The organism is Stenotrophomonas sp. YJH_SMC_105-26 (assembly GCF_059368915.1).
This window is the reverse complement of record NZ_JCAFSD010000004.1, coordinates 112,862-226,046: the sequence shown is the minus strand read 5'-3', so window position 1 is coordinate 226,046 and position 113,185 is coordinate 112,862. Positions and strand designations below refer to the sequence as shown.

Here is a 113,185-nt window from a genome sequence, read left to right as displayed (position 1 = left end):
GCGGCCAAAGCGTGAGAACTGCTCGATAGCCCGGAGCAACGTCACTGTGATGACGATGATGACCGCGATGGTTGCCCCGAACAGTACAAGCCGGCCGCTATCTCCGTAGATGCCGGTGCTGAGCGCGATGAGGCCCACGATCGAGAACAGGAAGGCACCAATGAAGGTGGCCAGCGCACCTTGGGCCCGGGTGTCTTCGATCAGCAGGCGGGCCGCGCGCGGGGTGGCGCTGTTGGACGCGGACCCGTATGCCGAGACCATGGTGGACAGCGAGAAGGTGGTTACCGTCAGCATCGACGCGGCAAGAATGCCAAGAATGTTGCCGACGGAATCTGCGCCGATCCGTGCGGCAAGGCCGACTGGAATGAGGAACTTCAGGAACGCGCCCGCCAACGCCGTGATGATGCCTAGGGCGCCATACAGGGTCGAGCGGAACCACATCCGCTTTGTAACTTTGCTGGCTGCAAGCCTCAATCTGGTGAGCATGGGCTACTTCCTGGGAAGTTCGACCATCAATAGCACGGCCGGGCGCCGAGGCCACGTCAACGCAGGGTCATGCCCGACCCAAGGCAGATGCCGCTACTCCGGGCGGCATCTGTGTGCAGATTCTACGAGCGCACCTTGTCCAGGAACTGACGGTGGCGCTCGTATTGATCGAGCACATCGTGGATGAGTTGAACCTTGGTCCATCCCATGACGTCGTAGTCCTGCCCGCCCTCCCGCAGATATACCTCCGCACGGTAATGACGGGTACCCTCGCTGACCGGCCGACGGGGATCCTGCAGGGCGAACGTCGGCGGCTCATAGGGCTGGGGCCGTACCGAGTAGAAGAAGTCCATCTCCTCGCCATGGCCAACCTGCAGCCACGCACGACCATCCTCCCCCTTGGAAACTTGGACCGGCAGATCCTGCTTGCGCAGCTCAGCCGCAACCTCTTCCAATGCTGGGATGACACGCTGCTCGATGAAGCCGGTCACCTCGATCTTCAACGGATTGTGCGCCAGCAGGCGCAGGCGCGCCCGCCAATCCTCGCTGGTACCCGGCAAGATACGTGCCTCGCGCAGGATCGAGCGCTTGGTTGCATCCAGATGCATGGCCTTCAGCAGTCCCCAGCACATCAGGATCATGACGATCGTAAATGGCAACGCACTGGCAATGGTGGCCGCCTGCAATGATTCCAAGCCGCCGGCCACCAGCAGGGCAATCGCAAGGCCGCCGACCAGCAGCGCCCAGAAGATCCGCTGCCAGACCGGCGATTCCTCCTCACCCTTTGAGGTAAGCATGTCGATTACCAGGGCACCGGAGTCCGCTGAGGTTACGAAGAACAGCGCAACCAGGATGACCGCCAGCGAAGAGGTCAGCATGGTCAGCGGCAGGTGCTCCAGGAACTCGAAGAGCGCCATCGAGCTGTCGGTTGAGACCGCCTGCACCAACTGCTGGATGCCCTCCGCCCGCACCATGTGCAACGCGGTGTTGCCGTAGATGGTCATCCAGAGGAATGTGAAGCCAAGCGGCACAAGCAACACCCCCACCACGAACTCACGGACGGTGCGTCCACGTGAGATGCGTGCGATGAACATGCCAACGAAGGGCGACCAGGCAATCCACCAGCCCCAGTAGAACAGCGTCCAGCCACCCAGCCAACCCGTGGGTTCGTAGGCATAAAGGTTGAAGGTCATCGAGAACAGCTGGGAAACGTACATGCCGGTGTTCTGCACCAGTGCCTGCATCAGGTGCATGGTGGGTCCACAGACCAGCACGAAGGCCAGCAACGCTGCCGCCAGGATCATGTTGAGCTCGGACAGCCTGCGTACGCCGCTGTCCAGGCCAGCCACGACCGAGCCGGTCGCCACCAGTGTGATGACGGTGATCAAGCCAACCTGGACGAGCGTACTGACCTCCAGGCCGAACAGGTAGTTCAGGCCGGCGTTGATCTGCATGACGCCCAGCCCCAGCGAGGTGGCCAGGCCGAAGATGGTACCCAGCGCGGCGAACGTGTCTACAGCATGCCCCAACGGGCCGTGGATACGATCGCCGATGAGCGGATACAGTGCGGATCGGACACGCAGCGGGAGATTGTGCCGGTAGGCAAAGTACGCCAGCGACAGCGCTACCACTGCGTAGATCGCCCATGCGTGGATGCCCCAGTGGAAGAAGGTGATGCGCATGGCCTGGCGGGCAGCTGCGGCCGACTCGGGCGAGCCGACCGGCGGCGTGGCGTAGTGCATGATGGGCTCGGCAACGCCGAAGAACATCAGACCGATGCCCATGCCGGCAGCGAACAACATGGCGAACCAGGAGCCGTAGCTGTAGTCCGGCGTACTGTGGTCAGGGCCGAGTTTGATGCGGCCGTAACTGCTGATGGCGACGCCGACGACGAAGACCAGGAAGCCGGCCACCGCAAGGATGGTGAACCAGCCTGCATCATTGGCAGCCCATGACTTGGCCGCGGTGAACCACCGCGTGGCCATTTCGGGCGCGAAGGCGGCAAGCGCCAGCAGCGCGATGACGATGGCTGCCGTGGGAATGAACACCTGCGGAAGGATCCGCTGGCGAACGGGGGGATGTTGCGGAGCCGTGCTCTGCATGGATACCTCCGTGTTATTGGGTGGAAAAACCTGCGGCTTGCGCGAGGCCGATCAGAAGTAGAAGCCGATATTGAGGTTCAGCCGCGAATGCCAGCTGGAAGGGCCTCCTTCGTCGATGCCGATACCATCACCACCAGCAAACCACATGTTGCGGCCAGCGATCCAGTCGACATAGGTGAGCATGATGCCTTTCTGCAGGCTGCAACCGGTCACGTTCTGCCACGAATCACGAAGGCCCGCGCGGTGCCCGACCGGGCGGGTCATGCTGAGGTTGTTATAGCAGGTGATGTCATCCAGCCAGCCCTTCTGGCCGAACGAATAGGCGATGTTGGCGCTTGGCACATCCGCCTGCGCTGCAACCTGGAAGGGGGATTGGAACGCCGACATTGCGATGCGATCTCCGGGCACGGCATACCGGTACCGCGCCCACTGCAACTGCGCGGTCCAACCATCGCGCTGCCACTGTGCGTGGAGGGCCGCGCCCTGATGACCGTAGTGACGCCGTGTCTGAGTGTTCTGCACCTTGCCAGCAAACGCTGATGCGCCCAGCAACAGTTCGCCGCCGCCCCAGTCGCGCGCGCTCTCCACGCGTGCATGCAGTCGTTGCCGCTCGCGATACGGCAACGCCTCGGTCTGCGCGACATCAAAGGAGTAGCGATCGTAGCGAGCCCCGGACCCGTATTCGTCTCCGGAGAACCAGCCAAGATGCCAAGTTGTGCTGCCGCTGCGGTGAATCACCACAAGGCCCGGATCGTAATCATCCTCGATGCCCAGGTAGTAGCCGGAGCCGAACCAGAAACTCTGCGAAACGGTGGGGAGCAGCCCGAACGGGACTTGCTGGATACCTGCCTTGAGCTGGGTAGCATCGGAGAACTGCCAGCCCGCGTAGGCGTGATGCACGGCGTCGAAGCCATCGTACCAGCGGTATTGGGCAGAGAAGGAAAACGGTCCGGTTCCAGCGTCAAGGTCTGCACGCAGCAGTTCAAGCTGCAGGCGGCTGGACGGCCCGTAGTCGAGCCAGCCATAGTTGAACCTGACGGCGCCTCCTGGATCAAAGTAAGGATCTCTATGGAGGTTATCCTCAGAAGCATCTGCAGCCAGCGAAGTTCCCGCCAACGCGGCAGCGACAATGAAGGGAATTGATCTCACGGTTATGCGTCTTGCCTCCCTGATCTGCTACGGAAAGCGCTTGAGTCTAACGTCGATTCATCCAATGCCTCAAACTGGCGATCTCAAAGAACTCTTGGCAACGCCACAGCAATCACTCACGGCGCGTCTTTAGTCCTCAGGTCCATATGCCACGTGAAAATCATGTGTAGTGAGAGAGTAGCTAACACGATCCACTTTTTAGTAGTCGATCCTGAGATTGAGCGACTCATAGTGGACATGGAGTGACACGCAATGTCATTTGAGAATAGGCTAGGGCCTCGACATCGGGGAAGAATTCATGACTATTGATATCAGCGGCCTTTCTGCCAAGGAACTTCGCTCACTGATTGCTCAGGCGGAGAAGCAGCAGTCCAAGGTGCTGTCACGCCCTAAGGCCACAGCGATGCGCGCCAAGATCAACAAGTACGTCAAGGATCATGGATACACGATAGAGGAACTCTACGGCGCTTCATTGATCGTGCCCTCCGAAACCGCCAAGAAGCGAGGTGATCGGAGGCCTGCCAAATCGACAGTGTCCAAGATCGCTCCCAAGTACCGCAATCCTGCAGTGCGCGGCCAGACGTGGTCCGGTCGAGGGCGGCAACCGCGATGGATAGCCGAGCTGGTAGCAAGTGGAAAATCACTGAATGACTTCCTGATCAAGTAGTGATAGCGAGGTAGCCGCACACCGGTACCGCAGCAAGTCCTGAGAATCATTAGTCATCAGATCGAACAGGATGCTGGTGCGCGGAATGCCCTGCCAGGTAGGCGATCAAAGATTTCAGCTAGTCGCAGTTGATGTGACAGCGGGCGAACAGCAGGCGCTCCCCCTTGCCTTTGGAGAGTGGGCTCAGGCAGCAATGATTGCAGTATCCACTTCTGGCCGACAGCTGCCCTCCGATCTGGCAGGATCCGCTTCCTAGCGGGGATTCGACGCTGCCCGGTCTCGCCGCGCTCGCAGATCCGGGTCATCATCGAACATTCCAACCGCATGGCGGCGCGCGTAGCCGAACTGGTGCCGCGCCAACGCGACCTGACCCATGCGATTAACCTGCCCAGGCGGCCAGCAGGCCAAGCCAGCCGGCGCGGGCCAAGCCCAGCAACACCCCAACCTGGCTGCTGGCTGGGCCTGGAAGCAACTGGCACAAGGCCACCAGATCCGAGTAGCTACGGTCCGTCAGCCACCGGCGGCGCTCGACAAACTCGAGGCGGAAGTAGCTCAGATGGGCAATCGGGCCACCGAACGAGGTCAGTCCCAGTCATAGGAACACCAGAAAGTCACGCCACGCACTTTCGCTTTTTGCGGGATGGAGCGTCGGCATGGGGCAGAATCTCCGGTTGTTCTCAAAGGCGGCCAGCCCGGCCCAGCACCCAGATTAGGTCGCCGGGCCTCCCCTGTGCTCGGCCACCAACTCTCCATCTTCCTTCCGGAATGGTCCGGGAAGCTTCGGCAGGATATCCAGCACCAGTTCGGAAGGCCGGCACAGGCGCGTGCCATTATCGGTTTGCACGAAAGGACGATTGATGAGTATTGGGTGCGCCAGCATGGCATCAAGCAACGCGTCGTCGCTCAGTGCCGCATCGCCCAGTGCTAGCTCGTCATAAGGAGTGCCCTTCTGCCGGATGGCGTCGCGCACGCTCAAGCCCGCGGCCCTAATGAGGTCGACCAGGCGCGCGCGGCTGGGCGGGTGGGCCAGGTAGTCGATCACTTCCGGCTCGATCCCGGCGAAGCGGATCATCGCCAGAGTGTTGCGCGAGGTGCCGCACTTGGGGTTGTGGTAGATGACCGCGTTCACGCACTTTCCTCCTCGTTAAAAACAGTTTCCACCACCCCTGCAGCGGCCGCCAACGCCGCCGCCTCGATGGCCCCCTTGCGCTCGCTGTAACGGTCCACCAGGTAGTCGCTGCGCCCACGCACCAGCAGGGTGAGCTTGACCAGTTCCTCCATGACGTCCACCACGCGATCGTAGTACGCCGAAGGCTTCATTCGACCTTCGTCGTCGAACTCCTGCCAGGCCTTGGCGACCGAGGACTGGTTGGGGATCGTCACCATCCGCATCCACCGGCCGAGCACACGCAGCGCGTTGACGACGTTGAACGACTGCGAACCGCCGCAGACCTGCATCACGGCCAGCGTGCGGCCTTGGGTGGGGCGCACGCTGCCCTCTTCCAGTGGCAGCCAGTCGATCTGGTTCTTGAATACCGCAGTAAGGGTGCCATGGCGTTCCGGGCTGACCCACACGTGGCCCTCCGACCACAGCGAGGCCTGGCGCAGCTCCTGCACCTTTGGGTGGGTGGCTGGCACCGACTCAAGCATCGGCAGCTCGTGTGGATCGAACAGGCGGGTTTCCGCCCCGAGCTGTTCCAGCAGCCGCTGCGCCTCCAGCGCCAGCTTGCGGCTGAACGACTGAGGCCGCAGCGAGCCGTACAGGATCAGGATGCGCGGGCGGTGCGGCTGCGCGGCCGGGTCGTTGAGCTTGGTGGCCGTCGGAATGTCCAAGGCACCTGGGACCAAGTTGGGGATCTGCTGCACGGGGTTGTCCTACGGAATCGATTCTATTATTCTAGAATCATGGAACATAACACTGCAACCCACGCTCTTGCTGCCTTGGGCCACGCCACCCGCCTGTCGATCTTCCGCCTGCTTGTACAGGCCGGCAGCGGCGGCAAGCTGGCCGGTGACATTGCCCAGACGCTCTGCTTGCCTGGCGCCACGCTCTCCTTCCACCTGAAGGAACTGTTGGCTGCGGGCCTGATCAGCGCCGAGCAACGTGGTCGGACGATCTGCTACCGGGCCGAGTTCGAGGCGATGACCGCATTGGTGGCCTATCTCACGGAGAACTGTTGTGCCGACGAACAGGCCTGCGAACGACCCGTTGGCTGCTGACCAACCCACCTTAGAGATCGCTCAGATGACCCGTCGCGTCCTGTTCTTGTGTACCGGTAATTCCGCTCGCAGCGTGTTGGCCGAATCGACCCTGAAGAAGTGGGGCCAAGGCCGCTACGAGTCCTTCAGCGCCGGCAGCCAGCCGGCCGGCCGTGTCAACCCGTTTGCCATTGCTCAGTTGAAGCGCGAGGGTTTCCCGGTGGACGGCCTTCGCAGCAAGTCGTGGGACGAGTTCGCCGAAGCGGATGCCGCGCCGATGGATCTGATCGTCACCGTCTGCGACAGCGCGGCGGTCGAGGCATGCCCGGTAGTGTTCGGCGACTTTGTACGGGTGCACTGGGGCCTGTTCGATCCGGCCGGCGTTGAAGGCTCGGACGGAGAGAAAGCCGAAGCCTTCGATCGCGCGCACCAGATCATCAAGGCGCGCCTGAGGGCCTTCCTGGAGATCTCCGACTGCGTCTGGGATGACAGCGAGGCCCTCAAGGCCCGGCTCGACCCGATCGCACAGATCAACTGACCGTCCTTCCGGAAATCCCCATGACCACTGACACCTCCCGCCTGTCCTTCCTGGACCGGTATCTCACGTTCTGGATCTTCGCCGCCATGGCGCTCGGCGTCGGCATGGGGGCGTTGTTCGAGGGTGTGCCCAGCGCGTTGAACAGCCTCTCCATAGGGTCGACCAACATCCCGATCGCGATTGGTCTGATCCTGATGATGTATCCGCCGCTGGCCAAGGTGAAGTACGAGGAACTGCCGCGGGTCTTCGCCGACAAACGGGTACTGATGCTCTCGCTGCTGCAGAACTGGATCGTCGGTCCGTTCCTGATGTTCGGCCTGGCCGTGCTGTTCCTGCGCGATTACCCCGAGTACATGACCGGCCTGATCCTGATCGGGCTGGCACGCTGCATCGCCATGGTGCTGGTCTGGAATCAGCTTGCCCGCGGTGACGGCCAGTACGTCGCTGGGCTGGTGGCATTCAACTCGATCTTCCAGATTGCGCTGTTCAGTGTCTACGCGTGGTTCTTCCTGTCCTGGTTGCCGCCGGTGTTCGGTCTCCAGGGCAGCGTCATCGATGTCAGTTTCTGGACCATCGCCGAGGCTGTTCTGATCTACCTTGGTATCCCGTTCCTGGCGGGCTTCCTCACCCGCCGATGGTTGAAGGCGCGCAAGGGCGTGCAATGGTATGAAGAGACGTTCCTGCCCGCCATCAGCCCGGTAACCCTCGCCGCACTGCTGTTTACCATCGTGGCGATGTTCAGCCTGAAGGGAGGCGATGTGCTGAGGATTCCGATGGACGCGGTACGCATCGCGATCCCGCTGACGTTGTACTTCATCATCCAGTTCGTCATCAGTTTCTTCATGGGCAAGCTGATCGCCAAAGACTACCCCCGCACCACCGCGATCGCGTTCACCGCAGCAGGCAACAACTTCGAACTGGCCATCGCCGTGGCGATCGCGGCGTTCGGGCTGGCTTCCCCGGTAGCCTTCGCGGCTGTTATCGGCCCGCTGGTGGAAGTGCCCGTGCTGATTCTGCTGGTCCACGTCGCCCTGCGCCTGGGCAAAAGCTACTTTCCTGCCGATGCACGGAGCCGCTGAACCGCCTAGGTGCTGCAGCATGAGGAAGTCCCGATGGACAGCGTCGATGTCGTGGTGATCGGAGGTGGCCAGGCGGGTCTTTCGGCTGGCTACTTCCTACGTCGCAGCGGGCTGTCCTATGTGATTCTTGATGCCGAAACGTCACCTGGCGGGGCGTGGCAGCATGCGTGGAAATCCCTGCATCTGTTCTCGCCGGCGGGCTCGAGCTCGATTCCCGGTTGGCCGATGCCTGCTACCCGGGAACCGTGCCCGTCGCAGGCGGAAGTGCTCGACTACCTCGCGCGCTACGAGCATAAGTATGCGCTGCCTGTCATCCGTCCCGTGCAGGTAAAACGCATCTGCCGCTCGGGGAGCCGGCTGCGGGTGGAAGCAGATGACGGCCGGCAGTGGCAGACACGTGCAGTGATCAGCGCCACGGGTACGTGGCGGCATCCCTGCACGCCCGGATATGAAGGTCTGAATGCTTTCGGCGGCGTGCAGCTGCACTCGGCCCACTACAGCCATCCCGAACCCTTCGCCGGAATGCGCGTGGCCATCATCGGCAGCGGCAACTCAGGCGCACAGATTCTGGCCGAGGTCTCCAAGGTGGCCAAGACCACGTGGATCACCCAGCGGGAGCCAGCCTTCCTGGCCGACGATGTCGACGGGCGCGTTCTGTTCGCACGCGCAACCGAGAAGTGGAGGGCTCAGCAGAAAGGACGCGAGCCGGATATTCAGCGGGATGGTTTTGGCGACATCGTGATGGTGCCGCCGGTGGTGGACGCACGGCGCCGCGGCGTACTGGTCTCCATGCCGCCACCCGTCCGTTTCACCGCCACCGGCATGCAGTGGGCAGATGGCAGCGAACGCAACTTCGACGCGGTGATATGGTGCACCGGCTTCCGGCCGGTATTGTCGCACCTGGAAGGACTGGGCATTGTCAACGCTCGTGGTCGGATCGACGTGGATGACACCCAGGTTCGGTCGGTCGCAGCGCCATCGATTTGGCTGCTTGGCTATGGCGACTGGAATGGCGCAGCATCGGCCACGCTGAGCGGGGTGACCCGATACGCGCGCGAGGCAGTTAGGCAGATCAGCGACTACATCGGGGAGGCTTCTCCGGTGTTATCTGGCGCGTGAGCCTCGGCGCCATTGCCCAGCGCCCGCACCTGCGATTGCAGGGCCATGCGGTCCAGCGCGTCAGGCTTAAGCGCCAACAGCAATCCGAGACGGTGCTGGAGCTGGTGAAGCGTGCTCAGGAACGCCTTATGGACCTGATCAGCACTGCCCTGCACTGCGGCCGGGTCGGGGATGCCCCAGTGGGCGGTAGCCGGGTGGCCTGGCCACACGGGACACGCTTCACCCGCGGCACGATCGCACACCGTTACGATGAGATCCATCTGCGGTGCTTCCGGACCTGCGAATGCATCCCACGGCTTGCTCGACAGCCCGGCAACGTCGAAGCCAATCTCCGAGAGCACCCGCAGGGCCACCGGATGAACTACGCCCTTGGGATGACTGCCCGCACTGTAAGCGCGGATACGTTCACGCCCTAAATGGCTGGCCAGTGCTTCGGCAAGAATGCTGCGCGCCGAGTTGCCTGTGCAAAGGAACAGAACATTCAGGGGACGCATGTCATCGCAACCATTTATCTAGAATAATCGAAGTATTGCCTTGCCATATGTCAACTCGATGACTGCCGAAAAGGAAGCGGGCACCCCTCGGTGCCCGCTTCGCTCATCTGTTCAATGACCCGACGACCGTGTGGCGCCTGGCGTACTACATCGGCGCAGGATTGCCTTACGACATGCGGCGACATCACGAACGTATCGCGCAGCATCGTGCCGATCATCAGAAGATAGCCGCCAACTTCAACAACCCACCGGGAGATACCGAGCGGCTTGCGATCCGCAACGCTTACGACGACCTTCGGGTGACAATCGAGGTCGGAATCGAGGACACGATTCTCAATGAGACCGTCGTGAGGTTCCGCGACAACATCTCGGTCGGCCGACTCGACGGCGTGATTATCGTTCAGGATGCAGAGTACCGCGAGGTTCAACGCCTGCATGACAAGTGCTGCCGAAACGTCCGGGCGCATTCCCACGCCGCAGGCCAGCAGCGTGCTGTGACGCAGCCAGCCGAGCTGCTGCAGGACATTGACGCGATAGATGCGCTGTTTCAAGGTATCCGTAGACGCAGAGGCTGAATTCATACCCAGCTTGGCAACGCGTACTTCGCAGCGGGGCAGATGCCTCAGATGCTCAGGGCAGAGGTAACCCGAGACCTACCAACCGCCTCTGCTGGAGCGAGAACTCGGTCCGAGCACTCGGATCAGAGTGTGATTTAGGATGGCCGCTTCGGGCCGGATGACGCCGTGGCGAAACGACTACCGCTACGGGCCAGAAGCAGGCATCCGTCCTATCCTCGATAAATCTTCCTAATCCCGTCCCTGCCTGATATCTGTTTCCGACAACGAGCAGACTCCATAAATGTCCCAACTAAAACGCATGGCGCAGTCCATCCTTTATCTATCGGCGAGGTACAAGTGGGCAAGCACTGGGTGGATAGAATAGAGCTGACGGCTGTCGCTCAACTTGCAGGGATTTCGCTCCGTCATGATCGTGGTTGAACATATCAGGGCTATCAAGGCTACACAGTCACGTGAGCACATTACACGCCAGCTTTTCGAGGGGTCTGCCGAACACTATTTTGAGCAGAATAGAGCGATAGTTATGGCTTTGGTTGCACCGATAGTTCGCGGTTGAGCATGCTCATCGCAACCGCCGAGCAAGACAGGTAACGAAGGCGCATTGCGCAACACAACGGAAGATCCCGGCCTCACGCCAAGGCTTACGGTCTGCATTTAGCGAGTAGCAAAGACAACCTTTGACCGCTTGGATGCATTCAGACGCCGGCAATAGCGGCGTTGATTTCAGTGTCCAGCATTTCACAAGCCTGCTGGAGGTTGGAGAAGGTTCGCGCTAGATTCTCGAACGCATCCGCTGCGCTTTCGCCGTAGGACCAGAACGTGATCATGGTGTGCTTGCCATAGGCCGGGTCCTCGTCATCGCACTCAAAACTTCCATCGGAAAGCCACTGCCCGGTTGTCGATAGACTGGGGTGGAGGACTGGGTTAAGCGTGAAGCCAAGCACGGCTTCATTTGCCGCAAGCTCGGAATCTATATCGTTGAGCACGGCCATCAGCCTTCCGCAGAGCCACTCGTAATGCTCCCTCGAGCAGTTCAGCCGCTCATCCCTATACATGAGGAAGAGTCGACCATTGATGCGGATGCTGTGGGTGGAGTTGCTATCAGTGTTTGGACTGGGGTCAAGCATTCCGCAATCGCAGCTTTCAAGATGGGATTGGGGAGAATTCACGTACCTAAGAAGGTTGTAGAACGCTCGAACTCCGGTCTGCTCAGCATGCGGCACGAAGTCCTCAAGTATCGTTTCGATCTTCTCTGGATGACTTTTAAAATCAACGTAGCCGCTTTGGCCTGGAGCTCCCGCATCGTAAGGGTGCAGCCTGGTAGACATGTATGTAAGGCTGGGGTCGTAGTAGGTGATCATTTGCGGGTTGGGAAGATTGGCCAGTAAGGGGCGATGGATGGTTTGCGATCCAGAGCGAGACCGGATGAAGAGGCTAGACAGCGTGCTCTGGTTCTAATCTCTGATCAGATCGAAGCTCGCTCCTGAAGCTGAACGCGCTAAGCGTGTTGGCGAAGCGAACCAAAGACATCCTCGCTGTCCAAGTTAAACAGCGCTTGGAGGCTGCGGTCAAAACTGCAGCTAAGTCGACGAGCAGAGCAGATGAAGAGCTGCGGGATTGCAAGCCTTATTCAGCTTTATGAATGCGACTCTAGGCTTCGTCCGATTAAACTGAATAGGGGCAACCATAGTTCTGCTCGAGGATCGTCATCTGACGCAAAGTCTTTGTTGGACCTATGTTCTGCCCTGAGCGGGGGCGAACGTATGCTTGCCAAGCAACCATAGTTGAGCGAGTAGACAGGGCTAGACGGTATGACCTTTGGTTGCCGAGGCGGTCAAACCTATGCTTGCCCGTCTACGCGTCCGTCGCATCACTGCTGTTTCCGCCCCATGCGCGCCGCGCGGCGCGGGTGCTGCTGCTCGTCGCCCTTCCGATGATGCAGCTGCCAGCCAACGCGGCCGAGCGCGCCCAACCTTCTGCACGCATCGTGGTACAGACAGACGATGTCACGCGTTTCTTCAGCGTGCTGGATGCCACTGGAGGAAAACCAAGTGCCGAAGACCTGCAGCGCGGCTATCTGGACACCGGCACGGAGGCATTGCGCAGCTTCACCGACAGCCGCATCGGATCAATGGAGCGTTTGGCCAGGGCCATCCAGGACAAGCCGGCGTTGTTCGCCAGGGCGCGGACCTGTGCAGCGGCATTGCCGGCGATCCGCGCGCGGGTTGCCGACGCACTCGATCGATTGGGCACGCTGCTCCCCACTGCACGTTTTCCTCCGGTCACCGTGCTGGTCGGGCGGGGTAACAGCGGCGGCGTCACCACCGAAGATGGTGTGGTGATCGGACTGGAAGCACTGTGCAACGCCGACTGGATGCAGCCTGACGTCGGCGATCGTTTCGTGCACCTGATCGCCCATGAGTACGTGCACGTGCAACAGCCCGGTGCGAGCGTCGATGTCGCGCAGCCCACCCTGCTCTATCAGACGTTGCTTGAAGGCGGCGCCGAGTACGTGGGTGAACTGATCTCGGGGCAACCGGCCAACGCGCATCTGCGTCGCTGGACCCAGGGCCGCGAATGTGCGCTGGAGCGCGCGTTCGTACAGGACAGTGGGGGCACCGATCTTTCGAAGTGGCTGTACAACGGCCCCGGCGATGAAGCACGACGTGGAGATCTCGGATACTGGGTCGGCTACCGCATCGCGCGCAGCTATGTTTCCCGCGCGCCAGACAGGACCAGGGCCATCGCCACGCTGCTGGATGTGCGGCCCGACACCGCCGCGACCGTGTTCGAGGCGAGTGGATGGACGCCTGCCTGCACTGCTGCCAAAGGCATGGAAACGCAAGTGCTGTGAGAGCCGCTTCATACTGATGAATTGGCGACCTTGAACAGGCACAAGGCACGCCGCCGACGTAGATCAGCTCGCCTGATCCCGCTTGTTAATGTTGGGTCAGAGGCCGGCTTCACAGTGCTTCCACGTATTCAAATTCCAGCTGAAAGCGCTTGGTAGCGGCGGGAACAAACGCCGCTATATTCCAGCTTCCCCAGACGAAGGAGGGAGTGCAATGAACCTGAACCCGCAACACATGAAGACGGCCCGCGCACTTGCTGTAGCGCTCATCGCCACCGTAAGCCTTGGCGCCTGCGCGTCATACAAGAACGAGTTTGCAACCATCAACTCGCGTCTCGATCAGCTCGACGTCAAGGTGCAGGGCGCTGCGCAGAGCGCGGAGTCCGCCAACCAGTCCGCACAGCAGGCCAATCAGCGCCTGGACCAGATCGAAGGTCGCGTGCAGCAGCTTGAAAGGGCACCTGCCGGCCGCAAGCCGCGCGGGTAATCGCTCCCTCACCGTTTGAATTGATCCACCTCTGTATCGGGTGCATCGGGACCCAGTGGCCTTCGCCGGCCACTGGCATCCTTCCACCCACGATTGCATTGCAAGGAGCCGTCCCATTCGTACTTCCTCCTCCCCCGCACGCCGCGCCCTCCCTGCCGCACTGGCCGTGGCACTGGTCGTTGCGTGCAGCGGCGTAGCCAACGCCAGGGACAAGGACGCACCTGCACCATCGGTCGCCGCCGTTGATGAACTTCCGCCCGACCAGAGCGTGTCCGAGACAGTGATCGAGCTGGCCGGCTGGGTGGTCGCCAGCAAGGACAACCAGGGCTATCCGTTTGCGGTCATGGACAAGGCGGCGGCGCAGGTTCTGGTCTTCGGCGGTGACGGCAAGCTGCGCGGCGCCGCACCGGCGCTGTTTGGGTCGGCGATCGGCGACCATTCCGCACCGGGCGTCGCCAAGCTCGCACTGAGCGCGATTCCCGGCCACGACCGCACCACGCCTGCCGGCCGCTTCATTGGCGGTTACGGCCCGTCCGACGATGCCGGACGCGTGCTGTGGGTGGACTACGATTCCGCCGTGTCGATGCACCCGCTGCCGCCGGGCAGCCCGAAGGAAAAGCGCGCCGAGCGGTTGGCATCGCCCTCGCCGGACGACAACCGCGTCACCCACGGCTGCATCAATGTCTCGCCCGCGTTCTACGAGCAGATCGTGCAGTCCACGTTCGAGAAGGGCGGTGTGTTCTACATCCTGCCGGACAAGGATTCGATCGCGAAGACGTTCCCGGAGTTCGCGCAGAGCCGTGCCGTCACAGATGGCAACCAAAAGAAGACCGCACAGCACGCTGGCGAGTAGTGCGTTTGTGCGTCCGCCCTGGGCGTTGTGGGCACATGCCCGGGCCATGCCCGCCCGCCGGGCGGCTGCGATGCACAGTCTGCTCATGGAGAGTCGCCTGCGTGTGAGGCGTGGTGCCCCCGAGGCCCGGCACGCTGGCATACTGCGCCCGTAGACGATCCTGCGAGGCAATGTCTGCCTCGTCCATGCGGCCGCCGGTGGACCCACTCTTCCAGTTTCTGCTGAGCACGATGGGAGGCGTATTCGTCTTCCTGTTCTTCGTGGCGCGCGACTACCTGCGTGGCTTGGGGTGGCTGCTCGGTTCCTGGGATCCGAACATGGGGCACGCGGCCGAAGATGCGCTCATTTCGAAGGCCAATCGCAGCGCCTTGCTGATTGCGGCGGTGCTTCTGGCGTGGGCCTTCATGGGCCCTTCTCCCTACCGCCGCAACTGGGAAATCGAAGTAATGGGTATCGGCACCGGCATGTTGCTGGCCTATGTGGTGACCATCCGCCTTGCAGCTTCAAGGGTGAAGAGGCTGCTTGGGTGAGCGTGCCTCACATCGGCACCAATGAGGATCAGGAAGCCGTAGCCTCTGCAGCCCGCGCCAATGCCGCGGCGTGCGCGTCGCCCTTCCGCTCGCTGTAACGGTCTACCAGGTAGTCCGACCGGCCCCGCGTCAGCAGGGTGAACTTCACCAGCTCTTCCATCACATCCACCACCCGATCGTAGTACGGCGAGGGCTTCATCCGGCCGTCGTCATCGAATTCCTGCCAGGCCTTGGCCACCGACGACTGGTTGGGGATGGTCAGCATGCGCATCCAACGACCAAGCACGCGCAACGCGTTGACCGTGTTGAACGACTGCGAGCCGCCGCTCACCTGCATCACCGCCAGCGTCCTGCCCTGCGTGGGCCGCACGCTGCCATCTTCCAGCGGCAACCAGTCGATCTGGTTCTTGAACACGCCGGTGACCGTGCCATGCCGCTCGGGGCTGACCCATACCTGGCCTTCCGACCACTGCGACCATTCGCGCAGTCGCTGCACTTCAGTGTGGTGCGGGTCCACGCTGTCCAGCATCGGCAGCGCATGCGGGTCGAACACCCGGGTTTCGCACCCCAGATGGCGCAGCAGTCGCTCGGCTTCCAGCGCCAGCTTGCGGCTGAACGACTGGGGCCGCAGCGAGCCGTAGAGCAGGAGGATGCGCGGCGGCCCCAGATCTGCCGCGGCGAGCTGGTGATGATTGGGCTGGGGCAATGACGATTCCACCAGGTTGGGCAGGTCCAGGCTTGTGATTGGCTCATTCATTCGATTATTCTAGAAATATGGAAACATCGAATGCAATCTCCGCCCTGACCGCCCTCGGTCATGCCACCCGGCTGGCTGCCTTCCGCCTGCTGGTGGAGGCCGGCCCGGCAGGGCGCATGGCGGGCGACATCGCTACGGCCCTGCAGGTGCCCCCAGCCACGCTCAGCTTCCACCTGAAGGAGCTGGTGCAGGCCGGGCTGGTGGAGAGCGAGAACCAGGGCCGCAACGTCTGCTATCGGGCCAACTTCGATGCCATGAACGGCTTGATCGAGTACCTCACGCACAACTGTTGCGCGGGCTCACCCAGCAACCAGTGCGTCCCCGCCGAACCCGCCTGCAAGTGCTGATACCGCACACGACCCACCCCATCGAAGCGATTGCCACATGACCCGCAATGTCCTGTTCCTCTGCACCGGCAACAGCGCGCGCAGCGTGCTGGCTGAAGCCACCCTGCGCGCCTGGGGCGGCGATCGCTTCAGGGCATTCAGTGCGGGCAGCCAGCCCACCGGCCAGGTCAATCCGTTCGCGCTGGCACAACTGCATGCCGAAGGAATGCCCGTTGAAGGGCTGCGCAGCAAATCATGGGACGAGTTCGTGGATGCAGCGCCCATGGACCTGGTCATCACCGTGTGTGATGCGGCCGCTGCCGAAGCTTGCCCAGTGGTGTTCGGTGACTTCATCCGCAGCCATTGGGGCCTGCCCGATCCGGCCGCCGTGGCAGGCAGCGATGCCGACAAGGCCGCAGCCTTCGCGCTCGCCCATGCCATCGTGAAAACCCGCCTGCGTGCGCTGCTCGCACTGCCCGAATCGGTGTGGTCCGAACGCGAAGCGCTGCAGCACGCGCTGGACCGGATCGGCCAGCTGTTGCCGACCGACGGCGCGCAGTGACGGTGCCACTGCCATGAGCCTGTTCGAGCGACACCTGACGCTGTGGGTTGTGCTGTGCATTGCGATGGGCACGCTGCTGGGCCACGTCCTGCCCGGTGCCTTCGCGGTGCTGGCGTCCGCCGAAGTGGCCAAGGTCAATCTGCCGGTTGCGGTGCTGATCTGGCTGATGATCATCCCGATGCTGCTGAAGGTCGACTTCCGCGCGATGCGCCAGTTGCAGCAACACTGGAAGGGCATCGGGGTAACACTGTTCATCAACTGGGCGGTCAAGCCGTTCTCGATGGCGCTGCTGGGCTGGCTGTTCCTGCGCCATGCCTTCGCCGGCTGGCTGCCCGCAGCACAGATCGACAGCTACATCGCCGGGCTGATCCTGCTGGCAGCCGCACCCTGCACCGCCATGGTGTTCGTGTGGAGCAACCTGTGCCGCGGTGATGCCAACTTCACCCTGAGCCAGGTGGCGTTGAACGACGCGATCATGGTGGTTGCCTACGCGCCGGTGGTTGCACTGCTGCTCGGCCTGTCGGCGATCACCGTACCGTGGGATACGCTGTTGCTGTCCGTTGGTCTCTACATCGTGGTGCCGGTGCTGGCTGCTGCACTGCTGCAGCACTGGATCCTTTTGCGCAGCGGCGAGGCGGGCCTGCAACTCACGCTTCGAAGGTTGGGGCCGCTGTCCCTGTCCGCGCTGCTGCTGACGCTGGTGGTGCTGTTCGGGTTCCAGGGCCAGCAGATCGTGAAGCAACCGCTGGTAATCGCGCTGATTGCCGTGCCGATCCTGATCCAGGTCTATTTCACCTCGGGCCTGGCCTACCTGCTCAACCGTCGGCTGGGCGTGGCACATTGCGTGGCAGGCCCGTCAGCGCTTATTGGTGCCAGCAACTTCTTCGAACTGGCGGTGGCAACTGCGGTGGGACTGTTCGGCGTGCATTCCGGGGCGGCGCTGGCGACGGTGGTGGGCGTGCTGATCGAGGTGCCGGTCATGCTGTCCGTGGTGCGGATCGTCAACCGTACTCAGGCCTGGTACGAAAGACCCCAAGAGCGCTGACAACCAGAGTGGGGCGAGTTCGATTTACGTTCTTCGCTCCGCACTGTCGTCATCGGCTTGGTGGGGTACCCATATCCCTGTCATCAAGTTCGAACCATGTCGCATATTCCCCACGCTGCCACGGACGTTGCGGCACCTGCGTCCGCGACGGCTTAACAGCATGCAAGAATGCTGAAAGCGTCTTCGATCAAACGCTGTTTGCAACTCGTCTGATTGGCGTTGCGCAGCGACAGCGGTACAGATGGCGGGCCACCGGAAAATCGGTGGCCGGGCCTCGAAAACCCGTTAGATCACGAACGTTGTTTGCGCTTGCCAGCCGGCGTCACCCCGCGTGGCGCCGGCTGGCATTCCGTCTGCCGGCTATGGCGGGCGGAGCGTGGAGGCCTTGCGCCTGCCGGTCTTGTTCGTGATCTCCCGGTTTTCGAGCCACGTCTCCGCCCGCCACCTTTGTGTGGCGGCTACCGTCTGTCCTGCACGGAGCACTGCCATGACCACACCGGACTTCCCTCGCCTGCATCCGCATCGCTCATCCGCCACTGGCGGTGGGCCGCCAGAGCACGCGGCTGCGACCGATCCGAACGCCTTCATCGCCACGCTTCGCCGCATCGGCAAAGGCGCGGCCGCCGACGGCCAGCCCTGGCCGGAGCGTCACCAGATGCCGGGCCGCTGCATGGCGCTGGCCGATGCGGACTGTGCGTTGGCAAGCCAGCGCGTGACGCTGGAACTGCTGCTGGCGGCCGAACGCGTACGCCAGAACGGCGCGGAGGCCGAGTACGTGGGCGACCGGGTGATGGAAGGGCTGATCATGGCGTGCCTGGCCATGAACGCACAGGCCAGCGCGCGTATGCGGCCGGAAGGGTGACGCGGGCGACAACGCCCGCGATTCCGCCGGGTAGGATTCGGCGCTGCGGAGCGCGTCACATCACTCGCAGAGTGCGCTGTCTTCCTTCAACGCGGCATCCTGCAGTGGCTGGCGTTGTTCAATCTGCGCACGTTGTTCCGCCGTCGGCTCACCCAGCCACCACACACGACAGCGCGCGGTAAGACGGCCGACCATCTTCGCCTCCGTCGGCGAATACAGCATCGCCAACGCGGTGCCGGGGCAGTCGTGGGCCTGGCAGGCGGTATAGAACCACCACGGCTCGCCCTGCAGCACCAGCAGCTCACCAGGACCGCTGGGCCCGCTCAACAGGCGTTCGCGCAGCGATGGAATCTCCCTGTCGGCGGATTCGGCTGCGGCTGTGTCCTTCATCAGGGCGTTGAACGCGGCCAGCACCTTCGGGTCCTTGCGGCCGCAGTCGTCCACGGTATTGCCGCCCACCAGGGTGAAGAAATGCGTCGCCAGCGGGTTGTCCGCGCAGGTGAGTTCGCCGCCGGCACTCGGGTCTTCCGGTTCGCCTTCGTTGTCCCACACCGAGGGATCCACGCCATCTTCGATGGATGGCGCCTTCTCGCCCACCGTTGCCGTGGCCGCAGGTGCTTCTGTGGCCGGTGCTGGTGCGGCTGGTGCTGCATCGGGTGCCGGTGCCTGCCCGCAGGCGGCCAGCAATGCGACCGTCAGTGCCATCCCTGTGATTCGAATCTTCATTCCCTGTCCTTGTCTGATCTGCGCTGCATCCAGCAAATCGGCAGCCGCGTGATTCTAACCAGCACCGTGCCAGGATGCGTTCGTAGCGTCCCGTCATCGCCTGGAGCCGGACGCATGCGCCGTACACGACTCGCCAAGATCTTCTGCAGTGCCCTGCTGATGGCATCGCCGGCAATTGCCCACGATGCAGAAAACGCGATGCCTGCACAGCCTCTCCCGGGCGCAGCCCTGCCCGCACCGCTGGAGCGCGTACTGCGCGATTACGAGCGGGCGTGGCGCTCGGCTGATGCCAAGGCATTGGCTGCGCTGTTTGCCGAGGATGGTTTTGTACTGCAGAGCAACCAGCCGCCGGTGCGCGGGCGTACTGCGATCAAGGCCGCGTATGCCGGCCAGGGCGGCAGTCCGTTGCGGCTGCGGGCGTTGGCTCACTCGGTGGAGGGCAACACGGGCTACATCATTGGTGCGTATCGCTACGGCAGCAACGAGGGGGACACCGGCAAGTTCACGCTGACGCTGAAGCGCGTGGGCGACGGGCCGTGGTTGATCTTCTCGGACATGGACAACACCAGCGCGCCGCCACGGGCGCGGTGATTGCCGCCGTCGGGCGCCAACCAAGGTTGGCAGCTACCAGAAGCGGGTTCGGCAGTAGATCCACGCCATGCGTGGATGGCTCGCGCACATAAAAAACCCCGGCACGTGGCCGGGGTTTTTCGATTCACTTGAACAGCGTGTCCGGGTATTCCGGTTTCTGTTCCCGCGCCAGCAGTGCGCGCAGGCCTTCTTCCGGGGTCTGCTCGCCGTGCAGCACGGCACGCACGCCGTCGGAGATCGGCAGGTCGATGCCATGGCGGCGTGCCTGTCGCATCACTTCGTCGGCGGTCTGCACCGACTCGACCACCTGGCCGATTTCGCGCACGGCATCCTGCAGCGTCTGGCCACGGCCCAGGGCCAGGCCCAGGCGACGGTTGCGCGACAGATCGCCGGTGCAGGTCAGCACCAGATCGCCCAGGCCGGCCAGGCCCATCAGCGTTTCCGGCTTGGCGCCGATCGCCGCAGCCAGGCGCAGCATTTCATTGAGACCGCGGGTGATCAGGCCGGCACGGGCGTTGAGGCCCAGCTGCATGCCATCGGCCACGCCGGTGGCCACCGCCAGCACGTTCTTCATCGCACCGCCCAGCTCGGCACCGACCATGTCGTCGCCGGTGTAGGCGCGGAACGCCGGGCCATGCATCGCCTCGGCCACCGTCTGCGCGAACTCGGGCACGTCGCCGTGCACGGTGATCGCGGTGGGCAGGCCCTGGGTTACTTCCTTGGCGAACGATGGCCCGGTGACGACGGCCAGCGGCACGTCCTCGCCCAGCACTTCGCGCGCCACTTCATGCAGGAAACGGCCCGAACCGGGTTCGAAGCCCTTGGTGGCCCAGGCCACGCCGGCACCGGCCGGACGCAGCGGCGCCAGCGCACGCACGGTTTCACCGAAGGCATGCGACGGGGTCACCACCAGGATCCAGGCCGCGCCTTCCACCGCCGACGCCAGGTCGGTGGTGGCACGCAGGCTGTCCGGCAGCGGGATGCCCGGCAGGTAGCGCGGGTTCTCGTGGCGCTGGTCGATGGCCTCGACCACGGCAGCGTCGCGCCCCCACAGCACGGTCGGGTGACCGTGCCGTGCGAGCAGGCTGGCCAGCGCGGTTCCCCAGGAACCGGCGCCCAGCACGGCGATTTTGTCAGCGGGAGTGCTCATCCGTGACGTCGCGGCAGGAATCAGGCGTTGCCAGCCGGCTCGGAGTCAGCCAGCGACGGTGCGTCGCCCTGCTCCTGGCGCTGGCGCAGGGTTTCTGCGTACAGGCCTTCGAAGTTGATCGGCTGCAGGAAGAACGGCGGGAAGCCGCCGGCCTGGATCAGGTCGCTGATCAGCTGGCGCACGTACGGGAACAGGATGTTCGGGCACTGGGTGCCGAGCAGCACGTCGATCGACTGCGGGTCCAGGCCGACCAGGCCGAACACGCCGGCCTGCTTCACTTCGGCCACGTAGGCGGTGCGCTCACCGGCCTGGCAGGTCAGGGTCACGGCCAGCACGACTTCGAAGGCGTTCTCACCCAGGCGCTGCACCTGCTGGTTCAGGTTCAGCTGCAGCTCCGGCTGCACCTGGTCATTGAAGATGGTCGGGGCGTTCGGCGACTCGAAGGAGACGTCCTTGACGTAGATCTTCTCGACGGTGAAAGCGGGGCCGGTGGCGGCATCGACCGGCGCAGCAGCGCCGTTGGTGATCTCTTCGGACATTTCCAGTAACTCCAATGAATGCAATGAAAACGATGGTCGAATTACTGCGATGGGGGCGGGATCAGGCCCATACAAGGCCGGATCCGCCACCTGCGGCAATCAGTTGCGGCCCTTGACCAGCGGCAGCTCGGCCTGCTGCCAGGCGGGAATGCCGCCGTCGAGCACGTAGACCTTTTCGAAGCCGGCCTTCTTCAGCGCCTTGGCGGCGGTTTCCGAGGCGTTGCCGCTGCGGCACACCAGCACCACCGGCGACTGCTTGGCGTTGGCCACCAGCTTGTGGTCCGGGCCGAAGGCACTGGCCTGGGCGTTGCGGCTGCCGGCAATGTGGCCCTTCTCGAAGTCACCGCTGGCCGACAGGTCGACCACCACCGTGCCGCCCGCGTTGATCAGCTGGGTCAGTTCGGCGGGCTTGATGCCCTTGAAGCCCCGGAACAGGCGGCGGATCTCGGTGACGATGATGGCCACGGTCAGGCCGACCAGGGCCGCGGACAGCATCGGGTTTCGGCCTGCAAAGGCCAGCAACTCTTCGTAATTCACTCAGGTCACGGGTCGATTAAGCGGGCGCCGATTGTCGCACAAGCCGGACGCGGCCCGTCACTGCCCCTTCCACAGGTCCGGCAGGCCGGCGGTCTGCCACCAGCGCTTGGCTTCCGGGTCCCAGCGCCAGCGCTCGACCACGACCACCGTGCGCTCGGCCTGGGTGTTCTGGTTGATCACCCCGATTTCGACCCGCCGCTCGACCAGTCCCCCGTCCAGTGAGGCACTGCTGCGTTCGCGGTAGGACGACACGCGCAGCTGCGCGTAACGGTTGAGCTCGAACTCGGTGGGCGGCTTTTCCTTGCGCAGCTTGGGGTCGAGGTAGCCGATGGCATCGTCCATGCTGCCCCAGCGGATGGTCGCCCCGTAGGCGATCTGGGTCTCTTCCAGCAGCTTGCGCTGCTTGCGGCTGAGGTCGTCGGCCGAGGCCACGGCACTGGCCAGCAGCAGGGAACAGATCAGGAACTGGATCAGGCGGCGCATCAGTGGTTTCCCCAGAACGTCAGCCTGCCATCCTACCCTTTGGCGAAGGCAACGAAGCGACCGCTGAATTCGGCGGCGGGCTTGCCATCGGCGCCGGGCTGGGTGGCGATGATGCTGATGCGGGCCTTGCGGCGCTGCCGGAAGGTGTTCAGGAAGGCATCCCAGCCGGTGGCCTCGGCCGCTTCGGCGTGGGCGTGCAGGTCTTCGTAGACCGGGGCCAGGTAGCGCAGGTTGCTGTCGGCCACGTAGACCTCGGCATCGTGGCCGGCCAGGCGCAGGCGCAGGCTGACCAGCGCCCAGCCGGACAGGGTCAGCACCGAGGCCAGGCTGCCGCCGAAGGCGTTGCCCTTGTCGTTGACGTTGGCGGCCAGCGGCGCGGTGATGCGCAGCACGCCATCGGCATAGCCGTCGAGCTGGATCTGCATGGCGCGCACCGCCGGCATGCAGTCCAGCACGTCCTGCAGGGCGGCCAACGAGGAAGTCAGGGCATCAACGGACATCGGAGCAGCGACCACGACAACGAAGGGCCCGCATAATGCAGGCAATGGCCGACCATACGATACCCACTGGCGCCACCCGTTCCGGCGCGCGCTGGACCCTGATCTCGCTGCGCCCGCGGGGCCAGAATGTGGCGCTGCGCCGCGCCGTTGCTGGGCTGGGCGGGGATGTCCTGGCCCTGGCGCCCTGGCGCCTGCAGCGCCTGCATGGCACGCCTGTGGTGCGTCAGCTGCAACGCGCGCTGAACTGCGATCGGGTGGTGTTCACCAGCCCGGCCGCCGTGACCGCGGCCGCCACCCTGCTGCCGCTGGCCGAGGCCCAGCGCAGCCCGTGGCTGACCGTCGGCGAAGGCACCGCGCGCGCATTGCGGGCACACGGCATCACCGAGGTGCACGCGCCGCAGCGGATGGACAGTGAAGGCCTGCTGGCGCTGCCGGTGCTGGCTGACGTACAGGGCCTGCGCATCGGCCTGGTGACCGCGCCCGGCGGGCGTGGCCTGATTGCCGCGCAGCTCCAGGCGGCCGGCGCCACAATCGAACGTGCCGACATCTACCAGCGTCGCCTTCTGCACCTGCCGCCCCGTGCGCTGGCCCGATTGGCGCATTCAGCGCAGCCGTGGATGCTGGCGGTGAGCAGTGGCGAAGCGCTGCAGCATTTCTGGCAGCAGCTTCCGCCGCCCTTGCAGCAGCGTCTGCAGGCGCACGCGACTGCCGTGGTGGCCAGTGATCGCCTCGGCGAACAGGCCCGGGCACTGGGCCTGCAGCATGTCGTGCGCGCGGCAGGCCCCACCAGCGCGCAGCTGGTGGCGGCCGCACACGCCACGCTCACCGTCCCGGCAGCGACCTGAACAGGGACGTGGGTCACGCTTGCCGCTGTCGTCGGCAACAGTGATGCTGTGCACAACGCGGCCTGCCGGCCCCCGACCGGCGACGTTGCCGACAAGGAAGCCCGATGAACGACACTCCGCCCGTTTCCCCGCCCCGTCGACCCGTGCGCTGGCTGCTGCCGCTGGCCGGTGTGGTCGTGCTCGGCGTGGGCGGCTATGCCGGCTGGTATGTCTGGCAACAGCAACAGAACGAACAGGCAGCGCAGGCACAGACCACGGCTGTCCAGCTGAAGGGCCTGGAGGCCACGCTGGATGCGCTGCGTCGTGACCAGCGCGCGACCAGCCAGCGCCTGCAGGACGCGGCCGCCACCAACCGCGTGCTGCGCGACGAGATGCTGGGCCTTTCCCAGCGCAGCGCATTGCTGGAAGAGAACCTGGCCAAGCTGGCCGACAGCGCCAACCAGGGCCGCCAGGCGGTACAGCGCGATGAGGCCGAACTGCTGCTGACCCAGGCCGCGCAGCGCCTGAACTACGCCGACGATGTGGAAGGCGCACGCCGGTTGTACGCCCAGGCCGCGACGGCACTGGCCGAACTGCCCGACAGTGATGGCCTGAACCTGCGCCAGGCGCTGGTGCAGGAGCGCGAGGCACTGGATGCGCTCGGCAGCGGCCCACGCGTGCAGTCGCTGCAGCGTCTGGATGCTGTGGGCAGGGCACTGCAGGGCCTGCCTTCGCAGATCACCGGCACGACCGGCAGCAGCACCGCCAAACCCTGGTGGCAGGCAGCTCTGGCGCCGTTCGTGGACATCACCCCGAGCCGCCAGAACGGCCCGCTGACCGCCGCCGAACAGCGCAATGCCGACGACGCGCTGCAGCTGGAACTGACATTGGCACGTGCGGCAATCGAGCGCGGCGACCGCGCGGGGCGCAATACCGCATTGGACCGCGTGGAGCACTGGGCACAGCGGCGCTGGCCGGATTCACCAGCCCTGCGCGCGCAACGTGCTGAACTGAAGGCCTTGCGCGAACTGCCGCTGCAGGCCAACGACGCTGTCCTTGGCAGCACCCTGCAACAACTGCGCACCCAGACCGACCGGAGGTAAGCCCGCATGAAACCCCTGCAATCCCTGGTCGTGCTGTTGCTGGCCGTGGCCATCGGCGTGGTCGCTGCGCAATGGCTCGGCGCCGATGACCTGAACCGCTTCGGCGAAGTGACCCTGCGCTACGGCGGCTACGACTACCACAGCAACCTGCCGAAGGTGGCGCTGCTGGCAGTGATCGCGGTGCTGGTGCTATGGCTGCTGTGGAGCCTGATCGCCGCACCGTTCCGCGCCTGGGGCCGCTACCGCCGCAAACAGGGCCGGGTGCGCCTGATCGACGGCCTGCAGGCCTATGAGCACGGCCAGTGGCAGCGTGCCGAGAAACTGCTGGACGGTGCCGCCAAGGATCCGGAAGTGAGCGCGGTGGCGCTGGCCAACGCCGTGCGCAGCGCGCAGGCACGTGCCGACGGCCCGGCTGGCGAGGCGCTGCTGCAGCGCCTGGGCGAAAGTGATGCCACCCTGCAGGCGCTGCTGCGCGCCGAACAGCTGCTGGCGCGCGATCTGCCGGTGGATGCGATCAACGCATTGGACGTAGCGGCGATCCAGCCGCTGCCGCCACGCGGCCTGTGGCTGCGCACCGAGGCACTGGCACAGGCCGGCCGCGCCCACGAGGCGTATGGCCAGCTGGGTGCACTGCGCCAGAGCAAGGTGCTGCCGGCCGAGGCCAATAGTGAACTGGAAGCACGCCTGGCTGCACAGGCGCTGCTGGAAGCGGCCGACGTCAACGCGCTGGCCGCGCAGTGGGAAGCCACGCCGAAGGCACTGCGACCGACTCCGGACGTGGTTGGCGCCTATGCCAGCCGCGCGGTGGCGCTGGACTGGGACGAGCCGGCGCTGCTGGCGCTGGAACAGGCGCTGGACCAGCGCTGGGATGACGAACTGGTGGCGCTGTATGGCCGTCTGCCGGCCGAGCGCCTGGCTACCCGCCAGGCCAACCTCGCACGTTGGCGCAACGTGCATGACGGCTCGGCCGCGTTGCGTCTGGCGCAGGGCCGCGTGGCCCTGGCCCAGCAGCAGTGGGAGGCCGCCGATGCGTTCCTGCACGAGGCCATCGCCGCGGGCGCCGGTGCACCGGCGTGGGAAGCGCTGGGTGAACTGTTCGCCCAGCGTGGCGAACACGCGCTGGCCGCGCAGTGCCTGGCCAATGCGCTGCGCCTGCAGCGCGGCGAGGACAGCGTGGCGCTGGTGCGCGGCGGCGAGACGCCACTGCGTGCCACGGTGGAAGAACAGCCGCTCGCGGTGCAGCCGCCGGTGTATGACGCCAACGAAGAGCGCGACGAATTCGGTAATCCGCGGTTGCCGTGACCGCTGCTGAAGTGGGCCGACCAACGGTCGGCACCCACAGGAGCAAAAAACGCCGCCCAATGGGCGGCGTTTTCATCTGCGGGACCTGGTAGTCGCCAACCCTGGTTGGCGCGTGGCCTCTTCCGAGCGATGCCGTTTCACGGCCGACCAAGGTCGGCATCTACCACAGCAGATCCAGCACGCATTTCTGGTAGTCGCCAACCTTGGTTGGCGCGCGGTCGCAGCGATCAGCGTTCGACGATCGCCACCACGCCCATGCCGCCGGCGGTGCAGATCGACACCAGCGCGCGACCACCGCCGCGTTCGGCCAGCTGCTTGGCGGCGGTGGCGATGACGCGGGCGCCGGTGGCGGCGAACGGATGACCGGTGGCCAGCGACGAACCCAGCAGGTTGATCTTGTCCGGGTCGATGCGGCCCAGCGGTGCGTCCAGCCCCAGGCGGTTGCGGCAGTAATCCTCGCTCTCCCACGCACGCAGGGTGCACAGCACCTGCGCGGCGAAGGCTTCGTGGATCTCGTAGATGTCGAAGTCCTGCAGGGTCAGGCCATTACGCTTGAGCATCTCCGGCACCGCGATGGTCGGCGCCATAAGCAGGCCTTCGCCATGCACGAAGTCCACCGCAGAGACATGCGCGTCGCGCAGGTAGGCCTGCGGCTCATGGCCGTGCGCGCGCGCCCACTCTTCGCTGGCCAGCAGTACCGCAGCGGCACCGTCGGTCAGCGGGGTGGAATTGGCAGCGGTCAGCGTGCCACGGCCGGAAACCTTGTCGAACGCCGGCTTCAGCGTGGCCAGCTTTTCCAGCGAGGTATCCGGGCGCAGGATGTTGTCACGCTCGACGCCACGGAACGGTGCGATCAGGTCGTTGAAGAAGCCACGCTCATAGGCGGCGGCCAGCTTCTTGTGCGAGGACACCGCCCACTCATCCTGCGAGTCGCGCGAGATGTTCCATTCCTTGGCCATGTCCTCGCAGTGGTCGCCCATGCTCTTGCCGGTGCGCGGCTCGGCCACGCCCGGGAACTCGGGCTTGAGCTCGGAGAACTTGAAGCCGGCGGTGAGCGCGCGGATCTTGTCGCCGGTGCTCTTGGCGCGGTTGGCGGCCAGCAGGCGTGCACGCAGCTTCTTGCCGTAGACGATCGGCACGTCGGACGTGGTGTCAGAACCGCCACCGATGCCCGATTCGATCTGGCCCAGCGCGATCTTGTTGGCCACGGTGATGATGCTGTCCAGCGAAGTGCCGCAGGCGCGCTGCAGGGTGATGCCCGGGGTCAGCGGCGACAGGCCGGAGGACAGCGTGGCCTCACGGCCCAGGTTCCAGTCGCTGGAGTGCTTGATCACCGCACCCATCGCCACTTCGCCCAGCTGCTGGCCGTGCAGGCCGAAACGTTCGACCAGCGCGCCCAGCGTACGGACCGACATGCCGAGGTTGCCGACATCCGAATACGCGGTGTTCTGGCGGCAGAACGGAATGCGGACGCCACCGAGGATGGCGACGGGACGAGCGTTGGGCATGGAGATACCTGGCATGGATGAGGGTGTCTGCAACATGGCCTGCACGGCGGAGCAGGCATAATGGAGCCAAGTGTAGCTGCCGCCCTGTGATGGGCCAACCGTGGAACCATGAGCAAACCCGACCCCGCGATGAATGCCCTTGGCGTGCTGGCCCTGGAACTGGCCGGCGGCGAAATCCCCCGCCAGGCGGTGCTCAGCGCTGAACAGGCCGGTGAACTGGCCGAACGCGTCGGCCGTGACCTTTCCAAGCTGGTGCCGCAGGTGGCCGAGCTGGACCTGGTGTTCGCGGCCGCCCATTTCGACCCGGCCGAAGTACTGCGCCCGGGCTGGCCGATCCATCGCCGCCTGGAAGAACTGCAGATGCGTGCCCCGGGCCGCAACCAGGGCCCGCGCCTGCTGGCCTTCGGCACCGATGCCGCAGGCGATGTGCCGCTGCCGTTCCAGGCCGACGCGACCCTGGTGGGGGGCGGCCTGCGCGTGGTGCCGTTCCTGCTGACCGGCAGCGACGTGGCCACCACCAACGCGGTGGCCAATGCGCTGGAAGAATCACTGCTGGCCAACGGCATGGCGCATGCCGACACCGCGTTGATGGCACAGAACAGCTTCGGTGCCCGCATCGAACACGCGCGCTATTTCACCGTGAACGACCTGGCCGCGATGATGTCGATGCAGTACGACAACCAGGGCTTGGCGGCGCTGTGGCCGCTGATCGAGACCGCGATCATGGCGCCGGGCGAAGACGAGTGGCTCAATGCCGCGCCCGAGCCGCTGCTGCGCTATACCCATGGCGAGGCACGCATGGCGCTGTTCGATCCGGCGGGTTGGTGCGCGTACTACAACCACAGCAAGAACGACTGCGACCGCCTGCAGGGCATCTACGAGCAGTTCCTGATGCGCCAGCGGCAGATGGCCGCGGTGCTGGAAGCGCACGGCGTGCCGGTGCTGTTCGTGCACTGCGAGGCCGGGCAGGACGCGCGCGAACTGCTGGCGCGCTGAAGACGGGTAGTGCCGGCCGCTGGCCGGCAACGTCCGGATCTGCGATTGCCGGCCAGCGGCCGGCACTACCGATAGTGAAAAACGCCGGCTTGCGCCGGTGTTTCCCGTTTCCAGCAGAAGTGGCGCAGTGCTGTTCGTGCACTGCGAGGCCGGGCAGGACGCGCGCGAGCTGCTGGCGCGCTGAAGACGGGTAGTGCCGGCCGCTGGCCGGCAACGTCCGGATCTGCGATTGCCGGCTAGCGGCCGGCACTACCGAGAATGAAGAACGCCGGCTTGCGCCGGCGTTTTCCGTCTCCAGCAGAAATGGCCGCAGTGCTGTTCGTGCACTGCGAGGCCGGGCAGGACGCGCGCGAGCTGCTGGCGCGCTGAAGACGGGTAGTGCCGGCCGCTGGCCGGCAACGTCCGGATCTGCGATTGCCGGCCAGCGGCCGGCACTACCGATAATGAAAAACGCCGGCTGGCGCCGGCGTTTTCCGTTTCCAGCAGAAAGGGCCGCGGTGCTGTTCGTGCACTGCGAGGCCGGGCAGGACGCGCGCGAGCTGCTGGCGCGCTGAAGACGGGTAGTGCCGGCCGCTGGCCGGCAACGTCCGGATCTGCGATTGCCGGCCAGCGGCCGGCACTACTGATAAAGAAGAACGCCGGCTTGCGCCGGCGTTCCTTGATTCTTACGGGGCCTTCTGGATCACCGCACACGCCAGGCGTGCGCCGGCGTTGCCGGTCGGCTGGGTCTTGTAGTCGTCCGCATCGGCGTGGACGATCAGGCCGCGGCCGATGATGTCGAAGTCATCACCCTTGCCGATGTTGACATTGCTCGACACCGGGCCGTCGATGGTGGCCACGCCCTTGTCGTCGGCCTTGATGTTGGGCATGTCGCCGCCGTGGTGCGGATCGGTGGCGATGTTGCCGTGATCCTGCTTGCCCGGGTTGAAGTGGCCGCCGGCGCTCATGCCGTCCGGGGCGCTGCAGTCGCCCTTCTCGTGGATGTGGAAGCCGTGCTCGCTGCCCGGCTTCAGGCCGGTGATCTGGCCGGTCACGTGGACCTTGCCATCAACCACCTTGAAGGTGACGCTGCCCTTGGTTTCGTTGCCCTGGGTCGGTGCCAGTTCGGCGGTGGCCGAGGCATCGGCAGCCGGTGCAGCCGCCGGGGCTGGCGTTGCGGCCGGTTCGGTGGTGGCGCCCTCGGCCGGGGCGGCCGGCGGGGTTTCCGTCTGCGGAGCGGCCGGCTGCTGGCCGCAGGCCGCCAGGCCCAGCGCGGCGATGGCCGCAAACAGCGAAGTGTGGATCAGACGCATTGGAATCTCTCCCTGGATGTTGCCTGCAGTGATCAGCGGACGACCCGGATCACGCCACAGGCGATGCGGACGCCGGCATTGCCGGCGGGCTGGCTGCGATAGTCGTCGGCGTTGGCATGCACGACCAGTGCACGTCCGGCGATATCGGTGGCGGCGCCTCCGCCAAGGGTAACGCCCTTGAGGTGGATATCGACGTTGGCGCGGCCCTGGGCATCGGCACGCAGGTTGTCCATGTCGCCCAGGTGGTGCTTGCCGGTGCCGGCGCGGCCATGCGCGGCGCCACCGGGGTTGAAGTGGTTGCCGGCGCTGCTGGCATCCACCGCGCTGCAGTCGCCGCGCTCGTGGATGTGGAAGCCGGCCTGCTGCATCGGCTGCAGGCCACCGATCAGGCCGGTGATGTGGATACCGCCGGGCTCCACCATCAGTGCGATGCGGCCACTGACGATGCTGGCCGAGGCCGGAGACAGATTGGCCTCACCCTGCTTCGCTGCGCTGACCACGGTGGGCGGCGGCGGGGTGGGCTCGGCCTTCTTGGGTGCGCTGCCACAGGCAGACAGCAGCACGGCGGCGGACAACGGCAGGATGGCAAAGGACAGACGCATCGAAGACTCCTTGCAGGTGACACTAAGCATTGCATCGTCCATGAACGATCAACGGTTCGGCAAGCGGGCGCGAGGATCGCGTGCAGGGACCGTTCAATGGCCCCCGCGGCGGCGCCCGGCGCCCAGCTTGCGGGTAAGGGTATTGCGGCCGAGGCCGAGGCGGGCAGCGGCTTCGGCGCGGCGACCGTGGGTGATCTGCAGCGCTGCCTCCAGCAGGGCATGGTCGACCCGCTCGCGCACCTGCGCGTGCAGCCCTTCCACGCCTTCGGCCAGCTGACGGCGCGCCCATTCGGCCAGCAGCGCTTCCCATTGGCCCGGATCGGCTGCGCTGGCGCTGTTGCGGCGGCCGCGCGCGCGGTTCAGCGCGGTATCGACATCGGCCACGCCGATGGTGTCGGCGGCGGCCAGCGCGGCCATCCGCCAGCACACGTTCTCCAGTTCGCGCACGTTGCCCGGCCAGTCGTGTTCGCGCAGCGCCTGCAGAGCCGCGGCGGTGAGGCGCTTAGGCGGCGTATCCAGCCTGCGTGCGGCGGCGGCCAGGAACGTGCTGGCCAGTTGCGCGATGTCCTCGCGGCGCTCACGCAGCGGCGGCAACTGCAGGCGCACCACGTCCAGGCGATGCAGCAGATCGGCGCGGAACTTGCCCTGCCCGACCAGGCCTTCCAGATCCTGGTGGGTGGCGGCCACCACGCGCACATCGACGCGGATCAGCTCGCGGCCACCGACGCGGAAGAACTCACCCTGCGCCAGCACACGCAGCAGGCGGGTCTGCAGCGGCAACGGCATGTCGCCGATCTCATCCAGGAACAGCGTGCCGCCGTTGGCCTGCTCGAAGCGGCCGACATGGCGGCGTTGCGCACCGGTGAAGGCGCCAGCTTCGTGGCCGAACAGCTCGCTCTCCAGCAGTTCGGCCGGGATCGCGGCGGTATTGAGCGCTACGAACGGACCCTGCGCACGCGGCGATTCGCGGTGCAGCGCATTGGCCACCAGCTCCTTGCCGGTGCCGGTCTCGCCGGTGATCAGCACCGCCAGCGGTGCCTGCGCCAGGCGACCGATGGCGCGGAACAGCGCACGCATCGGCGGGGTATCGCCCACCAGTTGCGGCGGCTGGTCGCCGGGCGTTTCGGCGGCGGGGCTGGGGGCGGCCAGCGCGGGCGCCACGGCCGGCAGCACACGCTGCGCCAGCGCCACGGCATCGTCCAGGTCGAACGGCTTGGACAGGAATTCATGCGCGCCCCCGCGGAACGCACCGGCGGTGCTGGCGACATCGGTATAGGCCGACATCACCACCACCGGCAGCTGCGGCAACGCGGCCTTGAGCTTGTCCAGCAGTACCAGGCCATCGTCGCCGGGCATGCGCACATCGGTGAACAGCAGCGCCGGTGGCGGGCCCGCGCTCAACGCCTGCAGGGCGGGAGCGGCACTGTCGAAATCGACGACCTGGTACCCCGCCTCGCGCAGCGCGGTGCACAGTACGAAGCGCACCGCACGATCATCGTCGACCACCCAGATGCGCTGTGCGGTGGTGGGGGACTCAGACATCGCGCGGGGCCTCCTCGGCAGGAGCGGCGCCGTTGCCGATCGGCAACAGCAGGGTGAACACGGTATGGCCCGGACGCGAGCGGTAGGTGAGCGTGCCGCGATGCTCGCGCGCGACCTGCTGGGCCAGTGCCAGGCCCAGCCCGGTGCCTTCGGCACGGCCACTGACCAGCGGCAGGAACAGGTGTTCGGCCAGCTCCTCGGGCACGCCACGGCCGTCGTCGGCGATTTCCAGGCGCAAGGCCAACGTGTGCAACTGCTCGGCGATGCGCACCCCATGCTCCACGCGGGTGCGCAGGGTGATGCTGCCGGCACCGGCCTGGATCGCGTTGCGCACCAGGTTCCACACCGCCTGGGTGAGGCGGTCGGCGTCGCCGTGGAATTCGGGAATGCTGGGGTCGTAGTCGCGCTGCAGGCGTACCGCCCAGCCGGCCTCGTTCTCGGCCAGGCGCAGCACACGTTCCAGCGCGGCATGGATGTTCAGTTCCGCATGCGGCGCGGCCGGGGCCGGCGACAGCAGCTGGTCGAGAAGGCCGTTGAGGCGCTCGATCTCCGAGCCGATCAGTTCGATCAGCTCACGTTCGCTGGCGTCGCGCTGCGCCGCGCGGCGGGCCAGCAGCTGGGCCGCGCCCTTCAGCCCGGCCAGCGGGTTGCGCAGCTCGTGGGCCAGGCCCTTCAGCGCCGCGCTGAGCGCACTGGGCAGCGCCTGGGTTGGGTCCAGCCCGGGGAATTCATCGACCGGATGCGCCTCCAGCAGCCAGCCACCATCGTCGCGGCGGCTCATCCAGCCCTCGGCGAAGCGCGGCGCCTCGCCGGGCACCGCCAGCGCCAGCCGGTTCAGGCGCAGGCTGTCGCGCTCATCGCGGGCCAGGAAATGGGCAAGTGCCTCGCCCTGCACTTCCAGTGCGGCCAATGGCCGACCCAGCAGGCGCCGGACGCTGACGCCCAGCCAGCGGGCGAAGGCCGGATTGCAGCCGGCAATGCAGCCATCGGCCCCGGCCCAGGCCAGCGGCGTGCCCAGGGCATCAAGGGGCGGCGGGGGTGCGGGGTCGGACATTGCACCAATGTAGTGCAAAACGCGGGGTTCGGGGTCAGAGCCCTTTCCTGGCGGAAAGGGCTCTGACCCCTGCTGCAGGTCGAGCAAGCTCGACCATTGCCAGATGCGTGGCCGGCTACAGCTTCATGTTGAGGCCGACGAATACGCTGCGGCCCGGCGCCGGCGAGAACATCGGGCGGGCGCTGTCCCAGAAGAAGCTGTCGTACCAGGCGTAGGCGTACTGGCGGCCGGTGACGTTCTTCAGTTGCAGGTCCACGCTGAAACGCGGGGTGAGCTGATAGGCAGCACTGAGGTCGAGCACGGCGAAGCCACCGAACTTGCCGGCCACGTTGCGCTCCTCAAGGTAGTAGTCGCCCTGCGCGCGTGCCTGCAGGCCGAGGCGTAGCGCGTCGCTGGCGCGGTAGTCCACACCCAGATTGCTGATGTGGCGCGGGGTGGCGGCCACTTCGCGGCCGTGCAGGGAAATGCCGGCATCGCGGTCGTCGCGGGTGATCTTCGCTTCCTGGTAGGCGTGCGACGCCCATACCGTCCAGTCATCGCCCAGTTGCAGGCTCAACTGCGCATCCACGCCGCGCCGGCGGGTCTTGCCCAGGGTGACCGTGGTGCCGGTGGCAGGCATGTTGGATACCTCGTTTTCCGCGTCCTGCTGCCACACCGCCAGGCGCGCCTGGGCGCCCTGGAACGGCTGGAACTTCAGGCCCAGCTCCATGCCCGTATTGGTGGACGGCTGCATCGGCGCCTGCCCCGGGGTGAGGTAGGCCGGTGCGGTGGACCCGGTCAGCACCTGGAAGGTGCGGCCCCAGTTGGCGTAGACGTGGGTGGTCTGGCCCAGGCTGTGGATGATGCTCAGCTTGGGCTGGCCGATGCTGCCGTAATCCTGCAGCCGGGCGGTGATGCCGTTCATCAGGTGCGTGCTGCCACTGAAGCGATCGATACGATAGGCCGGCACGATCTTCCACGCCTCGGCGGGCTGGTAGATCGCCTGCACGTAGGCGCCCCAGTTGTCGAAGCTGTGGCGGTCGTCGTTCTGCACGCGCGCCGGCGGCTGGCTGTAATCGGTCGGTTCGGCGTAGGCATAGCGCTCGCGGATATAGCCGTTGTCCTGCTGCTCGCAGTTCAGGCCGCCTTCGACGGTAAGCGTGGAGCTGGCCTGCCACGTCAGCGTGCTGAGCAGGCCAGTCTGGCGTTCATCCCACACGCGGCGCTGGCGCGGCAGGTTGCCGGTGGGCAGGTCGCTGAAGGTCACGCGGCGGTCGTCTTCATAGCGGTTGTAGTAGAGCCGCGTGCCGAAGGTGAGTGCGTCGGACAGCTTCAGGTCGACGTGCGCGGCGATCTGGCGCATGTCGCGGTCATCGCCGTCGTTGCCGTTGCGCAGCTCGCTGCCACGGCGGTGCGTGCGCAGTTCCTCGGCGGTCATGAAGCCCGGTTCGTCGGCCTCATGGTGGTAGGCGCGCGCGGTCAGGCCCACGCGCAGCCCTTCGTCCAGCGTGCCGAAGAACCACTTGCCGCCCAGCGAGTACTTCCTGGAGGTGTCGTGGTCGCGATAACCATCGCTGGCCTGGGTGCCGACAAAGTAGTTCTGCGCGAAGCCATTGGCTTCGCGGCCAATCGCCAGCTGCGCATCACGGGTGTTGTAGCTGCCGTAGGCCAGGCGCGCATCGGTGTAGCTGCCGCCCTGGCGCGTACCGAAGTTCACGTTGCCGCCGATGTTGTGCAGGCCATAGCGCGGATCGTTGGTACCACGCACTACTTCGATGTAGCTGATGTCCAGCGGGAACAGCATGTCGATGAAGCGCTGGTTGCCGCTGTTGACGTTGCTGGGGATGCCGTCGATGAGGGTCTTGATGGCATTGAGGTAGCCCTCGCCGTTGAAGGCGCGGAAGCTGACCTTGCCCGATTCGGCACCCTGCCGGGTTTCGGTGAGCTGGATGCCGGGCATCTGCCCGAGCAGTTCCCAGCTGTGCGAGACGTTGCGGTTTTCGATCTGGTCCGCGCCGAGCACGTCCACCGAGGTCAGCACCTGGTGCGCACTGAGCTGGCCTTCGCCGTGCTGGTGCACCTGCACCTTGCCGAGGGTGAGCGCGGCATCGGCGGACTGTGCGAGAGCTTCAGGGGCGAACGGTGCGGCCGCCAGGGCGGCCACAAGGGTGGAGGTCTTCATGGGAAGGAGGCAGTTGCGGTGAAATGTAATCATATAACATTTCACATGCCCGCTTTTGCAGCGTCGAGCAAGGCTCGGCGCTACAAGGGCGGGAGCCGGGGGGATTACACCGGGTAGCCGGTGGCTTCCCGTGCCTTCTTCCAGGCGGCTTCGAATTCACGCGCGGAGATTTCGTCGTCCTCGTCGAAATCCAGGAACGACACCGGCTGGTCGGCCAGCAGGAAACGGTCATCGCTGTGGGCGTGCTCGTCGGCCCAGACCATCTTGGTGCCGTAGATTTCCACCTGCCGCACGATCTTGTCGCCGCGCGCTTCCATCAGCACGTTGCCCTTGCCCAGGCCCGATTCGGCCCAGTGCTTGTAGTACTTCTTTGCGGCGGATTTCGCGCCGGGTTTTGCGTTGTGCTTTGCGTAGGTCATTGCAGGGGTCCTGGCCGCAGGCGCGGCCGGAAAGTTCGGAATGGCGCCATTATCAGGCATCCGGGGCCAGAGCCCTTTCCTTTGGAAAGGGATCCGCCCCCTGCTGGTTCAGTTCGGCAGGGGCACGCCCTTCGGCCACAGCATCCAGATGTTGCCCTTCTGCTTCATGTCGCCGGCCAGCTTGCCGGCGGCATCGCCACTGCCCCAGTACAAGTCGGCGCGCACCTCGCCGGCGATGGCGCCGCCGGTGTCCTGCGCAGCCACCGGGCGTACCACGGGCGTGCCATCGGGGCGCGTGGTCGACAGCCACAGCAGGCTGCCCAGCGGCACCACGGTACGGTCTACCGCCACGCTGTAGCCCGCGGTGAGCGGCACGTTCAGTGAACCACGCGGGCCTTCCGGGCTGTCCGGATTGCGCACGAAGAACACATAGCTGGGGTTGCTGCGCAGCAGTTCCGGCACGCGCGCGGGATTGGCCCGGGCCCAGGCGCGGATCGCATCCATGGTGACGTCTTCCTTCTTCAGCTGGCCCTGGTCCACCAGCCAGCGACCGATCGCGCGGTAGGGGTGGCCGTTCTGTTCCGCATAGGCCAGCCGTACCTGCTTGCCATCGGCCAGGCGCACGCGGCCGGACCCCTGGATCTGCAGCAACTGCAGGTCCATCGGATCGGTCAGCCAGGCCAGCACCGGCGCCTTGGCGCCCTTGGCCGCGATGGTGCCGGCGTCGTCATAGGGCTTGAGCACCTTGCCTTCGACGCGCCCGCGCAGGCGCTTGCCCTTCAGTTCCGGGTAGAGGCTGTCCAGCTGCACCACCACCAGATCATCCGGCGTGCCGTACACCGGCACCGTCGCCTTGTCGGTGCGGGTAAGGCTGCCGGGGTAGATCGGCTCGTAGTAGCCGGTGATCAATCCGTCGGCCTGATGGCCACCGGCACGCAGCGCATAGGCATCGAGGTCGCGCTGCAGGAACTGGCGGATCGCGGCCGGGTTCTTGTCTGACACCGCTGCGGCGGTGGCGCAGGGCTTGGCCCAGACAGCGTCGTTTTTCAGGCGGGCGCAGCTGCTGCGCCAAGCCACGAAGCCGGCCTGCAGATCGCTGTCCGAGACCGCTGGCAGGGCTTTCCAGCCGACCTTGGCGTAGGTGGCCGCCGGCGGCGAGGTCGGCGTGGGCGCTTCGGAGCCCGTGCGGGGAGCGGTGGTGGCGCAACCGGCGAGCACGGCCGCTGCCAGCAGGGTCCAGTGCTTGCGCTTGAAGAAGGTGGCGGAATCGATCATGCCGCCATGGTGGCGGGCCGGCCGCTGGGCGGCAACCCAGCGCGGGGCCAAGCGTTCATGCGCGGAGTCACGGCGTCTGCAGCAGCAGCGAGTGCAGGATGCGGGCGTCCTCGGCATCCAGCGTCTTCGGCAGGTCGTCGCGGCCACGGAAGCGGCGGTGGAACGCAGCGACGGTGGCGTCGCGGTTGTCGAGCGGATAGCCGAAGCGGGCCAGCGCATTCCACGCGTCGAAACCTTCCGGTGCCGCGCCGTCGGCCGCGCGCGGCCACACGCCGAAACCGACCTCAGCCAGCTGTTGCCACGGGAAGAAGCGGCTCGGATCCTGCTTGCGCGTCGGCGCCAGGTCGGCATGGCCGATCACCTGGCGCGGCGGGATGTTCAGGCGCGTGGTGAGATCGCGCAGCAGCACGATCAGAGATTCGATCTGTGCCGCACTGAACGGGCTGCGGCCATCGTTGTCGAGCTCGATACCGATCGAAGCCGAATTGAGATCGGTGATGGTGCCCCAGCGCCCGGCGCCGGCGTGCCAGGCACGGCGCTCATCAGCGACCAGCTGGTAACGATGGCCATCGGCGCCGATCAGGTAGTGCGCACTGACCGGCCCACCGCTGTTGGCCGTGCGCAACGTATGCAGGCTCTGCTGCACCGACTTCTGCTCGGTGTGGTGGATGACGATGATGACCGGGGTGCGCGCGTTCTGGTTGGGTGATGGGACCCAGGTGGCGAGCGGGTTGTGCTGCACAGGCGCGGTGGCGGTGCAGGCCGAAAGGGCCAGGGCCAGCAGTGTGGAAGCCAGAAGGCGGGGGCTGATCATGGACGAATTGTAACCATGACTGCAGCCGTGGTTCTTCGCTTCGTCCGGATCGCTGGAGAACTGGGGAGCTGTCATGCAAAAAACTCAATAACGCCCCCACCTCATGCCCAAATCTCAAACTCCAATTCGAATAGCCAAGCGCCCAAGTTCCTCATCACCTACCTTCAATCCTCGAAACGGACCCAGCCATGCCGCCGAATCGATTCCAACACCGTGGACACGTGAACCCAGGGAACAACCGTCATAACAACTTGAACAAAATGATTCATCAACGGCCCTTCAGATCCCGCCAGTGGCCGATCTGGTTAATCCCTCCGCGCCCGCATTGCGGAGAAATCTACCTTAGCGCGTCACCACTGCTTCGACCGGTGACATACAGACTGGCAACACCGTCAAGCCGAGCAACTTCATCGAGGCGGCCGTTTAACCCCAACTTCCATTGAACAAGCAACCGCCCAGAACCCTATGCCCTCACCTTCCTAACCGACTCCACCCACTCAGCCCAGACAGAGGAATCATCAAGACAACCGGAATCACCTAGAGGCGACATAAGGCGAACAACAACTTCGAACAGCGGAAGATCCTCACCAGATCGATCAAAAATCGACTCAAGGAATACCATCATTACCGAGAACGCATCCAGCAACGCCAAGTACTCGCCCGACGAATTAATTTGTGCGCTACAAAATTCAGAATTAAGAGCACTCCCCACGATGACAACCTCTGCAAATGCATCACACCAGTCATCCCACATTGCCGGATCGTTGGGCAAGCCATTCGCCCATAGAAATGACCCTCCCGAAGATAACAGATCAACAAGAGTGTCCTGCCCCTCCCCCCTCTCCATATACTTCTGAAGGAACACGCACATCAATACATATGCAGCCTGAACGGAAATTCTTCCAGCATCTTTCACATCACTAGCACTCATTTCGTGACCTTCTTTTGCTCCGACAGCCCGCCCGCCAGTGCGCCAACTGCCTGCGACAACGCCAGCACCATCTCTTTCTGCTCCGGGCTCAGCTTGGAGGGGTCTCCGCCGGTCAATGTATTAGTCAGTACCTTCGCGGCCAACTCGCCGCCGGCCGCGGACACGGCTCCGGTTCCCGCACTGCCACCATCGGCTTCCGCCAGCAGCGCACCCAACACCGCATGCGACAGCAGTTGCAGAGTCGCATTGGGGTCGCTGCCGTGGTTCGGGTCAAGCGTGCTGCCGATGAAGTGAGCGGCATAGGGCGCCAGTGCATTGGACGCGGCCTGGCCAGCGCCCTGTCCCGCCACACCGCCCACCAGCGCCGTCGTCACTGCGTTCAGTGCACGGTTGTACTCATCGATGCCCCCTACTTCCCCGCGCCGCTGTATGCCTGGCTATTTGCCGCCGCCACCTTGCTGCGCACAGACACCCGATTCCATCGCCCTCAGTCACAAGGCCGTGTTGACCTTCATCATTCGTCCAATCCGCGGCCAGATCAACATGTAGAAGGCACCCACGGCCAACCCGATGAAAAGCATGATGCCAGCGCGCCTGGGAGCCCACCCAAACCAAAAGGAAGGACTGGTCCAGACCTTTATCCAAGCGCCAGGAGAGAAGGCACCCTCGAACGCGAGCCACGCCAACAAGGCACAGATTGGTGCAGCTACAACATAACGAGCTTTGAACCGCGGAAGAAACTTGTCCACAAGCATAACCCCGGGCACACCGAAGATGAGGCCCGACACAGCGGCTATGGCGCAAACCAGCGATGTGAAAATTGCAGCCTGCGAAAAGCTGCCTATCCGAGAACTCAGCGGAATGCCTATGAATAGAGCCGCTCCAAGCACGGAGCTGGCAATCACAGACACAATCTTTGCCCCCAACTCACGCTCACTCACTGGCAGATCTCCACCATCTTTCCATCAGAGCCCCGGTAGCTCATGCATTTCTGCCTTGAGGGAAAAGTACTCCAAGGCCACCGCAACTTGCCAACTTCGCCACCAGTATCGCGCGTATTGGAACTCCACACTTGGCCCACCAATTCGAGTTGAACATTGGACGCGAACCCGTACCCCAGCCTCTGGTTGAGACTGAGAATCCACCGAATCCATCCGGAAGCACCTGTCGGATCACAAAGCCCGGATCCAATGCATGTGCTCCAGGCACCATGATGTTGATCAGACTGCTGGTGCTCGGATCGACGATCGATGCTGGAAAGCCCCAGCTCCGGAGGCAGGCCGTAGGAGAGTCGCCACAGACCGGAGGAAAGGCAGCGATAGGTGAGCTCCACAGCGAAGCTCCAGTGTTCTCGATCTCCTGCGCCGGCCACACTACGCACCAGCGCATGCGGACTGTAGTCGTCCAGGGTCAGCAGGTAGACATACCATTCGATGTCTTCCATCACTGCTGCGGAAGTCGCCTGAATCACGCCTACTCCGTTCTGTAGTCCATCGAGGTCGTTGGAGGCGTGTACACGCCCACCTGCAGACAGCCATTGGAGCAGGAACGGTAGAGCCACGCCATGCGTGGATGGGCTACCCGCTGTGCCGACCAACGGTCGGCACCCACCAGAGCAGACCCAGACCCCGTGCCAAGCAAGCTTGGCACCTACCAGAACAAGGACAGTGGAAGTGCCGACCAACGGTCGGCACCCACCACGTCAGTGCGCCGCCACGTCAGGCCTCGTAGGCGGACTCGCCGTGCGAAGTCACATCCAGGCCGGTGCGTTCGGCCTCTTCGGTCACCCGCAGGCCGACCACGACCTTGACCACCAGCAGGATGACCGCGGTCATCACCGCCGACCACACCACGGTCAGGCCGACGCTGACCACCTGCACCCAGACCTGATGGGCGATATCCAGATCGGCCTTTGTGCCGCCCAGCGACTGCGCACTGAACACGCCGGTGAGGATCGCGCCGACGATGCCGCCGACACCATGCACACCGAACACGTCGGCGGTGTCGTCCACCTTCAGCAGGCGCTTCAGGCCGGTCACGCCCCACACGCAGACCACGCCGGCGACAAAACCGATCACGATCGCGCCAAGCGGCCCGACGGTGCCACAGGCCGGGGTGATGCCGACCAGACCGGCCACCGCACCCGACGCAGCGCCCAGCGCCGAAGGCTTGCCCTTGCCGATCGCCTCCACCAGGGTCCAGCCAAGCACGGCAGCGGCGGTGGCCAGCACGGTGTTGAGGAAGGCCAGCGAGGCCACGGTGTCGGCCGCTGCTGCCGAGCCGGCGTTGAAGCCGAACCAGCCCACCCACAGCAGCATCGCGCCGATGTAGGTAAACGGCACATTGTGCGGCTTCAGCGCGGTCTGGCCATAGCCCAGGCGCTTACCGACGAACCACGCGCCGACCAGGCCGGCGACGCCCGCGTTGATGTGGACCACGGTACCGCCGGCGAAGTCGATGGCACCCAGCTCACCCAGGTAGCCGCCACCCCAGACGATATGTGCCATCGGGATGTAGCTGAGGGTGAACCACAGCGCCGAGAACAGCAGCACCGCGCGGAACTTGATGCGCTCGGCGAAGGCACCGACGATCAGCGCGGTGGTGATGCCGGCAAAGGTCGACTGGAACGCGACGAACAGATAGTCCGGCAGGCCCTTGATCGGCGTGTTGCCCACCGACTCCGGGGTGAAGCCCTTGAGGAAGGCGAATTCGGTGAACGAGCCGAAGAACGGATTGCCGGCGCTGAACACCGCGCTGTAGCCATAGGCCACCCACAGCAGCAGCACCAGCGAGAACACCACCAGGATCTGGCTGAGCACCGACAGCACATTCTTCGAACGCACCAGGCCGCCGTAGAACAGGGCCAGGCCCGGTACCACCATCAACAGCACCAGCAGGGTCGAGGTGAGCATCCAGGCGACGTCGCCACGATCATAGGCGGCGGCCGCTTCGGCCACGGCCGGCGCCGCGGCGGTGGCGGCCGCATCGTGCAGCGGCTCGACCGCCACGCTTTCGCTCGGCAACGGCGATACCTGGGCCTGGGCATGGGCGCTGCCCGGCCAGGCACCGGCGGCCAGTGCGCTGAGCAGCGTCAACAGGCACACCAGGTGGAACCGGGCTTGCCACCCGGTGAGAAGGCGCATCTTCATGGGGGGAATCTCCGGAAGGGGGTTACAGCGCGTCGGCACCGATTTCGCCGGTGCGGATGCGGATGACCTGTTCGACGGCGGTGACGAAAATCTTGCCGTCACCGATCTTGCCGGTGCCTGCCGACGACTGGATCGCTTCGATCACCGCGTCGGCACGCTCGTCGGTGACCACCGTTTCGATCTTGATCTTGGGCAGGAAATCGACGACGTACTCGGCGCCGCGATACAGCTCGGTGTGGCCCTTCTGGCGACCGAAACCTTTCACTTCGGTCACGGTGATGCCCGACACGCCTGCATCGGACAGGGCCTCGCGGACCTCGTCGAGCTTGAACGGTCGGATGATGGCGGAGATCAGTTTCATGCGCATGTCCCGAGGGTGGATGGGGCCAGCGCGCCAGCGCGCGTTGGCATCAGGCAACCACGGGTCATCAGGATGATGACCGTGGCTGTTGCACCGGACACGTACAGGGCCGGGACGGCCGTGCCTCTCTCCTTGCACGACCGACGCGGGAGGGAGGGCGGCCCTGGTCGCGTATCCGGTCTCTCTCTTGCCCCTGGATAGGGATCAGCGCCCATTCGTAAACGAATGGGATCCGACCCCGATCTGACCGCGGCTCCCCAGCCGCGAAAACGGAAGCGATGGCGGCGGGTGGGAGGGGGAACCCACCGCCATCGCATCCGGTCAGCTGGCGTAGTACAGCTGGTATTCCAGCGGGTGGGTGGCCGCGCGGAACTTGGTCACTTCCTGCATCTTCAGCGCGATGTAGCCGTCGATGAAGTCATCGCTCATCACGCCGCCGGCCTTCAGGAACTCGCGGTCCTCGTCCAGCGCTTCCAGCGCCTGGTCCAGCGAGGAGCAGACCTGCGGGATCAGCTTCTCTTCCTCCGGCGGCAGGTCGTACAGGTCCTTGTCGCTCGGTGCACCCGGGTCGATCTGGTTCTTGATGCCGTCCAGGCCGGCCATCATCAGTGCGGTGAAGGTCAGGTAGCCGGACTGGATCGGGTCCGGGAAGCGCATTTCGATGCGGCGCGCCTTCGGGTTGGACACCCACGGAATGCGGCACGAGGCCGAACGGTTGCGGGCCGAGTAGGCCAGCATCACCGGCGCCTCGAAGCCCGGCACCAGGCGCTTGTAGCTGTTGGTGCCCGAGTTGGCGAAGGCATTGATGGCCTTGGCGTGCTTGAAGATGCCGCCGATGTACCACAGCGCCAGCTGGCTCAGGCCACCGTAGCCGTCACCGGAGAACAGGTTGGTGCCGCCCTTGGACAGCGACTGATGCACGTGCATGCCGCTGCCGTTGTCGCCCACGATCGGCTTGGGCATGAAGGTGACGGTCTTGCCGTTGCGGTGCGCGACGTTCTTGATCACGTACTTCATGCGCAGCAGTTCATCGGCCTTCTGCACCAGGGTGCTGAACTTGGTGCCGATCTCGCACTGGCCGGCGGTGGCCACTTCGTGGTGCTGCACTTCCACTTCGATGCCGACCTGTTCCAGGGTCTTGCACATCTCGGCGCGCAGGTCGTGCAGGGTGTCGGTCGGCGGCACGGGGAAGTAGCCGCCCTTCACGCCCGGACGGTAGCCGCTGTTGGCGCCGTCGTACTTGGCGCCGCTGTTCCAGGCGGCTTCTTCGGAATCGACCTTGAAGAAGGTGTTGCCCATTTCATTGGCGAAACGGACCGAGTCGAAGATGAAGAACTCCGGCTCCGGACCGAAGAACGCGGTTTCGGCGATGCCGGAGGACTTCAGGTAGGCCTCGGCGCGCTTGGCGATGCCGCGCGGGCAGCGGCCGTACGGCTGCATGGTGGCCGGATCGAGGATGTCGCAGCTGATCACGATGGTCGGATCTGCGTAGAACGGGTCGACGTAGGCGCTGGTGGTGTCGGGCAGCAGGACCATGTCCGATTCGTTGATGCCCTTCCAGCCGGCGATCGAGCTGCCGTCGAACATCTTGCCTTCTTCGAACAGCGACGGTTCGACAATGCTGACCGGGAAGGTGACGTGCTGCTCGACGCCACGCATATCCACGAAACGCAGATCGACGAACTCGATCTGGTTGTCCTTGATCAGCTTCTCAACGTTTTCCACGGACATCGGTACGACCTCGGATGGGGATGAATGCCTGCTGAGGTACAGCAACGACCGTGCCAACTTTTCGCCGGCCGCAAGTCATTGATTTCAAAAAGGGCGCTCCGTGGCGGTGCAGAACGGTGCGCACCAAACGGGTGCACCCGCCACCAGACGCACCCGTTTGGTGCGGCAGGGATCGTCTATCCTCTCGACCTTCTTCCTTCCGCCGCGCGTCACGCACCGTCCATGTCCGACCTGCTCTCCGCCCTGCTGCTGGGCATCCTCGAAGGCTTGACCGAGTTCCTGCCGATCTCCAGCACCGGCCACCTGCTCATCGCCCAGCACTGGCTGGGTGCCCGCTCGGACTTCTTCAACATCGTCATCCAGGCCGGCGCGATCGTGGCCGTGATGCTGGTGTTCCGCCAGCGCCTGCTGCAGCTGGCCACCGGCTTCAACCAGCGCGAGAACCGTGAGTACGTGTTCAAGCTGGGCGCCGCCTTCCTGGTCACCGCCGTGGTCGGCCTGGTGGTGCGCAAGGCCGGCTGGTCGCTGCCGGAGACGGTCAGCCCGGTGGCCTGGGCATTGATCATCGGTGGTGTCTGGATGCTGCTGGTGGAGGCCTACACCGCGCGCCTGCCCGACCGCGACCAGGTGACCTGGACAGTGGCGATCGGCGTGGGCCTGGCACAGGTCGTGGCCGGCGTGTTCCCCGGCACCTCGCGCTCGGCCTCGGCGATCTTCCTGGCCATGCTGCTGGGCCTGAGCCGCCGCGCCGCCGCCGCCGAGTTCGTGTTCCTGGTCGGCATTCCCACCATGTTCGCCGCCAGCGCCTACACCTTCCTGGAAATGGCCAAGGCCGGGCAGCTGGGCAGCGAGGACTGGGCCGACGTGGGCGTGGCCTTCCTTGCCGCGGCCATCACCGGCTTCGTCGTAGTGAAGTGGCTGATGGGCTACATCAAGTCGCACAGGTTCACCGCCTTCGCGATCTACCGCATCGCACTGGGCGCGGCGCTGCTGCTGTGGTTGCCCTCCGGCAGCTGAACAGCGCTGGGGTACGGTAACCCCGTTGCCGGCCCCACCCCGTTTCCCCCACGGTTCCCCAAGGAGAATCACCATGAACCGCAAGCTCACCCTGCTCCTCCCGCTGGCCCTGATGGCCGCCTGCAGCCAGAACCCGGCCCCGGCCGGCACCGGCGGCGACGACGTGGCCCCGGCCGCGGCCAAGGCAGCAGACCAGCAGACGCTGGCGCACCTGGATGCGCAGCGCCTGCAGAGCCAGCACTGGCTGCTGCAGCAGGCCACCGGCGCCGACGGCAAGCGCATCGACGCGCTGTTCGCCCGCGAACACAAGCCGGTCACCCTGGACTTCGCAGATGGCCGACTGTCGGTCAGCAACACCTGCAACCGCATGGGCGGCGGCTACACCCTGGCCGACGGCAAGCTGACGGTCAGCGCGATGGCCTCGACCATGATGGCCTGCACCGACAAGGCGCTGATGGCGCTGGACGAAGCCGTGTCGAGCCGCCTGCAGGGCGAGCTGAAGGCCGAGCAGGATGCCGATGGCAAGCTGACGCTGACCAACGCCAAGGGCGACGTGCTGGTGTTCAACCCGGAGCCGACCGCTGAAACCCGCTACGGCGGCGCCGGCGAAACCGTGTTCCTGGAAGTGGCCGCCAAGACGCAGAAGTGCTCGCACCCGCTGATCCCGGACTACCAGTGCCTGCAGGTGCGCGAAGTGAAGTTCGACGACAAGGGCCTGAAGCAGGGTGAGCCGGGCAAGTTCGAGAACTTCTACGGCACCATCGAGGGCTACACCCACGAAGACGGCGTGCGCAACGTGGTGCGCGTGAAGCGCTACGAAGTGAAGAACCCGCCGGCCGATGCGCCGTCGCAGGCGTACGTGCTGGACATGGTGGTCGAGTCGGCCATCGAGAAGAAGTAAATAAACAGAAGGGCGGCCACGAGGTCGCCCTTCTACGTTCTGTAGCGTCGACGCAGCCCCACGTGCCAGCCTTGCCACGATGAAGATTCTCGCCATATCCGGCAGCGCGCGCCGGCAGTCGACCAACACCGCTCTGCTGGTGGCCCTGAAAGCCATCGCGCCGCCCGGCATGGAGATCGAGGTCTACGCCGGGGTCGGCGAACTTCCGGTGTTCTCCCCCGATCTGGAAGGCACCGATGAACCCTGCAGCGTGACGCGCTTCAAGGCGGCCATCGCCCGCAGCGACGGTGTGCTGGTGTGCAGCCCTGAATACGTGCGTGGCATTCCCGGCGGATTGAAGAATGCGATCGACTGGCTCGTATCCGGCGACCAGATCATCGGTCGGCCCATTGCGTTAGTGCATGCGTCCCATCGTGGCGAGGACATGCTGCAGGCACTTCGCGCGGTGCTGTCCACGGTCAGTGCCGCGTTCAGTACAACGCTGTTCCTGCGTGTACCGGTGCTGGGCCTGGAACCGGAGGAGATCTTCGAGGTGCTTCAGTCGGAAGTGCATCGCGCCGAAGCGGATGCGTTCCTGGCAGGGTTTGCTGTTTACTGCAGGTCCATTGCGTAGCAGAAGCAGCCGAGCATGGGCTCGGCTCTACAAGGCATAGTCGAGCATGGCTCGACTCTGCAGAAAGCAAAGCCGGGCATGCCCCGGCCCTACAAGGGCTCTCAGCCCAGCGCCGGGTTCAAGGTGTAGGTGCCGTGCAGTGCCGCTTCGGCGAGCACGTGGCCGTGCATGGCGCGGTAGGCGTCGGCGGCGGTGAAGCGTGCCGGCAGCTGCAGCGATGCCACGTCCAGCGCGAACACGCGGAAGAAGTAGTGGTGCAGGCGTTCGTCGTTGAACGGCGGGTACGGGCCGTCATAGCCCAGGTAGTCACCGGCCATGTCCGGATTGCCTGCGAACCAGCCGGTGAAGTCGTTCAGGCCCTGGCGGCTGCCGGCCGGGCCGGCCGGTTTGGACTTGCCCTTCACCACGAAGCCGTCGCTGCAGCTGCCTGCGGCGATCTCGCGCACCGAGGCCGGAATGTCGGCCATTACCCAATGCACGAAATCACAGCGCGGCTGGTCGCGCGGCACGCTCATGTCGGTGCGGCCGACCGTCTCCGGCACGGTCGGCACGTCCGGATCGACACACACCAGCAGGAACGAACGGGTGCCCTCCGGCACATCGCTCCAGGCCAGGTGCGGATTGCGGTCCGGTGCGAAGCCCGCGGCATCGCCGGCGGCGAATTCGCGGTCGATCGGTGCACCGTTGGTCAGGCTGTGGCTGCTCAGTTGCATCGGCGTGTCCTCACTCTTCCGGATAACCCAGGCGCACCGCGATCGGGGTGAGCTTGGCGAAGGCGGCGCTCATCACGTCGCGGTAGTTGCGCCAGTGGCCCGGCGGGAAGCGCGGCGCACCCAGTTGCGCGGCTGGCGGCATCGGCCGCTCGAACAGGCGGCCCAGCAGTTCGGCCATCGCCTGCGGATCGTTGCCGATCTGGTCGATGCGCAGCAGCACCTGCGGGTACAGATCGTCCTCGTGCAGGGCGGCGACCTGGGCCAGCGCGCGCGCCAGCCATTCGCTGGCTTCGGCCAGCGAGGTCATTGCCAGCGGTGCGGCGGCACCGTAGGCCACCCAGTCCAGCAGCATGTCGCGCGGATCGCGCAGCACCACCAGCAGGCGGCCCTGCGGCAGCTGCGGGCGCAGCGCCCACAGCAGCGCGTTGTCCCACCACAGCAGCCAGTCGATGATCGCGTCGTCCTGCACGCCGCGCGACGGCAGCTGTTCGCGCCAGCGCTGCACCAGCCGCTCCGGGGTCAGCACGCCCGAGGCAAGGTCCTGCAGCGTGTGGTAGTTCTGGAACGCGTCGTCGGGTGCGTTGGAGGTATAGCGGTCGCTGCGCAGCACCGGGCTGGCGGCGGCCAGGCCGGTCGCCACGCGCTCCACGCCCGAACCCGGCGCGCCCCACAGGAAGATTGGCGCGGAAGTGGCATCACCGTCGATCTCGCCCTTGTCCGGCCAGCTCGGCGGCGCCTTGGCCTGCGGCGGCAGCGGCAGGCGCTGCGGTGCCTGGTCGGCCTGCAGTGCCAGCCAGGTCTGCAGCGCGTCTTCGTGCTGCCCGGCGCGATCCTGGATCTCACCCAGCCAGGTGCGCAGGTCGGCGCGGTGGCCTTCCGGTGCCATGTCGATCAGCGCCTGCACGCGGGCGACCGCGGCGGCCGGATCGCGCTGCAGCAGGCCTTCGACCAGGCGGGTTTCGCCGCTGACGCGGCCCGGTTCGAGGTTGACGATGCGCTCGGCGATCGCTTCGGCCTGGGCGTGTTCGCCCACCATGTCGTGCAGGCGCAGGCGCGCTTCCAGCGCCGGCAGGTGGCCCGGCATCGCGTCCATCCAGCGCTCGACCGTGGCGGCGGCGGTGGCACTGCCGACCTCTTCCACCGCCAGGCGTGCCAGCCACAGGTCGTGCAGCTGCGGGTGCTGCTCCAGGGCGGCATCCAGGCGTGCGCGGGCCTCGTCTTCGCGGCCCAGGCGCTGCCAGGACATCAGCAGCAACTGCAGTACGTCGCGGTCGTCAGGCAGCGATTCCAGCAACGGCAGCAGGTGCTCCAGCGCCTGCAGCGGCTGGCCGCTGCGCAGTGCCAGTTCGCCGGCCAGGCGGCGCATCGATGGCGTATCCAGGCCCTGCTGCTGCAGCGCGATCTGCATCGCTTCGGCGGCAGCGTCCAGGTTGCCCTGGCGCATGGCCAGCTGCACCACCAGGCCATGCAGCGAGGCGATGGTCGGGTTCAGTTCCAGCACGCGGCGGAACGCCTGCTCGGCGAAGGCCAGCATGTTCTTGCCCAGGTAGGCGAAGCCCAGTGCGTAGAGCACGCGAATGTCGTTGGGCTGGGCCTGGTTGGCGGCCGACAGCAGCGTCAGCGCGCGATCGGCATCATCGCGGCGCAGCGCGATCATGCCGTCGATGGTCAGCAGTTCCGGGTGGTCCGGTTCGACACGCGAGGCCAGGGTGGACAGGCGCTGCGCTTCATCGAAATCGTTGCGGCCGATCGCCAGGTGGGCCTGCATCAGGTAGGCAGCGAAGGCGTTCGGGTCCAGCCCGGTGGTGCGCGTCAGTGCTTCGCCAGCGCCGTCGAACTGGCGCAGGGCCAGCAGCAGGCCTGCGTGCTGCAGGTGCAGCTGGGCATTGTCCGGGGCCAGCTGCAGCGCCTGCTGCAGGGCCTCCATCGCGTCCTCGGCCTTGCCCTGCTGCTGCAGCGCAAGCGCCAGCCAGCGGTGGGCCTCGGCCTGGCCGGGTTCATCACGGGTCCACGCCTGGGCCAGCTGCACGGCCTGGTCGGCCTCGTTCTGGCGCAACGCTTGGATGATCTGGTCTTGCATGGCGGTCCGGTTCAAGGGCAAACCCGCATTGTAGCGGCCTGCGCGCCCGTGCCGGTTCAGCCTTGCAGCACGCGCTGCAGGCGCTGCGCCACCCAGCGCTCGGAGAAGCCGTCACCGCGCCAGTTTTCCAGGAAGCCACAGTGGCCGCCCCAGCAGGCGGTTTCCAGGTGCGCCTGGCGCGGCAGCTGCCAGTCGCTGAAGGTCGCGTACGGGATCACCGGGTCGTCCTGTGCCATCAGGATGTCGGCCGGCACCTGCAGCGAGGACAGGCGATCGCCGGCAATCGAGTAGCCGTCGAAATAGGCCTGCAACGAGCCGAAACTGGTGTGGCGCTCGACCAGCCAGGCGGTCAACGCACGGATGTCCAGCTTCAGCACGCGGTCGTCGCAGTCGCTCAGTTCGGGGAACAGGTCGCGCTTGCGCCGCAACGAACCGGCCCACTTGCGCCGGAAGTACCAGTCGTACATTGCCGGGCCGTTCTCGATGCTCTCCATGGTCAGCGCCGGGTCCAGCACCGGGCATACCGAGGCGACGCGCAGCAGCGGCACGCCGGCCGCCGGCGCACGCAGGGCCAGGCGCAGCACGAAGTTGCCGCCCAGCGAGTAGCCGGCGGCCACCAGCGGCAGCTGCGGCCAGCGCTGGGCGATATCGCCTGCGGCATGCACCACTTCGTCGATCAGGTTGGAGTGGAAGATGCCGGGGTTGAGGTGATGGGTATTGCCGTGGTCGCGGAAATTCAGCCGCACCACGTCGAAGCCCTGTTCGAGCATGCGCGCGGCCGCCATGCGCATGTAGCTGGATTCGGCACTGCCTTCCCAGCCATGCAGCAGCAGGGCCATGCCCTTGGGTTCGCGGCCTTCGACATGGCTGTGCCAGCCCTGCAGGCGCACGCCGTCGCCGCCGTCGAGGATCAGTTCCTCGCTGATCGCGCCGGTCGCGGCCAGCAGCAGCAGGCCGCGCTGCAGGCGCATGCGGCTGGAGCTGAGCATCGACTGCAGGTGCGGATTGCGCAGCCAGCGCGGTGGCTGGTAGTCAGCCGCGTGCAGCGTCGGCGTGCCGGCGTCCAGGACGGGTGGCGGGATCAGGGCCACCGCACCCTCACTGCGTGCTCATGGCCGCCACGATGCGCGCGCGCGACGTCTCCGCGATGCGCCGACGGCCTTCCAGGTCCTGCGCACCGATCGGTGCCAGGAAATGCACTTCCGCACGCCGCGCCGGCTCACCGAGCAGGCGCAGGAAATTGGCGAAGAAACTCTCGCCGGGGCCGAACGCGACAATGGTCTGCGCGTCGCCCTTGAGCCCGTACACCAGAGCCACCGGCTGCACCGGCACGCCGGTCTCAACCGCCGCCTGGAAGATGCGGGCATGGAACGGGCCCACTTCGTGGCCACCGCGGGTACGCCCTTCGGGGAACACGCCCACTGCCTTGCCTTCGCGCAGGCGATCGGCCATCACCTGCATCACGCCACCGAGCGATTCGGTGTTGCCGCGCTGGTGGAAGATGGTCTGCCCGCGCGCGGCCAGCCACCCGACCAGCGGCCAGCTGGCGATCTCGCGCTTGGCGACGAAGCCCATCATGCGCTGGCTGTGCAGGATGCAGATGTCGACCCAGCTGACGTGGTTGGCGACGAACAGCACGGCGCCGGGCAGCGGCCTGCCGATCTGCACCAGGCGGAAGCCGAAGATCCACATCAGCCCGCCCTGCCACCAGTTGACCACTTTGGCCCCCAGGGTCGCCTCGCCCACGCGCAGTTCGCCCCACGGCCGAAGCATGCCGATCAGGATGAGCGGCAGGAACACGATGATGTGGACCAACAGCAGCGGTACGCGGTACAGGTAACGGCACACACGCGCCACGCCGCCGCGGGGGGCCGGAGTGGGGGAAGTCATCCGCGCACGATACCGGAGGGCCGTCATCGCTGCCAGCCGATTTAGGCCATAACACCCATCGACCGGGGCAATCGGCAGGGAACGCTGGGTTCCGCTGCCGTCACCGCCCGTCCGGGGCTCAGCCGTGGCCGGCCGCCACCACCGCCAGGGTCAGCCGCGAGATGCACACCAGCCGGCCCTGCTCGTCCTCGATGCGGATCTCCCACAGCTGGGTGCTGCGGCCCACGTGCAGCGCGCGGGCGGTGCCGGTGACCGTGCCCGAACGCACCGCACGCACGTGGTTGGCGTTGATTTCCAGCCCCACGCAGATCTGCTTGGCCGTATCCACGCACAGGTTGCCGGCGCTGCTGCCCAGGGTCTCGGCCAGCACCACCGACGCGCCGCCATGCAGGATGCCGTAGGGCTGGCGGGTGCGCTCGTCCACCGACATGGTGGCCTGCAGCCAGTCGTCACCGGCCGCGCTGAAGACGATGCCCAGCGACGCGATCGCGGTGTTGCGGCTGAGCGTATTGAGCTGCTCGAGGGAAACGGCTTCGCGGAACACCTGGGTCATGCGGGCACCTTCAGAGGATGGGAACGAGGCCGGCGCCGAATGCGGTCAGCATGCGTACCAGCAGCCACTTCGGGCCGACATTGACCTCGGGGAAATCACCCACGGCGACATAGCAGCGGTGGAAGCCCGGGTCCTGCCGGGGCAACGGCTGCGGGCAGTCCGGGCCGGGCTTGAACTCGTAGTCGGTGGCATAGCGCCACGGCCAGAAGTCGAGGATCGGCAGTGCTTCGGAGGCCTTGCCGACGCTGTAGTTGAGCCCGGACAGCACCGGCGGCTTGGCCCGCGGCGCCACCGTCCACGAGTTCTGCGGGTGGGTGTCGCGCAGGATGCTCTCGGCCAGCTGCTCGGCGAAGGCCGGGTCATCGATGATCACCGCGCCTTCGGTGTTGTAGTTCTCGCTGCGCGGGTCGAAGTTGTGGGTGCCGACCACGCCGATGCGGCGATCGACCACCAACGACTTGGCATGCAGGCCCATGCGCGCGCCCTTGCGGGTGACCGGCAACGGCTTGTTGACCGCCTTGCTGCCCAGGAACGAGGGCCGGGTCTCGGTGCGCAGCAGGCGCGTTTCGACCTCGCTGCCGGCCGCACGGCGGCGCTCGCGCGCGTTCTGGTAGGCACTGCCGGTGCGCGGATGGTTCACCGGCCCCTGCTTGCCGGTGGGTGCCGGGTGCTCATCGCGATCGCGACGGTCGCCGGCATTGCTGCCGGCAGCACTGCCGCCGATCAGCGGGTTGCGCCCGCCGTCGTCGTCGCCTTCCGGCGCGGCGATCGGGTCGGGCAGCAGGTTGCGGTAATCGACCGGTGCATCCAGCGGGAACGGCTTGTATTCGAAGATGTTGAAGCCCAGTTCGCGCATGTTGCGCCGCTTGTACTTGTACGACAGCGCATAGACGATCGGGTTGTCGGTCGCCGCCAGGCTGTTGCTGGACACCACCACGCGCGGCGGCTGCGGTCGCTTGCGCAGCTCGCGGAACAGCTTCTGCGCCGGTTTGGACAGCACCAGGTACGGCGTCTGCAGGATCACTTCCTTCTGCGCGCCGGCGATCAGCGCATCCAGCTGCGGCTCGGTCACGTGCTGTCCGGCCAGCGGCGCATCGGCCTTCTCGCGCCGGTGCTTGCGCGGCAGGTCGGCGACATAGCGCACCGAGGCCACCGGCAACGCGGTATCGACGAAGGAACGGCTGACGAAGTCCATGTCATTGGCTTCGGCACTGACCCGCTCCACCCGCTCGGGGCGGCGGAAGCTGGCCGGCGGCAGGGTCGGCACGCCCTCGCGCAGCAGGGTGCGGCCGACATCGTTCAGGCGCTCGGCCGGCACGCTGCGCCTGGCGCGCCAGAAGGCATCGAAGTTGGCCGCCATCGCCCGCGCCTCCGGGCCGGCGATCAGCACGTCGCGGTCGCGGAAGTTGTACTCGCGGTCCCAGTCGTAATAGTCGTCCTGGTAGTTGCGGCCGCCGACCACGCCGATCGCATCGTCGATCACCAGCAGCTTGTTGTGCATGCGCTGGTTGAAGCGGCGGAAGCAGCACAGCACGCTGCCGGCATAGTCGAAGTAGTTCAGCCGGGCCTTGCCGAAGGTCGGGTTGTAGACCCGCAGCTGGAAGTTCTGGTGCGCGCCGGACAGGGCGCCGAGGATCTGCAGGTCGGAGATCGCCGAGAGCTGGTCGATCAGCACCCGCACCTTCACCCCGCGCCGCGACGCGGCCAGCAGCTCGTCGATGACCAGCCGGGCACTGTCGTCCTTGTCGAAGATGTAGGTCTGCAGGTCGATGCTGCGGGTGGCGCTTCGCAGCAGGTTCAGGCGCGCGACCAGGGCGCCCTCGCCCTCGTCGAGCAGGGTGGCGTAGTGGCGTGGCTGTTCCGGGGTGGATTCGGTGAACGCCCGGCCCGCCAGCGCACGCAACGGCGAGTCCTGCGCGCAGCGGTCGGCGCGCTGGCAGTCGACGTCGGTCGAGCGCGCCTGCACGGCAATCGCTTCGGCACGGTCACGCTCGGCATGCGAGAGCGATGCACAACCGCTGCCCAGCAACACGGTTGCCAGCGCCAGGACGCGCAGCAGGAGGTTCACGGTTTCGGCGCCTCGCTCAGGCGCGCACGCAATACGAAGGTCACTCGGTCACTCAAGGCTAGCTGCCAGCTGTCCATTCCGTACCGGCCTCGCTGCACGGTACCGCGGCTGACGACGTCGCAATCATAGCCGGGTCGGGCGCACTCCGCCTTCTCGACCTGCAATGACTCGGGGTGGCTGATGCCGCGCAGGGTCAGCCGGCCGTTGATGGCGCCGCCCTGCTCCACGGTCTCCGGCCAGTAGGGCAGCGAGTCGAACTCGACCACCGGATGGCGCCCGGCATCGAAGAACTCCTCGCCGCGCATCCAGCCGGTATAGCGCGCCTTGCCGGGGATCTCCACCGAGCGGGTGAACATCTTCAGGTGCACCTGGTGACGGCCGTCGGACAGGATCTCGATACGCCCCTCGAAGTGCGGGAACACGCCTTCGATGCGCTGGCCGAATCGGGTGCGCACCTCGAAGCCGATCCGCGAGCGCTGGGTATCCAGGCGCAATACCCGTGGCGCCTCGGCGGACACGGGCGGCAACGGGGTCGGTGGGGGCGCCGCGGCCCAGGCCGGGCCGAGCGCCAGCAACGCGGGCAGCAGGAAGCGGCTGCGCCGCGCCAGGCTCATCGGATCACGGCCACCAGAACGCGTTCAGGCTGGCCACGCCGGGTTCGATCGAGGCCTCGCGCGGGAAGCCAAGCACGGCCACGCCGCCCGGCGGCATGCCGCGATAGTCACTGCTGGTGCCGTCGGTCATCAGGGCCACCAGCTGCTCCAGGCCCGGGTTGTGGCCGACGATCAGCACCCGGTCCAGGTCACGACGCTCGTCCACCAGCGCCGCCAGGGTGCCCGGGGTGGCTTCGTAGATCCGGTCTTCCAGGCGCTTTTCGACATAGCCGATGGCCGTCATCACCGCTTCCAGGGTCTCGCGGGTACGTCGCGACGGCGAGCACAGCACGCAGTCGGGCAGCAGGTTGTTTTCCTTCAACCACTTGCCGGCGGCTTCGGCCTCGGCGAGCCCCACCGGCGACAGCGGCCGGTCGAGGTCGGCCTGGCCGGAAACGGCGGGTTCGGCATGGGCATGGCGCAGCAGGATCAGTTCACGCATCGCGGGTTTCCATGGAGAAGAGGATGCAGCAGGAGAAGTGAGGCAGGCATCAAAGCTTGAGCCAGGACAGCAGCGGCTCCCAGTCGGCCTGGTGTTCGCGCACCTGGGCGGAGCGATAGTCGAACAGGCTGCGGCCCAGGCCGGTCATGACCACGTAGCTCTGGCTGTCACGCAGCTGCGCGACCACCGGGTATGGCCATTCGGCCAGCATCTGCAGCGCCTGCTGCGAAGTCTGGGTCCAGGGTTTGGTGCGGTTGAGGACCAGCCCCACCGGCAGCTTGCGGCTGTGCACGCGCGGGTTCTGGGCCAGGCTGTTGAGGAAGCCGACGATGGCTTCGATATCCAGCGCCGAGGGCAGCACCGGCACCACCACGGCGTCGGCCGCGTCCAGGAAATGGGGGATATCGTCGGCCAGCGCACCGGCCGGTGCATCGATGATGACGGTATCGGTACCGTCAGGCAGCTTCTGCGCCCACTGCTTCTTCCGATACACATCGATGGGGAGCACCGCGCTTTCCAGCCCTGCACGCCGTTGTGCCCAGCGGGTGCTGGAGCCCTGCGGGTCGGCATCGGCGATCACCGTGGCCTTGCCCTGCAATGCCGCGTACGCGGCCAGGTGGGTGGCGACGGTGGTCTTGCCCACCCCGCCCTTGGAACCGGCCACCAGGATCGTCTTCATGCCAGCCTCGCTTCCGGGTACGTGCCCCGAGCGTACACCGGCGGTGGTGACGGGAGGTAGCACCGTGCTGAACCAGTGGCCATCGCCTTTGCTATCGTGGCGCCCCCGAAGGATCGAACCGGCATGAGCGAACTGCAGGACCTGAGCGCACTGATCCGCGCCAATACCCCCCTGATCGTGATCGAGACCCAGGATGAGGCCCGCATCGTCGAGCTGTTCCGGCAGACGCTGATGCACGTGTGGCGGGCCCTGCACCGCTGGTCCATCACCGAGGGCCTGCGTCGCATCGACCTGGACCGCGAGGATCCGCCGGTCGGCCCGCCCGATGCCAGCGCCGCCCTGCAGATGATCCGCCAGGCCGATCAGCGGGGTGTCTACCTGCTGCTCGATTTCCACCCCTACCTGGGGTATGCCAGCCACCAGCGCGCGCTGCGCGACCTGATCCAGCGCCGCCATAGCGAGCCGCATGTGCTGGTGCTGATCGGCGCCAAGGTCGAGCTGCCGGCCGAGCTGGAGGCCCTGGCGGTGCGCTTCAACCCGCGCCTGCCCGATGCCAACGCCCTGCTGAAGATGCTGCGCGAGGAGGCCGACGCCTATGCGCGCGAACACGGCGGCCGCCGTGTCGAGGTCGACAGCGAGGCGGTGAAGAAGATCCTGAAGAACCTGCAGGGCCTGAGCCTGGTCGATGCCCGCCGCATCGCCCGCCAGCTGATCTACGCCGATGGCGCGCTGCGCGACGACGACCTGCCGCAGCTGGCACGGCTGAAGTTCGAGCTGCTCAACCGCAGCGGCCACCTGTTCTTCGAGCATGACAGCGCGCGCTTCGGCGACGTGGCCGGTGCCAACCGGCTCAAGCGCTGGATCAGCCAGCGCCGGGTGGCCTTCATCGCCGGCTCGGCACCGGCCGGCCTGGACCCGCCGCGCGGCATGTTGCTGCTGGGCGTGCAGGGCTGCGGCAAATCGATGCTGGCCAAGGCCACCGCCGCCGGCTTCGGCGTACCGCTGCTGCGCCTGGACGTGGGCGCGCTGTACAACAAGTACCACGGCGAGACCGAGGCCAACCTGCGCCAGGCGCTGGCCTCGGCCGAGCAGCTGGCGCCCTGCGTGTTGTGGATGGACGAGATCGAGAAGGGCCTGGCCAGCGGTGGCGAGGACGGTGGCGTATCCCGCCGCGTGCTCGGCTACCTGCTGACCTGGATGGCCGAACGCAAGGCGCCGGTCTTCATCGTCGCCACCGCCAACCAGGTACACGAGTTGCCGGCCGAACTGCTGCGCAAGGGCCGCTTTGACGAGATCTTCTTCGTCGATCTGCCCACGCCTGAGGTGCGTGTGGAGCTGCTGCGGCTGCACCTGGGGCGACGCCAGCTCAACGGCGACGACTTCGCGCTGCCGGCGCTGGCGGCCGCGGCCAATGGTTTCTCCGGCGCCGAGATCGAGCAGGCGATCGTGGCCGGGCTGTATGCGGCGCACGCCGAAGGCCGGCCGTTGGATACCGAGCTGCTGATGAACGAGATCCGTGCGACGCGGCCGCTGTCGGTGCTGATGGCCGAGCAGGTAGAGGCACTGCGGGCATGGGCGTCGGGGCGGACGGTTTCCGCGGACGATTGAGGGGTTTCCAGCGAACGGCGCAGCCCCTCGTGGCTGGTTGCTGAAAGCAACAGCTGCGGTTGGCGATCAGCCACGTGGAAGAAAGAAAAAGAGCAGAAGCAAAAGCAAAAGCGGTTGGCTGGCTGCTCTTGAGGCCCTGGGGTCAGATCCGTTTTCCAGAGGAAAACGGATCTGACCCCAGTTCGATTTCTATCCCTGGCAGATCTCATCCACGCATGGCATGGACCTACCGTGTCGACCAAGGTCGACACCTACCAACAGCCGCCGGAACCTGTCGAAGGCGGGGCACTGTGGGTTTGCGGGGTGTGAGCCGCATGGATGCGGCGACCAAGCCCCCATGGATGGGTTTACGGCGGCCCCGCAAACCCACAGTGCCCCGCCATCCCGCAGGAAGCCCGCTGTTGCTTCGGCTGCTGCAGTTGCTCCAGCCGTTGCCTCTGCGGGTGCCGGGTGCAACCCGCCCCCCCCCCTCCCTCAGGGCCAGGCCGGCGGCGCGGCCGCCCAGGCCTGCTGCACTTCCGCCAGCGAGGCGCGCTCGTCGTCACGCCACAACGGCAACAACTGCGCAAAACGGCTGCTGTCGCTCCATTGCGTCGGCTCGGTACGCACCGCTGCGGCATACCACTGCACCGCCTCCTGCTTCTGCCCGGCCCGCCACAGCGCCAGCGCATAGGTGGGTGGCAGCCAGCCCGGCTTGCTCAGCGAACCACCGGCAGCGGCCTGCCATTGCTCCAGGGCGGCTTCGGGCTGGCCCTGACGCAGTAGGTCCCAGCCGTAATTCCAGCGCACGCTACGGCCCAGGCTGCCCTGCACCGGCGCATCCTTCAGTGCTTCGCGATACAGCTGTTCACCCAGCTCGGTGCGGCCCTGCGCAATGGCCACCGACGCCAGCTGCACGGTGGCCTCCACGGTACGCCGCCCGCGCTCGCGCTGTTTGAGCAGCTGCGCCACCAGCGCATCCCCGTCGGACTGGACCACGACCATCGGCACGGCGGCCGCATCGCTGTCGAAGTAGAACTCCTGTGGTGCCGGCACCGCCGGCGCGGCCCACACGGGGGCCGTTCCCGAGACCAGCAACATGCTGCCCAGGATCTTTGCTGCAACTGACATCCCTTCTCCCCAGGCCGCAACCGCAGCCTCCCTCTCTCTCCCCGATCCTAACCCCAGCATGGCCGCCGGCGCGAGTGCCGGGCCGGTCGGGCCTCGCTGCTACAATTCGCGCCTTTCCCGCCGCGTGCCTGCACGCGGCCGGTGCCAGCCGATCCTGACCGGGCCAGCCATGACCAGTACCGCGCAACTCACTTCGCCCTCTTCCGCCGACCTGATCGACCGTGACTACACGCTCGACCACAAGTACACCCGCAACGAGGGGCGGATCTACCTGAGTGGCGTGCAGGCGCTGGTGAAACTGCCGTTGATGCAGCGGCTGCGCGACGCGCACGAAGGCATCGACAGCGCCGGTTTCGTCAGTGGCTACCGTGGCAGCCCGCTGGGCGGCTTTGACCTGGAGCTGTGGCGCGCGCGCAAACACCTCGACGCGGCCAGGGTGAAGTTCACCCCCGGCCTGAACGAGGACCTGGGCGCCACCATGGTGTGGGGCACCCAGCAGACCAACCTGTTCCCCGGCGCCAACGTGCAGGGCGTGTTCGGCATGTGGTACGGCAAGGGCCCGGGCGTGGACCGCTGCGGCGACGTGTTCAAGCACGCCAATGCCGCCGGCACCTCGCGCCATGGCGGCGTGCTGGCGCTGGCCGCCGATGACCACGCCTGCCGCAGTTCAACCCTGCCGCATGGCAGCGAGGACGAGTTCGTCAGCGCCATGATGCCGGTGCTGAACCCGGCCGGCGTGCAGGACATCCTGGACATGGGCCTGCTGGGCTGGGCGATGAGCCGCTACACCGGCCGCTGGGTCGGCTTCAAGACGATCGCCGAGACGGTGGAATCGTCGGCCTCGGTCGAGGTCGATCCGATGGCGCGCCGCATCGTGCTGCCGGAAGACTTCGAGATGCCGACCGGCGGCCTCAACATCCGCTGGCCGGACCCGCCGCTGGACCAGGAAATGCGCCTGCACCGCTATGCGGTGAAGGCTGCACAGGCGTTCGCCCGCGCCAATGGCATCGACAAGGTGGTGATGGATGCGCCGCGCGCGCGGCTGGGCATCGTCACCACCGGCAAGAGCTACCTGGACGTGCTGCAGGCGCTGGAATACCTGGGCCTGGACGAAGCCGCCTGCGCCGACATCGGCATCCGCGTGTACAAGGTCGGCATGACCTGGCCGCTGGAGCCGCAGGGCATCGCGCGCTTCGCGCAGGGCCTGGAAGACATCATCGTGGTGGAGGAGAAGCGTGCCTTCATCGAGCGCCAGATGAAGGAACAGTTCTTCAACTGGCCGGCCAGCTGGGGCCAGCGCCCGTCCATCGTCGGCAAGTACGACGAGAGCGGTGAGTGGATCCTGCCGTCCACCGGTGAACTGACCCCGGCCACCATCGCCGGCGTGATCGGTCGCCGCATCCAGAAGTTCTTCAACAACGCATCGATCGAGCAGCGCCTGCAGTGGATGCAGGAGAAGGAAGCCGAACTTGCGTTGCCGCGCGCCAGTTTTCCGCGCGTGCCGCACTACTGCTCCGGCTGCCCGCACAACACGTCCACCAACGTGCCGGAAGGCTCGCGTGCGCTGGCCGGCATCGGTTGCCATTACATGGTGACCTGGATGGACCGCAGCACCGATACCTTCACCCACATGGGCGGCGAAGGCGTGACCTGGGCCGGGCAGGCGCCGTTCACCGATACCCCGCACGTGTTCCAGAACCTCGGCGACGGCACCTACTTCCACAGCGGTTCGCTGGCGATCCGCCAGGCGGTCGCTGCCGGCGTCAACATCACCTACAAGATCCTCTACAACGATGCGGTGGCGATGACCGGCGGCCAGCCGGTGGACGGTCCGCTGAGCGTGCCGGACATCGCAAAGCAGATGCGCGCCGAAGGCATCCACACCATCGTGGTGCTGTCGGACAACATCGGCAAGTGGACCGGCCAGCGCGAGCACTTCCCCAGCGACGTCGAGTTCCATGACCGCAGCGAGCTGGACGAAGTGCAGAAGCGCCTGCGCGAAGTGAAGGGTGTTTCGATCCTGATCTACGAACAGACCTGCGCCACCGAGAAGCGCCGCCGCCGCAAGCGCGGCAAGCTGGAAGACCCGCAGAAGCGGGTGCTGATCAATTCGCTGGTCTGCGAAGGCTGCGGCGACTGCGGCAAGAAGAGCTTCTGCGTGTCGGTGCTGCCGAAGGAAACCGAGTTCGGGCGCAAGCGCGAGATCGACCAGTCCAACTGCAACAAGGACTATTCCTGCGTGAACGGCTTCTGCCCGAGCTTCGTCACCGTGCACGGTGGCCAGCCGCGCAAGGGCAGCAAGCGCGATGCGTCCACGCTGCTGGACAACCTGCCGGCACCGACCCTTCGCGACAGCTTGGAACAGCCCTGGAACATCCTGATCACCGGCGTCGGCGGTACCGGCGTGGTGACCATCGGCGCGCTGCTGGGCATGGCCGGCCACCTGGAAGGCAAGGGCGCGACCGTGCTCGACCAGACCGGCCTGGCGCAGAAGGGCGGCGCGGTGACCACGCATATCCGCATTGCCCGTCGCCCTGAAGACATCCACGCCGTGCGTATCGCCGCCGGTGAAGCCGACCTGGTGCTGGGCTGCGACATGGTGGTGGTCAACGATTACTGGGCGCTGTCGAAGGTGCGCGCCGGCCGTTCGCAGGTGGTGCTGAACACCTACGAAGCGATGCCGGGCACGTTCACCACCCGCCCGGACATGCAGTTCCCCGCCGCCGACATCATCGCCGGCGTGCGCGTGGCACTGGGCGGCCAGGAACCACTGCTGCTCGATGCCACCCAGCTGGCCACCGCGCTGCTGGGCGATGCCATCGCCGCCAACCTGTTCATCCTCGGCTACGCCTGGCAGCAGGGCCTGGTGCCGCTGTCGTTCGACTCACTGATGCGCGCCATCGAGCTCAATGGCGCCGCCGTGGCGATGAACCAGCAGGCCTTTGCGTGGGGCCGCCTGGCCGTGGTCGATCCGCAGGCCGTGCAGCAGGCCGCCGGCCTGGTGCGCAACCGCCACACCGATGCCGAATCCACCCCGGGCCCGCTGCATCCGCTGCCGCCAGGCGAGTGGGAGGGCAATGAATGGGGTGCCACTGCGGCACCGCGCAACACCGGCGACGAACGCGAACTGCGCGGCCTGCCCTCGCACGGTGGCGACGTGGCGTTCCTGCCGCTGGATGACGCCCGCCTGTCGCGCTCGCTGGATGAAATGATCGAGCGCCGCGCCGCGTTCCTGGTCGAGTACCAGGACACTGCCTACGCCAACCGCTACCGCCGCCTGGTCGAGCGCGTGCGCACCGCCGAAGCCGAGCGCATCGGCGGCTCCACGGCGCTGACCGAGACCGTGGCCCGCTACCTGTTCAAGCTGATGGCCTACAAGGACGAGTACGAAGTGGCCCGCCTGTACACCAGCGGCGACTTCCAGCGCCGCCTGCAGCAGCAGTTCGAGGGCGATTACCAGCTGCGCTTCCACCTGGCGCCGCCGCTGTTCGCCAGGAAGGATGAGCAGGGCCGGTTGCTGAAGAAGGAATACGGCCCGTGGATGTTCAAGGCCTTCGGCCTGCTGGCCAGGCTGAAGTTCCTGCGTGGCGGCCGCTTCGACGTATTCGGGCGCACCGCGGAACGCCGCATGGAGCGCAAGCTGATCGGCGATTACGAGGCCACCGTGCAGGTACTGCTGGACGGCCTGGATGACGACCGCCTGGCCCTGGCGGTGGAGATTGCCAGCATCCCCGAGCACATCCGCGGCTTCGGCCACGTCAAGGAAGCGCATTTCGAGCAGGCCAAGGCGCGCGAAGCGGCCCTGCTGGCGCAGTGGCGCAATCCGAAGGCGCTGCATATCGTGCAGGTGGCTTGAAGGGAGTGCCGGCCGCTGGCCAGCATTCATCCCGGCAATCGGTTGCCGGCCAGCGGCCGGCACTACCGATGGTTTACCCCAACCGCCACAGCAGCAGGCGGTTGTTGGCCGGCATCGCTACATCCCCCAGGCGGGTGAATCCGTGGTCGGCGGCCAGCGCCTGCACCGCTTCGCTATCGCGGATGCCGCTGCGCGGGTCGCGCGCCTTCAGCCAGGCATCGAACTGCGCGTTGCTGTCGCTGCTGTAGCGGCCGCCGTAGTTGAACGGGCCGTACGCGGCCAGCAGCGCGCCGCGACGCAGCACCGATGGCAGCGCGGCGAACAACGCCTGCACGTGCGCCCAACTCATGATGTGCAGCGTGTTGGCGCTGAACGCGGCGTCGAACGTGCTGCCCTGTGGCAGGCTGAGCCCAGGCGCCGGTGGCAGTTCCACCTGCAGCGCCACCGCCGGCAGCAGGTTCAGCAGCGCCGCTTCCGCGCGCCAGGCCTCGATGCCGGGCAGATGGTCCGGATGGTCGCTGGGCTGCCAGCGCAGCCAGGGCCAACGCTCGGCGAAGAAGGCCGCGTGCTGGCCGGTGCCGCTGCCGATTTCCAGCACCCGATGGCGGTCGCCCATCCACGGGTCGAGTGCGGCGGCGATCGGTTCGCGGTTGCGCTCGCAGGCTTCTGAATGCGGCTTGCTCGACATCAGGACGGTGTCCAGGCGGGGTCGGCCCATTGTGCACGAGGGGGGGTGTTCCGAGCAGGGCTGCGCCCTGCACCTGCTTCAAGCCACAGCAACGGCAACAGCCAAAGCAACAACAACAGCGGGCTTCCTGAGGGATGGCGGGGTGGATCCGGTGGCAGGGGACGCCGTAAATCCGTCCATGGAGGCTCGGTCGCGCCATCCATGGCGCTCACGCCCCTGCCACTGGACCCACCCCGCCTTCGACAGTTTCCTGCGGTCTGTTGGAACGGCTCTTGGGGTCAGATCCGTTTTCCGCAGGAAAACGGATCTGACCCCGAATTTCATTCGATATCTGACAGATGTGTCGACCAAGGTCGACACCTACCAGCAGCGCACGGAATCTGTCAGAGGCGGGGCGGTGTGGGTGGGCAGGACCGTTGGCGCCATGGATGGCGCCATCGAGCCCCCAGGGGTGAGGGCGCTTTGCTTGCGAAGCACTGCTTCGCAAGCGCCCGAACGCACAGCCGCCAGCGGCTGGGCCGGACCCCGGAGGGGGGTTTACGGCGTGTCCTGCCCACCCACACCGCGCCGCCATCCCTCAGCAAGCCCGCTGTTGCTGTGGCTGTTGCTCCGGCTCTGAGCAGGTGCAGGGCTGCAAGCCCTGCCGAAACACCCCCAACCATGACTGCAGTCACTTGCCCGGATGCCCCGCGCTGGCGAAAGTCGAGTGGTTGACGTGATCGGCTCGGCCCGTTGCCGGCCGCACGCAAGCGAGAGAGAGAAACGCTGTGCAACGACGTGAGTTCCTGGCTTTTTCCGGTCTGGGCCTGGCGGGCCTGCTGCTGCCGCATTCCCGTGCCATCGCCGCCGAGCAACTGCTCGCCCCGGTCGACACCCTCCAGCGCAGGCGCCTGGCGGACGTGGCGCTGGCCACCGCACGCACGGCCAAGGCCAGCTACTGCGATGTGCGCATCGGCCGCTACCTCAACCAGTCGGTCATCACCCGCGAGCATCAGGTCGGCAACGTGACCAACCGCGAATCGTCCGGCGTGGGCGTGCGGGTGATCGTCAACGGGGCCTGGGGCTTCGCTGCCACCCACCAGCAGACCGAGGCCGCCGTACGCGCTGCGGTCGAGCAGGCGGCCGCGATCGCCCGCGCCAACGCCAGCATCCAGACCCGGCCGGTGCAGCTGGCGCCGACGCCGCCGGTCGGGGAGGTGCGCTGGCAGACCCCCGTCCGCAGGAACGCGATGGCGGTGCCGATCCAGGACAAGGTCGAACTGCTGCTGGCCCTCAATGCCGCCGCGCTGGATGCGGGCGCCGACTACATCAATTCCACCCTGTTCCTGGTCAACGAACAGAAGTACTTCGCCTCCAGCGATGGCTCGTTCATCGACCAGGACATCCATCGCATCTGGCTGCCGTTCACCGCCACCGCCATCGACAAGGCCAGCGGCAGGTTCCGCACCCGCGCCGGCCTGTCCTCGCCGATGGGCATGGGCTATGAGTTCCTCGATGGCGATGCGCGCGGCAAGGTGCACCTGCCCGGTGGCATCACCGCTTACCGCGATTCCTACGACCCGGTCGAGGACGCCATTGCGGCCGCCCGCCACGCGCGCGAGAAACTGAAGGCGCCGTCGGTGAAGCCCGGCAAGTACGACCTGGTGCTGGACCCGTCCAACCTGTTCCTGACCATCCACGAGAACGTCGGCCACCCGCTGGAGCTGGACCGCGTGCTCGGCTACGAAGCCAACTACGCCGGCACCAGCTTCGCCACGCTGGACAAGCGCGATGCGGGTTTCCGCTGGGGCAGCGACATCGTCACCTTCTTCGCCGACAAGACCCAGCCGGGCAGCCTCGGTGCGGTCGGCTACGACGACGAGGGCGTCAAGACCCAGCGCTGGGACCTGGTGCGCGACGGCATCCTGGTCGATTACCAGGCCACCCGCGATGAAGCCCATATCCTCGGCCGCGATGCATCGCATGGCTGCAGCTACGCCGATTCCTGGTCCAGCGTGCAGTTCCAGCGCATGGCCAATGTCTCGCTGGCGCCGGGCAAGCAGCCGCTCAGCGTCGAGGACATGATCAAGGACGTGGAGAACGGTATCTACATCCACGGCCGGGGGTCGTACTCGATCGACCAGCAGCGCTACAACGCGCAGTTCGGTGGCCAGCTGTACTACCAGATCAAGGACGGAAAGATCGCCGGCATGGTCGAGGATGCGGCCTACCAGATCCGCACGCCGGAATTCTGGAATGCCTGCACGGCCATCTGCGATGAACGCGATTTCCGCCTGGGCGGTTCGTTGTTCGACGGCAAGGGCCAGCGCGGCCAGGTCTCGGCGGTCTCGCACGGTTCGTCCACCACCCGCTTCAACGGCATCAACATCATCAACACCGCGCGCAGTCTCGGCGCTTGAGCCACCCATCCTTCGACATGGAGAGCAGCCTTGCAAAGACGTGACTTCCTGGCCCTGACCGGGCTTACCGCGGGCGGGCTGATCGTGCCCTCCTTCTTCGGCAAGGTGATCGCCGCCGAGCAGCTGCAGTCCAGCCTCGACCCGGCATTGAAGAAGCGCCTGGCCGACGCGGCGCTGCAGGCGGCGCGCAGCGCCGGTGCCACCTACTGCGACGTGCGCATCGGCCGCTACCTGCGGCAGTTCGTGATCACCCGCGAGGACAAGGTGCAGAACGTGGTGAACACCGAGTCCACCGGCGTGGGCATCCGCGTGATCGTCAACGGCGCCTGGGGCTTTGCCGCCACCAACGCACTGGGTACCGCCGACGTGGCCAGGGCCGCGCAGCAGGCGGCGGCCATCGCCAAGGCCAATGCCGGCGTGCAGACCGCACCGGTGCAGCTGGCCAAGGCGCCGGGCGTGGGTGAGGTGAGCTGGCGCACGCCGATCCGCAAGAATGCGATGGAGGTGCCGATCAAGGACAAGGTCGGCCTGCTGCTGGACGTCAACGCTGCCGCAATGGGCGCTGGTGCCAGCTTCGTCAACTCGATGCTGTTCCTGGTCAACGAGCAGAAGTACTTTGCTTCCACCGATGGTTCCTATATCGACCAGGACGTGCACCGCATCTGGGCGCCGATGACGGTCACCGCCATCGACAAGAGCAGCGGCAAGTTCCGCACCCGTTCGGGCCTGTCCTCGCCGATGGGCCTGGGCTACGAGTACCTGGACGGCGCCGCCGCCGGCAAGGTGGTCAGCCCGAATGGCGTGGTCAACTACAGTTCTTCCTACGACATGAAGGAAGACGCCATCGCCGCCGCCCGGCAGGCGCAGGAAAAGCTGAAGGCCCCGTCGGTGAAGCCGGGCAAGTACGATCTGGTGCTCGATCCGTCGCATACCTGGCTGACCATCCACGAGTCGATCGGCCACCCGCTGGAACTGGACCGCGTGCTCGGCTACGAAGCCAACTACGCCGGCACCAGCTTCGCCACCCTAGACAAGCGCGAACAGCATTTCCAGTACGGCAGCGAGCTGGTCAACATCTTCGCCGACAAGACCCAGCCCGGCAGCCTCGGCGCGGTGGCATACGACGATGAAGGCGTGAAGTGCAAGCGCTGGGACCTGATCAGCAACGGCAAGCTGGTGGACTACCAGACCATCCGCGACCAGGCCCACATCCTCGGCAAGACCGAGTCCGACGGCTGCTGCTATGCCGACTCGTGGTCCAGCGTGCAGTTCCAGCGCATGGCCAACGTGTCGATGGCACCGGGCAAGACGCCGCTGAGCGTGCCGGACCTGATCAAGGACGTGGAGAACGGCATCTACATCATCGGTGATGGCTCGTTCTCGATCGACCAGCAGCGCTACAACGCGCAGTTCGGCGGCCAGCTGTTCTACGAGATCAAGAACGGCCAGATCACCCGCATGCTGGAAGACGTGGCTTACCAGATCCGCACGCCGGAGTTCTGGAACGCCTGCACCGCCGTGGCCGACGAACGCGACTACCGCCTGGGCGGTTCGTTCTTCGACGGCAAGGGCCAGCCGGGACAGGTCTCGGCGGTCTCGCACGGCTCGTCCACCGCGCGCTTCAACGGCATCAACGTCATCAACACCGCACGCAGCCTCGGCTGACCGGTCAGGAGCCCTTACACCATGAGTATCTTCACCGAAGCCCAGGCCAAGGCCATCCTCGACAAGGTCATCGCCCTGTCCAAGGCCGACGAGTGCACCGCCGTGCTGGCCGGCGCGATCAGCGGCAACATCCGCTTCGCGCTGAACAATGTCTCCACCAGTGGCATTGTCGACAACACCGAACTGGCAGTCACCGTCGCCTTCGGCAAGCGCGTCGGCACCGCCTCGATCAACGAGTTCGACGATGCCGCGCTGGAACGCGTGGTGCGCCGTGCCGAAGACCTGGCCCGCCTGGCCCCGGAGAACCCGGAGTTCATGCCGGCCATCGGCAAGCAGAGCTACCGCGCCAGCCCCACCTTCAGCGAATCCACTGCTGCCATCGATCCGGCGTTCCGTGCCAAGGTCGCCGCCGATTCGATCGCCCCGTGCCGTGGTCACGGCCTGATCGCCGCCGGCTTCCTCGAGGACGGCCAGGGCTTCCAGGCCACCGCCAACAGCAACGGCAACTTCGCCTACCAGCGCACCACCAACTTCGATTACACCTGCACTGTGCGCACTGAAGATGGCCGCGGCTCGGGCTGGGTCGGCCGCAACCTGAAGGATGCGGCCGACTTCAAGGCCGACCAGGACATCCGCATCGCCATGCGCAAGGCCACCGAGTCGGCCGAAGCCAAGGCGCTGGAACCGGGCAAGTACACGGTGATCCTGGAGCCGGCCGCAGCGGCAGGCCTGATCAGCTTCATGATGAACTTCTTCAGTGCGCGCTCGGCCGATGAAGGCCGCAGCTTCCTGTCGAAGAAGGGTGGTGGCAACAAGCTGGGCGAGCAGGTCTACGACCCGCGCGTGACCATGATCGCCGATCCGTGGCATCCGGACGCACCGGTGCTGCCGTGGGACAACGAAGGCCTGCCGCGCGAGCGCATGGCCATCATCGAGAACGGCAAGATCGCCAACCTGGACTACTCGCGCTTCTGGGCGCAGAAGCAGGGCAAGACCGCCAAGGCCTCGCCGGGCAACCTGCTGATGAGCGGTGGCGACAAAAGCACCGCCGAGCTGGTGCGTGGCACCCAGAAGGGCATCCTGGTCACGCGTACCTGGTACATCCGCATGGTCGATCCGCAGACGGTGCTGCTGACCGGCCTCACCCGCGACGGCACCTTCTACATCGAGAACGGCCAGATCAAGCACCCGGTGAAGAACTTCCGCTTCAACGAGTCGCCGGTGATCATGCTCAACAACATCGAAGAGCTGGGCAAGCCGGTGCGTGTGGCCGGTGATGAGTCCAGCTACGTGATGATGATCCCGCCGATGAAGCTGCGCGATTTCACCTTCACCTCGCTGTCCGACGCCGTCTGATGGATCGCCGGGCCTGCCTGCGCTGGTTGGCCGCTGCCGCTTCGGCGGCGGCGCTGCCGGCCTGGGCACAGGCAGGCCCGCGCAGTTCGCGCTACGACTTCTGGTTCACCCGCCTGCAGTACGACTCCGGTGACTGGGACGTGGACGCGCGCATGCCGTCCAACCTGATCACCTCGCTGATCGACTACACCTCGCTGCGCGTGGACCCGCAGGAGCACGTGGTGGCACTGGCCGACCCGCGCATGCTGGAAGCGCCGTTCTGCTACCTGGCCGGCCACACGCTGGTGGAGTTCAATGCCGCCGAGCGGCAGAACTTCGTGCGCTATGTGCGCAATGGTGGCTTCGTCTTCGTCGACGACTGCAACCACGATATCGATGGGCTGTTCGCCACCTCGTTCGAGGCACAGATGGGCCGCCTGTTTGGTCCCAGGGCACTGCAGAAGCTGCCCAACAGCCACCCGCTGTACCGCAGCTTCTTCCGTTTCCCCGATGGCCCGCCGGCCACCAGCTTCGAACTCAACGGCTGGGGCGACGACCTGGTGCACGACTACCTGAAGGGCATCGAGATCGATGGCCGCCTGGGGCTGCTCTACAGCAACAAGGACTACGGCTGCGAGTGGGACTACGACTGGCGCAACAAGCGTTTCCTGGCCGAAGACAACACCCGCTTCGGCGTCAACATCGTGATGTACGCGTTGAACAATTGATAGGACCGGCACGCCCATGACTTCCCCCGACCTCGATTCCCTGTTGCCACGCCTGGATGCGCTGCGCGCCGCGCTTGCACGCGCCGTGGTGGGCCAGCACACCGTGGTCGAGCAGCTGCTGATCGGCCTGCTGGCCGGCGGCCACTGCCTGCTGGAAGGCGCGCCCGGGCTCGGCAAAACCTTGCTGGTGCGCTCGCTCGGGCAGGCGCTGGAACTGCAGTTCCGGCGCGTGCAGTTCACCCCCGACCTGATGCCCAGCGACATCCTCGGCACCGAACTGCTGGAGGAAGACCACGGCACCGGCCATCGCCATTTCCGTTTCCAGCAGGGCCCGATCTTCACCCACCTGCTGTTGGCAGACGAACTCAACCGCACCCCGCCCAAGACCCAGGCCGCACTGCTGGAAGCGATGCAGGAACGCACGGTCAGCTACGCCGGCACCACCTACGCACTGCCGGCGCCGTTCTTCGTGCTGGCCACACAGAACCCGATCGAGCAGGCGGGTACTTACCCGCTGCCGGAAGCGCAGCTGGACCGCTTCCTGCTGCACGTGCTGGTGGATTACCCCAGCGAGGACGAGGAGCGGCAGATCCTGGAACAGACCACCGGCGGCGCCACCGACGCGGTGCCGAAGGTGATGGATGCAGAGGCGGCGATCGCGCTGCAGGCCGCCGTACGCCAGGTGCATGTCAGCCCGGATGTGCTGGCCTGGATCACCCGCCTGGTGCGCGCCAGCCGCCCAGGCGAAGGCGCACCCGCCGCGATCAACCAGTGGGTGAAGTGGGGCGCGGGCCCGCGCGCCGGGCAGTCGCTGGTGCTGGCGGCAAAAGCGCGCGCATTGCTGCAGGGCCGCTTTGCCGCCACCCGCGAGGATGTGCAGGCGCTGGCCGCGCCGGTGATGCGCCATCGCCTGCTGCTGTCGTTCGCCGCCGAGGCCGAGCAGAAGCGTGCCGACGACGTGGTCGCCGCCCTGCTGCAGGCTGTGCCGTTCCCGGGTTGAGCCACGCGTGAACGCCGGTACCCCGCTGACCTTGCCACCGGAACTGCGTGCGCGCCTGCGCACGCTCCGCGTGCGGCCACGCCTGGCCAGCGGCGCCAGTGGCATCGGCCAGCACGCCAGCCGCAGCCGCGGTGCCGGCCTCGAATTCGCCCAGTACCGTGCCTACGAACCAGGCGATGAGCTGCGCCAGATCGACTGGAAGCTGTATGCACGCTCGGACCGCTTCTTCGTGCGCGAATCCGAACGCGAAAGCCCGATCACGGTCTGGCTGCTGCTTGATGCCACCGCCTCGGCCGGGCAGGCCGATCGCGCGGCACCGCAGCGCACCCGCCTGGACCACATGCGCGGTGTGGCCGCCTGCGTGGTGGAACTGGCCCTGCAGCAGGGCGACCGTTTCGGCCTGCTGGCGATCAATGGCGATGGACTGCAGTTGGTGCCCGCAGCGAACGGCGCACGCCAGCGTGATCGCGTGCACCTGCAACTGCATGCGCTGCAGGCGCGTGGCGGCTGGCCTGTGGCCGATCGCCTGCGCCCGCTGTGGGAGCGCTTGCGCCCGGGCGACCTGCTGCTGGCGATCGGCGACGGTTTTGACGAGGCCGGCATTGTGCTGCTGGAACAACTGGCCAGCGCACGCCGCGAAGTGGCACTGCTGCAGATCCTCACCGCCGACGAGCGTGACTTCCCGTTCGGCGCAGGCCATCGCTTCCGCGATCCGGAGACCGGCGAGGAACTGCTGGGCGATGGCGCGGCGATCCGCACCGACTACCTGCAACGCTTCGCTGACGCACGCAACGCATTGCAGTCGCGCCTGCAGGCCAGCGGCATCGCCAGTGCCACTGGCTGGCTCGACCAGCCGCTGGACCAACCACTGCAGGCACTGTTTGGCCGCAGGGGCGGCGCATGACCCTGCTGTTCCCGTTGGGCCTGGCCGCGCTCGCTGCAGGGTTGCTGCCGCTGCTGATCCACCTCGCCCGCCGCCATCCGTACACACCGCTGGATTTCGCCGCGCTGCGCTGGCTGCGTGCACAGATCCGGCCGCGCCAGCGCATCCGCTTCGATGACTGGCCGTTGCTGCTGGTGCGCCTGCTGTTGCTGGCCGCGTTGGCCTTGCTGCTGGCACGACCTGCATTGACCGGGCCTGCGCCAGCCCCCACTGCGTGGACGGTCGTAGCCTCAGGGCTGGACGCGACCGCACTACGCGGCACCGCCGAAGCGGGCAACTGGCATTGGCTGGCGCCCGGCTTCCCGGCCATTGATGAAGTGCCACCCGCGTCCACGGCTTCCCTGCCCAGCCTGCTGCGCGAACTGGACGCACAGCTGCCTGCGGGCACCGCATTGACCGTGCACGTTCCCGATCCCCTGCCCGGCCTGGACGGCGCACGCCTGCAGCTGTCGCGCGAGGTGCAGTGGCGCCCGCAGCCGATACCGGTGAGTGAGCAACCGAGTGCCGCAACGTTGCCGCGCCTGCGCGTGCACAGCGATGCATCGGCCGTCGTCCAGCACTGGTTGAATGCACTGCAGCGCGCGTGGGGCAGGCAGGCGCCGCTCGCGCCTCTGGTGGCGGATGCGCTGCCCGAACGCGGCGAGATCGGCGTGTGGAGCCGCAACAGCGCACTGCCGGCAAACTGGCAGGCGTGGCTGCAGGACGGTGGACGTGTAGTGACTGCCGGCAAGCCTGCCGCCGAGGCCAGCATCCTGCTGCGCAACACCGAGGGCACCCCGCTGCTGTGGCAGCAACGCATCGGCCACGGTGTCCTGCTGTCTCTGCCCGGCGACTGGGATGCCTCAGGCAACGCTGCGCTGCGCGATCCGCAGTTGCCACGCGCGCTGCTGCTGGCTCTGCAGCCGCCTCCACTGCCACGCCTTGGCGATGCCCGGGACCAGGCCCCCCGCCAGGCAGCACTGCCTGCGGCAACGCCGCCGCTGCGCAAGCTCACCCCGTGGTTGCTGCTGGCCATCGTGCTGCTGTTCGCGCTGGAACGCTGGATGGCCAGCAGTCATCGACGCGGGGGGCCCGCATGAACACCCTGCAGCTCGCCTGGCAGCTCGCCTGGCAGCACGCGCGCCGCCGCCGTGCGCTCGTCACCCTGCTGCTGGGCCTGCCGTGGGCGCTGGCCGCAACGGTGCTGGCGCTGCGCCTGGCGGGCTTCGATATGGCCTGCGTGATCGGCACCATCGGCCTGCTTGCCTGCGCAGCGCTCGCCACGGCACGCTCCCGCCAGCTGGACCCGCAGTGGTTGCAGCGCCAGCTCGATGGCAGCGGCGCCAGTGAGGACAGTGCCGACCTGCTGTTTGCCGATGCGCTTACCCTCAATCCGCTGCAGCAGCGCCAGCGCGCGCATGTGCTGGCCACGCTGGAACGCGCGATGCCGGAACTGCGTCCGCGCTGGCCGCGTGGAGCATTGGCGCTGTGCTGGATCGCAGGCCTGGCCATCGTTGCGCTGGCATTCGGCTGGCCACGTTCCAGCCCCGGCTCCGCGCCGGCCCGTGCGTCGGCGCCTGGCAGCACGGCTGCCGCGGGCCCACTGCACCTGCAGTCCACCCGCATGCGCATCGACGCGCCGGCCTATACCGGCCAAGCCACGCTCACCCAGAACGCACTGGATGCCAAGGTCGCCGCCGACAGCCGGCTGTCGTGGTCGTTGCGCTTCGATCGCGCACCGGACAAAGCATGGCTGCAGTTCCACGATGGTCGCCGGTTGCCGCTGAACGAACACGATGGCCAGTGGCAGGCACAGGATGTGGCGCGCACGCCGGTGCTGTACCGCGTGGTGAGCGAGCCGGCGTTGGCCGGAACCGACCTGCATCGTCTGGACGTGGTCGCCGACCGCGCGCCCGGCGTACGCGTGCTGGAGCCGGCCGCCAGCCTGGTGCTGGGCACGCCCGGGCAACGCCAGTGGTCGTTGCGCTTCGAGGCCACCGACGACTATGGCGTAGCCGCGCAGGCAACGCTGTCGATCACCACCACCCAGGGCAGCGGTGAGAACATCACCTTCGTGAAACGCAGCGTGACGCTTGCCGGCAGCGGCGAAGCCACCGCGCGGCGTTTCGCCCACACGCTTGATCTGGCTGCGCTGGGCGCGCAACCGGGCAACGATGTCATCGCCCAGCTGGAAGTGCGCGACAACCGCGCGCCAACACCGCAGACCGGGCGCAGCAGCAGCGTGATCCTGCGCCTGCCCAGCGCCGAGGTTGCACTCGGTGCCGAACTGGAAGGCCGCATCAAGAAGACCCTGCCGGCCTATTTCCGCAGCCAGCGGCAGATCATCATCGATGCCGAAGCGCTGATCCGGCAGCGACGCAGCCTCGCCGCCGAGGACTTCGTGAAACGCAGCGATGCGATCGGTGTCGACCAGCGCATCCTGCGCCTGCGCTATGGCCAGTTCCTGGGCGAAGAAAGCGAAGGTGCACCGAAGCCACCGCCGACCAGCGACCTGCCCACCAGCGATGCGCCGACCGCAGACAGCCACGACGACGAACACGATCACGACCATGGCGCCGAGGCCGGTGCGCACGACGCGCATGGCCACGACCACGGCGGCAAGGCGTCCAATGCCGATGCGCCACCGGTGTTCGGCAGCGCCACCGATGTGCTGTCGGAGTACGGCCACACCCACGACCATGCCGAGGCCGCGACCCTGCTCGACCCACAGACCCGCGCCACGCTGAAGGCCGCGCTGGACCAGATGTGGTCGGCCGAAGGCGAGCTGCGCCAGGGCCGTCCGGAGCAGGCACTGCCGTTCGCCTACAAGGCACTGGGGTTCATCAAGCAGGTGCAGCAGGCCGAACGCATCTACCTGGCACGGGTGGGGCCGGAGCTGCCGCCGATCGATGAAGGCCGCCGGCTGGGTGGCGATCGCGCTGGGCTGGCCAGCCGTGAACTGCCGTTGGCCGCCCGCACCCCGCCCGATCCGGCCATCGTCGAAGCGTGGCAGCGCCTCGGCGATGACACCAGCGTGCCCGACCTCGACGCACTCGCCAGCTGGCAGCAGCGCAATGCCGCCTACCTGCCCGACGCACTCGATCTGGCTGCCGCCATCGAGCAGCTGCGCATCGAACCCGGTTGCCGCGACTGCCGCCAGCGCCTGCGCGCGCAGCTGTGGCGGGCGCTGCAGCGTCCATTGCCGCAGGCGATGCGGCGCAGTGCCGCCGATGCGATGGCGCAGCGGTACCTTGATGCGCTGGAGGCACAGCCATGAACGCCTCCGCTGTGAACCTGTGGATTGCGCTGGCACTCGCCCTGATCGTGGTCATCGCCAGCGTGCGCCAGCTGCGTGGCAATGCCGCGCGTCGTGGCCGCCAGTGGATCGTGATTGCGCTGCAGCTGATCGCTGCCACGCTGCTGTACTTCTGCCTGGTCCCGCCCACCGGCCAGCAACCCGCAGTCGGCCTGGTCGTGCTGGGAATCGATGCCGACAAGGCCGGCGCGTTGCCGGCCAGCGCAGGCCCGCGGCTGCTGTTGCCTGAGGCTGCCGATGTGCCTGGGGGCCAGCGCGTGCCGGACCTGGCCACGGCGCTGCGCCAGCATCCGGCTTCCACGCTGACGCTGGTCGGTGCCGGCCTGGTCGCGCGTGACCGCGACGCGGTACTGCCACGCGACGTGCGCTGGCAGCCGGTAGCTCCGACGCGCGGGTGGATCGCGCTGCAGCCACCCGCCGACACCGCGCCCGGCGCACGCTTCGACGTGCATGCACAGGCGCGCGGCGTCGCCAAGGCCAAGGCGGAACTGCTTGACCCCGCCGACAGCGTGGTCGATCGCGTGGACGTTGCCGAGGACGGTCACGTGCAGCTCAGCGGCATCGCCCGCGCCGAGGGCCGCAGCGTGTTCCAGCTGCGCCTGCTCGATGCCGGCGGTCATGTGGTGGACAGCGCGCCGGTACCGCAGCAGACCCTGCCGGCGGCACCGCTGCGCATGCTGGTGCGTGCCAGTGCGCCGGGCCCGGAGCTGAAGTACCTGCGCCGCTGGGCCGCCGATACCGGCATCCGCGTGCAGGTACAGGCCGATACCGGGGCAGGTGTCAGCGTGGGGGATGGCGCGGTCGCGCTGGATGCAGCGTCACTCGCGCGCAGCGATCTGTTGCTGCTGGACGAGCGCAGCCTGACCGCATTGAGTGCCGGCCAGCTGGCTGCCGTGCGGCAGGCGTTGCGTGACGGCCTTGGCGTTCTGTTGCGCAGTGCAGGCGCACCTGCAGCCGGCGCGCGCCAGCGCCTCCGCGATCTGGGCCTGCCAGTGCAGGGCGATGGCAGCAGCCACGCCCTCGAACTTCCCGGCGATGGCGACAGCGCGGTCCTCGCCGCACGACGCGGCCCGCTCGCCGCCGGAACGCTGCCGACCGGCTACGGCGAGGACGCTGACCGCAGCTCGCACAATGCGCCCCTGCCCGCGCTGGAAGCACTGGCGCTGCAGGCGCCAGGCAGCAACGCCCTGCTGCGGGATGGGACGGGCAAGGCCGTCGGCGGCTGGCGCGCGGTCGGCAAGGGCCGCATCGGCCTGCTGCCGATCACCGACAGCTGGCGCTGGGTGTTGGCCGGACGCGATGATCGCCACGGTGAACTCTGGAGCAGCGTCGTCGCCACGCTGGCGCGCGCGCAGGGCAGCGGTGATGCGCTGTGGTCGCCGCAGACGCTCGGCTGGGCGGTCGAACGGCAGGCGCTGTGCGGCGTGCAGGCGCCACTGCAGGTCTTCAACGCGCGCGGAGACAGCGTGCCCCTGATCGTTGACGGCGCAACGTCGACCCTGCGCTGCGCCGGCTGGTGGCCGCGCGAGGCGGGTTGGCAGCGCCTGCAGCACGGCGACACCACGGTCTGGCGCTATGTGTTCGACCCGAAGGCCGCACCTGCACTGCACCAGCAGGCGATGATCGATGCAACCACGCGGGCGCTGGCCGTCAGCGGGCCGACGAACACGGCGATGATGCAGCCCGTGCCGGGCTCGCGCTGGCCCTGGTGGCTGGCGTTCACGGTGTGCGCTTCGCTGCTGTGGTGGCTGGAGCGGCGGCGCTGACCCGGGGTCGGATCCCTTTCGCCCACGAAAGGGCTCTGACCCCCTCCGTCATGCGTCCTTCAGCGTTTCCCCGCGCGCCGGTAAACGCCGTTGAAGCGCACGTTCATGCCACCGCATTCGCTGTTGTCGGCCACGATCAGCACCTCGCCCAGCGAGTGCACGCGCACCCGGCACGTGTCCTCGACGAACTCGACATCAGCACCACGCGGCGTCGCGCGCGCTTCCACCTGGCCCATGTTCGGGCCATACGGGCGCTGTTCCGGCGTGGGGTTGGCAGAAGGCCAGTAGGCGTCGCCATCCACATGCAGTTGTCCACCCTGCACGGTGATGCGCAGGCCGTTGTCGCCGTCTTTCCAGTGGCCCACCCAGTCCTGCAGCGTTGGCACGGCCACCGGCAACGGCTGCAGCTTGCTGCGGTCCACCCAGCCGGCGCTGCCGCCCACCTTGTTCGGGAAGAACGCACAGCGGTAGCGGCCAAGGTCGCGACCGGTCACCACCGTATCGCCGTTGACCACATAGCTGCGCTGGCGGCAGGCCGGTTCGCCCTTGGCGGGGCACCCGTCCATGTCGCCGAGCAGATACAGGCGCGGTGCGTCGACCACCCGCGCCAGCGCGAACCGGCTCTGTTCGGAGGGGAACGCGCCATTGCGGCACGCGCCATCACCGGCGATGCCGGCAGCAAAGGCGGACGCGGGCAGCAATGCAGCCAGCAGGCAGAACGAACGCAGGAACATGGCAGCGCTATCGGTTGAGGAACCGGCAGGATATACCGGCCTACTTCACCGGCGGTGCATCACCGGCATCCTGCTGCTGGGAGAACCGCAGCGCACGCTGCCGCTGTTCGGCACTGAGCTCAGGCGGTGGCCGGGCGATGGCGGACTGGATCTGGTCGGGGCCACCGGTGAGCTTGTTCAGGCCCCGGCCCGCCGCCAGCACGCCCTTGACCACGCCCATCATGATGTAGCCGCCGCCCATGCTGACCTGCTCCGGTGACGGTGGCTCGCTCCAGTCGCGGCTGAAGCGGTTGTCGCCGAACTTCACCGGGTTCTTGAAGCGGTACAGGTCCAGCGGCTCGTCGTCGGGCTTGAGTGCACGCACCTCGCCGAGGGTGGTGACGTTGTCCTGCGGCAGGGCGGTGGAGATCGGCGCGGTGGCTGCTGCCGGGGCATCAGCAGGGGGAACGGGTGCAGGATCGGGCACCGATACCGGCGCGGCCTGCTGCGCCTGCGCGATGCCGGCCAGCAGCATGCCGGCCAGGAGTGCTCCCTGCGTTCCACGTCGTGCCACAGCCATCCGCCCTGTTGGTTGCGTCCAGCGCCCAAGGATACGGATGCCGGCTTCAGATTTCGTTGCTGCACTGGCAGCTGTTCAGCCAGGGGAGATGCGGCGGCGCCACGGGACGCGAGCACTGAACGGTTCACGCCCTCCGTGTGCGATGTCTCACATCCTGAGACGTGGATGTGGTGCCATGTGACCCCTCGCAATCCGTCCCGGCTCCACTTTCCATGGCTTACGAACTCGCCAAGCGCACCGCCGATGCCGAGCAGAAGCTCGCCACCCGCGATGGCCTGCCCGCCCGTGACGGCGCCCTGCTCAGCGCGCGCCTGCAGCGCCGCTACCAGGACCGCATCACCGGCAGCTTTGCCATTCCCGGCCGCGAGGGCCGCTATGCCCCCATTCCCGATGCGGTACCGCCGGCCCTGGCCGCGGCCCTGAAGGCACGCGGCATCGAGCAGCTCTACAGCCACCAGGCCGAGGCCTGGGAGGCCAGCCAGCGTGGTGAGCACGTGGCCATCGTCACCCCCACCGCCAGCGGCAAGTCGCTGTGCTACACCCTGCCCGTGGTCAGCGCGGCGATGCAGGACAAGGCCAAGGCGCTGTACCTGTTCCCGACCAAGGCGCTGGCACAGGACCAGGTGGCCGAGCTGCTGGAACTCAACCGTGCCGGCGATCTGGGCGTCAAGGCCTTCACCTTCGATGGCGATACCCCGGGTGATGCGCGCCAGGCGATCCGCCTGCATGGCGACATCGTGGTGTCCAACCCGGACATGCTGCACCAGGCGATCCTGCCGCATCACACCAAGTGGGCGCAGTTCTTCGAGAACCTGCGCTACATCGTCATCGACGAAGTACACACCTACCGCGGCGTGTTCGGCAGCCACGTCACCAACGTGCTGCGCCGGCTCAAGCGCATCTGCGCGTTCTACGGCGTGCAACCACAGTTCATCCTGTGCTCGGCCACCATCGGCAATCCGCAGGCGCATGCCGAGGCGTTGATCGAGGCACCGGTCACCGCGATCACCGAATCCGGTGCGCCCAGCGGACCGAAACAGGTACTGCTGTGGAACCCGCCGGTGATCAATCCGGACCTGGGCCTGCGCGCCTCGGCACGCTCGCAGAGCAACCGCATCGCGCGCATCGCGATCAAGTCCGGGCTGAAGACCCTGGTGTTCGCGCAGACCCGGTTGATGGTCGAAGTGCTGACCAAGTACCTGAAGGACATCTTCGACCACGACCCGCGCAAGCCGCCGCGCATCCGCGCCTACCGTGGCGGCTACCTGCCCACCGAGCGCCGCGAGACCGAGCGTGCGATGCGCGCCGGCAACATCGACGGCATCGTCAGCACGTCGGCGCTGGAACTGGGCGTGGATATCGGCAGCCTGGACGTGGTCATTCTCAACGGCTATCCCGGCAGCGTGGCCGCCACCTGGCAGCGCTTCGGCCGCGCCGGTCGCCGCCAGCAGCCGGCGCTGGGGGTGATGGTGGCCAGCTCGCAGCCGCTGGACCAGTACGTGGTGCGGCACCCGGACTTCTTCGCCGAGGCCTCGCCCGAACATGCACGCATTGCACCTGACCAGCCGCTGATCCTGTTCGACCACATCCGCTGCGCAGCCTTTGAACTGCCGTTCCGGGTTGGCGATGGCTTCGGCCCGATCGATCCGGAAGTGTTCCTGGAAGCGCTGGCCGAAACCGAAGTCATCCACCGCGAAGGCGAGCGCTGGGAATGGATCGCCGACAGCTATCCGGCCAACGCGGTGAGCCTGCGCGCGGTGGCCGACGGCAACTTCGTGGTGGTCGACCGCAGCGACGGCCGCCAGCAGATCATCGCCGAGGTCGATTATTCCGCCGCCGCACTCACCCTGTACGAAGGCGCCATCCACATGGTGCAGTCCACGCCCTACCAGGTGGAGACGCTGGACTGGGACGGCCGCAAGGCCTATGTCACCCGCACGCATGTGGATTACTACACCGACAGCATCGACTTCACCAAGCTCAAGGTGCTGGACCGTTTCGACGGTGGCGTGGCCGGCCGTGGCGATTCGCACCATGGCGAAGTGCACGTGGTGCGTCGCGTGGCCGGCTACAAGAAGATCCGCTATTACACCCACGAGAACATCGGCTATGGGCCGGTGAACCTGCCCGACCAGGAACTGCACACCACTGCGGTGTGGTGGCAGCTGCCGCAGGCGCTGCTGCTGCGCGCGTTCGCCAGCAAGCAGGATGCGCTCGATGGCTTCCTCGGCGCCGCGTATGCCCTGCACATCGTCGCCACCGTGGCGGTGATGGCCGATGCGCGCGATCTGCAGAAGTCAGTCGGCAACGGCGATGGTGCCTGGTTCGCGATCGCCGACCAGAGCGGCCGTGGCCAGCTGCGCGGCAGCGAAGGCGACCCTGGCGCGGTGGAGCTGCTGCAGGAGTTCGTGCCAACCGTTTATCTGTACGACAACTTTCCTGGCGGCGTTGGCCTGAGCGAGCCGCTGTGGCAGCGCCAGGCCGAGCTGGTGCAGCGCGCGCGCGAACTGGTGCAGCGCTGCGACTGCAAGGCCGGTTGCCCGGCCTGTGTCGGCCCGGTGCTGGCTGCACAGGAGGAAGATGAAACCTCGCCGCGCGCGCTGGCGCTGCGCGTGCTCGACCTGTTCGACGCAGAAGCCTGCCAGCACGTGCGCGACGTGGTGGTGACCACGCGCGAGCCGATGGAGCTGCTGGCACCGTGAGCCTGAGCCTGGACAAGCTGCGCCTGCTGCGGAAGCAGGCCGGCGACCCGAAAGCAGTCACGCCGGTGGCACCCGAGCCGCCCCCCCCGGCGCCGGGCCCGGTAGCCGCCAACGATGCACAGCAGCCACCGGCAGAGCGCTCGGTGTTCGCCTGGGTCGAACAGGAAATCCGCCACAAGCCGACCGGCGCTGCCGCGCCTGTGACGGCCGCCGCACCGTTGCGTCGACCGGAAGTGGGCAGCCTGCACCGCCTGCTCGGCCTGCGCTCGCGTGGTGGAGCCGCACCGGCACGCGCCAGTGCCCAGGATCGCCAGCTCCCCGGCGAGGAAATCGCGCCGGGACTGTTCCTGATCGAGTCGCTGCAGCCGCAATCGATTCCCGCGGAACCGCTTTCCCTGGCTTTCGCCAGGCGCGAGCACGAGCACGTCGCCGCGCGCGACCTGCTGTTCTTCGATACCGAGACCACCGGCCTGGCCGGCGGCACTGGCACCCGCGCCTTCATGATCGGCGCCGCCGACTGGCACGTGTGCCCGCAGCGTGGCGAAGGCCTGCGCATCCGCCAGTTGCTGATGTCGACGATGGCCGCCGAGGACGCGATGCTGGCCACCTTCGCCCGCTGGCTGCAGCCGTCCACCGTGTTCTGCAGCTACAACGGGCGCAGCTACGATGCGCCGCTGCTGAAGACGCGCTACCGGCTGGCCCGCCAGCGTTGCCCGATCAGCGCGCTGGATCACGTCGACCTGCTCTACCCGACCCGCCGCCGCTATCGCGGCACGTGGGAGAACTGCAAGCTGTCCACCATTGAGCGCCAGCTGCTGCGCGTGGTGCGCGAGGATGACCTGCCTGGCTCCGAAGCCCCGGGCGCATGGCTGCGTTTCCTGCGCGGCGGCGATGCGGTGAACCTGCGTCGGGTGGCCGACCACAACCATCAGGACGTGGTCACCCTGGCCCTGCTGCTGCAGCGACTGGTGCGCGAGGAGCAGCGCGAGCGCGAAACACTGGCGCTGGTCGGGCAGTAATGGCCAAGGGCCGCGTTGACATGCCCTGACGGTGGCAGCGGTGACACTGCCGCCACCATCCACGCCTGGAGCCCGACGATGCGCCTCAATCCGCTTGCCCTGCTCGCCATCCTGCCGCTGGCCGCCTGCAGCCACGCCGGCAGCAGCACCACCCACGATGCCGCACCGGCACCGGTGGCCGATGCCGCCCACGAATGCAGGCCGGAAGCGCTGGAAGCCTTCACCGGCAAGACCGCCGACGAGGCCACCATCAAGAAACTGGTCGCCGATAGCGGTGCCCGCAACGCGCGCGTGGTCAAGCCGGGCATGGCGGTAACCATGGACTTCCGCCAGGACCGCGTGACGGTGCAGGTGGACGGTCAGAACCGGATCGAGCGCGCCAGCTGCGGTTGATCAACCCAGTGGGTGCCGGCCACTGGCCGGCACCCCACATTGCCGGCCAGCGGCCGGCACTACCAGTCAGAGTCGCTCGGCCTTGCCGCTGGCCAGTGCGCGCGCGATCACCTGCTGCGCCTGCCGCGACGCCTGCTCATGCACGCGTGCCTGACGCTCACCCAACGCAGCCTGCCGGCTGCCCAGCGCCGCCTGGCGGCTGGCCAGTTCAGACTGCTGGCTGGCCAGGCGCTGCATGCCGCGGGTGTGGGTGGCCCGCGCGGTTTCGTTGTCCACTTCCTGCATCGCACGACGTGCCTCTGCAGCAGCCTCACGTGCAGCCTCACGTGCAATGGCCGCATCGTTGGTCGCGCCCCGCGCCGCCTTCGCCGCTTCTGCCGCCGCTTCGCGGTTGATGTCATGCGCGGCCACCGCGCTGCGCGCAGCCTCGGCAGCGGCCAGTGCCATGCGGCGCGCCTCCTCGCCCTGCAGGCGGCCCATCTCGCCCATCTGCCTGCCGAGTTCGCCCTGCTGGCGACCCAGCGCACTCTGTTGGCGGCCCAGTTCGCTCTGCTGGCGGCCCAGATCCGCCGCGCCGCTGTAGGCACGCTGCAGGCTCTGGATCATCATCGGGTCTCGCACCACGTAGCGCTTGTCGCCCTTGCGGAACCACAGCGCCGGGCCCTTGCCGAGCTGTCTGCGGGCCACCGTCACGTCGTCCATGCCGCCGTTGGCGAAGGTCGAATCGCCATCTACCAGCACGAAGGCCTCCGGCGGCGATTTGCCCAGGTCCAGGCGGCCGTAGGTGGTGATGGAAGTGGTGCGGGAGGTCGTGTGTTCACTGTGCATGCCGGTATCGACATCGACATCCGCATCCACGTCGACCGCCACATCCGCATCGTCCGGACCTGACAACGCCTCGACATCAGCCGGCTCGGCGGGCGGCGCGGGCGCCACCGGCACGGCCGGAACGCGCGCGGACGAAGGCGGTGCGGGCGGCGCTTTCGGAGCCTTCGGCGGCGGCGGCGGCACGACCTTCGGCGCCGCAGGAGGCGCGGGCGGTGCCGGCGGCACCGGCGCTGCGACCAGCCGCATCGGCGCCACGCCCACCACCAGCACCATCGCAGTCAACGCCATCGCCAGGATGCGCGGGCAGGACCGGCGCGACTGCAGCGAGAGCAGGCGGCGCTTGAGGCTGGTGGTATCCGGTGCGGCACTGGCCACGCCCAGATGCGGCTGCGGTGCCACGCCCAGCTGCAGCAGCAGACGGCCATAGGCCTGGCGGCTGGCACCGTGCTGGCCAACCACCGCTGCATCCACCGCTTCCTCGCGCGCCTGTGCATATTCACGCACCGACAGGCGCAGCAGCGGGTGGAAGAAGAACAGGTGCTGGGCCAGTGCAGGCAGCAGGCCCCATTGCAGGTCACGCCGCTGCAGGTGCTGCAGTTCGTGGGTCAGGGCCAGGTCCAGCGCGTCGCCCTGCAGGGCGTTGTCGCCCGCCGGCAGCAGCAGCACCGGGCGGAACGGCCCGACCAGCTGCGGTGCGTCCACCTGCGTGCTCATCCACAACCGCGGCGCAGGACGCACGCCGTGCGCATCGGAGGCCAGCTGCAGGGCCTGCACCAGCGCCTCGTCCTCGCAGGGATAGGCCGCTGCCAGCAGCGCGCGGCAGCGACGCCACTCACCGAAGGTACGCAGGGCCATCAGCAGCACGCCGGACATCCACAGCGTGGCCAGTGCGACGGCCCACCATGCCACCGCCGGCACATCCGCGGCGGGCATCGGCATTGCGGCCAACAGCTGTGCCGAGGCCTCCGGGGCCAGCGGGTAGACCATGTCGGCGGCCACATCGGTCGCGCTCATCGCCACCGCCTGCGGCGCCGGCAGCCAGGCCAGCTGCAACGGCTGGCTCCAGAACAGGCCGAGCACAGCCTGCAGCGAGACCAGCCACCACAGGCGGCAGCGGGTCGCCGCCGACAGCGACGGCAGCGCGCGGCATACGCCATACACCAGGGCCACCAGCAGCACGGTCTGCAGGCTGGTCCAGCCCAGCCGTTCCAACATCGGGATCAGCATCGTGGTGTCCATGGCTCAGCCCTCGTGGCGGCGCGATTGGAGTTGGGCAACCAGCGCTTCCAGTTCGGCCAGCTCGTTGTCGCTGACCTGCTGGCGCTGCGACAGGTAGGCCACGAACGGCGACACCGAGCCCTGCAGGGTGTTGTCGACGAACTGCGCCACCGCGCCCTGCAGCACGCTCTGCGGGCCACGCGTGGCCTGGTAGCGGTAGACACCGTCCTGCTGCTGGCGCTGAAGATACCCCTTCGCCCGCAGTCGCTCCATCATCGTCAGCACGGTGGAGCGGGCCAGCCCACGGGCCTCCCCGTAGCCACTGGCGACCTCGCCGACCGTGGCCGGCGCATGTTCATCGATGTACTGCAGCAGGGCCAGCTCCTGGTCCCCGATCGTCTTGCCACGCATGACACCACTCCCTTGACTACACGTGTCGCCACTGTCTGCGTGACGACAACTGTAGTCAACCCCCCCGGAAGTCATGGGCCGACGAACGGTAGGCACCACCGAGCGCCTAAACCTTTGACCCGCCCGCTGCATCCGATCTGCAACGCCCCGCTGGAATTCCACATGTCCCGCCCAATGCTCCGTGCCCTGCTCATGCTCATCAGTGCACTGCCCTTCGCCGCCGTTGCTTCCAGCCAGGACCACGCCAACGACCAGACCCGCCGCCTGATCCGCCAGATCATGCTGGAGCAGCGCATCCCCGGATTGCAGGTCGCGGTGGTCAAGGACGGGCAGATCGTGCTGTCCGAGGCCTACGGTCTGGCCAATGTCGAGAACGGTGTGCGTGCCTCGCGCGACACCCGCTTCCCGCTCAACTCGGCCACCAAGGCATTCACCGGCGTGGCGGCTGCGCAGCTGGCGCAGGAGGGACGACTGGATCTGGACGCGCCGGCCTCGCGTTACCTGGATGATCTTCCGCCAGCGTGGAGAGACGTGCGCGTACACCAGTTGCTGGCGCATGCCTCAGGCCTTCCGGACATCCTTGATGCGAACGGACTGCTGGGCGGTGGCTCCGAAGCACAGGCGTGGACGGCGGTGACAGCGCGGCCGCTGGAAGCGGCGCCCGGGCAGCGCTTCGCCTACAACCAGACCAACTATGTCCTGCTGGCACGGATCATCGCGCAGCAATCCGGTATGTCCTACGAACGTTTCCTGGCCACACGCCAGTTCAGCAGCGCGCGCATGGCCCGCACCACCTTCGGCGACAGCTACGACCTGATTCCGGATGCGGCGACGATGTACAGCCTGGCCCCGCGTGCCACCGATGCTGTGGATGCACCGTCCCGCCTGTCGCACTGGTTCTACGACATACCGCCTTCGCTCTGGGCCGGTGGCGGCATCCTCACCACCGCCGACGACACCGCGCGCTGGCTCGTCGCACTGACCGAAGGCCGTTTGCTGCCGGAGACGGCACTGCGGCGGATGTGGAGCGCAGAGCGCCTCGCTGATGGCCGCGCCGGCCCGTGGGCGGGTGGCTGGGCGGTACTGCGCGCATCGCCCGACCTTCAGGTGGCCGGTATCGGCGGTGCGCGCTCGGCCTTTGTGGTCTATCCCGAGCGCGGCGTGGCGGTCGTGTTGCTGACCAATCTTGTCGGTGCCAATCCGCAGCAGTTCATTCCGCGCATTGCCGACTTCTATGTGCGCGATGCCTCAACGCCCCGTCACGAACGGGTCGGCCTTGCACGGCAGCAACGGGCTGTCATCGCAGGGCCATAGCGCGGCGGGAACGGCCCTGGCCACTTCGAAGTGATCCTGGTTCCAGTGCAGGAAACCGCCGTGGATGGCATTGCCATGGTCGAAGCTGCGTGCATCGGCGGCCAGTGGCTGTTCGGGGTCGGCTTCGGCCACCCAGCGCAGCACTGGCACTTTGTCCAGCACGCCGATGAAGGCGAACAGATCGCCCGCGCCCTTTTCCTGGTAGGCCGTCATGGTCGCCGCATCGGGCAATCCGGCCTGCGCCAGGATGGATGCGGTGACATCCTGCAGCGGTGCGGCTCCCTGTGCGATGTAGGCGCGCATGCCCGTGGTGGTTGCCGGGCAGCCCTGCAGCTGCACCAGATAGCCGGTGGTACCGCCACTGCCGGAGAACGACCGCATCCAATAGCGGAAACGCGGCCCGCTGCGATCAGTAACCATCAAATCCTGCTGGCCATCCTGCGCGGGAATGGAGAGCACCTGCACCTTGCTGGCGCTCTCCACGTTGCACTTCAACTGCGCCAGCACCTGCCTGGCAGGTTCGGGCAGCGTAGCGTAGCGGCCGCCGGGATGGCCGCTGCCGGAAGCCTTCGGCAATGCGGGCAGTCCGCGATCCGTGGGAAGGGTCTGCGCAGGCAGGGCCTCCGGTTTCGCGGCCGAGCTGGCAGTGGGCGCCACCGGCGCGACGCGCTCTCCAGCGGGCGCGCAGGCACTGCAGGCCAGCAGCAGCATCAATGGAACGCTCGGCGTCAACTGCGATCGGATCATCGATCAACGCCCTCCCATCGCCGGCGCGTCCTGCTGCTGTGCCGGCGCGGGCGCAGGTGCAGCCTGTTCGCGCGATTGCTGCTGCAGCTGGCGCAGGCTGGATTCCACCGCGGTCTCGCGCACCTCGGCCGCATTGACCCCTGCGCGCAGCGCCGCAGGATCGCCCGGGCTGCCCTGCACCAGGAACAGTGTCTCGCCAGCCGCACGGCCGGCGCTGGGATTGCTGGCCACGATCTGGTCGACCCGGGTGATGCGCGCGGCCTTCGCTTCGCGCAGCATCACCAGGCTGTAGTCCTCGGCATGCTCGGCGTAGCGTCCGCCCAGGGCCTGCAGGCGCGTACTGATCTGCTGCTGCAGGGCATGATCGCGATGCTGCGGCTGACGGGGGTCCTCGTTGGCCGCGAGCGGCACGTCCTGCCCCAATTCGCGCGTCTGGCCGGGTGCAACCGAGGTCAGCACGTACTGCCAGCGGTTCTGCCCAGGCGTGCCGCGCACCGTCGACACGAAGTCGTCATACTCGCCGCCACCGATGGTCTGGCAACCGGCCGAATCGGTGTTGGAACGGCTGCCACGATGGATCTTGAAGGTGTCGTTGAGGTCCTGCACGCCCTGGGTATCACGCGCATCGAACCAGCCATCGCCATTGCTGTCGCGCTCCACCCGTCCGGCGCCCGCAGTGATCGCGTCCTGCGAAGGACGCAGCGCGAACTCATCGGGATGCCCATTGCGCGGATGGGTGGTCACGCGCATCTCGATGGTGCCCTCGCCCAGGCGCCCCAGATCCTTGACCCGGTCGCCGTTGACGTCCTCGCCCTCGGTCTTGGTACGCGGCGCCACATTGCCAAAGCCCGGGCTGCGCGGCGCGGTCTTGGCATGGCCGTCGTACTGGGCGGTCGGCTCGGTCGTGGCCTGGTTGAACTCGCGCACGTGGCCGCGGCCCTGCGCATCCTTCCACAGCACCACGATGCGGTCATCGTAGACGCCACGTCCGCGCGCCTCGGTCGTGCGGTTCTCATCGCGCAACCCCAGCACCACGCGGTCCTGGGTCGCCATTGCATCGTTCGCTGCGATGTTGCCGCGCTGGGCCACGATGCTGCCATAAACGTCGTACTGCTGGGCCTGGCTCAATCCCGCTGTCTCGGCAGCATCGGGCATCCGCGGCGGGCGCGTCGCCTCGCCCAAGCGATCCAGCATCGGATTCACCGTAGCTGCATCCGCTGCGGCCACGCCCCCGTTCCGGCGCAAGCCCTCAAGCTCGGCGGCCGCACGCGCCGAGATATAGCGATCCAGCGATTCCTGCACCACTGCGCTCTGTCCGTCGTGCAGGGCCTGGAGGCGGGTGGCGGCAGCACGCGCATCGTTCCGCCGCAGCAGGGCGACGACCTCGTTGGCTGCGGCATTGATATCCATTTCGGGCATGGTCGGTCCTTGAACATGGTCGGTACAGGATCAGCCTACCAATCGCACGGTGTGGGGCCTTTGACAGGCCGCACACCTTCGCTGCCGCCGGATCCAGGCGGGAACCGACACGACTCAGCCGCGCGGCCCACCCATCACCGGCAGGATCGCCCCGCTGATGTAGCTTGCACAGACCGGCGAGGCCAGGAACACATACGCCGGTGACAGCTCTTCAGGCTGTGCAGGCCGGCCCATGTCGCTGTCCTTTCCGAACTCGGCGACATCCCCGGCCTGCTTGTCGGCCGGGTTCAGCGGCGTCCATACCGGCCCCGGCGCCACGCAGTTGACCCGGATGCCGCGCGGCAGCAGCTGGCTGGCCAGGGCCTTGGTGAACGCATGGATCGCGCCCTTGGTGGCCGAGTAGTCGATCAGCGCCTTGCTGCCGAAGAGTCCGGTTTCCGAGCCGGTGTTGATGATGCTGGCGCCCTCGCCCAGATGCGGCAGTACCGCACGCGCCATCTGGATGTAGCCGCCGATGTTGGTCTGCAGCGTCTCCTGCAGGTGCGCGTCTTCCAGATCCTCCAGCCGCTCGCAGTGCAGCTGGAACGCGGCGTTGTTGACCAGGATGTCGATGCCACCGAAGGCCTTGGCCACCTGCTTGACCGCCTTGTTGCAGAAGCGCGGGTCGCGTACGTCACCGGCGATCACCACACAGCGGCCACCTTCGCGCTCCACGTGCTGGCGGGTGATGTCGGCATCTTCGGCCTCGTCCAGGTGCAGGACCGCCACATCGGCGCCTTCGCGTGCGAACAGCACGGCCACAGCACGGCCGATGCCGGAATCACCGCCAGTGACGATCGCGCGCATGCCCTGCAGCTTGCCGCTGCCGGTGTAGTCCGGCGCGAGGAAGCGCGGTGCCAGCTCCAGTTCGTGTTCGTGCCCCGGCTTTGCCAGCTGCTGGGCCGGCATGGCCTCCGGCTGGCGGCGTGCGCCGGCCTGGGTCGCGGTCTTTTTCGTGGCCTTCTTGGCTGCGCGTGCGTCCTTGGCCTTTTCCTGGTCCTGCAGGCGCCGCTGCCGGGCGGCAACGCGGGCGGCGCGGGGATCACCGGCCGCCGCCTTGCGGGTTGCGGTCTTCACCACCCGCGGGCGAGCGGGGTCGGCAGCGGTCTGGGTCGCGGTGCTGCCCTTGCGCACCTTGGGTGAGGCTTTGCGGCGGGCGGGGGTCTTTCGGGTGGTGGCCATGCAGGTCTCCTCGGGGGGGGAATGGGATCGCCGGCCAGCGGCCGGCACTACCGGGCGCGTGCGCCGCAGTACCGGGGGCGGCATCCGCCGCGACTGCAGTGTCTCCACCCAGGCTGTTGGCGGGGGTGAGCGCACCGTATCCACGATGTGCACGGTGTTCATTCCGCCACCACGTGCGCCGTCGCACGCTGCACGCAACCACACCAAGGAATCCTTCCATGAAGCATGCCATCGCCACCGCCGCCGTCTGTCTCGCCCTCGCCGCCTGCAGCAGTACGCCGGTGGCCCAGGTGCAGCCGATCGACGGCGTGATTTCCGGTCAGTGCCACAGCGACAGGGTGCGTGGTGCGCTCGGCCTGGCCGCCTCCGCCGCAACCGTCGAGCGCGCGCGCGTGGACAGCGACAGCCTGCACGTGCAGGTGCTGCGCCATGACGGCCCGCGCGTGCCGCCGGCACACGAAGGCGGTGACCGCCTGACCATCGAGAAGGGCCGCACCAACAACATCACCGCGATCTATTGCGGCTGACGTCTGCGGCTGAGCCGGCGCGCCCTGCGCAGCACGCGCAGGGTGGCCTGCTCCCACTGGCGCGGCCCACGCAGGCCGGCCAGTTCCGCCAGTTCACCGCGCTCCCAGCCGGCGAACACGCAGGGGTCGATGTAGGCCTTGCGGCACACCGCAGGGGTATTGCCCAACTGGGTCGCCACCTTGCACACCACCTCACGCTGTACCTTGGCCAGCGCACGCTGGCTGGCCGGTTCGGGCAACTCGGTGGCCGCGAACGCTTGCACCGCGGCCAGGGTGCCGCCCCAGGTGCGGAAATCCTTGGCGGTGAATTCCTCGCCCATCACCTCGCGTAGGTAATCGTTGACCGCACCGGAGTCGACCGGCTGGATGGCACCGTCGTCGTCGCGATACTGGAACAACGCCTGGCCCGGCAACTGCTGCACGCCGCGCACCAGCGTGCCCAGCCGGCGGTCACCTACCGTCACTTCGTGCAGCTGCCCGGATTTGCCGCGGAAGCGCATCCGTACGCGCCCGCCGCGCAGCAGGTCGAGGTGCCGGTTGCGCAGCGTGGTCAGGCCAAAGGATCTGTTTTCCTTGGCGTAGGACTCATTGCCTACCCGCACCAGGGTGTCGGCCAGCAGCGCGACCACGACCGCCAGCACCTTTTCGCGGGGGAAGCCGCTGTGCTTGAGATCGCGGCTGAGCCGGCGCCGCAGCGCGGGCAGTGCTTCACCAAAGGCGATCACCCGGTCGAACTTGCCGGCGTCGCGCACTGCGGCCCAATCGGCGTGGTAGCGGTACTGCTTGCGCCCGCGGGCATCGCGGCCGGTGGCCTGCAGATGGCCATTGGCGTGGGCGCAGATCCATACGGCGGTATAGGCCGGTGGAATCGCCAGCGCGCGGATGCGCTGCAGGGTGGCGGCATCGCGCACCGCGTGGCCATCGGCATCGCGGTAGCTGAAGCCCTTGCCGGCGCGGCGCCGGCTGATGCCCGGCTGGGTGTCATCGACATAGCGCAGGCCCGCAGCGCGCGCGGCCTGTCGTTCGGGGGTAGAGGGGGTCGGCATGCGCGCAGTGTCGCTGCCGCGCTGCCGCGATCCTGTCGATAACACAAGACAAACACGTGAGGATCGGTTCGCCGCTATGCTCGGGCTTTCACAATCCCTTCCGGAGTCATGATGTCGTTCCCGATTCGCGCCCGTTCGCTCTCCGCCCTGCTGCTGCCGGCCGTGCTGGCCCTGACCGCCTGCCAGGCACCGGCGCTGGATGAACAGGATTCGGCCACGGCCCATGCCCAGCAGGCTGCCGAAGCCGCCAAGGCACCCGCCGACGAAGCCGGCAAGGCCACCGAGGCACCGCCGGTCGGCACCTGCGATGCCAGCCAGGTGCAGAGCCTGGTCGGCCAGGCCTACGCCGACGCGCTGGGCAAGCAGGCGCAGGAAGATGCCGGTGCCCACCAGCTGCGCGTCATGAAGCCCAACGACGTGGCCACGATGGAATTCCTCGGCGACCGCCTGAACATCGAAGTGGACGACAAGGGCCTGGTCAGCGGCGTGCGCTGCGGCTGAGGGCGACCCCGCGCCGGCACGGGGTTGCCGGCGCGTTCTGTTGCACCTGCAACCGTGTATTGCGGCGCTGCAGCAACCTGTGATCTAGTCGAGGCATCCGGTGGCCTCACGATGCGCTCCAGGGAATGAGCGGGGACGAGTGTCGCCGCCAACCCTATACGCATCGAGGTAGAGATGGCCCCCCGCAACCGCCAAGGGCTTTACGACCCGCGCTCCGAGCGCGATGCCTGTGGATTTGGCATGGTCGCCCAGCTCGACGATCAACCTTCGCGCCTGTTGGTTGATACCGCCATCGCCGCGCTTTCGCGCATGACCCACCGTGGCGGCGTCGCCGCCGATGGCCTGACCGGCGATGGCTGTGGCCTGCTGCTGCGCCGCCCCGATGCATTCCTGAAACTGCTGGCCAGCGAAGCCGGCATCACCACCGCCGCGCGCTTCGCTGCCGGCCTGGTGTTCCTGCCGCACGACACCGAGGCCGCCGACGCCTGCCGTACCCAGCTGCAGGCGCAGGTGGAAGCGGTCGGCTGCAAGGTCGCCGGCTGGCGCGAGGTACCCACCGATGACAGCGTCTGCGGCCAGCTGGCGCGCGATACCCTGCCGCGCATCGAACAGGTGTTCGTCGATGCCGGTGTCGGCCAGGACGATGCCGGCTTCGCGCTGGCGCTGTTCCTGGCCCGTCGCCGCAGCGAGCAGCAGCTGCGCGATCACGCTGATTTCTACGTCACCACCCTCACCCCCGATGCGATCAGCTACAAGGGCATGGTGCTGCCGGACAAGCTCAGCCGCTTCTATCCCGACCTGCAGCGGCGCGAACTGGCCTCCAGCGCGATCGTGTTCCACCAGCGCTTCTCGACCAACACGCTGCCGCGCTGGCCGCTTGCCCACCCGTTCCGGATGCTCGCCCACAATGGCGAGATCAACACCATCGAAGGCAACCGCCGCTGGGCCCAGGCGCGCAGCAAGGTGTGGAAGACGCCGCGCTTCGACATCGCCGAATTCGACCCGGTGATCTCCATGCACGGCTCGGACTCGCAGAGCCTGGACAACATGCTGGAACTGATGGTCGCCGGTGGCATGGAGCTGATCCAGGCGCTGCGCATCCTGGTGCCGCCGGCCACCCAGTCGCTGGAGTTCAAGGACCCGGACCTGGCCGCGTTCTACGAGTTCCACGGCCTGAACAGCGAGCCGTGGGATGGCCCGGCCGGCATCGTTGCCTGCGACAGCCGCTACGCCGTCTGCACCCTCGACCGCAACGGCCTGCGCCCGGCACGCTGGATGCTGACCGCCGACCGCCACTTCCTGGTTGCCTCTGAAGCGGGCGTGTGGGAAGTGCCCACCGAGCGGGTGGTGCGCAAGGGCAAGCTCGGCCCCGGCGAAATGATCGCGATCGACCTCAAGCGCGGCGACCTGCTCGACTCCGATGCGGTCGACCGCATCAACCGCGGCCGCGCGCCCTACAAGCAGTGGCTGCAGCAGGGCGTGACCTACCTGCAGACCGAACTGATCGACCCGTCGCTGGTGGAAGAGCCGTTCGACGAAGCCACCCTGCGCAGCTACCACAAGCTGTACCAGCTCAGCAGCGAGGAAGTGGAGCAGGTGCTGCGGCCGCTGGCCGAGACCGAGCAGGAAGCCACCGGCTCGATGGGCGACGACACGCCGATGGCGGTGCTGAGCCAGCGCAGCCGCCCGCTGTACGACTATTTCCGCCAGGCCTTCGCGCAGGTCACCAACCCGCCGATCGATCCGCTGCGCGAAGACTGCGCGATGTCCCTGTCCACCCAGCTCGGCAAGGAGACCAACATCTTCCATGCCGGTCCGGAGACGGTGAACCACGTCATCCTCAATTCGCCGGTGCTCAGCCAGCGCAAGCTGCGCCAGCTGCTGAAGATGGAGCAGTACGTGCAGGCCAACCGCCTGCTCGACCTGTCCTACAGCGAAGACGAGGGTCTGCGTGCCGGCATCGAGCGCATCTGCGCCGAGGCCGAACAGGCCGCGCGCGACGGCATGGTGATGCTGCTGCTGTCCGACCGCTACCCGGTGGCCGGGCGGCCGATGGTGCATGCGCTGCTGGCCACCAGCGCCATCCACCACCACCTCTCGCGGCTGGGCCTGCGCTGCGACGTGAATCTCATCGTCGAGACCGGCACCGCGCGCGACCCGCACCACATGGCCTGCCTGCTCGGCTTCGGCGCCACGGCGGTGTATCCGTACCTGGCCTACCAGACCCTGTTCGACCTGGGCCGTCGCGGCATCCTCAAGCTCAGCAAGGGCGGTGAGCAGTCGCAGATCGGCCGCCGCTACCGCAAGGGCGTCTACAAGGGGCTGTCGAAGATCATCTCGAAGATGGGCATCTGTACCGTGGCCAGCTACCGCGGCGCGCAGCTGTTCGAGATCATCGGCCTGGAACCGGAGGTCGTCGATCTGTGCTTCCCGGATACCGCTTCGCGCATCGGTGGCGCGGGTTTCGCGCGCCTGGATGCCGACGCGCGCGAGCTGTGCGCGCAGGCGTGGGACGCGCAGCAGGACGTGGATGTCGGCGGCCTGCTGAAGTACGTGCACGGCGGCGAGTACCACATGTACAACCCGGACGTGGTCACCACCCTGCAGCGCGCGGCGCGCAGCGGCGATCCGCGTGCCTGGCAGCAGTACTGCGATGCGGTGCATGCGCGCCCGCCCTCGGCACTGCGTGACCTGCTGGAACTGGTCCCTGCCGCCACGCCCGCACCGCTCGATGAAGTGGCCCCGGCCAGCGAACTGTTCCCGCGCTTCGATACCGCGGCGATCAGCCTCGGTGCCCTGTCACCGGAAGCGCATGAAGCGCTGGCGATTGCGATGAATCGCCTGGGGGGCCGCAGCAATTCCGGCGAAGGCGGTGAAGACCCCGCACGCTATGGCACCGCCAGGCGCAGCAAGATCAAGCAGGTGGCCTCCGGGCGCTTCGGCGTGACCGCCGAGTACCTGGTCAATGCCGAGGTGCTGCAGATCAAGGTCGCGCAGGGTGCCAAGCCCGGCGAGGGTGGCCAGCTGCCCGGGCACAAGGTCAACGAACTGATCGCGCGGCTGCGCTATGCGCGCCCGGGCATCGGTCTGATTTCGCCGCCGCCGCATCACGACATCTATTCGATCGAGGACCTGGCGCAGCTGATCTACGACCTCAAGCAGGTCAACCCGACCGCGCTGGTGTCGGTGAAGCTGGTCAGCCATGCCGGCGTCGGAACGATTGCGGCGGGCGTGGTCAAGGCCGGTGCGGACCTGATCACCATCTCCGGCCATGATGGCGGCACCGGTGCCTCGCCGGTCAGCTCGATCCGCTATGCCGGCGTGCCGTGGGAGCTGGGCGTGGCCGAGGCGCACCAGGCGCTGCTCGCCAACGACCTGCGCGGCCGTACCCTGCTGCAGACCGATGGCGGCCTGAAGACCGGGCTGGACGTGGTCAAGGCCGCATTGCTGGGCGCCGACAGCTTCGGCTTCGGCACCGCGCCGATGATCGTGCTGGGCTGCAAGTACCTGCGCATCTGCCACCTCAACAACTGTGCCACCGGCGTGGCCACCCAGGACGAGCGCCTGCGCGAGAACCACTTCACCGGGCAGCCCGAGCGCGTGGAGAACTTCTTCCGGCTGCTGGCCGAGGAAGTGCGTGGCTGGCTGTCCTACCTGGGCGCGCGTTCGCTGGAAGAGATCGTCGGCCGTACCGACCTGCTGCGCCAGATCGAATCCGCGCCGCGCGACGGCGTGCGCGTGGACCTGTCGCGCCTGCTGGCCGACAGCCGCTACGAGGGCAGCCACTGCGCCGCGCAGCGCCTGTACGAATCGCCGGACAGCCTGGCCACGCAGATGGATGGCCTGCTGGCCCCGGCCATCGAGCACAAGCGCGGCGGCGAGCATCGCTTCCTGATCCACAACACCGACCGCAGCATCGGTACCCGCCTGGCGGGTGCGGTGGCACGCGCGCACGGCAACCAGGGCATGGCCGAGGCACCGCTGGAACTGCGCTTCCGTGGCAGCGCCGGGCAGAGCTTCGGCGCCTTCAATGTCGGTGGCCTGCACCTGGAAGTGGAAGGCGAAGCCAACGATTACGTCGGCAAGGGCATGGCTGGCGGCCGGCTGGTGGTGCGGCCGCCGCGTGGCGCGCGCTTCGAGGCACGCAGCACCGCCATCATCGGCAACACCTGCCTTTACGGTGCCACCGACGGTGAGCTGTTCGCTGCCGGCCGCGCCGGCGAGCGCTTCGCGGTGCGCAATTCCGGCGCACTGGCCGTGGTCGAAGGTGCCGGTGACCACTGCTGCGAGTACATGACCGATGGCGTGGTGCTGGTGCTGGGCAAGGTCGGGCTGAACTTCGGCGCCGGCTTCACCGGCGGCCTGGCCTACGTACTGGACGTGGACCGTGATTTCGTCGACCGCTACAACCACGAGCTGATCGACATCCATCGCGTGTCCGCCGAAGGCTTCGAGAACTACCGCCAGCACCTGCACCGCCTGATCGGCCGCCATCGCGAGCTGACCGGCAGCATCTGGGCACAACAGATCCTGGACGAGTTCCGCGATTACATCGGCAAGTTCTGGCTGGTCAAACCCAAGGCCGCCAGCATCGAGTCGCTGACCGAAACCCTGCGACGCGCCGCGTGATGTTTTCCGGTAGTGCCGGCCGCTGGCCGGCAACGTTCCCTCCCGCATTCCAGAGCCCGCCATGAGCCGCAAGCACGCCTTCCAGTTCCTCGACCTGCCCCGCACCATGCCGCAGCGCATCCCGGTGGAACTGCGCACGTCCGGCGACTGGGGCGAGCTGTACGGAAAGTTCGGCAAGGAGGACGCCCAGTACCAGGCGGGCCGCTGCCTGGACTGCGGCAACCCGTACTGCAGCTGGAAGTGCCCGGTGCACAACGCCATTCCGCAGTGGCTGCAGCTGGTGCAGGAGAACCGCATCCACGAAGCCGCCACGCTGTGCCACAGCACCAACCCGCTCCCGGAGGTGTGCGGCCGGGTCTGCCCGCAGGATCGCCTGTGCGAGGGCAGCTGCACGCTGGAAGAGTTCGGTGCGGTCACCATCGGTGCGGTGGAGAAGTACATCGTCGATACCGCGCTGGCCAGCGGCTGGCGCCCTGACCTGGGCGCGGTGCAGCCGACCGGCCGCAGCGTGGCGGTGATCGGGGCCGGTCCCGCGGGCCTGGCCTGCGCCGACCGCCTGGCCCGCGCCGGCATTGCCGCGGTGGTCTATGACCGCTACGAGCAGATCGGCGGCCTGCTGCAGTTCGGCATTCCCAGCTTCAAGCTGGACAAGGACGTGATCCACCGGCGCCGCGACGTGCTGGAGGGCATGGGCGTGCAGTTCCGCCTCGGCGTGGAGATCGGCCGCGACCTCAGCGTGCAGCAGCTGCTGGACACCCACGATGCGGTGTTCATCGGTACCGGCGCCTACCGCTACACCGATGGTGGCCTCGACGGCCAGGACCTGAAGGGCGTGCTGCCGGCGCTGCCGTTCCTGGTGCAGAACAGCCGCATCGTCGGCGGCGATGACCCGAAGGGCCGGCCGATTGCCGGCTGGGAAGACACCATCGCCCTGCCCGACCTCAACGGCAAGCGGGTGGTGGTGCTCGGTGGTGGCGATACCGGCATGGACTGCGTGCGCAGCGCGGTGCGCCTCGGCGCGGCCAAGGTCACCTGCGCCTACCGGCGCGACGAAGCCAACATGCCCGGCAGCGCTCGCGAAGTGGCCAATGCGCGCGAAGAGGGCGTGCGCTTCCTGTTCAACCGCCAACCGCTGTCGATCGAAGCCGGCGCCGACGATGAAGTGATCGGCGTGACCGTGGTCGAAACCCGGCTGGGCGAACCCGATGCCAATGGCCGCCAGAACGCCGTGCCGATCGAAGGCAGTGAATCCCTGCTGGAAGCGGACGTGGTGATCATCGCCTTCGGCTTCTCGCCGAGCGTGCCGGCGTGGCTGGCGGACCTGGGGGTGGAAGGCCAGCCCAACGGCCGCATCGTCGCCGGGGGCAAGGACCGCCTGCCGTTCCAGACCGCGCATCCACGCCTGTTCGCCGGTGGCGACGCGGTACGCGGTGCAGACCTGGTGGTGACCGCCGTGGCCGAAGGCCGCGATGCCGCTGCCAGCATCGTCCGCCTACTGGCGCACTGAGTCCGGCAACAGCAGCTCCTCCAGCAGCGCGCGCAGTTCGCACGGCGCCACCGGCTTGGCCAGGAAATGGTCGATGCCCGCATCACGGCAGGCCTCGCGTGTGCGTTCCAGCACACTGGCAGTCAGCGCGACGATCGGCACCTGCGCACGGATGGCACAGGTATCGCCACGGATCGCCCGTGCCAGCGCGAAGCCGTCCATGTGCGGCATATGGCAGTCGGTGATGACCAGATCAAAGGGCTGCGCCTGCCAGGCCTCCCATGCCTGCTGGCCGTCGTCGCAGGCGTGTACCTGCAGCCCCAGCTCGCGCAGGCGCTGTACCAGCAACTGCAGGTTGGTCGGATGGTCTTCAACAACCAGTGCCCGCGCCGGCGGCAGCGGCCGTTGCACGGCCGTCGTGAGCACCGGTACCACCGTCGGTGCCGCAGAGGCCGCCAGCACCAGTTCCAGCCATACGGTGGTTCCCTTGCCCGGCGCGCTGCGCAGGTGCAGCTGGCCCCCCATCGATGCCGCCAGCTCGCGGCAGATCGACAGGCCCAGCCCACTGCCACCAAAGCGGCGCGTGGTCGAGGTCTCGGCCTGCTCGTAGGCAGCGAATACCGCCTGTTGCCGCTCCATGCTGATGCCCACGCCCGTATCGGTCACCTGCAGGCGCAACCGCTGCCCGCCATCGCGCTGCTGCAGCACATGGGCCTGCAGCACCACGCTTCCCTGCAGAGTGAACTTGAGTGCATTACCGGCCAGGTTGAACAGGACCTGGCGCAGGCGCAGCCCATCGGCCAGCGACCACTGCTGCAGCATGGGGTCGATCTCGCTGTGCAGGTGCAGGCCGCGGCTGGCCGCGACGGGCATCAACAGCTGCTGCACCGCGCGCACCAGCGCCGCAAGATCGGTCGGCCGCAGCTGCAGTGGCGCTGGCTGCAGGCGCTGGCTGTGCAGCACATCGTCCAGGATCTGTCGCAGCATCTGCGCGGCATCACCCACGGTGGTCAGCACCTGCCGCTGGCCCGCATCCAGGTCACTGGCAGCCAATCGCTCCAGCATGCCCAGCAGGGTACTCATCGGCGTGCGGATCTGGTGGCTCATGGTCGCCAGGAAATGGCTCTTGGCCAGCGCCGCCTGCTCGGCCGCGCGGCGTGCCTCGGCCAGCGCTACTGCACGCGCCTGTGCTTCACTGACATCCAACCAGTAGCCGCTCCACTCCACGCTGCTGTCATCGCACTGCAGCGGTCGTCCCTGTGAGCGGACCCAGCGCCAGCCCTGCGCCGACCGGGTGCGGAACGTAACGTCGATGGGACCGCGCACCAGCGCGGCCGCTTCGATGCACGCCATCACCCGGCTGCGGTCGTCGGCATGCACCGCGGCCAGCAGTTGCAGATGGTCGATCCGCGCAGTCTCCACGCTTACGCCGAACAACGCCTGCACGTCACCGGCGATCTGCGCCAGGCTGTAGTGGCCGGTTGCCGAACGGCGGGCCTGGTAGACCACCGCCGGCAGGTTCGCGGTGACGTCGTGCAACCGCTGCTCCAGCACGCGGCGGCGCACGCTCTCGCGATGCACGCGCCAGTAGCCGAAGGCATGCAGCAGCACGAGCGCGAGCAGGATCAGCGACGCCGGCACCAGCCAGCGCAGCGCCGAACCGGTGAGCCGCGCGCGTGGCCGGTCCGGCAGCCAGGCGCTGCGGCTCGACGCGCGACGTGCATCGCTCTCCTGCAGGAGCCGCTGGTCGAAAGCAGCGACCACCTCGGCACAGGCCGGCACGGCCGCGAGTACCAGTGCATCGCCGAAGCCCGCGGGTGCCGCGATCACCACAGCATCGCCTGGCTCCGCGCGGAGCGCGGCCTCCAGTTCAGCGAGATTGGCGACCACGGCGTCGACCAGCCCGGCACGCAGCAGTGACAGCGCGTGGTCCAGCGGCGCAGGGGCCAGCAGCTGCGCCCCCGGGGCCTGCTCGGCCAGCAATGGCTCCAGCGGCAGCCGGTCCGGGCTGGCCACGCTGCGGCCACGCAGGCCCTCCAGCCCCAGCACCGCAGCGGCGCCCTCGCGCCGCACGATCACCTGCGGCACCTCCAGGTAGGCCCTGCTGGCCACCCAGCCTGTCGGCAGCTGTGCGCGCGGCCAGCCCAGCAGCACCTGGGTGCCGGCCGGCAGTGCTCCCTCGGTAAGTACCGTCGCAGGCAACGGCTTCGCATGCTGCGCCGCCTGCATGCCCAGCAGCGGCAGGTAATCCGCGGCCAGTCCCGCAACCTCGCCCTGCTGGCTGTATGACAGGGGCGGCCGGTCGGAGCGCCATGCCACCTGCAGGGGGCCCGTACAACCGGATGCAGCGGCGATGCCGGGCAGCAACAGCGATGCCATGACGGCGGCGACGGCGCGGCGGCCGGCGACATTCACGGTAGACGTCCTCATTTCGCGGGCAGGAACCACGGCCGCGCAGCGGTACCGCTGCCAGCCACGCTAGCGAGGCAGGCTTCCGCGACAATGAGAAAAATTGGAAAAGCATCCGCATCGGCGAATGCCGACATACACTGCCGCTTCTACCCGTCCTACGGAGCGCTCGATGCGTATCGGCCTGGCTGCCAACCGTCTCCATCACCACGATGCGCGCGCGGCGCTGTTCCGCTGGCTGCGTGCCAGCGAGGCAGGCCTGCGCGAACTGGGGGTGTCACTGCACGCGGTCGGGCGCACCCACGATGCGATCGAACGGCAGGGATTCCTGGCCGGCTACGGCGGCCTGCACCGGTATCCCTACGGGCGCGAGGGAGGCCTGATGAAGCTGGTGGCCGAAGTGGTCGGCATGGGGCCGGAGCGGACACTGGACGGTGCGATCTACCTGATCGACCCGGTCGATCCGTCCTCGGTGTTTCCGGAAGCAACCGCGCTCAAGCGGCAGTGCGTGATCCACGGCAAGCCGTTCATTTCAACCGTGGCCACTGCACGCGACTGGATCGAGGTGGAGCGCATCCACGCCGGGCTGGCTGCCGACACCGGTGCCGACGACCTGCATGCCTTCCAGGGGCAGACGCTGGCGCTGATCGCGCATGATGCGATGAAGCCGGCGATGCTGGCCTTCGCTGACGAGCACTTCGATGTGCTGGCCCGGTTTGGCCAACGCGTTGCGACGGGCACCACCGGGCAGCGCTTGAACGAGCTGGCCTGGAGCCGGGGTTGGCCCAGCGATACGCCGTGGGTGACGCGTTACCAGAGTGGCCCGATGGGCGGCGATGCACAGATTGCCGACCGGGTGCTGGAGGGGCGCTGCCAGCGCGCGATCTTCTTCGAGGACCCGCATGTGGCACGCCAGCACGAGGCCGATATCCAGCTGCTGGAGCGCGCGGTGACGACGGTGACCGACCAGGCGGTGTGCATCACGGCGCCGCGGGTGGCGGCACGCTGGGCGGCAGCGGCGGCGTTGCGGGCGGGGTGAGGGTTTCGGCCAACGGCTGAGCCCCTCGTGGTGGGTCGTTCAAATCAGAAGCCGTGCTCTGCCGGGCGGGGTGGATTGCGCAGGGGTCGCTGCAAGTACGTCCTTGCAAGCTCGGTCGCCGCATCCATGCGGCTCACGCCCCTGCGCAACCCACCCCGCCCGGCCACGGACAGTTTCCTGTGTGCCCATCACGGAAGAAAGAAGGAAGAGCAGGAGCGGGTCGCGCGCTGCGCGCGCTTTTGTAGAGCCGAGCCATGCTCGGCTGCTGTCGATCGCGAGGGCTGGATATCCGCGCCACGCGCGTCAGCCGAGCATCGGCTCAGCTCTACAGCAGCTGGCGAAGCATCGCCTTCAGCCTGCGCCCTTCCAGCTGGAAGTAGTCGCGCTGCTCGCGCCACGCGGGGAAACGTTGTTCCACTTCGTGCCAGAACGCGGGCGAATGATTCGGCTGGATCAGGTGGCAGAGTTCGTGCACCAGCACATACTCGAATGCTTCAGGGCGCCCCAGCACCAGTGCCAGGTCCAGTGCCATGCTGCCGTCCGGCGCCAGCGAGCCCCACTGCGAAGACATCACCTTCAGCCGCAGGCGGCTGGGTGCACGTGGCAGGGTGGGCAGGTACTTCGGCAGCCAGCGGCCGACATCGGCGCGGGTCTGTGCTTCGTAGAACTCGCGCAGCAGGCGGCGCAGGGTGGCATCGCCGGCACGGGTCGGCCACTGCACGCAGGCGCCGTGTTCGTCGATCTCCAGCCGCGCATAGCGGCCTTCCTGCCAGCGCAGCGGCAACAGGTCGCCGCGCAGTGGCAGCACGCCGTCCTCGCCCGGCTGCAACGGGGCGGGCAGGCCCTGGCTCTGGTACTGGCGCAGCTGCAGCGCCAACCAGTCGCGGTGCTGTTCCAGGAATCGCTCGCCCATCACCAGGCTGGCCCGCGGCGGCAGCGTCAACCGTGCGCCGCGCTCGTCCACGCTCAGCTTGATCCGGCGCGCGCGCGGATCGCGCACGCGCAGCACCTCGATCTCGGCATCCTCCAGGCGCAGGCGAACGGTGTCGCGCTGCACGGTAGCGGGCGGGGTCGGGCTGATCAGGCGGCGCAGCAGACGGCTCATGCGCCCAGCATAGCGCTGCTTCGGGCCGCCGGATGACCGGCGGCCCACAGGGTGCCTGTTCAGTCAGCCTTGCTGAGCTTGAACGCTTCTTCCAGCAACAGGAACAGGCGGCGGATCTCGGCGCTCTGCAGGGCGAAGCGGGCGTCGAACTCGGCGCGGCGGCCGTCTTCGTCGGCATGCTCCAGCTGGTCCAGTGCGCCGTCGAGGAACTTCAGCTTGCGCACGATCAGGTCGTCGCCGATCACGAAGGACAGGTTGTCCTCGAAGATCAGCGCCAGCTTGGTCACCTGCTTGCCGGCGTCCAGGTGCTTGTCGATCTCGTCGCAGCGCAGTTCCTGGTGCTGGCACTTGACCACGGCGCCGCCTTCCACCGGATCCTTCATCTCGCACTCTTCGCCCAGGCTCAGCCCGGTCGGCAGCGGCTCGCCGGCGATCCAGCCGGTCAGGATCGAACGCGGTGCGACTTCGGCGTTCAGCGGCATCGCCGGGAAGCTGCCGAGCAGGCCGCGGATGTCGGACATGAAGTACTCGCCGGTCTTGCGGCTGGAGGTATCCACCGCCACGTAGCCGTGCTGCAGGTCGATGAAGGCATCATTGCGCGAGGACTTCACGAAGGCGCGCGGCAGCAGTTCATGCAGCAGGTCGTCCTTCATCCGCTTGCGCTCGCGGCCACCCGGGCGGCGGCCTTCCTTCTCCTCGATCTCCTCCAGCTTGCGCTCGAGCAGGTCGTTGACCACCGCCGCCGGCAGGATCTTGTCCTCGCCGCCCACGGTCAGCCACAGGTGTTCGGCGATGCGGTGGGAGAGCAGTTCCTTCTCCTCGCGGCCGAACGGCGAGATGAAGCCGCGCGAATTCATTTCCAGCGCGCCGACCGGCTTCAGCAGGGCGTGCGGCAGCAGGGTGTCGACTTCGGAAAAATCGGTGGTGGTCGGGAAACGGAAGAACGTCAGGTTGCGAAAGAACATGGAATTCCGGATGGCGAAGAGGAAGGGCGCCCGACCTTAAACGGTGGGCGTCTCGGGATCTGCGTCGGCGTCGGCCGGGGAGCCGGCCAGCCAGGCATGGGCGTCGGGCAGCGGCGCGTCGTCGCGACGGCCCAGCGCCATGAAGTCGAACAGGGTGGTGTCGGCCAGCTGCGAGGGCCGGACTTCACCCATGGCGCGCGCGATCTGCTCGATGCGGCCCGGGTGGTCCTTTTCCCATTGCTTCAGCATCAGGCCGACCTGGCGGCGCTGCAGGTTCTCCTGGCTGCCGCACAGGTTGCAGGGAATGATCGGGAACCGGCGTGCCTGCGCGTACTCGACGATGTCACTCTCGCGCACGTAGGCCAGCGGCCGGATCACCACGTGCCTGCCGTCGTCGCTGCGCAGCTTCGGCGGCATGCCCGACAGCTTGGCGTGGTGGAACAGGTTCATGAAGAACGTGGCCACCATGTCGTCGCGGTGGTGGCCCAGCGCGATCTTGGTGAAGCCATGGGTCTCGGCGTAGTTGTACAGCGCGCCACGACGCAGGCGCGAGCACAGCGAACACATGGTCTTGCCTTCCGGGATGACCCGGCTGACCACCGAATAGGTGTCCTGCTCGATGATGTGGTACGGCACGCCCAGGCCTGCCAGGTATTCCGGCAGCACGTGCTCGGGGAAGTCCGGCTGCTTCTGGTCCAGGTTCACCGCCACCAGCTCGAACGGCACCGGCGCCTTCTTCTGCAGCTGCAGCAGCACGTCCAGCAGGGTGTAGCTGTCCTTGCCGCCGGACAGGCACACCATGACCTTGTCGCCGGCCTCGATCATGCCGAAGTCGGCAATCGCCTCGCCGACCTGGCGGCGCAGGCGCTTGGCCAGCTTGTGCTGCTCGCGCTCGGCCACGCGCGGATCGCGGGCGGCGCGCGGTGGGGGATCGGGAAGGGAAATCACGGCACTCATGGGTTCCATTCTAACGGCTCGGAGCCGCCCCGGCCGGGGATCGGGATTCCCCTCTCCCGGCGGTCATCATCGCTGTGTATGCTCGGAGGCTGTGGACACCTACAGCCCCGCCGAGATCGTCGAGCGCCTCGTCGCCCTGCGCGCCGAGCACCGCCTGCTGGATGAACAGATCACCCGCATGGCCGCCAACGGCGAGGACGAGCTGGAGTCCAAGCGCCTGAAGCGGCGCAAGCTGCAGCTGAAGGACTGCATCGCCAGGCTGGAAAGCCTGCAGATTCCCGACGAGCCGGCCTGAGCGGTGGCCCATCCACGCATGGCGTGGACCTACTGCTTCGCCCCGGTAGATGCCAACCTTGGTTGGCATGTCGTTCGCCGGGCAGGACCCGGCGCTGCCTTCAATCCTGCGGCGCAGGCTCGTCCGGGCGGGCCGCTTCCGGGCTGACCCGTTCGATGGTGTGGCGCAGCTCACGGCCCAGGATGAACTTGGCATCCTTGGCCCAGGCATCCAGGCGCTCGTCGAACAGCAGCTTGCTGTTCTCGTCCGGCCACACCAGGCGCAGTTCGCGCAGCTTCTGGATGAAGCCACGGAACAGGGACTTGTCGAAGAACTCCGGCGCGGCCGGCGCATAGAGCAGGCTCAGCCGCTGCGCGGCCTGCTGGCACAGGCTTTCCAGCTCGGCAGCGCCGAGCACGCCGGGGCCGTTCTTCACCAGCACCGAGATGGCAATGTAATAGCGCTCGAACGCCTGCTGCAGCGAATGGCCGATCGCGCGCAGGCGGAACACCTCGTCGGTCTGCCCGGTGTTGCGCGCCAGGATGCCGCCGTCGTCATCGTTGACGTTCTGCAGCAGGCCCTCGCGCACGAACACATCGATGGTCCGGTCGATGCGCTGGGCGAACTCGTCCTCGCTCCACGGCAGGAACAGCTCGGCCTGGAGGAACGGGTACACCGTACGGCCCAGCTGGACCAGGCCGGTGCGGCTCATGCGGCGGTTGTTCTGGAAGCAGCAGGCCACCCACGACGAGGCGGTGAACAGGTGCACCACGTTGTTGCGGAAGTAGCTCAGCAGCACTGCGGTGTCGCCACTGACGCTGAGCACATCGCCCAGCGGGTGCTTGATGCGGGTGAGGACGTTGATTTCCTCGGCGTGGGCGATGATCCGCTCCGGCGAGTGCGGCGTCACCGTCACCCGGTCCGAGTACGGCATCTCGACCAGCAGGGTCTTGCACAGTTCGATCTGCGCGATCAGGTCGGCCTCGCCCATCGCGTGCTTCGGCGTGGACAGCAGGGCCAGCGCCAGCAGGTTGATCGGGTTGACGTCGGCGGCGCCATTGATGCGCACCTGGATGCGTTCGGCCAGCGTGTCCACCGTGGTCGACAGCCAGGCAGGCTTTTCGTCCTCGGACACCGCCTCGCCCTTCCACTCCGGCGCCTTCTCGGCCAGCACGTCGTTCAGCGCGATCGGCTCGCCGAAGTTCACCACCACCTGGCCATAGTTCTGCTTGAGCACCTTGGGGATGCCCCACAGCAGCGACCAGATCGATTCCTTTTCCTTCGGCCGGCCGGACAGTTCGTCCAGGTAGCTGCCGCCTTCCATCAGCTTCTCGTAGCCGATGTAGATGGGCTGGAACAGCACCGGCTTGCGCGGCTGGCGCAGGAACGCGCGCAGCGTCATCGAGATCATGCCGCCCTTGGGCTGCAGCAGCCGGCCGGTACGCGAGCGGCCGCCTTCGACGAAGTACTCCAGCGAGTAGCCGCCGGCCACCAGCTGCGCGACGTATTCGCTGAGCACCGCCGAGTACAGCGCGTTGCCACGGATCGAGCGGCGGATGAAGAATGCACCGCCCTTGCGCAGCAGGGTGCCGACCACCGGCAGGTTCAGGTTGATGCCGGCCACGATGTGCGGCGGCACGATGCCACGGTCGTACAGCAGGTAGGACAGCAGCAGGTAGTCCATGTGGCTGCGGTGGCTGGGCACGTAGACCACTTCGTGCCCCGGCGCGGCGGCCTTGAACTTGTCCAGGTGGTGCACCAGCACGCCCGCATAGATGCGGTTCCACACGTGGCTGAGCATGAAGCTGGCCGAGCGCACTACCGGGCTGGAATAGTCCGCAGCGATTTCCCAGGCGTAGGCGTGTGCCTTCTTCCAGGCATCGGCCGGCTTTGAGTTGTCGCGCTTGGCCTGTGCGGCGATCGCTTCGCGTACCGGCTCGGCGGCCAGCACCTGGTCCACCAGCAGGCGCCGGGTCGACAGGTCGGGGCCGATCACCGATTCACGGATGCGTCGGAAGTGCGTACGCAGCACGCGCTGCAGCTTGCGCACCGTGCGCTCCGGCTCCAGGCCTTCATCCACGGTGTTGCGCAGGGAGATCGGCGGGGCGAAGCGGACGATGGTGCTGCGGCCGTTGAGCAGCACCGCCAGCAGGCGACGGAAGCGGCCGACCAGTGCCCAGTTTTCCGAGAACAGCACCGCGAACCAACCGCTCTGCTTGTCCGGGGCGCGGCCGACGAAGATCGACACCGGCACCAGGTGCACGTCCAGGTCATCGCGCACGCGGTGCGCCTGCAGGACCTTGGCCAGCGAGTCGGAGTGGGTCTTGGCGCCGCGCTGCTCGGGAATCAGCGAGTTGCTGGAGCTGCGCCGCGACAGCGCCAGGTAGGCGCGCTTGCGGCCGGTCGGGTCACCGGCCAGCGGCACCAGCGGCGACGGCAGGCCGGCCTGGCGGCAGGCCTTGTCCAGGATCAGCGCGTTGGACAGGCCGTAGTCTTCCAGCACGTACATGACCGGGCGGCCATCGTTGTACTGGCCCGGGTCTTCCGGTTCGATCTTCAGCGACAGCCACGGCTCGACCAGACGGCCGAGCAGGCGAGCCCACAGCGGGCGGCGGCCGGCCGGACGCGCGTGCGCGGGCGGCGGTACCGGGTTCGGGCCGGTACCGGTCGAGGGGGACGCCGGCACCGTATCGGCGGGCGTCGACTGGGATTCTTCGCCGGGGAACGGCAGCGGGTTCTGTTTCGACATCGGCGCCATTATGGCTTAGGCGGCGGCGTTGCCGCTTCCCCACCTTCGGCGGGGGCTTCAGCGGCTGCCGGCGACGCGGCCGCGCGGGCCGCGTCGGCCTTGCGCAGCAGCGCGTCGGTGTCGGCCAGGGTACGGGTCAGGTACCAGTGGCCCTCGCGCCGGCTCAGTGGCAGCTGCAGGCTCATCTCGCGGCCGGCCAGGTCGTAGTGCAGGCGTACCAGCGCATTGTCGCCTTCCACCGAGAGCAGCTCGCCCCGCACGCTGCGAAGCGCGTCATCCACGCCCAGCCCGTAGCTGCCAAGCACCGCCTTGAGGGTGTGGATGAACGGCGCCAGCTGCTGCAGGCTGCCCTCCATGCCAGCCGCCTGCAGGCCAGCCTCGTCATCGAAGCCGACCTTGCCGGCCGCGCCGACCAGCGCGGCGATGGTGCTGCGTGCACGGGCGCGGTCACTGATCGGCGCGCCCTGCGCCCAAACGGCAAGGGTTTCGACCAGGGCGATGTAATGGGCCTGCTGGCCGGGCGTGTAGCCCTTCTGATGGCGCAGGTACTGCACCCCGAAATTGCCCATCGACTGCGCGGCCTGGCGCACGGCGCTGGCCTGGCCGGCCAGCTGGCGGTCGAAGCTGCGCTGCAGTTCGGTGCTGGCATCGGGCTTGCGCAGCGCGGCCAGCATCGGCAGCAGCTGGTCCCCCAGCGGCAGCTCGGTCAGCGGCCACTGGCTGTGTCCCTCCGCCCAGGCCTGCTGCAGCCGCTGATACTGGCCTGGCGGTACCGACAGCTTTGCGTAGCCGACCAGATCATCTTCGGCCAGGCGCAACGCCATCGCCTGCACCGCAGCCACCGGCTCGGCCGCTGGCCTGGCCGGATCGTTCACAGACTCGCGGCATGCCGCAACGGCCAGCAGCAGCATCGCCGCCAGCCCCCATCCACGCGCAGACCTTCCTCGCACCGCCACGCTCATGCACTCGGACTCCCCGGACCGGCCCGCATCTTGCGGCCTGCGACGTGACAGCGGCAAGCCGGGCGGTCACGTTTCCAACCAAGGGGGTCAGATCCCTTCTGCCGGCAGGCAGAAGGGATCTGACCCCAGAACCACCAGCGGGATAAAAAAAGAGCCCGGATCACGGGGATCACAGGCTCTTCAAACCGGCACGGGGCCGGAGGACAGTGTTGTGGCACATGTCCGGTCCGAGGACCGGATGGCGGCGATCCTACGCTGCCCTTCAAGTTAAGGCAACACTTCACGTAATGCCATGTATGTATTTGATTTTATTGAATCAATCGTGCTGCCAGACGGATTCAATGAAATCTACGGCGTGTTTTTCGGCGATTCGGGCATAAATCCCCGGATAGCCGGCCAGCGCGCAGCCCTCGCCCCAGCTGACGATGCCGAACTGGGTCCAGCCCTCACGCAGGCGCAGCAGCAGCGGCCCGCCGGAGTCCCCCTGGCAGCTGTCGATGCCCTCGCGGCCGGCGCAGATCACCTTGCCGCGCGACAGTTCCCCGCCGTAGGCCTGCTGGCATTCATCGAATGCCACGAACGGCACCTGCACGGTCTGCAGCTGGGTCGGGTAGACCCGGCCATCGCCGATGTCGGTGTCGCCCCAGCCGATCACGGTGAATTCGCGGCCCGGCTTGAGATAACTGGCGTCGGGCCGCAGCCGCAGCGCCACCGGCTGTGCACCGTCCAGGGGGGCGTTGAGCTGGATCAGGGCCACGTCGTGCTCCAGCGAGTTGCCGCTGTTGAATGCCGGATGGACGTGGATCGCCTTGACGTTGGAGGCGCGGGGCGAGGCTTCGGTCGACAGGGCCGCCGCGTTGCCGACGATGGCGATGCCGCCCGGCGCTTCCCCCTGCATGCAGTGCGCGGCGGTCAGCACCCACGAAGGCGAGATGAGGGTGCCCCCGCAGAAGTGGCGGTCATGATCCGAATCGCCGTCGAAGATGCCCTGGATGCTGACCATGAACGGGTACTCGCCAGCCGGCGCTGCTTCACCGCCGATGATGCGCGGTGCTTCGCGCACCTGTGGCGCAGCGAAGGCGGGTACGGCGGACGCGGCCAACAACAGGCCGATGAACAAAGAGGTGCTGCGATACATATCCCTGTACTCCTCTATCAATGGTTGGAACCGGCGCGGCCGCGGTCCGTGCCGGTGCATCGATTGGGAAGCAGGGATGAAGCCTGCAGCGCGAACGCGCGCACAGTTTCGGTGCAATGCGCTGCCTGCGACAGTCGCAGGCCAACAATTGCGAACGCCATCCCGCATGGATCGGAATGGCGTTCGTGGTGCCGGCGTGACCGGCGTCAGCGGTGGGCTCAGCGTGCAGCCAGAGCCGACGCGATTTCCTGCTGGATTGCCCGCGCAGCGGCCTGCGGATCAGCCGCCAGGCGGATCGGGCGTCCGACCACGATGGCGTCGGCGCCATCGGCGAAGGCCTGGGCCACGCCAACGGTGCGCTTCTGGTCATCGCCGACCGGACCACCGGGACGGATGCCCGGACAGACGATCGAGAACCCGCTACCGGTCGCGGCACGGATCGGTGCAGCCTCCTGGCCCGAGGCGATCACGCCATCGACGCCCGCTGCCTGGGCGGCCAACGCGCGTTCGACCACCACGTCCACCGGCTCGCGGTCGACGCCCATCTGCGCCAGATCGGCGCGCCCCATCGAGGTCAGCACGGTCACCGCCAGCAGGCGCATGTCGCTGCTGTTGGCGGCCGCGCAGGCCTCCATCATCGCCGGGTGCCAGCCATGGATGGTGGCGTAGCTGACCGGCCACTGCGACAGGCGCTTGATCACCGCTGCAGCGGTCGCCGGGATGTCGAAGAACTTCAGGTCGACGAACACGCGCTTGTCGCGGCGGGCCAGCTCGTCCAGCACGTGGAAGTACTCGCCGGAGGCGAGCAGTTCCATGCCGATCTTGTAGAACGCCACGCTGTCACCAAGGCGATCGACCCAGTCCAGTGCCTGCACGCGATCAGGTACGTCCAGCGCGAAGATCAGGCGCTCATCGGCGCGCAACGGCAGCGGTGCGCGGCTCACGGGGCGTAGTCCAGGGCGGCGCGCTTGGCGTCGTGGCGGGCCTGGCGCGACTGGCTGTAGTCGTTGTTGAACTGCGCCGGCTCGAAGCCGCCGTAGGTCGGGTTCGGCAGCATCCACCAGCGCTCGCCGAACCAGTCGTGGTACTGCTGCAGCAGCGCGTCACGGCCGTCGTTGGTGTTGGCGGTCACTTCGACGAAGTCACCCAGCTGGTCGCCGAACTGCATCAGCACGCGGTACTTCTGCCCTGCCAGGCGGCGGCGGCAGTTCTTCTCGCTGCCGGCCTGCTCGCAGCCCGGCACCACCGTGCCCAGGCCAAGGAACACGCTGTCGTCGGCCACCGGCAGGCCCTGCTCGCGCAGGTTGGCCAGGGTCGCGTCCTTCAGGTGCACGGCGCGGTTGGAGATGTAGAGCAGGGTCACGCCCTTGGCATTGGCGGCCTTGGCGAAGTCGACCACGCCCGGGATCGCCTTGGCCTTCTTTTCGGCTACCCACTGGTCCCAGGTCAGTTCGTCGTATTCCTTGCCGTCGCGCACCAGGCGCGCCTGGTAGGGCGAGTTGTCCAGCACGGTCTCGTCCACGTCCAGCACCACGGCCGGCTTCAGGCCCTTGGCGTCGTTGCCGCGCTCTTCCGGCACCAGCGCATCCCAGTGGGCTTCCTTCAACGCCGCATCCAGGTGGTCGGCGGCGGCGCGGTAGGTCTGCTCGGTGATCGCCCTGTACTCCTGCGCGCGCTGCATCCACAGCACTGCGTTGAGGTTGTCGTTGGCGGTGGCATCGAGCGCGCCGTCGGCCTTGGCGGCGGCAGCGGGCGCCTGCGGGGCCGCGGCTTCGGCGGCGGGCGCCTCCACGCGCTTGCAGGCGGACAGGCCCAGCGCCGCAGTGGCGAGCAGGGTCAGGGACAGGGAAACGGGACGACGCATGGATTCACCGGCAATCAGATATACCGGCGCATTTTACCGGCAAAGCCGGCCCCGGGACGGCTATGCTTGGCGGTTGACCCGTTGCCCTTCCGGAGGCCGCCATGACCGATTCCGCCCAGACCCCTGACGTCCCCCTGCTCGACGCCGTGCAGGCCCGCCTGCTGGGCTGCCTGGTGGAGAAGGAGGCGACCACCCCGGACACCTACCCGCTGACGGTCAACGCCGCCCAATCGGCGGCCAACCAGAAGACCGCGCGCGAGCCGGTGATGAACGTGGACGCTGGTAGCGTGCAGCACGCGCTGCGCCAGCTGGAGGCGTTGGGCCTGGCCCGCCAGCACTTCTCCTCGCGCGCCGATCGCTACGAACACCGCCTGCAGGCCGCGCTGGACCTGACCCGGCAGCAGACCGTGCTGCTGGCGCTGCTGCTGCTGCGCGGTCCACAGACGCTGGGCGAGCTGGTCACGCGCAGCGAGCGCCTGCACCGCTTCGCCGACACCGACGAAGCCCGCCATGCCATCGAGCGCCTGCAGCAGCGTGCCCTGCTGGTAGTGCTGCCGCGTGCCAGTGGCCAGCGCGAAGACCGCTACATGCACCTGCTGTGCGGCGAGGTGGATGGCGCGGCGCTGGCGGCGAAGTACGCCAGCAGCAGCGGCAGCAGCGATGCGGCCGACCCGGGCCTGGCCGAGCGCGTGGCCCAGCTGGAAGCGGCCGTGGCCGAGCTGCAGGCACAGCTGGCCGAACTGCGCGTCTGAAGCAATCTACTGGGGTCGGATCCCGCAAGGCGGGCTCTGACCCCAGTGCTATCCCGGGTTGCCGGCCAGCGGCCGGCACTACCGGATGTCCTGCCGATGCAGTGCAGACCAACTGTCGGCACCCACCATGATCAAACCTCGGCCGCGCCCGGCGTGGCATACAGCCGGCTCGGGCTGTCCACGCCCGGCAGCTGGATCACCCCGCGTTCCTGCATGCCCAGGCCCAGCAGGATCTTTCCGGACACCACGTTGTCCAGGTCGGTGATGCCATACAGATCGTGCAGGCCCAGCGCTCCGCGTGCATGCGCGAACACTGCCCGCGCCGCCTCGCCGGCATAGCCCTGCCCGGCAAATTCCGAAAGCACCGCATAGCCGATATCCGGCCCCGGCAGGCCATCACGCCGCACCAGCCCGGCGTTGCCCAGCCAGGCACCATCGGACAAGCGCTCGATGGCATACATGCCGAACCCGTTCAACGCATAGCTGTGCAGCACCCGCAGCGCGATGTACTCCCGCGCCTGCGCCTCACTGCGCACATCACGGTCGCCGATGAAGCGCAGGAAACCCGGATCGTTCAACAGCGCCAGCATCGGCACCGCATCGCGATCAGGTTCGATCGCACGCAGGCGCAGGCGTTCACTTTCAATCGGATGCACGCGCAGACCTCCAATGGAAAACCGATTGTAGAGCCGTGAGCTGGGATCGGATCCCTTCCCATCGGGAAGGGGTCCGGCCCCGGTCAATCGAACAACGCCTCGATCGCCGCCAACCCGGCACTCGCCCGCTCCTTCTTCCGCGCCGCATCGGCCACCGGGTCGGCACCGTCGCGCTGGATCTCCTCGGCCGGGATCTCCTCGAAGAACCGGCTTGGCTTCAACCGCACATGTTCGCCGAACTTGCGCGTCAGCTTGCTGTAGCTCATCCACAGCTGGATCTTGGCGCGGGTAATGCCCACGTACAGCAGGCGCCGTTCTTCCTGCAGGTTGCCCTCGTCCAGGCTGACCTGGTGCGGCAGCACGCCGTCCTCGCAGCCGACGATGAACACGTACGGGAATTCCAGGCCCTTGGAAGCGTGCAGGGTCATCATGCGCACCTGGTTGCCGCCCTCGTCCTTGTCGCTGCGCGACAGCAGCGCCAGCTGGCCGGCCAGGTCGGCGGCGGTTGCACCGCGCGGGCCGCCCTCGAACCACTGCGCCAGTTCCTCGATGTTGTTTGCGCGGCGCTGGTAGCTGGCCTCTTCCTTGGCCTGCTGGCGCAGCTCGCTCAGCAACCCGGATTCCTTGGCCACCTTGCGGATCATGTCGCCGGACGTCACCTGGCGCATCTGTGCACGCAGGTCGCGCAGGATGTCGGTGAAGCGCGCCAGGCTGTTGGCCGCGCGCGGTGGGAGCTGCTGCAGGGCACCGATGGTTTCGGCCACATGCGCCATCGGCATGTCTTTCTCCTGCGCCAGTTCGGCCAGCCTGGCCAGCGTGCCGGCACCGACATCGCGCTTGGGTGACTGCACCGCACGCATGAACGCGGTGTCGTCGTCCGGGTTCACCAGCAGGCGCAGCCAGGCCAGCGTGTCCTTCACTTCCTGGCGCTCCAGGAACATGGTGCCGCCGGTCAGGTGATAGGGAATGCGCAGCAGCTGCATCGCCTTTTCCAGCGGGCGCGACTGGAAGTTGCCGCGGAACAGGATGCAGAAGTCACTCCACGGCACGTTGCGCGATTGCGCCACGAAGGCGATCTCGGCGGCGACCTTCTCCGCTTCATGTTCGCTGTTGCGGCATTCCCACACGCGGATGCGTTCGCCGTCGGCCTGGTCGCTCCACAGCTTCTTCAGGTGCTCATGCGGATTGTTGGCGATCAGCGCGTTGGCGGCGCGCAGCACGCGGTTGGAGCAGCGGTAGTTCTGCTCCAGCTTGATGATTTCCAGCGTGGGGTAATCGCGCCCCA

At 67.1% G+C, this 113,185-nt stretch carries 104 protein-coding genes (2 of these 104 cut by a window edge); 43 read left to right on the top strand and 61 right to left on the bottom strand.

The features are described from left to right. From AC5P7F_RS12585 to AC5P7F_RS12575, 3 genes are all read right to left on the bottom strand, one after another. Window positions 1-486, bottom strand: partial view of a DUF2254 domain-containing protein gene (locus tag AC5P7F_RS12585; protein ID WP_005420848.1) — the 5' portion only. The gene continues 786 nt to the left of window position 1, outside the view; the window shows 486 of its 1,272 coding nt (coding positions 1-486); the start codon lies at window positions 484-486; its stop codon lies beyond the left edge, outside the window. Window positions 487-608: 122 nt separating this feature from the next. Beyond that, a complete protein-coding gene (locus tag AC5P7F_RS12580) occupies window positions 609-2,588 on the bottom strand; it encodes a BCCT family transporter (protein ID WP_481462443.1) in 1,980 nt (659 codons plus the stop codon). A gap of 51 nt (window positions 2,589-2,639) precedes the next feature. After that, on the bottom strand, window positions 2,640-3,737 hold the full coding sequence (locus tag AC5P7F_RS12575) for a hypothetical protein (protein ID WP_228354993.1): 1,098 nt from the start codon (window positions 3,735-3,737) through the stop codon (window positions 2,640-2,642). 298 nt (window positions 3,738-4,035) lie between these two features. On the opposite strand from AC5P7F_RS12575, the gene AC5P7F_RS12570 reads away from it, so the two are divergent. Continuing rightward, on the top strand, window positions 4,036-4,404 hold the full coding sequence (locus tag AC5P7F_RS12570; protein ID WP_065178724.1) for an H-NS histone family protein: 369 nt from the start codon (window positions 4,036-4,038) through the stop codon (window positions 4,402-4,404). A gap of 379 nt (window positions 4,405-4,783) precedes the next feature. Here the strand turns inward: AC5P7F_RS12570 and AC5P7F_RS12565 are convergent, their stop codons facing one another. The 3 genes from AC5P7F_RS12565 to arsH (AC5P7F_RS12555) all read right to left on the bottom strand — a co-directional run bounded on the left by AC5P7F_RS12565 (window position 4,784) and on the right by arsH (AC5P7F_RS12555) (window position 6,270). Beyond that, window positions 4,784-4,960: a chromate transporter gene (locus tag AC5P7F_RS12565; protein ID WP_428993198.1), complete on the bottom strand. Its 177-nt coding sequence runs from the start codon at window positions 4,958-4,960 to the stop codon at window positions 4,784-4,786. 153 nt (window positions 4,961-5,113) lie between these two features. Continuing rightward, the gene (gene arsC, locus AC5P7F_RS12560) at window positions 5,114-5,533 is read right to left on the bottom strand and encodes an arsenate reductase (glutaredoxin) (protein ID WP_065178723.1); all 420 of its coding nucleotides are present in this window, start codon (window positions 5,531-5,533) and stop codon (window positions 5,114-5,116) included. Further along, window positions 5,530-6,270 carry an arsenical resistance protein ArsH gene (gene arsH, locus AC5P7F_RS12555; protein ID WP_481462442.1) on the bottom strand — a complete coding sequence of 247 codons (741 nt, stop codon included), beginning with the start codon at window positions 6,268-6,270 and terminating at the stop codon, window positions 5,530-5,532. Before arsH (AC5P7F_RS12555) ends, arsC begins: the two co-directional genes overlap by 4 nt. Before the next feature lie 39 nt (window positions 6,271-6,309). Between arsH (AC5P7F_RS12555) and AC5P7F_RS12550 the strand changes: the two genes are divergently transcribed. Genes AC5P7F_RS12550 through AC5P7F_RS12535 form a run of 4 tightly spaced genes read left to right on the top strand, consistent with a single transcriptional unit; the run spans window position 6,310 to window position 9,339 of the window. Further along, on the top strand, window positions 6,310-6,624 hold the full coding sequence (locus AC5P7F_RS12550) for an ArsR/SmtB family transcription factor (RefSeq protein WP_065178721.1): 315 nt from the start codon (window positions 6,310-6,312) through the stop codon (window positions 6,622-6,624). A 25-nt stretch (window positions 6,625-6,649) separates the two neighbouring features. Then, window positions 6,650-7,141, top strand: coding sequence for an arsenate reductase ArsC (locus tag AC5P7F_RS12545; RefSeq protein ID WP_228354992.1), 492 nt, complete (start codon window positions 6,650-6,652; stop codon window positions 7,139-7,141). A gap of 20 nt (window positions 7,142-7,161) precedes the next feature. Further along, a complete protein-coding gene (gene arsB / locus AC5P7F_RS12540) occupies window positions 7,162-8,220 on the top strand; it encodes an ACR3 family arsenite efflux transporter (protein ID WP_065178720.1) in 1,059 nt (352 codons plus the stop codon). 33 nt (window positions 8,221-8,253) lie between these two features. Then, the gene (locus AC5P7F_RS12535; protein ID WP_481462441.1) at window positions 8,254-9,339 is read left to right on the top strand and encodes an ArsO family NAD(P)H-dependent flavin-containing monooxygenase; all 1,086 of its coding nucleotides are present in this window, start codon (window positions 8,254-8,256) and stop codon (window positions 9,337-9,339) included. Here the strand turns inward: AC5P7F_RS12535 and AC5P7F_RS12530 are convergent. From AC5P7F_RS12530 to AC5P7F_RS12520, 3 genes are all read right to left on the bottom strand, one after another. Next, window positions 9,300-9,833: an arsenate reductase ArsC gene (locus AC5P7F_RS12530; RefSeq protein WP_081280899.1), complete on the bottom strand. Its 534-nt coding sequence runs from the start codon at window positions 9,831-9,833 to the stop codon at window positions 9,300-9,302. The two genes, AC5P7F_RS12535 and AC5P7F_RS12530, sit on opposite strands and share 40 nt — an antisense overlap. A 50-nt stretch (window positions 9,834-9,883) precedes the next feature. Beyond that, the gene (locus AC5P7F_RS12525; RefSeq protein WP_155760603.1) at window positions 9,884-10,384 is read right to left on the bottom strand and encodes a hypothetical protein; all 501 of its coding nucleotides are present in this window, start codon (window positions 10,382-10,384) and stop codon (window positions 9,884-9,886) included. Between the two features lie 722 nt (window positions 10,385-11,106). After that, window positions 11,107-11,772, bottom strand: a complete 666-nt coding sequence (locus tag AC5P7F_RS12520; protein WP_155760602.1) for a hypothetical protein — start codon at window positions 11,770-11,772, stop codon at window positions 11,107-11,109. 572 nt (window positions 11,773-12,344) lie between these two features. Between AC5P7F_RS12520 and AC5P7F_RS12515 the strand changes: the two genes are divergently transcribed. From AC5P7F_RS12515 to AC5P7F_RS12500, 4 genes are all read left to right on the top strand, one after another. Next, window positions 12,345-13,265, top strand: coding sequence for a DUF2268 domain-containing putative Zn-dependent protease (locus AC5P7F_RS12515; RefSeq protein ID WP_478440926.1), 921 nt, complete (start codon window positions 12,345-12,347; stop codon window positions 13,263-13,265). A gap of 211 nt (window positions 13,266-13,476) precedes the next feature. Then, a complete protein-coding gene (locus AC5P7F_RS12510; RefSeq protein ID WP_010487149.1) occupies window positions 13,477-13,749 on the top strand; it encodes a hypothetical protein in 273 nt (90 codons plus the stop codon). A 166-nt stretch (window positions 13,750-13,915) separates the two neighbouring features. Then, window positions 13,916-14,602: a murein L,D-transpeptidase gene (locus AC5P7F_RS12505; RefSeq protein ID WP_164077215.1), complete on the top strand. Its 687-nt coding sequence runs from the start codon at window positions 13,916-13,918 to the stop codon at window positions 14,600-14,602. A 170-nt stretch (window positions 14,603-14,772) separates the two neighbouring features. After that, entirely contained in the window at window positions 14,773-15,132 is a 360-nt protein-coding gene (locus tag AC5P7F_RS12500; protein ID WP_239510492.1) for a hypothetical protein, read from the top strand. Between the two features lie 28 nt (window positions 15,133-15,160). Here AC5P7F_RS12500 and arsH (AC5P7F_RS12495) read toward each other — a convergent pair whose 3' ends face one another. After that, complete coding sequence (gene arsH / locus AC5P7F_RS12495; RefSeq protein WP_164077214.1) at window positions 15,161-15,889, bottom strand: arsenical resistance protein ArsH; 729 nt, start codon at window positions 15,887-15,889, stop codon at window positions 15,161-15,163. A gap of 17 nt (window positions 15,890-15,906) precedes the next feature. Between arsH (AC5P7F_RS12495) and AC5P7F_RS12490 the strand changes: the two genes are divergently transcribed. From AC5P7F_RS12490 to AC5P7F_RS12475, 4 genes are all read left to right on the top strand, one after another. Next, window positions 15,907-16,236 (top strand): ArsR/SmtB family transcription factor, encoded by a 330-nt coding sequence (locus tag AC5P7F_RS12490; protein WP_014645511.1) that lies wholly within the window; start codon window positions 15,907-15,909, stop codon window positions 16,234-16,236. A 37-nt stretch (window positions 16,237-16,273) separates the two neighbouring features. Then, complete coding sequence (locus AC5P7F_RS12485) at window positions 16,274-16,777, top strand: arsenate reductase/protein-tyrosine-phosphatase family protein (RefSeq protein WP_164077213.1); 504 nt, start codon at window positions 16,274-16,276, stop codon at window positions 16,775-16,777. Between the two features lie 13 nt (window positions 16,778-16,790). Then, window positions 16,791-17,822 (top strand): ACR3 family arsenite efflux transporter, encoded by a 1,032-nt coding sequence (gene arsB, locus AC5P7F_RS12480; protein WP_164077212.1) that lies wholly within the window; start codon window positions 16,791-16,793, stop codon window positions 17,820-17,822. Between the two features lie 487 nt (window positions 17,823-18,309). Then, window positions 18,310-18,684 (top strand): hypothetical protein, encoded by a 375-nt coding sequence (locus tag AC5P7F_RS12475; RefSeq protein WP_075076523.1) that lies wholly within the window; start codon window positions 18,310-18,312, stop codon window positions 18,682-18,684. Window positions 18,685-18,744: 60 nt separating this feature from the next. Here the strand turns inward: AC5P7F_RS12475 and AC5P7F_RS12470 are convergent, their stop codons facing one another. Next, on the bottom strand, window positions 18,745-19,410 hold the full coding sequence (locus AC5P7F_RS12470) for an Ivy family c-type lysozyme inhibitor (protein ID WP_164077211.1): 666 nt from the start codon (window positions 19,408-19,410) through the stop codon (window positions 18,745-18,747). A 114-nt stretch (window positions 19,411-19,524) separates the two neighbouring features. Between AC5P7F_RS12470 and AC5P7F_RS12465 the strand changes: the two genes are divergently transcribed. Further along, window positions 19,525-20,001 carry a YybH family protein gene (locus tag AC5P7F_RS12465; RefSeq protein WP_164077210.1) on the top strand — a complete coding sequence of 159 codons (477 nt, stop codon included), beginning with the start codon at window positions 19,525-19,527 and terminating at the stop codon, window positions 19,999-20,001. 124 nt (window positions 20,002-20,125) lie between these two features. Here the strand turns inward: AC5P7F_RS12465 and AC5P7F_RS12460 are convergent, their stop codons facing one another. The 5 genes from AC5P7F_RS12460 to AC5P7F_RS12440 all read right to left on the bottom strand — a co-directional run bounded on the left by AC5P7F_RS12460 (window position 20,126) and on the right by AC5P7F_RS12440 (window position 23,210). Further along, window positions 20,126-21,151, bottom strand: a complete 1,026-nt coding sequence (locus tag AC5P7F_RS12460) for an NAD(P)H-dependent glycerol-3-phosphate dehydrogenase (protein WP_005420929.1) — start codon at window positions 21,149-21,151, stop codon at window positions 20,126-20,128. Window positions 21,152-21,171: 20 nt separating this feature from the next. Beyond that, entirely contained in the window at window positions 21,172-21,690 is a 519-nt protein-coding gene (secB, locus tag AC5P7F_RS12455) for a protein-export chaperone SecB (RefSeq protein WP_005407596.1), read from the bottom strand. A gap of 99 nt (window positions 21,691-21,789) precedes the next feature. Next, complete coding sequence (locus tag AC5P7F_RS12450; RefSeq protein ID WP_014645505.1) at window positions 21,790-22,227, bottom strand: rhodanese-like domain-containing protein; 438 nt, start codon at window positions 22,225-22,227, stop codon at window positions 21,790-21,792. A 57-nt stretch (window positions 22,228-22,284) separates the two neighbouring features. After that, entirely contained in the window at window positions 22,285-22,710 is a 426-nt protein-coding gene (locus AC5P7F_RS12445) for a hypothetical protein (protein ID WP_014035526.1), read from the bottom strand. 32 nt (window positions 22,711-22,742) lie between these two features. Next, window positions 22,743-23,210: a YiiD C-terminal domain-containing protein gene (locus AC5P7F_RS12440; protein ID WP_005407593.1), complete on the bottom strand. Its 468-nt coding sequence runs from the start codon at window positions 23,208-23,210 to the stop codon at window positions 22,743-22,745. A 35-nt stretch (window positions 23,211-23,245) separates the two neighbouring features. Between AC5P7F_RS12440 and AC5P7F_RS12435 the strand changes: the two genes are divergently transcribed. The 3 genes from AC5P7F_RS12435 to AC5P7F_RS12425 all read left to right on the top strand — a co-directional run bounded on the left by AC5P7F_RS12435 (window position 23,246) and on the right by AC5P7F_RS12425 (window position 26,439). Further along, window positions 23,246-24,055 (top strand): uroporphyrinogen-III synthase, encoded by an 810-nt coding sequence (locus tag AC5P7F_RS12435; protein ID WP_014645504.1) that lies wholly within the window; start codon window positions 23,246-23,248, stop codon window positions 24,053-24,055. Between the two features lie 104 nt (window positions 24,056-24,159). Next, entirely contained in the window at window positions 24,160-25,137 is a 978-nt protein-coding gene (locus tag AC5P7F_RS12430; protein WP_032959352.1) for a uroporphyrinogen-III C-methyltransferase, read from the top strand. 6 nt (window positions 25,138-25,143) lie between these two features. Then, entirely contained in the window at window positions 25,144-26,439 is a 1,296-nt protein-coding gene (locus tag AC5P7F_RS12425) for a heme biosynthesis HemY N-terminal domain-containing protein (protein WP_046427835.1), read from the top strand. Window positions 26,440-26,666: 227 nt separating this feature from the next. Here AC5P7F_RS12425 and AC5P7F_RS12420 read toward each other — a convergent pair whose 3' ends face one another. After that, window positions 26,667-27,962: an acetyl-CoA C-acetyltransferase gene (locus AC5P7F_RS12420; RefSeq protein WP_087786464.1), complete on the bottom strand. Its 1,296-nt coding sequence runs from the start codon at window positions 27,960-27,962 to the stop codon at window positions 26,667-26,669. A gap of 93 nt (window positions 27,963-28,055) precedes the next feature. On the opposite strand from AC5P7F_RS12420, the gene AC5P7F_RS12415 reads away from it, so the two are divergent. Continuing rightward, a complete protein-coding gene (locus AC5P7F_RS12415) occupies window positions 28,056-28,943 on the top strand; it encodes a hypothetical protein (RefSeq protein ID WP_481462440.1) in 888 nt (295 codons plus the stop codon). 665 nt (window positions 28,944-29,608) lie between these two features. Here the strand turns inward: AC5P7F_RS12415 and AC5P7F_RS12410 are convergent. The 14 genes from AC5P7F_RS12410 to glnA form a co-directional block, all read right to left on the bottom strand. Continuing rightward, the gene (locus AC5P7F_RS12410) at window positions 29,609-30,235 is read right to left on the bottom strand and encodes a superoxide dismutase family protein (RefSeq protein WP_164077208.1); all 627 of its coding nucleotides are present in this window, start codon (window positions 30,233-30,235) and stop codon (window positions 29,609-29,611) included. A gap of 32 nt (window positions 30,236-30,267) precedes the next feature. Next, window positions 30,268-30,837, bottom strand: a complete 570-nt coding sequence (locus tag AC5P7F_RS12405; protein WP_014645498.1) for a superoxide dismutase family protein — start codon at window positions 30,835-30,837, stop codon at window positions 30,268-30,270. Between the two features lie 93 nt (window positions 30,838-30,930). Next, the gene (gene ntrC / locus AC5P7F_RS12400; RefSeq protein ID WP_164077207.1) at window positions 30,931-32,379 is read right to left on the bottom strand and encodes a nitrogen regulation protein NR(I); all 1,449 of its coding nucleotides are present in this window, start codon (window positions 32,377-32,379) and stop codon (window positions 30,931-30,933) included. After that, complete coding sequence (locus AC5P7F_RS12395) at window positions 32,372-33,433, bottom strand: ATP-binding protein (protein WP_164077206.1); 1,062 nt, start codon at window positions 33,431-33,433, stop codon at window positions 32,372-32,374. The genes ntrC and AC5P7F_RS12395 overlap by 8 nt, the downstream gene beginning before the upstream one ends. A gap of 115 nt (window positions 33,434-33,548) precedes the next feature. Further along, entirely contained in the window at window positions 33,549-35,594 is a 2,046-nt protein-coding gene (locus AC5P7F_RS12390; protein WP_164077205.1) for a TonB-dependent receptor domain-containing protein, read from the bottom strand. Window positions 35,595-35,698: 104 nt separating this feature from the next. Continuing rightward, window positions 35,699-36,013, bottom strand: a complete 315-nt coding sequence (locus AC5P7F_RS12385) for a hypothetical protein (RefSeq protein ID WP_005411860.1) — start codon at window positions 36,011-36,013, stop codon at window positions 35,699-35,701. A gap of 108 nt (window positions 36,014-36,121) precedes the next feature. After that, window positions 36,122-37,288, bottom strand: coding sequence for a murein transglycosylase A (mltA, locus tag AC5P7F_RS12380; protein ID WP_032959393.1), 1,167 nt, complete (start codon window positions 37,286-37,288; stop codon window positions 36,122-36,124). Window positions 37,289-37,355: 67 nt separating this feature from the next. Continuing rightward, entirely contained in the window at window positions 37,356-38,102 is a 747-nt protein-coding gene (locus AC5P7F_RS12375; protein ID WP_164077204.1) for an N-acetylmuramoyl-L-alanine amidase, read from the bottom strand. A gap of 463 nt (window positions 38,103-38,565) precedes the next feature. Then, the gene (locus AC5P7F_RS12370; RefSeq protein ID WP_136191730.1) at window positions 38,566-39,033 is read right to left on the bottom strand and encodes a hypothetical protein; all 468 of its coding nucleotides are present in this window, start codon (window positions 39,031-39,033) and stop codon (window positions 38,566-38,568) included. Next, complete coding sequence (locus tag AC5P7F_RS12365) at window positions 39,030-39,407, bottom strand: VENN motif pre-toxin domain-containing protein (protein ID WP_032959340.1); 378 nt, start codon at window positions 39,405-39,407, stop codon at window positions 39,030-39,032. Before AC5P7F_RS12365 ends, AC5P7F_RS12370 begins: the two co-directional genes overlap by 4 nt. A gap of 563 nt (window positions 39,408-39,970) precedes the next feature. Then, window positions 39,971-40,477: a hypothetical protein gene (locus AC5P7F_RS12360; protein ID WP_152906982.1), complete on the bottom strand. Its 507-nt coding sequence runs from the start codon at window positions 40,475-40,477 to the stop codon at window positions 39,971-39,973. Between the two features lie 274 nt (window positions 40,478-40,751). Continuing rightward, complete coding sequence (amt, locus tag AC5P7F_RS12355; RefSeq protein ID WP_495204183.1) at window positions 40,752-42,182, bottom strand: ammonium transporter; 1,431 nt, start codon at window positions 42,180-42,182, stop codon at window positions 40,752-40,754. A gap of 22 nt (window positions 42,183-42,204) precedes the next feature. After that, the gene (locus tag AC5P7F_RS12350) at window positions 42,205-42,543 is read right to left on the bottom strand and encodes a P-II family nitrogen regulator (RefSeq protein ID WP_004134334.1); all 339 of its coding nucleotides are present in this window, start codon (window positions 42,541-42,543) and stop codon (window positions 42,205-42,207) included. Window positions 42,544-42,864: 321 nt separating this feature from the next. Further along, window positions 42,865-44,274, bottom strand: a complete 1,410-nt coding sequence (glnA, locus tag AC5P7F_RS12345) for a type I glutamate--ammonia ligase (RefSeq protein WP_164077203.1) — start codon at window positions 44,272-44,274, stop codon at window positions 42,865-42,867. A gap of 222 nt (window positions 44,275-44,496) precedes the next feature. On the opposite strand from glnA, the gene AC5P7F_RS12340 reads away from it, so the two are divergent. From AC5P7F_RS12340 to AC5P7F_RS12330, 3 genes are all read left to right on the top strand, one after another. After that, a complete protein-coding gene (locus AC5P7F_RS12340) occupies window positions 44,497-45,291 on the top strand; it encodes an undecaprenyl-diphosphate phosphatase (protein ID WP_164077202.1) in 795 nt (264 codons plus the stop codon). A 73-nt stretch (window positions 45,292-45,364) separates the two neighbouring features. Beyond that, window positions 45,365-46,192 carry an META domain-containing protein gene (locus AC5P7F_RS12335; RefSeq protein WP_197637338.1) on the top strand — a complete coding sequence of 276 codons (828 nt, stop codon included), beginning with the start codon at window positions 45,365-45,367 and terminating at the stop codon, window positions 46,190-46,192. 79 nt (window positions 46,193-46,271) lie between these two features. Further along, on the top strand, window positions 46,272-46,805 hold the full coding sequence (locus AC5P7F_RS12330) for an NAD(P)H-dependent oxidoreductase (RefSeq protein ID WP_164077972.1): 534 nt from the start codon (window positions 46,272-46,274) through the stop codon (window positions 46,803-46,805). 101 nt (window positions 46,806-46,906) lie between these two features. Here the strand turns inward: AC5P7F_RS12330 and AC5P7F_RS12325 are convergent, their stop codons facing one another. The 9 genes from AC5P7F_RS12325 to AC5P7F_RS12285 all read right to left on the bottom strand — a co-directional run bounded on the left by AC5P7F_RS12325 (window position 46,907) and on the right by AC5P7F_RS12285 (window position 55,883). Then, complete coding sequence (locus AC5P7F_RS12325; protein ID WP_032961630.1) at window positions 46,907-47,518, bottom strand: YbhB/YbcL family Raf kinase inhibitor-like protein; 612 nt, start codon at window positions 47,516-47,518, stop codon at window positions 46,907-46,909. A gap of 10 nt (window positions 47,519-47,528) precedes the next feature. After that, window positions 47,529-49,598: a tetratricopeptide repeat protein gene (locus AC5P7F_RS12320; RefSeq protein WP_032961627.1), complete on the bottom strand. Its 2,070-nt coding sequence runs from the start codon at window positions 49,596-49,598 to the stop codon at window positions 47,529-47,531. A 56-nt stretch (window positions 49,599-49,654) separates the two neighbouring features. Then, the gene (locus tag AC5P7F_RS12315; RefSeq protein ID WP_049408361.1) at window positions 49,655-50,644 is read right to left on the bottom strand and encodes a YheT family hydrolase; all 990 of its coding nucleotides are present in this window, start codon (window positions 50,642-50,644) and stop codon (window positions 49,655-49,657) included. 52 nt (window positions 50,645-50,696) lie between these two features. Further along, on the bottom strand, window positions 50,697-51,488 hold the full coding sequence (locus tag AC5P7F_RS12310) for a lysophospholipid acyltransferase family protein (protein ID WP_032961622.1): 792 nt from the start codon (window positions 51,486-51,488) through the stop codon (window positions 50,697-50,699). Between the two features lie 118 nt (window positions 51,489-51,606). Continuing rightward, window positions 51,607-52,041, bottom strand: a complete 435-nt coding sequence (locus AC5P7F_RS12305) for a hotdog fold thioesterase (protein WP_481462557.1) — start codon at window positions 52,039-52,041, stop codon at window positions 51,607-51,609. 10 nt (window positions 52,042-52,051) lie between these two features. Next, window positions 52,052-54,109: a phospholipase D family protein gene (locus tag AC5P7F_RS12300; RefSeq protein ID WP_049408351.1), complete on the bottom strand. Its 2,058-nt coding sequence runs from the start codon at window positions 54,107-54,109 to the stop codon at window positions 52,052-52,054. Next, window positions 54,106-54,723 carry a YceI family protein gene (locus AC5P7F_RS12295; protein WP_014645483.1) on the bottom strand — a complete coding sequence of 206 codons (618 nt, stop codon included), beginning with the start codon at window positions 54,721-54,723 and terminating at the stop codon, window positions 54,106-54,108. The genes AC5P7F_RS12300 and AC5P7F_RS12295 overlap by 4 nt, the downstream gene beginning before the upstream one ends. Before the next feature lie 4 nt (window positions 54,724-54,727). Then, window positions 54,728-55,204 (bottom strand): SixA phosphatase family protein, encoded by a 477-nt coding sequence (locus AC5P7F_RS12290; RefSeq protein ID WP_014035499.1) that lies wholly within the window; start codon window positions 55,202-55,204, stop codon window positions 54,728-54,730. Between the two features lie 49 nt (window positions 55,205-55,253). Next, window positions 55,254-55,883: a nucleotide-binding protein gene (locus AC5P7F_RS12285; protein WP_005420986.1), complete on the bottom strand. Its 630-nt coding sequence runs from the start codon at window positions 55,881-55,883 to the stop codon at window positions 55,254-55,256. Between the two features lie 123 nt (window positions 55,884-56,006). Between AC5P7F_RS12285 and AC5P7F_RS12280 the strand changes: the two genes are divergently transcribed. Beyond that, window positions 56,007-57,491 carry an AAA family ATPase gene (locus AC5P7F_RS12280; protein ID WP_014645482.1) on the top strand — a complete coding sequence of 495 codons (1,485 nt, stop codon included), beginning with the start codon at window positions 56,007-56,009 and terminating at the stop codon, window positions 57,489-57,491. A gap of 474 nt (window positions 57,492-57,965) precedes the next feature. Here the strand turns inward: AC5P7F_RS12280 and AC5P7F_RS12275 are convergent, their stop codons facing one another. Next, on the bottom strand, window positions 57,966-58,601 hold the full coding sequence (locus tag AC5P7F_RS12275; protein ID WP_049405446.1) for a tetratricopeptide repeat protein: 636 nt from the start codon (window positions 58,599-58,601) through the stop codon (window positions 57,966-57,968). A 169-nt stretch (window positions 58,602-58,770) separates the two neighbouring features. Here AC5P7F_RS12275 and AC5P7F_RS12270 point away from each other — a divergent pair, with 169 nt between their 5' ends. Next, a complete protein-coding gene (locus AC5P7F_RS12270) occupies window positions 58,771-62,457 on the top strand; it encodes an indolepyruvate ferredoxin oxidoreductase family protein (protein ID WP_164077996.1) in 3,687 nt (1,228 codons plus the stop codon). A gap of 73 nt (window positions 62,458-62,530) precedes the next feature. Here AC5P7F_RS12270 and AC5P7F_RS12265 read toward each other — a convergent pair whose 3' ends face one another. After that, entirely contained in the window at window positions 62,531-63,145 is a 615-nt protein-coding gene (locus AC5P7F_RS12265; protein ID WP_142235506.1) for a DUF938 domain-containing protein, read from the bottom strand. A gap of 767 nt (window positions 63,146-63,912) precedes the next feature. Between AC5P7F_RS12265 and AC5P7F_RS12260 the strand changes: the two genes are divergently transcribed. From AC5P7F_RS12260 to AC5P7F_RS12220, 9 genes are read left to right on the top strand one after another with little or no spacing between them, the layout of a single operon-like run. Continuing rightward, complete coding sequence (locus AC5P7F_RS12260; RefSeq protein ID WP_495205415.1) at window positions 63,913-65,544, top strand: TldD/PmbA family protein; 1,632 nt, start codon at window positions 63,913-63,915, stop codon at window positions 65,542-65,544. Window positions 65,545-65,574: 30 nt separating this feature from the next. Beyond that, window positions 65,575-67,209, top strand: a complete 1,635-nt coding sequence (locus tag AC5P7F_RS12255) for a TldD/PmbA family protein (RefSeq protein ID WP_014645477.1) — start codon at window positions 65,575-65,577, stop codon at window positions 67,207-67,209. Between the two features lie 21 nt (window positions 67,210-67,230). Next, window positions 67,231-68,565: a TldD/PmbA family protein gene (locus AC5P7F_RS12250; protein ID WP_014645476.1), complete on the top strand. Its 1,335-nt coding sequence runs from the start codon at window positions 67,231-67,233 to the stop codon at window positions 68,563-68,565. Continuing rightward, on the top strand, window positions 68,565-69,272 hold the full coding sequence (locus AC5P7F_RS12245; protein ID WP_032957605.1) for a DUF4159 domain-containing protein: 708 nt from the start codon (window positions 68,565-68,567) through the stop codon (window positions 69,270-69,272). Before AC5P7F_RS12250 ends, AC5P7F_RS12245 begins: the two co-directional genes overlap by 1 nt. Before the next feature lie 16 nt (window positions 69,273-69,288). Further along, entirely contained in the window at window positions 69,289-70,272 is a 984-nt protein-coding gene (locus tag AC5P7F_RS12240) for an AAA family ATPase (protein ID WP_481462476.1), read from the top strand. A 7-nt stretch (window positions 70,273-70,279) separates the two neighbouring features. Then, the gene (locus AC5P7F_RS12235) at window positions 70,280-71,176 is read left to right on the top strand and encodes a DUF58 domain-containing protein (RefSeq protein WP_164077881.1); all 897 of its coding nucleotides are present in this window, start codon (window positions 70,280-70,282) and stop codon (window positions 71,174-71,176) included. Next, entirely contained in the window at window positions 71,173-72,294 is a 1,122-nt protein-coding gene (locus AC5P7F_RS12230) for a BatA domain-containing protein (protein WP_164077880.1), read from the top strand. Before AC5P7F_RS12235 ends, AC5P7F_RS12230 begins: the two co-directional genes overlap by 4 nt. Continuing rightward, window positions 72,291-74,471: a hypothetical protein gene (locus AC5P7F_RS12225; RefSeq protein ID WP_495204182.1), complete on the top strand. Its 2,181-nt coding sequence runs from the start codon at window positions 72,291-72,293 to the stop codon at window positions 74,469-74,471. The genes AC5P7F_RS12230 and AC5P7F_RS12225 overlap by 4 nt, the downstream gene beginning before the upstream one ends. After that, entirely contained in the window at window positions 74,468-76,276 is a 1,809-nt protein-coding gene (locus AC5P7F_RS12220) for a hypothetical protein (RefSeq protein ID WP_164077878.1), read from the top strand. The genes AC5P7F_RS12225 and AC5P7F_RS12220 overlap by 4 nt, the downstream gene beginning before the upstream one ends. A 59-nt stretch (window positions 76,277-76,335) precedes the next feature. On the opposite strand, the gene AC5P7F_RS12215 is transcribed toward AC5P7F_RS12220, so the two are convergent. Both AC5P7F_RS12215 and AC5P7F_RS12210 read right to left on the bottom strand, forming a co-directional pair. Beyond that, window positions 76,336-77,010 carry a hypothetical protein gene (locus AC5P7F_RS12215; RefSeq protein WP_014645470.1) on the bottom strand — a complete coding sequence of 225 codons (675 nt, stop codon included), beginning with the start codon at window positions 77,008-77,010 and terminating at the stop codon, window positions 76,336-76,338. A 40-nt stretch (window positions 77,011-77,050) separates the two neighbouring features. Beyond that, window positions 77,051-77,569, bottom strand: a complete 519-nt coding sequence (locus AC5P7F_RS12210) for a hypothetical protein (protein ID WP_032957598.1) — start codon at window positions 77,567-77,569, stop codon at window positions 77,051-77,053. 212 nt (window positions 77,570-77,781) lie between these two features. On the opposite strand from AC5P7F_RS12210, the gene AC5P7F_RS12205 reads away from it, so the two are divergent. From AC5P7F_RS12205 to AC5P7F_RS12195, 3 genes are all read left to right on the top strand, one after another. Beyond that, entirely contained in the window at window positions 77,782-80,271 is a 2,490-nt protein-coding gene (locus AC5P7F_RS12205; RefSeq protein ID WP_014645468.1) for a DEAD/DEAH box helicase, read from the top strand. After that, complete coding sequence (locus tag AC5P7F_RS12200) at window positions 80,268-81,290, top strand: ribonuclease H-like domain-containing protein (protein WP_164077877.1); 1,023 nt, start codon at window positions 80,268-80,270, stop codon at window positions 81,288-81,290. Before AC5P7F_RS12205 ends, AC5P7F_RS12200 begins: the two co-directional genes overlap by 4 nt. Before the next feature lie 78 nt (window positions 81,291-81,368). Then, complete coding sequence (locus AC5P7F_RS12195) at window positions 81,369-81,683, top strand: I78 family peptidase inhibitor (protein WP_014645466.1); 315 nt, start codon at window positions 81,369-81,371, stop codon at window positions 81,681-81,683. Window positions 81,684-81,749: 66 nt separating this feature from the next. Here AC5P7F_RS12195 and AC5P7F_RS12190 read toward each other — a convergent pair whose 3' ends face one another. Both AC5P7F_RS12190 and AC5P7F_RS12185 read right to left on the bottom strand, forming a co-directional pair. Next, window positions 81,750-83,750, bottom strand: coding sequence for a M56 family metallopeptidase (locus AC5P7F_RS12190; RefSeq protein ID WP_164077876.1), 2,001 nt, complete (start codon window positions 83,748-83,750; stop codon window positions 81,750-81,752). Window positions 83,751-83,753: 3 nt separating this feature from the next. Further along, entirely contained in the window at window positions 83,754-84,140 is a 387-nt protein-coding gene (locus AC5P7F_RS12185) for a BlaI/MecI/CopY family transcriptional regulator (protein WP_014645465.1), read from the bottom strand. A gap of 192 nt (window positions 84,141-84,332) precedes the next feature. Here AC5P7F_RS12185 and AC5P7F_RS12180 point away from each other — a divergent pair, with 192 nt between their 5' ends. Next, the gene (locus AC5P7F_RS12180) at window positions 84,333-85,454 is read left to right on the top strand and encodes a serine hydrolase domain-containing protein (RefSeq protein ID WP_164077882.1); all 1,122 of its coding nucleotides are present in this window, start codon (window positions 84,333-84,335) and stop codon (window positions 85,452-85,454) included. On the opposite strand, the gene AC5P7F_RS12175 is transcribed toward AC5P7F_RS12180, so the two are convergent. The 3 genes from AC5P7F_RS12175 to AC5P7F_RS12165 form a co-directional block, all read right to left on the bottom strand. Then, complete coding sequence (locus AC5P7F_RS12175; protein WP_075075917.1) at window positions 85,389-86,201, bottom strand: hypothetical protein; 813 nt, start codon at window positions 86,199-86,201, stop codon at window positions 85,389-85,391. The genes AC5P7F_RS12180 and AC5P7F_RS12175 overlap by 66 nt on opposite strands. A 3-nt stretch (window positions 86,202-86,204) precedes the next feature. Continuing rightward, a complete protein-coding gene (locus tag AC5P7F_RS12170; protein ID WP_164077875.1) occupies window positions 86,205-87,620 on the bottom strand; it encodes an XVIPCD domain-containing protein in 1,416 nt (471 codons plus the stop codon). Window positions 87,621-87,734: 114 nt separating this feature from the next. Further along, window positions 87,735-88,841 (bottom strand): SDR family oxidoreductase, encoded by a 1,107-nt coding sequence (locus tag AC5P7F_RS12165; RefSeq protein WP_014645462.1) that lies wholly within the window; start codon window positions 88,839-88,841, stop codon window positions 87,735-87,737. 218 nt (window positions 88,842-89,059) lie between these two features. On the opposite strand from AC5P7F_RS12165, the gene AC5P7F_RS12160 reads away from it, so the two are divergent. After that, window positions 89,060-89,368, top strand: coding sequence for a hypothetical protein (locus AC5P7F_RS12160; protein WP_014645461.1), 309 nt, complete (start codon window positions 89,060-89,062; stop codon window positions 89,366-89,368). Here AC5P7F_RS12160 and AC5P7F_RS12155 read toward each other — a convergent pair. Then, window positions 89,356-90,414 carry a DNA topoisomerase IB gene (locus AC5P7F_RS12155; RefSeq protein ID WP_014645460.1) on the bottom strand — a complete coding sequence of 353 codons (1,059 nt, stop codon included), beginning with the start codon at window positions 90,412-90,414 and terminating at the stop codon, window positions 89,356-89,358. The two genes, AC5P7F_RS12160 and AC5P7F_RS12155, sit on opposite strands and share 13 nt — an antisense overlap. A 111-nt stretch (window positions 90,415-90,525) precedes the next feature. On the opposite strand from AC5P7F_RS12155, the gene AC5P7F_RS12150 reads away from it, so the two are divergent. The 3 genes from AC5P7F_RS12150 (at window position 90,526) to AC5P7F_RS12140 (ending at window position 97,051) form a co-directional block, all read left to right on the top strand. Beyond that, complete coding sequence (locus AC5P7F_RS12150) at window positions 90,526-90,915, top strand: I78 family peptidase inhibitor (RefSeq protein ID WP_014035471.1); 390 nt, start codon at window positions 90,526-90,528, stop codon at window positions 90,913-90,915. A gap of 174 nt (window positions 90,916-91,089) precedes the next feature. Next, window positions 91,090-95,544, top strand: coding sequence for a glutamate synthase large subunit (gene gltB / locus AC5P7F_RS12145; protein WP_495204181.1), 4,455 nt, complete (start codon window positions 91,090-91,092; stop codon window positions 95,542-95,544). Between the two features lie 61 nt (window positions 95,545-95,605). Then, window positions 95,606-97,051 carry an FAD-dependent oxidoreductase gene (locus AC5P7F_RS12140; protein ID WP_032962391.1) on the top strand — a complete coding sequence of 482 codons (1,446 nt, stop codon included), beginning with the start codon at window positions 95,606-95,608 and terminating at the stop codon, window positions 97,049-97,051. Here the strand turns inward: AC5P7F_RS12140 and AC5P7F_RS12135 are convergent. Next, window positions 97,037-99,445 carry an ATP-binding protein gene (locus AC5P7F_RS12135; RefSeq protein ID WP_164077853.1) on the bottom strand — a complete coding sequence of 803 codons (2,409 nt, stop codon included), beginning with the start codon at window positions 99,443-99,445 and terminating at the stop codon, window positions 97,037-97,039. The two genes, AC5P7F_RS12140 and AC5P7F_RS12135, sit on opposite strands and share 15 nt — an antisense overlap. Window positions 99,446-99,611: 166 nt before the next feature. On the opposite strand from AC5P7F_RS12135, the gene AC5P7F_RS12130 reads away from it, so the two are divergent. Further along, a complete protein-coding gene (locus AC5P7F_RS12130) occupies window positions 99,612-100,478 on the top strand; it encodes a methylglyoxal synthase (protein WP_014035467.1) in 867 nt (288 codons plus the stop codon). Window positions 100,479-100,803: 325 nt separating this feature from the next. On the opposite strand, the gene AC5P7F_RS12125 is transcribed toward AC5P7F_RS12130, so the two are convergent. The 3 genes from AC5P7F_RS12125 to ttcA are packed head-to-tail and all read right to left on the bottom strand — an operon-like array spanning window position 100,804 to window position 103,505. Beyond that, window positions 100,804-101,583: a M48 family metallopeptidase gene (locus tag AC5P7F_RS12125; RefSeq protein ID WP_032962385.1), complete on the bottom strand. Its 780-nt coding sequence runs from the start codon at window positions 101,581-101,583 to the stop codon at window positions 100,804-100,806. Window positions 101,584-101,642: 59 nt separating this feature from the next. Then, window positions 101,643-102,548, bottom strand: coding sequence for a recombination-associated protein RdgC (locus AC5P7F_RS12120; protein ID WP_005411825.1), 906 nt, complete (start codon window positions 102,546-102,548; stop codon window positions 101,643-101,645). Window positions 102,549-102,584: 36 nt separating this feature from the next. Beyond that, a complete protein-coding gene (gene ttcA, locus AC5P7F_RS12115) occupies window positions 102,585-103,505 on the bottom strand; it encodes a tRNA 2-thiocytidine(32) synthetase TtcA (RefSeq protein WP_032962383.1) in 921 nt (306 codons plus the stop codon). Window positions 103,506-103,596: 91 nt separating this feature from the next. Here ttcA and AC5P7F_RS12110 point away from each other — a divergent pair, with 91 nt between their 5' ends. Continuing rightward, window positions 103,597-103,800: a YdcH family protein gene (locus AC5P7F_RS12110; protein WP_032962381.1), complete on the top strand. Its 204-nt coding sequence runs from the start codon at window positions 103,597-103,599 to the stop codon at window positions 103,798-103,800. A gap of 100 nt (window positions 103,801-103,900) precedes the next feature. On the opposite strand, the gene plsB is transcribed toward AC5P7F_RS12110, so the two are convergent. The 5 genes from plsB to AC5P7F_RS12085 form a co-directional block, all read right to left on the bottom strand. Further along, the gene (gene plsB, locus AC5P7F_RS12105) at window positions 103,901-106,537 is read right to left on the bottom strand and encodes a glycerol-3-phosphate 1-O-acyltransferase PlsB (RefSeq protein ID WP_032962379.1); all 2,637 of its coding nucleotides are present in this window, start codon (window positions 106,535-106,537) and stop codon (window positions 103,901-103,903) included. Further along, the gene (locus AC5P7F_RS12100) at window positions 106,537-107,490 is read right to left on the bottom strand and encodes a hypothetical protein (protein WP_014645453.1); all 954 of its coding nucleotides are present in this window, start codon (window positions 107,488-107,490) and stop codon (window positions 106,537-106,539) included. The genes plsB and AC5P7F_RS12100 overlap by 1 nt, the downstream gene beginning before the upstream one ends. Window positions 107,491-107,806: 316 nt before the next feature. Then, window positions 107,807-108,628: a trypsin-like serine protease gene (locus tag AC5P7F_RS12095; RefSeq protein WP_164077854.1), complete on the bottom strand. Its 822-nt coding sequence runs from the start codon at window positions 108,626-108,628 to the stop codon at window positions 107,807-107,809. Window positions 108,629-108,846: 218 nt separating this feature from the next. Then, window positions 108,847-109,572 carry an orotidine-5'-phosphate decarboxylase gene (gene pyrF / locus AC5P7F_RS12090; RefSeq protein WP_164077855.1) on the bottom strand — a complete coding sequence of 242 codons (726 nt, stop codon included), beginning with the start codon at window positions 109,570-109,572 and terminating at the stop codon, window positions 108,847-108,849. Further along, complete coding sequence (locus AC5P7F_RS12085; RefSeq protein WP_032962372.1) at window positions 109,569-110,492, bottom strand: 5'-nucleotidase, lipoprotein e(P4) family; 924 nt, start codon at window positions 110,490-110,492, stop codon at window positions 109,569-109,571. Before AC5P7F_RS12085 ends, pyrF begins: the two co-directional genes overlap by 4 nt. A 101-nt stretch (window positions 110,493-110,593) precedes the next feature. Here AC5P7F_RS12085 and AC5P7F_RS12080 point away from each other — a divergent pair, with 101 nt between their 5' ends. Continuing rightward, on the top strand, window positions 110,594-111,244 hold the full coding sequence (locus AC5P7F_RS12080; RefSeq protein ID WP_046427683.1) for a YceH family protein: 651 nt from the start codon (window positions 110,594-110,596) through the stop codon (window positions 111,242-111,244). Between the two features lie 131 nt (window positions 111,245-111,375). Here the strand turns inward: AC5P7F_RS12080 and AC5P7F_RS12075 are convergent, their stop codons facing one another. Beyond that, on the bottom strand, window positions 111,376-111,900 hold the full coding sequence (locus AC5P7F_RS12075) for a GNAT family N-acetyltransferase (RefSeq protein WP_032962369.1): 525 nt from the start codon (window positions 111,898-111,900) through the stop codon (window positions 111,376-111,378). Between the two features lie 83 nt (window positions 111,901-111,983). Further along, window positions 111,984-113,185: the 3' portion of a UvrD-helicase domain-containing protein gene (locus AC5P7F_RS12070; RefSeq protein WP_014645444.1), read on the bottom strand. 775 nt of this gene lie beyond the right edge of the window; 1,202 of the gene's 1,977 nt are visible here — the last part of the coding sequence; its start codon lies beyond the right edge, outside the window; its stop codon occupies window positions 111,984-111,986.

Bases quoted from the DNA above. Each gene is read 5' to 3' on its own strand.
- AC5P7F_RS12330 (WP_164077972.1), top strand. From the start codon at position 46,272: ATGAAGATTCTCGCCATATCCGGCAGCGCGCGCCGGCAGTCGACCAAC.
- secB (WP_005407596.1), bottom strand. From the start codon at position 21,690: ATGTCCGAAGAGATCACCAACGGCGCTGCTGCGCCGGTCGATGCCGCC.
- AC5P7F_RS12175 (WP_075075917.1), bottom strand. From the start codon at position 86,201: ATGATCCGATCGCAGTTGACGCCGAGCGTTCCATTGATGCTGCTGCTG.
- AC5P7F_RS12510 (WP_010487149.1), top strand. From the start codon at position 13,477: ATGAACCTGAACCCGCAACACATGAAGACGGCCCGCGCACTTGCTGTA.
- AC5P7F_RS12335 (WP_197637338.1), top strand. From the start codon at position 45,365: ATGAACCGCAAGCTCACCCTGCTCCTCCCGCTGGCCCTGATGGCCGCC.
- AC5P7F_RS12375 (WP_164077204.1), bottom strand. From the start codon at position 38,102: ATGATCAGCCCCCGCCTTCTGGCTTCCACACTGCTGGCCCTGGCCCTT.
- AC5P7F_RS12460 (WP_005420929.1), bottom strand. From the start codon at position 21,151: ATGAGCACTCCCGCTGACAAAATCGCCGTGCTGGGCGCCGGTTCCTGG.
- AC5P7F_RS12440 (WP_005407593.1), bottom strand. From the start codon at position 23,210: ATGTCCGTTGATGCCCTGACTTCCTCGTTGGCCGCCCTGCAGGACGTG.
- AC5P7F_RS12370 (WP_136191730.1), bottom strand. From the start codon at position 39,033: ATGAGTGCTAGTGATGTGAAAGATGCTGGAAGAATTTCCGTTCAGGCT.
- AC5P7F_RS12490 (WP_014645511.1), top strand. From the start codon at position 15,907: ATGGAAACATCGAATGCAATCTCCGCCCTGACCGCCCTCGGTCATGCC.
- AC5P7F_RS12190 (WP_164077876.1), bottom strand. From the start codon at position 83,750: ATGGACACCACGATGCTGATCCCGATGTTGGAACGGCTGGGCTGGACC.
- AC5P7F_RS12530 (WP_081280899.1), bottom strand. From the start codon at position 9,833: ATGCGTCCCCTGAATGTTCTGTTCCTTTGCACAGGCAACTCGGCGCGC.
- arsB (WP_164077212.1), top strand. From the start codon at position 16,791: ATGAGCCTGTTCGAGCGACACCTGACGCTGTGGGTTGTGCTGTGCATT.
- AC5P7F_RS12340 (WP_164077202.1), top strand. From the start codon at position 44,497: ATGTCCGACCTGCTCTCCGCCCTGCTGCTGGGCATCCTCGAAGGCTTG.
- AC5P7F_RS12580 (WP_481462443.1), bottom strand. From the start codon at position 2,588: ATGCAGAGCACGGCTCCGCAACATCCCCCCGTTCGCCAGCGGATCCTT.
- AC5P7F_RS12265 (WP_142235506.1), bottom strand. From the start codon at position 63,145: ATGTCGAGCAAGCCGCATTCAGAAGCCTGCGAGCGCAACCGCGAACCG.
- AC5P7F_RS12500 (WP_239510492.1), top strand. From the start codon at position 14,773: ATGTCTGCCTCGTCCATGCGGCCGCCGGTGGACCCACTCTTCCAGTTT.
- AC5P7F_RS12170 (WP_164077875.1), bottom strand. From the start codon at position 87,620: ATGCCCGAAATGGATATCAATGCCGCAGCCAACGAGGTCGTCGCCCTG.
- mltA (WP_032959393.1), bottom strand. From the start codon at position 37,288: ATGATCGATTCCGCCACCTTCTTCAAGCGCAAGCACTGGACCCTGCTG.
- AC5P7F_RS12405 (WP_014645498.1), bottom strand. From the start codon at position 30,837: ATGCGTCTGTCCTTTGCCATCCTGCCGTTGTCCGCCGCCGTGCTGCTG.
- AC5P7F_RS12210 (WP_032957598.1), bottom strand. From the start codon at position 77,569: ATGGCTGTGGCACGACGTGGAACGCAGGGAGCACTCCTGGCCGGCATG.
- AC5P7F_RS12305 (WP_481462557.1), bottom strand. From the start codon at position 52,041: ATGACCCAGGTGTTCCGCGAAGCCGTTTCCCTCGAGCAGCTCAATACG.
- AC5P7F_RS12470 (WP_164077211.1), bottom strand. From the start codon at position 19,410: ATGAAGATTCGAATCACAGGGATGGCACTGACGGTCGCATTGCTGGCC.
- AC5P7F_RS12410 (WP_164077208.1), bottom strand. From the start codon at position 30,235: ATGCGTCTGATCCACACTTCGCTGTTTGCGGCCATCGCCGCGCTGGGC.
- AC5P7F_RS12290 (WP_014035499.1), bottom strand. From the start codon at position 55,204: ATGCGTGAACTGATCCTGCTGCGCCATGCCCATGCCGAACCCGCCGTT.
- AC5P7F_RS12150 (WP_014035471.1), top strand. From the start codon at position 90,526: ATGTCGTTCCCGATTCGCGCCCGTTCGCTCTCCGCCCTGCTGCTGCCG.
- AC5P7F_RS12350 (WP_004134334.1), bottom strand. From the start codon at position 42,543: ATGAAACTGATCTCCGCCATCATCCGACCGTTCAAGCTCGACGAGGTC.
- AC5P7F_RS12325 (WP_032961630.1), bottom strand. From the start codon at position 47,518: ATGCAACTGAGCAGCCACAGCCTGACCAACGGTGCACCGATCGACCGC.
- AC5P7F_RS12085 (WP_032962372.1), bottom strand. From the start codon at position 110,492: ATGCGTCGTCCCGTTTCCCTGTCCCTGACCCTGCTCGCCACTGCGGCG.
- AC5P7F_RS12240 (WP_481462476.1), top strand. From the start codon at position 69,289: ATGACTTCCCCCGACCTCGATTCCCTGTTGCCACGCCTGGATGCGCTG.
- AC5P7F_RS12225 (WP_495204182.1), top strand. From the start codon at position 72,291: ATGAACACCCTGCAGCTCGCCTGGCAGCTCGCCTGGCAGCACGCGCGC.
- AC5P7F_RS12445 (WP_014035526.1), bottom strand. From the start codon at position 22,710: ATGCGCCGCCTGATCCAGTTCCTGATCTGTTCCCTGCTGCTGGCCAGT.
- AC5P7F_RS12275 (WP_049405446.1), bottom strand. From the start codon at position 58,601: ATGTCAGTTGCAGCAAAGATCCTGGGCAGCATGTTGCTGGTCTCGGGA.
- AC5P7F_RS12125 (WP_032962385.1), bottom strand. From the start codon at position 101,583: ATGAGCCGTCTGCTGCGCCGCCTGATCAGCCCGACCCCGCCCGCTACC.
- AC5P7F_RS12155 (WP_014645460.1), bottom strand. From the start codon at position 90,414: ATGCCGACCCCCTCTACCCCCGAACGACAGGCCGCGCGCGCTGCGGGC.
- AC5P7F_RS12220 (WP_164077878.1), top strand. From the start codon at position 74,468: ATGAACGCCTCCGCTGTGAACCTGTGGATTGCGCTGGCACTCGCCCTG.
- AC5P7F_RS12195 (WP_014645466.1), top strand. From the start codon at position 81,369: ATGCGCCTCAATCCGCTTGCCCTGCTCGCCATCCTGCCGCTGGCCGCC.
- AC5P7F_RS12230 (WP_164077880.1), top strand. From the start codon at position 71,173: ATGACCCTGCTGTTCCCGTTGGGCCTGGCCGCGCTCGCTGCAGGGTTG.
- AC5P7F_RS12435 (WP_014645504.1), top strand. From the start codon at position 23,246: ATGCAGGCAATGGCCGACCATACGATACCCACTGGCGCCACCCGTTCC.
- AC5P7F_RS12420 (WP_087786464.1), bottom strand. From the start codon at position 27,962: ATGCCAGGTATCTCCATGCCCAACGCTCGTCCCGTCGCCATCCTCGGT.
- AC5P7F_RS12205 (WP_014645468.1), top strand. From the start codon at position 77,782: ATGGCTTACGAACTCGCCAAGCGCACCGCCGATGCCGAGCAGAAGCTC.
- arsH (WP_164077214.1), bottom strand. From the start codon at position 15,889: ATGAATGAGCCAATCACAAGCCTGGACCTGCCCAACCTGGTGGAATCG.
- AC5P7F_RS12095 (WP_164077854.1), bottom strand. From the start codon at position 108,628: ATGTATCGCAGCACCTCTTTGTTCATCGGCCTGTTGTTGGCCGCGTCC.
- AC5P7F_RS12280 (WP_014645482.1), top strand. From the start codon at position 56,007: ATGAGCGAACTGCAGGACCTGAGCGCACTGATCCGCGCCAATACCCCC.
- AC5P7F_RS12535 (WP_481462441.1), top strand. From the start codon at position 8,254: ATGGACAGCGTCGATGTCGTGGTGATCGGAGGTGGCCAGGCGGGTCTT.
- AC5P7F_RS12140 (WP_032962391.1), top strand. From the start codon at position 95,606: ATGAGCCGCAAGCACGCCTTCCAGTTCCTCGACCTGCCCCGCACCATG.
- AC5P7F_RS12415 (WP_481462440.1), top strand. From the start codon at position 28,056: ATGAGCAAACCCGACCCCGCGATGAATGCCCTTGGCGTGCTGGCCCTG.
- amt (WP_495204183.1), bottom strand. From the start codon at position 42,182: ATGAAGATGCGCCTTCTCACCGGGTGGCAAGCCCGGTTCCACCTGGTG.
- AC5P7F_RS12250 (WP_014645476.1), top strand. From the start codon at position 67,231: ATGAGTATCTTCACCGAAGCCCAGGCCAAGGCCATCCTCGACAAGGTC.
- AC5P7F_RS12215 (WP_014645470.1), bottom strand. From the start codon at position 77,010: ATGTTCCTGCGTTCGTTCTGCCTGCTGGCTGCATTGCTGCCCGCGTCC.
- AC5P7F_RS12080 (WP_046427683.1), top strand. From the start codon at position 110,594: ATGACCGATTCCGCCCAGACCCCTGACGTCCCCCTGCTCGACGCCGTG.
- AC5P7F_RS12395 (WP_164077206.1), bottom strand. From the start codon at position 33,433: ATGTCCGACCCCGCACCCCCGCCGCCCCTTGATGCCCTGGGCACGCCG.
- AC5P7F_RS12465 (WP_164077210.1), top strand. From the start codon at position 19,525: ATGCGCCGTACACGACTCGCCAAGATCTTCTGCAGTGCCCTGCTGATG.
- AC5P7F_RS12475 (WP_075076523.1), top strand. From the start codon at position 18,310: ATGACCACACCGGACTTCCCTCGCCTGCATCCGCATCGCTCATCCGCC.
- AC5P7F_RS12550 (WP_065178721.1), top strand. From the start codon at position 6,310: ATGGAACATAACACTGCAACCCACGCTCTTGCTGCCTTGGGCCACGCC.
- AC5P7F_RS12485 (WP_164077213.1), top strand. From the start codon at position 16,274: ATGACCCGCAATGTCCTGTTCCTCTGCACCGGCAACAGCGCGCGCAGC.
- AC5P7F_RS12385 (WP_005411860.1), bottom strand. From the start codon at position 36,013: ATGACCTACGCAAAGCACAACGCAAAACCCGGCGCGAAATCCGCCGCA.
- AC5P7F_RS12515 (WP_478440926.1), top strand. From the start codon at position 12,345: ATGATGCAGCTGCCAGCCAACGCGGCCGAGCGCGCCCAACCTTCTGCA.
- AC5P7F_RS12570 (WP_065178724.1), top strand. From the start codon at position 4,036: ATGACTATTGATATCAGCGGCCTTTCTGCCAAGGAACTTCGCTCACTG.
- AC5P7F_RS12160 (WP_014645461.1), top strand. From the start codon at position 89,060: ATGAAGCATGCCATCGCCACCGCCGCCGTCTGTCTCGCCCTCGCCGCC.
- arsB (WP_065178720.1), top strand. From the start codon at position 7,162: ATGACCACTGACACCTCCCGCCTGTCCTTCCTGGACCGGTATCTCACG.
- AC5P7F_RS12120 (WP_005411825.1), bottom strand. From the start codon at position 102,548: ATGTTCTTTCGCAACCTGACGTTCTTCCGTTTCCCGACCACCACCGAT.
- plsB (WP_032962379.1), bottom strand. From the start codon at position 106,537: ATGGCGCCGATGTCGAAACAGAACCCGCTGCCGTTCCCCGGCGAAGAA.
- AC5P7F_RS12295 (WP_014645483.1), bottom strand. From the start codon at position 54,723: ATGAGCCTGGCGCGGCGCAGCCGCTTCCTGCTGCCCGCGTTGCTGGCG.
- AC5P7F_RS12320 (WP_032961627.1), bottom strand. From the start codon at position 49,598: ATGCAAGACCAGATCATCCAAGCGTTGCGCCAGAACGAGGCCGACCAG.
- AC5P7F_RS12390 (WP_164077205.1), bottom strand. From the start codon at position 35,594: ATGAAGACCTCCACCCTTGTGGCCGCCCTGGCGGCCGCACCGTTCGCC.
- ntrC (WP_164077207.1), bottom strand. From the start codon at position 32,379: ATGTCTGAGTCCCCCACCACCGCACAGCGCATCTGGGTGGTCGACGAT.
- AC5P7F_RS12430 (WP_032959352.1), top strand. From the start codon at position 24,160: ATGAACGACACTCCGCCCGTTTCCCCGCCCCGTCGACCCGTGCGCTGG.
- AC5P7F_RS12130 (WP_014035467.1), top strand. From the start codon at position 99,612: ATGCGTATCGGCCTGGCTGCCAACCGTCTCCATCACCACGATGCGCGC.
- AC5P7F_RS12425 (WP_046427835.1), top strand. From the start codon at position 25,144: ATGAAACCCCTGCAATCCCTGGTCGTGCTGTTGCTGGCCGTGGCCATC.
- AC5P7F_RS12100 (WP_014645453.1), bottom strand. From the start codon at position 107,490: ATGAGCGTGGCGGTGCGAGGAAGGTCTGCGCGTGGATGGGGGCTGGCG.
- AC5P7F_RS12270 (WP_164077996.1), top strand. From the start codon at position 58,771: ATGACCAGTACCGCGCAACTCACTTCGCCCTCTTCCGCCGACCTGATC.
- ttcA (WP_032962383.1), bottom strand. From the start codon at position 103,505: ATGAGTGCCGTGATTTCCCTTCCCGATCCCCCACCGCGCGCCGCCCGC.
- AC5P7F_RS12185 (WP_014645465.1), bottom strand. From the start codon at position 84,140: ATGCGTGGCAAGACGATCGGGGACCAGGAGCTGGCCCTGCTGCAGTAC.
- AC5P7F_RS12180 (WP_164077882.1), top strand. From the start codon at position 84,333: ATGCTCATCAGTGCACTGCCCTTCGCCGCCGTTGCTTCCAGCCAGGAC.
- AC5P7F_RS12520 (WP_155760602.1), bottom strand. From the start codon at position 11,772: ATGATCACCTACTACGACCCCAGCCTTACATACATGTCTACCAGGCTG.
- AC5P7F_RS12545 (WP_228354992.1), top strand. From the start codon at position 6,650: ATGACCCGTCGCGTCCTGTTCTTGTGTACCGGTAATTCCGCTCGCAGC.
- AC5P7F_RS12245 (WP_032957605.1), top strand. From the start codon at position 68,565: ATGGATCGCCGGGCCTGCCTGCGCTGGTTGGCCGCTGCCGCTTCGGCG.
- AC5P7F_RS12360 (WP_152906982.1), bottom strand. From the start codon at position 40,477: ATGGAAGACATCGAATGGTATGTCTACCTGCTGACCCTGGACGACTAC.
- gltB (WP_495204181.1), top strand. From the start codon at position 91,090: ATGGCCCCCCGCAACCGCCAAGGGCTTTACGACCCGCGCTCCGAGCGC.
- AC5P7F_RS12310 (WP_032961622.1), bottom strand. From the start codon at position 51,488: ATGACTTCCCCCACTCCGGCCCCCCGCGGCGGCGTGGCGCGTGTGTGC.
- glnA (WP_164077203.1), bottom strand. From the start codon at position 44,274: ATGTCCGTGGAAAACGTTGAGAAGCTGATCAAGGACAACCAGATCGAG.
- AC5P7F_RS12285 (WP_005420986.1), bottom strand. From the start codon at position 55,883: ATGAAGACGATCCTGGTGGCCGGTTCCAAGGGCGGGGTGGGCAAGACC.
- AC5P7F_RS12165 (WP_014645462.1), bottom strand. From the start codon at position 88,841: ATGGCCACCACCCGAAAGACCCCCGCCCGCCGCAAAGCCTCACCCAAG.